104 protein-coding genes, 1 tRNA gene, 1 rRNA gene and 1 other annotated feature are annotated in these 106,113 nt (G+C 27.0%); of the genes, 60 read left to right on the top strand and 46 right to left on the bottom strand.

Annotated features, from left to right (window positions below; all coding sequences use genetic code 11):
• Positions 1-13 precede the first annotated feature (13 nt).
• On the top strand, positions 14-1,198 hold the full coding sequence (gene tuf, locus T364_RS0104315; RefSeq protein WP_027127718.1) for an elongation factor Tu: 1,185 nt from the start codon (positions 14-16) through the stop codon (positions 1,196-1,198).
• Positions 1,199-1,417: 219 nt separating this feature from the next.
• Entirely contained in the window at positions 1,418-2,701 is a 1,284-nt protein-coding gene (locus T364_RS0104310; protein WP_035945348.1) for an L-cysteine desulfidase family protein, read from the top strand.
• Positions 2,702-2,877: 176 nt separating this feature from the next.
• Here the strand turns inward: T364_RS0104310 and T364_RS0104305 are convergent, their stop codons facing one another.
• The 4 genes from T364_RS0104305 to T364_RS11120 all read right to left on the bottom strand — a co-directional run bounded on the left by T364_RS0104305 (position 2,878) and on the right by T364_RS11120 (position 6,929).
• Entirely contained in the window at positions 2,878-4,125 is a 1,248-nt protein-coding gene (locus T364_RS0104305) for a pyridoxal phosphate-dependent aminotransferase (RefSeq protein WP_027128495.1), read from the bottom strand.
• Between the two features lie 166 nt (positions 4,126-4,291).
• On the bottom strand, positions 4,292-5,368 hold the full coding sequence (locus T364_RS0104300) for an iron-containing alcohol dehydrogenase family protein (RefSeq protein WP_027128494.1): 1,077 nt from the start codon (positions 5,366-5,368) through the stop codon (positions 4,292-4,294).
• A 25-nt stretch (positions 5,369-5,393) separates the two neighbouring features.
• The gene (locus tag T364_RS10475; protein WP_051532641.1) at positions 5,394-6,581 is read right to left on the bottom strand and encodes a YkvI family membrane protein; all 1,188 of its coding nucleotides are present in this window, start codon (positions 6,579-6,581) and stop codon (positions 5,394-5,396) included.
• Between the two features lie 192 nt (positions 6,582-6,773).
• Positions 6,774-6,929 (bottom strand): hypothetical protein, encoded by a 156-nt coding sequence (locus tag T364_RS11120; RefSeq protein WP_158413627.1) that lies wholly within the window; start codon positions 6,927-6,929, stop codon positions 6,774-6,776.
• A gap of 166 nt (positions 6,930-7,095) precedes the next feature.
• On the opposite strand from T364_RS11120, the gene T364_RS0104285 reads away from it, so the two are divergent.
• The 5 genes from T364_RS0104285 (at position 7,096) to T364_RS0104265 (ending at position 11,219) form a co-directional block, all read left to right on the top strand.
• Complete coding sequence (locus T364_RS0104285; RefSeq protein WP_027128493.1) at positions 7,096-7,854, top strand: TatD family hydrolase; 759 nt, start codon at positions 7,096-7,098, stop codon at positions 7,852-7,854.
• Positions 7,855-8,229, top strand: a complete 375-nt coding sequence (gene acpS, locus T364_RS0104280) for a holo-ACP synthase (protein WP_027128492.1) — start codon at positions 7,855-7,857, stop codon at positions 8,227-8,229.
• 2 nt (positions 8,230-8,231) lie between these two features.
• Positions 8,232-9,329 (top strand): peptide chain release factor 2, encoded by a 1,098-nt coding sequence (gene prfB, locus T364_RS0104275; RefSeq protein WP_081775668.1) that lies wholly within the window; start codon positions 8,232-8,234, stop codon positions 9,327-9,329.
• 87 nt (positions 9,330-9,416) lie between these two features.
• Positions 9,417-10,928, top strand: coding sequence for a glutamate--tRNA ligase (gene gltX, locus T364_RS0104270; RefSeq protein WP_027128490.1), 1,512 nt, complete (start codon positions 9,417-9,419; stop codon positions 10,926-10,928).
• Between the two features lie 66 nt (positions 10,929-10,994).
• On the top strand, positions 10,995-11,219 hold the full coding sequence (locus tag T364_RS0104265; protein ID WP_027128489.1) for a DUF1653 domain-containing protein: 225 nt from the start codon (positions 10,995-10,997) through the stop codon (positions 11,217-11,219).
• Between the two features lie 64 nt (positions 11,220-11,283).
• On the opposite strand, the gene T364_RS0104260 is transcribed toward T364_RS0104265, so the two are convergent.
• From T364_RS0104260 to T364_RS0104240, 5 genes are all read right to left on the bottom strand, one after another.
• Complete coding sequence (locus T364_RS0104260; protein ID WP_027128488.1) at positions 11,284-12,558, bottom strand: adenylosuccinate synthase; 1,275 nt, start codon at positions 12,556-12,558, stop codon at positions 11,284-11,286.
• 64 nt (positions 12,559-12,622) lie between these two features.
• Complete coding sequence (gene purB, locus T364_RS0104255) at positions 12,623-14,056, bottom strand: adenylosuccinate lyase (RefSeq protein WP_027128487.1); 1,434 nt, start codon at positions 14,054-14,056, stop codon at positions 12,623-12,625.
• Positions 14,013-15,464 carry an amidophosphoribosyltransferase gene (gene purF, locus T364_RS10470; RefSeq protein ID WP_035945346.1) on the bottom strand — a complete coding sequence of 484 codons (1,452 nt, stop codon included), beginning with the start codon at positions 15,462-15,464 and terminating at the stop codon, positions 14,013-14,015. The genes purB and purF overlap by 44 nt, the downstream gene beginning before the upstream one ends.
• A 23-nt stretch (positions 15,465-15,487) precedes the next feature.
• Positions 15,488-16,192, bottom strand: a complete 705-nt coding sequence (gene purC, locus T364_RS0104245) for a phosphoribosylaminoimidazolesuccinocarboxamide synthase (protein WP_027128486.1) — start codon at positions 16,190-16,192, stop codon at positions 15,488-15,490.
• Positions 16,193-16,371: 179 nt separating this feature from the next.
• Complete coding sequence (locus T364_RS0104240; protein WP_027128485.1) at positions 16,372-17,034, bottom strand: Crp/Fnr family transcriptional regulator; 663 nt, start codon at positions 17,032-17,034, stop codon at positions 16,372-16,374.
• A gap of 86 nt (positions 17,035-17,120) precedes the next feature.
• Here T364_RS0104240 and T364_RS0104235 point away from each other — a divergent pair, with 86 nt between their 5' ends.
• A complete protein-coding gene (locus T364_RS0104235) occupies positions 17,121-17,477 on the top strand; it encodes a CoA-binding protein (RefSeq protein ID WP_027128484.1) in 357 nt (118 codons plus the stop codon).
• Between the two features lie 16 nt (positions 17,478-17,493).
• A complete protein-coding gene (gene trxA / locus T364_RS0104230; protein ID WP_027128483.1) occupies positions 17,494-17,796 on the top strand; it encodes a thioredoxin in 303 nt (100 codons plus the stop codon).
• Positions 17,797-17,873: 77 nt separating this feature from the next.
• Here trxA and T364_RS0104225 read toward each other — a convergent pair whose 3' ends face one another.
• The 3 genes from T364_RS0104225 to T364_RS0104215 form a co-directional block, all read right to left on the bottom strand.
• Positions 17,874-19,073 carry a phosphoglycerate kinase gene (locus T364_RS0104225; protein WP_027128482.1) on the bottom strand — a complete coding sequence of 400 codons (1,200 nt, stop codon included), beginning with the start codon at positions 19,071-19,073 and terminating at the stop codon, positions 17,874-17,876.
• 89 nt (positions 19,074-19,162) lie between these two features.
• A complete protein-coding gene (gene gap, locus T364_RS0104220; protein WP_027128481.1) occupies positions 19,163-20,170 on the bottom strand; it encodes a type I glyceraldehyde-3-phosphate dehydrogenase in 1,008 nt (335 codons plus the stop codon).
• Between the two features lie 124 nt (positions 20,171-20,294).
• The gene (locus tag T364_RS0104215; protein ID WP_027128480.1) at positions 20,295-21,164 is read right to left on the bottom strand and encodes an RluA family pseudouridine synthase; all 870 of its coding nucleotides are present in this window, start codon (positions 21,162-21,164) and stop codon (positions 20,295-20,297) included.
• Between the two features lie 154 nt (positions 21,165-21,318).
• On the opposite strand from T364_RS0104215, the gene T364_RS0104210 reads away from it, so the two are divergent.
• The gene (locus T364_RS0104210; protein WP_027128479.1) at positions 21,319-21,696 is read left to right on the top strand and encodes a RidA family protein; all 378 of its coding nucleotides are present in this window, start codon (positions 21,319-21,321) and stop codon (positions 21,694-21,696) included.
• Positions 21,697-21,814: 118 nt separating this feature from the next.
• Here the strand turns inward: T364_RS0104210 and T364_RS0104205 are convergent, their stop codons facing one another.
• Together T364_RS0104205 and T364_RS0104200 are read right to left on the bottom strand one after the other, a co-directional pair.
• Complete coding sequence (locus T364_RS0104205; RefSeq protein WP_027128478.1) at positions 21,815-22,990, bottom strand: M20 family metallopeptidase; 1,176 nt, start codon at positions 22,988-22,990, stop codon at positions 21,815-21,817.
• Between the two features lie 19 nt (positions 22,991-23,009).
• Positions 23,010-24,179: a hypothetical protein gene (locus T364_RS0104200; RefSeq protein WP_027128477.1), complete on the bottom strand. Its 1,170-nt coding sequence runs from the start codon at positions 24,177-24,179 to the stop codon at positions 23,010-23,012.
• A gap of 310 nt (positions 24,180-24,489) precedes the next feature.
• On the opposite strand from T364_RS0104200, the gene T364_RS0104195 reads away from it, so the two are divergent.
• The 6 genes from T364_RS0104195 to T364_RS0104170 all read left to right on the top strand — a co-directional run bounded on the left by T364_RS0104195 (position 24,490) and on the right by T364_RS0104170 (position 30,347).
• On the top strand, positions 24,490-25,257 hold the full coding sequence (locus tag T364_RS0104195) for a LamB/YcsF family protein (RefSeq protein ID WP_027128476.1): 768 nt from the start codon (positions 24,490-24,492) through the stop codon (positions 25,255-25,257).
• Entirely contained in the window at positions 25,257-26,450 is a 1,194-nt protein-coding gene (locus tag T364_RS0104190) for an NRAMP family divalent metal transporter (protein ID WP_027128475.1), read from the top strand. The genes T364_RS0104195 and T364_RS0104190 overlap by 1 nt, the downstream gene beginning before the upstream one ends.
• Before the next feature lie 67 nt (positions 26,451-26,517).
• Positions 26,518-27,240, top strand: coding sequence for a 5-oxoprolinase subunit PxpB (gene pxpB / locus T364_RS0104185; protein WP_027128474.1), 723 nt, complete (start codon positions 26,518-26,520; stop codon positions 27,238-27,240).
• A gap of 2 nt (positions 27,241-27,242) precedes the next feature.
• Positions 27,243-28,283 carry a 5-oxoprolinase subunit C family protein gene (locus T364_RS0104180; protein ID WP_027128473.1) on the top strand — a complete coding sequence of 347 codons (1,041 nt, stop codon included), beginning with the start codon at positions 27,243-27,245 and terminating at the stop codon, positions 28,281-28,283.
• 336 nt (positions 28,284-28,619) lie between these two features.
• Positions 28,620-29,981 (top strand): MATE family efflux transporter, encoded by a 1,362-nt coding sequence (locus T364_RS0104175; protein WP_027128472.1) that lies wholly within the window; start codon positions 28,620-28,622, stop codon positions 29,979-29,981.
• Positions 29,982-30,059: 78 nt separating this feature from the next.
• Positions 30,060-30,347 carry a YerC/YecD family TrpR-related protein gene (locus tag T364_RS0104170; protein ID WP_027128471.1) on the top strand — a complete coding sequence of 96 codons (288 nt, stop codon included), beginning with the start codon at positions 30,060-30,062 and terminating at the stop codon, positions 30,345-30,347.
• 23 nt (positions 30,348-30,370) lie between these two features.
• Here the strand turns inward: T364_RS0104170 and paeA are convergent, their stop codons facing one another.
• Genes paeA through T364_RS0104145 form a run of 5 tightly spaced genes read right to left on the bottom strand, consistent with a single transcriptional unit; the run spans position 30,371 to position 35,942 of the window.
• Positions 30,371-31,672, bottom strand: coding sequence for a polyamine export protein PaeA (gene paeA / locus T364_RS0104165; RefSeq protein ID WP_035945343.1), 1,302 nt, complete (start codon positions 31,670-31,672; stop codon positions 30,371-30,373).
• Between the two features lie 18 nt (positions 31,673-31,690).
• Positions 31,691-32,911 carry an ABC transporter permease gene (locus tag T364_RS0104160; protein WP_027128469.1) on the bottom strand — a complete coding sequence of 407 codons (1,221 nt, stop codon included), beginning with the start codon at positions 32,909-32,911 and terminating at the stop codon, positions 31,691-31,693.
• Complete coding sequence (locus T364_RS0104155) at positions 32,908-33,588, bottom strand: ABC transporter ATP-binding protein (RefSeq protein ID WP_027128468.1); 681 nt, start codon at positions 33,586-33,588, stop codon at positions 32,908-32,910. The genes T364_RS0104160 and T364_RS0104155 overlap by 4 nt, the downstream gene beginning before the upstream one ends.
• Complete coding sequence (locus T364_RS0104150; protein ID WP_027128467.1) at positions 33,569-34,681, bottom strand: efflux RND transporter periplasmic adaptor subunit; 1,113 nt, start codon at positions 34,679-34,681, stop codon at positions 33,569-33,571. The genes T364_RS0104155 and T364_RS0104150 overlap by 20 nt, the downstream gene beginning before the upstream one ends.
• Entirely contained in the window at positions 34,674-35,942 is a 1,269-nt protein-coding gene (locus tag T364_RS0104145; RefSeq protein ID WP_158413626.1) for a TolC family protein, read from the bottom strand. Before T364_RS0104145 ends, T364_RS0104150 begins: the two co-directional genes overlap by 8 nt.
• A gap of 476 nt (positions 35,943-36,418) precedes the next feature.
• On the opposite strand from T364_RS0104145, the gene T364_RS0104135 reads away from it, so the two are divergent.
• Complete coding sequence (locus tag T364_RS0104135) at positions 36,419-37,147, top strand: basic amino acid ABC transporter substrate-binding protein (protein WP_027128465.1); 729 nt, start codon at positions 36,419-36,421, stop codon at positions 37,145-37,147.
• A gap of 31 nt (positions 37,148-37,178) precedes the next feature.
• Complete coding sequence (locus T364_RS0104130; protein ID WP_027128464.1) at positions 37,179-38,378, top strand: argininosuccinate synthase; 1,200 nt, start codon at positions 37,179-37,181, stop codon at positions 38,376-38,378.
• 115 nt (positions 38,379-38,493) lie between these two features.
• Here T364_RS0104130 and T364_RS0104125 read toward each other — a convergent pair whose 3' ends face one another.
• The 11 genes from T364_RS0104125 to T364_RS0104075 all read right to left on the bottom strand — a co-directional run bounded on the left by T364_RS0104125 (position 38,494) and on the right by T364_RS0104075 (position 46,844).
• Entirely contained in the window at positions 38,494-38,718 is a 225-nt protein-coding gene (locus tag T364_RS0104125) for a DUF6485 family protein (protein WP_027128463.1), read from the bottom strand.
• A gap of 11 nt (positions 38,719-38,729) precedes the next feature.
• Positions 38,730-39,170: a Fur family transcriptional regulator gene (locus T364_RS0104120; protein ID WP_027128462.1), complete on the bottom strand. Its 441-nt coding sequence runs from the start codon at positions 39,168-39,170 to the stop codon at positions 38,730-38,732.
• A gap of 73 nt (positions 39,171-39,243) precedes the next feature.
• Positions 39,244-39,696, bottom strand: coding sequence for a GNAT family N-acetyltransferase (locus tag T364_RS0104115; RefSeq protein WP_027128461.1), 453 nt, complete (start codon positions 39,694-39,696; stop codon positions 39,244-39,246).
• 9 nt (positions 39,697-39,705) lie between these two features.
• Positions 39,706-40,449: a tRNA pseudouridine(38-40) synthase TruA gene (gene truA, locus T364_RS0104110; RefSeq protein ID WP_211249026.1), complete on the bottom strand. Its 744-nt coding sequence runs from the start codon at positions 40,447-40,449 to the stop codon at positions 39,706-39,708.
• A gap of 59 nt (positions 40,450-40,508) precedes the next feature.
• On the bottom strand, positions 40,509-41,060 hold the full coding sequence (locus T364_RS0104105) for a regulatory protein RecX (protein ID WP_027128459.1): 552 nt from the start codon (positions 41,058-41,060) through the stop codon (positions 40,509-40,511).
• A complete protein-coding gene (gene recA, locus T364_RS0104100) occupies positions 41,032-42,129 on the bottom strand; it encodes a recombinase RecA (RefSeq protein WP_027128458.1) in 1,098 nt (365 codons plus the stop codon). The genes T364_RS0104105 and recA overlap by 29 nt, the downstream gene beginning before the upstream one ends.
• Positions 42,129-43,127 (bottom strand): glycosyltransferase family 9 protein, encoded by a 999-nt coding sequence (locus T364_RS0104095; RefSeq protein ID WP_027128457.1) that lies wholly within the window; start codon positions 43,125-43,127, stop codon positions 42,129-42,131. Before T364_RS0104095 ends, recA begins: the two co-directional genes overlap by 1 nt.
• Positions 43,124-44,008: a lipopolysaccharide core heptose(II) kinase RfaY gene (locus T364_RS10465; RefSeq protein WP_051532640.1), complete on the bottom strand. Its 885-nt coding sequence runs from the start codon at positions 44,006-44,008 to the stop codon at positions 43,124-43,126. Before T364_RS10465 ends, T364_RS0104095 begins: the two co-directional genes overlap by 4 nt.
• Positions 44,001-45,014, bottom strand: coding sequence for a glycosyltransferase family 9 protein (locus T364_RS0104085; protein ID WP_027128456.1), 1,014 nt, complete (start codon positions 45,012-45,014; stop codon positions 44,001-44,003). Before T364_RS0104085 ends, T364_RS10465 begins: the two co-directional genes overlap by 8 nt.
• 15 nt (positions 45,015-45,029) lie before the next feature.
• Positions 45,030-46,070: a glycosyltransferase family 9 protein gene (locus T364_RS0104080; RefSeq protein WP_027128455.1), complete on the bottom strand. Its 1,041-nt coding sequence runs from the start codon at positions 46,068-46,070 to the stop codon at positions 45,030-45,032.
• A gap of 12 nt (positions 46,071-46,082) precedes the next feature.
• A complete protein-coding gene (locus T364_RS0104075) occupies positions 46,083-46,844 on the bottom strand; it encodes a glycosyltransferase family 2 protein (RefSeq protein ID WP_027128454.1) in 762 nt (253 codons plus the stop codon).
• A 156-nt stretch (positions 46,845-47,000) separates the two neighbouring features.
• On the opposite strand from T364_RS0104075, the gene T364_RS0104070 reads away from it, so the two are divergent.
• Positions 47,001-47,873 carry a M23 family metallopeptidase gene (locus T364_RS0104070; protein WP_027128453.1) on the top strand — a complete coding sequence of 291 codons (873 nt, stop codon included), beginning with the start codon at positions 47,001-47,003 and terminating at the stop codon, positions 47,871-47,873.
• A 90-nt stretch (positions 47,874-47,963) separates the two neighbouring features.
• On the opposite strand, the gene rpsR is transcribed toward T364_RS0104070, so the two are convergent.
• The 13 genes from rpsR to gmhB form a co-directional block, all read right to left on the bottom strand.
• Complete coding sequence (rpsR, locus tag T364_RS0104065; RefSeq protein WP_027128452.1) at positions 47,964-48,182, bottom strand: 30S ribosomal protein S18; 219 nt, start codon at positions 48,180-48,182, stop codon at positions 47,964-47,966.
• 53 nt (positions 48,183-48,235) lie between these two features.
• Positions 48,236-48,520, bottom strand: a complete 285-nt coding sequence (rpsF, locus tag T364_RS0104060; protein ID WP_027128451.1) for a 30S ribosomal protein S6 — start codon at positions 48,518-48,520, stop codon at positions 48,236-48,238.
• A gap of 178 nt (positions 48,521-48,698) precedes the next feature.
• Positions 48,699-49,775, bottom strand: coding sequence for a cell division protein FtsZ (gene ftsZ, locus T364_RS0104055; RefSeq protein WP_027128450.1), 1,077 nt, complete (start codon positions 49,773-49,775; stop codon positions 48,699-48,701).
• An 18-nt stretch (positions 49,776-49,793) separates the two neighbouring features.
• Entirely contained in the window at positions 49,794-51,080 is a 1,287-nt protein-coding gene (ftsA, locus tag T364_RS0104050) for a cell division protein FtsA (protein ID WP_035945339.1), read from the bottom strand.
• On the bottom strand, positions 51,070-51,759 hold the full coding sequence (locus tag T364_RS10460) for a cell division protein FtsQ/DivIB (RefSeq protein WP_051532639.1): 690 nt from the start codon (positions 51,757-51,759) through the stop codon (positions 51,070-51,072). The genes ftsA and T364_RS10460 overlap by 11 nt, the downstream gene beginning before the upstream one ends.
• A 20-nt stretch (positions 51,760-51,779) precedes the next feature.
• Entirely contained in the window at positions 51,780-52,649 is an 870-nt protein-coding gene (locus T364_RS0104040; RefSeq protein ID WP_027128448.1) for a D-alanine--D-alanine ligase, read from the bottom strand.
• A 15-nt stretch (positions 52,650-52,664) separates the two neighbouring features.
• Entirely contained in the window at positions 52,665-53,504 is an 840-nt protein-coding gene (murB, locus tag T364_RS0104035; protein ID WP_027128447.1) for a UDP-N-acetylmuramate dehydrogenase, read from the bottom strand.
• A 17-nt stretch (positions 53,505-53,521) separates the two neighbouring features.
• Positions 53,522-54,850, bottom strand: coding sequence for a UDP-N-acetylmuramate--L-alanine ligase (gene murC / locus T364_RS0104030; RefSeq protein ID WP_027128446.1), 1,329 nt, complete (start codon positions 54,848-54,850; stop codon positions 53,522-53,524).
• The gene (murG, locus tag T364_RS0104025; protein WP_027128445.1) at positions 54,850-55,920 is read right to left on the bottom strand and encodes an undecaprenyldiphospho-muramoylpentapeptide beta-N-acetylglucosaminyltransferase; all 1,071 of its coding nucleotides are present in this window, start codon (positions 55,918-55,920) and stop codon (positions 54,850-54,852) included. Before murG ends, murC begins: the two co-directional genes overlap by 1 nt.
• Positions 55,914-57,242 (bottom strand): UDP-N-acetylmuramoyl-L-alanine--D-glutamate ligase, encoded by a 1,329-nt coding sequence (murD, locus tag T364_RS0104020; protein ID WP_027128444.1) that lies wholly within the window; start codon positions 57,240-57,242, stop codon positions 55,914-55,916. Before murD ends, murG begins: the two co-directional genes overlap by 7 nt.
• A gap of 28 nt (positions 57,243-57,270) precedes the next feature.
• A complete protein-coding gene (gene mraY, locus T364_RS0104015; protein WP_027128443.1) occupies positions 57,271-58,359 on the bottom strand; it encodes a phospho-N-acetylmuramoyl-pentapeptide-transferase in 1,089 nt (362 codons plus the stop codon).
• A 14-nt stretch (positions 58,360-58,373) separates the two neighbouring features.
• A complete protein-coding gene (locus T364_RS0104010) occupies positions 58,374-59,648 on the bottom strand; it encodes a UDP-N-acetylmuramoyl-tripeptide--D-alanyl-D-alanine ligase (protein WP_027128442.1) in 1,275 nt (424 codons plus the stop codon).
• 114 nt (positions 59,649-59,762) lie between these two features.
• A complete protein-coding gene (gene gmhB, locus T364_RS0104005) occupies positions 59,763-60,326 on the bottom strand; it encodes a D-glycero-beta-D-manno-heptose 1,7-bisphosphate 7-phosphatase (RefSeq protein ID WP_027128441.1) in 564 nt (187 codons plus the stop codon).
• A 231-nt stretch (positions 60,327-60,557) separates the two neighbouring features.
• Here gmhB and T364_RS10455 point away from each other — a divergent pair, with 231 nt between their 5' ends.
• The 5 genes from T364_RS10455 (at position 60,558) to T364_RS0103980 (ending at position 65,750) form a co-directional block, all read left to right on the top strand.
• On the top strand, positions 60,558-61,037 hold the full coding sequence (locus tag T364_RS10455) for a GDSL-type esterase/lipase family protein (RefSeq protein WP_051532638.1): 480 nt from the start codon (positions 60,558-60,560) through the stop codon (positions 61,035-61,037).
• Between the two features lie 5 nt (positions 61,038-61,042).
• Positions 61,043-61,870: a methyltransferase domain-containing protein gene (locus T364_RS0103995; RefSeq protein ID WP_027128440.1), complete on the top strand. Its 828-nt coding sequence runs from the start codon at positions 61,043-61,045 to the stop codon at positions 61,868-61,870.
• Between the two features lie 20 nt (positions 61,871-61,890).
• Entirely contained in the window at positions 61,891-63,216 is a 1,326-nt protein-coding gene (locus tag T364_RS0103990) for a YjiH family protein (protein WP_027128439.1), read from the top strand.
• 210 nt (positions 63,217-63,426) lie between these two features.
• A complete protein-coding gene (gene glsA, locus T364_RS0103985) occupies positions 63,427-64,341 on the top strand; it encodes a glutaminase A (RefSeq protein ID WP_027128438.1) in 915 nt (304 codons plus the stop codon).
• Between the two features lie 17 nt (positions 64,342-64,358).
• Complete coding sequence (locus tag T364_RS0103980) at positions 64,359-65,750, top strand: alanine/glycine:cation symporter family protein (protein ID WP_027128437.1); 1,392 nt, start codon at positions 64,359-64,361, stop codon at positions 65,748-65,750.
• 86 nt (positions 65,751-65,836) lie between these two features.
• Here T364_RS0103980 and T364_RS0103975 read toward each other — a convergent pair whose 3' ends face one another.
• A complete protein-coding gene (locus tag T364_RS0103975) occupies positions 65,837-66,718 on the bottom strand; it encodes a DMT family transporter (RefSeq protein ID WP_027128436.1) in 882 nt (293 codons plus the stop codon).
• Between the two features lie 231 nt (positions 66,719-66,949).
• Positions 66,950-69,067 (bottom strand): glutamine synthetase III family protein, encoded by a 2,118-nt coding sequence (locus tag T364_RS0103970; protein ID WP_027128435.1) that lies wholly within the window; start codon positions 69,065-69,067, stop codon positions 66,950-66,952.
• Between the two features lie 296 nt (positions 69,068-69,363).
• Between T364_RS0103970 and T364_RS0103965 the strand changes: the two genes are divergently transcribed.
• Genes T364_RS0103965 through T364_RS0103955 form a run of 3 tightly spaced genes read left to right on the top strand, consistent with a single transcriptional unit; the run spans position 69,364 to position 72,099 of the window.
• Entirely contained in the window at positions 69,364-69,633 is a 270-nt protein-coding gene (locus tag T364_RS0103965) for an HPr family phosphocarrier protein (protein WP_027128434.1), read from the top strand.
• A 5-nt stretch (positions 69,634-69,638) separates the two neighbouring features.
• Complete coding sequence (gene ispH, locus T364_RS0103960; protein ID WP_027128433.1) at positions 69,639-70,526, top strand: 4-hydroxy-3-methylbut-2-enyl diphosphate reductase; 888 nt, start codon at positions 69,639-69,641, stop codon at positions 70,524-70,526.
• Complete coding sequence (locus T364_RS0103955; RefSeq protein WP_027128432.1) at positions 70,507-72,099, top strand: S1 RNA-binding domain-containing protein; 1,593 nt, start codon at positions 70,507-70,509, stop codon at positions 72,097-72,099. Before ispH ends, T364_RS0103955 begins: the two co-directional genes overlap by 20 nt.
• Before the next feature lie 65 nt (positions 72,100-72,164).
• Here the strand turns inward: T364_RS0103955 and T364_RS0103950 are convergent, their stop codons facing one another.
• The gene (locus T364_RS0103950; RefSeq protein WP_245596601.1) at positions 72,165-72,989 is read right to left on the bottom strand and encodes an EFR1 family ferrodoxin; all 825 of its coding nucleotides are present in this window, start codon (positions 72,987-72,989) and stop codon (positions 72,165-72,167) included.
• A gap of 189 nt (positions 72,990-73,178) precedes the next feature.
• Here T364_RS0103950 and ruvB point away from each other — a divergent pair, with 189 nt between their 5' ends.
• From ruvB to T364_RS0103785, 33 genes are all read left to right on the top strand, one after another.
• Entirely contained in the window at positions 73,179-74,168 is a 990-nt protein-coding gene (gene ruvB, locus T364_RS0103945; protein WP_027128430.1) for a Holliday junction branch migration DNA helicase RuvB, read from the top strand.
• Positions 74,169-74,172: 4 nt separating this feature from the next.
• Positions 74,173-74,595 (top strand): RrF2 family transcriptional regulator, encoded by a 423-nt coding sequence (locus T364_RS0103940; protein WP_027128429.1) that lies wholly within the window; start codon positions 74,173-74,175, stop codon positions 74,593-74,595.
• A 14-nt stretch (positions 74,596-74,609) separates the two neighbouring features.
• A complete protein-coding gene (locus T364_RS0103935; RefSeq protein ID WP_027128428.1) occupies positions 74,610-75,323 on the top strand; it encodes an RsmE family RNA methyltransferase in 714 nt (237 codons plus the stop codon).
• Positions 75,310-76,620, top strand: a complete 1,311-nt coding sequence (gene mtaB, locus T364_RS0103930; RefSeq protein ID WP_027128427.1) for a tRNA (N(6)-L-threonylcarbamoyladenosine(37)-C(2))-methylthiotransferase MtaB — start codon at positions 75,310-75,312, stop codon at positions 76,618-76,620. The genes T364_RS0103935 and mtaB overlap by 14 nt, the downstream gene beginning before the upstream one ends.
• Positions 76,610-77,593: a LytR C-terminal domain-containing protein gene (locus T364_RS0103925; RefSeq protein ID WP_051532637.1), complete on the top strand. Its 984-nt coding sequence runs from the start codon at positions 76,610-76,612 to the stop codon at positions 77,591-77,593. The genes mtaB and T364_RS0103925 overlap by 11 nt, the downstream gene beginning before the upstream one ends.
• Before the next feature lie 20 nt (positions 77,594-77,613).
• Positions 77,614-79,365 carry a ribonuclease J gene (locus T364_RS0103920; RefSeq protein ID WP_035945335.1) on the top strand — a complete coding sequence of 584 codons (1,752 nt, stop codon included), beginning with the start codon at positions 77,614-77,616 and terminating at the stop codon, positions 79,363-79,365.
• Between the two features lie 25 nt (positions 79,366-79,390).
• Positions 79,391-79,690 (top strand): ribosome assembly RNA-binding protein YhbY, encoded by a 300-nt coding sequence (gene yhbY, locus T364_RS0103915; protein ID WP_027128424.1) that lies wholly within the window; start codon positions 79,391-79,393, stop codon positions 79,688-79,690.
• Between the two features lie 27 nt (positions 79,691-79,717).
• The gene (locus T364_RS0103910) at positions 79,718-80,185 is read left to right on the top strand and encodes a divergent PAP2 family protein (protein WP_027128423.1); all 468 of its coding nucleotides are present in this window, start codon (positions 79,718-79,720) and stop codon (positions 80,183-80,185) included.
• 19 nt (positions 80,186-80,204) lie between these two features.
• The gene (gene dxs / locus T364_RS0103905) at positions 80,205-82,007 is read left to right on the top strand and encodes a 1-deoxy-D-xylulose-5-phosphate synthase (RefSeq protein ID WP_035945332.1); all 1,803 of its coding nucleotides are present in this window, start codon (positions 80,205-80,207) and stop codon (positions 82,005-82,007) included.
• Positions 81,991-82,815, top strand: a complete 825-nt coding sequence (locus tag T364_RS0103900) for an HD domain-containing protein (protein WP_027128421.1) — start codon at positions 81,991-81,993, stop codon at positions 82,813-82,815. The genes dxs and T364_RS0103900 overlap by 17 nt, the downstream gene beginning before the upstream one ends.
• A gap of 11 nt (positions 82,816-82,826) precedes the next feature.
• A complete protein-coding gene (locus T364_RS0103895) occupies positions 82,827-83,618 on the top strand; it encodes a TlyA family RNA methyltransferase (RefSeq protein ID WP_027128420.1) in 792 nt (263 codons plus the stop codon).
• Positions 83,619-83,629: 11 nt separating this feature from the next.
• On the top strand, positions 83,630-84,913 hold the full coding sequence (locus tag T364_RS0103890; RefSeq protein WP_027128419.1) for a S41 family peptidase: 1,284 nt from the start codon (positions 83,630-83,632) through the stop codon (positions 84,911-84,913).
• A gap of 13 nt (positions 84,914-84,926) precedes the next feature.
• Positions 84,927-85,655 carry a 16S rRNA (cytidine(1402)-2'-O)-methyltransferase gene (rsmI, locus tag T364_RS0103885; protein WP_027128418.1) on the top strand — a complete coding sequence of 243 codons (729 nt, stop codon included), beginning with the start codon at positions 84,927-84,929 and terminating at the stop codon, positions 85,653-85,655.
• Positions 85,656-85,661: 6 nt separating this feature from the next.
• Entirely contained in the window at positions 85,662-86,546 is an 885-nt protein-coding gene (ylqF, locus tag T364_RS0103880) for a ribosome biogenesis GTPase YlqF (RefSeq protein WP_027128417.1), read from the top strand.
• Between the two features lie 40 nt (positions 86,547-86,586).
• Positions 86,587-87,339: an NAD+ synthase gene (locus tag T364_RS0103875; RefSeq protein ID WP_027128416.1), complete on the top strand. Its 753-nt coding sequence runs from the start codon at positions 86,587-86,589 to the stop codon at positions 87,337-87,339.
• Between the two features lie 9 nt (positions 87,340-87,348).
• Positions 87,349-87,741, top strand: a complete 393-nt coding sequence (locus tag T364_RS0103870; protein ID WP_027128415.1) for a hypothetical protein — start codon at positions 87,349-87,351, stop codon at positions 87,739-87,741.
• Positions 87,742-87,892: 151 nt separating this feature from the next.
• On the top strand, positions 87,893-88,060 hold the full coding sequence (gene rpmG / locus T364_RS0103865) for a 50S ribosomal protein L33 (protein ID WP_255456936.1): 168 nt from the start codon (positions 87,893-87,895) through the stop codon (positions 88,058-88,060).
• A gap of 33 nt (positions 88,061-88,093) precedes the next feature.
• Positions 88,094-88,169, top strand: a tRNA-Trp gene (locus T364_RS0103860).
• A gap of 32 nt (positions 88,170-88,201) precedes the next feature.
• Positions 88,202-88,387, top strand: coding sequence for a preprotein translocase subunit SecE (secE, locus tag T364_RS0103855; protein ID WP_027128413.1), 186 nt, complete (start codon positions 88,202-88,204; stop codon positions 88,385-88,387).
• A 1-nt stretch (position 88,388) separates the two neighbouring features.
• Positions 88,389-88,991 (top strand): transcription termination/antitermination protein NusG, encoded by a 603-nt coding sequence (gene nusG / locus T364_RS0103850; RefSeq protein WP_027128412.1) that lies wholly within the window; start codon positions 88,389-88,391, stop codon positions 88,989-88,991.
• A 67-nt stretch (positions 88,992-89,058) separates the two neighbouring features.
• Positions 89,059-89,484, top strand: coding sequence for a 50S ribosomal protein L11 (rplK, locus tag T364_RS0103845; protein ID WP_027128411.1), 426 nt, complete (start codon positions 89,059-89,061; stop codon positions 89,482-89,484).
• Between the two features lie 70 nt (positions 89,485-89,554).
• The gene (gene rplA / locus T364_RS0103840; RefSeq protein WP_027128410.1) at positions 89,555-90,262 is read left to right on the top strand and encodes a 50S ribosomal protein L1; all 708 of its coding nucleotides are present in this window, start codon (positions 89,555-89,557) and stop codon (positions 90,260-90,262) included.
• A 63-nt stretch (positions 90,263-90,325) separates the two neighbouring features.
• Positions 90,326-90,462, top strand: a sequence feature (ribosomal protein L10 leader region).
• A gap of 16 nt (positions 90,463-90,478) precedes the next feature.
• Positions 90,479-90,985, top strand: coding sequence for a 50S ribosomal protein L10 (rplJ, locus tag T364_RS0103835; RefSeq protein WP_027128409.1), 507 nt, complete (start codon positions 90,479-90,481; stop codon positions 90,983-90,985).
• Between the two features lie 56 nt (positions 90,986-91,041).
• Positions 91,042-91,410, top strand: a complete 369-nt coding sequence (gene rplL / locus T364_RS0103830; RefSeq protein WP_027128408.1) for a 50S ribosomal protein L7/L12 — start codon at positions 91,042-91,044, stop codon at positions 91,408-91,410.
• Positions 91,411-91,600: 190 nt separating this feature from the next.
• Positions 91,601-95,173, top strand: coding sequence for a DNA-directed RNA polymerase subunit beta (gene rpoB, locus T364_RS0103825; RefSeq protein ID WP_027128407.1), 3,573 nt, complete (start codon positions 91,601-91,603; stop codon positions 95,171-95,173).
• Positions 95,174-95,253: 80 nt separating this feature from the next.
• Positions 95,254-99,204, top strand: coding sequence for a DNA-directed RNA polymerase subunit beta' (gene rpoC, locus T364_RS0103820; RefSeq protein WP_027128406.1), 3,951 nt, complete (start codon positions 95,254-95,256; stop codon positions 99,202-99,204).
• A gap of 59 nt (positions 99,205-99,263) precedes the next feature.
• Positions 99,264-100,136: a YicC/YloC family endoribonuclease gene (locus T364_RS0103815; protein WP_027128405.1), complete on the top strand. Its 873-nt coding sequence runs from the start codon at positions 99,264-99,266 to the stop codon at positions 100,134-100,136.
• 31 nt (positions 100,137-100,167) lie between these two features.
• A complete protein-coding gene (gmk, locus tag T364_RS0103810; protein ID WP_027128404.1) occupies positions 100,168-100,731 on the top strand; it encodes a guanylate kinase in 564 nt (187 codons plus the stop codon).
• Complete coding sequence (locus tag T364_RS0103805) at positions 100,731-100,949, top strand: DNA-directed RNA polymerase subunit omega (protein WP_027128403.1); 219 nt, start codon at positions 100,731-100,733, stop codon at positions 100,947-100,949. The genes gmk and T364_RS0103805 overlap by 1 nt, the downstream gene beginning before the upstream one ends.
• A complete protein-coding gene (locus T364_RS0103800) occupies positions 100,930-101,919 on the top strand; it encodes an FAD:protein FMN transferase (RefSeq protein ID WP_027128402.1) in 990 nt (329 codons plus the stop codon). The genes T364_RS0103805 and T364_RS0103800 overlap by 20 nt, the downstream gene beginning before the upstream one ends.
• A 72-nt stretch (positions 101,920-101,991) precedes the next feature.
• Entirely contained in the window at positions 101,992-104,001 is a 2,010-nt protein-coding gene (locus tag T364_RS0103795; RefSeq protein WP_027128401.1) for a sodium-translocating pyrophosphatase, read from the top strand.
• A gap of 738 nt (positions 104,002-104,739) precedes the next feature.
• Entirely contained in the window at positions 104,740-105,675 is a 936-nt protein-coding gene (locus tag T364_RS0103790) for an ABC transporter substrate-binding protein (protein WP_027128400.1), read from the top strand.
• 300 nt (positions 105,676-105,975) lie between these two features.
• Positions 105,976-106,113: ribosomal RNA gene (locus T364_RS0103785) — 16S ribosomal RNA — on the top strand; the annotation flags it as partial.

The raw sequence follows: 106,113 nt of genomic DNA, 5'->3' as shown, positions 1-106,113 counted from the left end.
TTAGGAGGAAAAAATGGCAAAAGAAAAATTTGACAGAAGCAAACCCCATGTAAACATTGGTACAATAGGACACGTTGACCATGGAAAAACAACAACAACAGCAGCAATATCAAAAGTATTATCAGACAGAGGACTAGCTGAAAGAGTAGACTTTGATAAAATCGACGTTGCTCCAGAAGAAAGAGAAAGAGGAATAACTATCAATACAGCTCACATAGAGTATACAACAGAAAAAAGACACTATGCACACGTTGACTGTCCAGGACATGCTGACTATGTAAAAAACATGATTACAGGAGCAGCTCAAATGGACGGAGCAATCCTAGTTGTATCAGCAGCTGATGGACCAATGCCTCAAACAAGAGAACACATACTATTATCAAGACAAGTTGGAGTACCATACATCGTAGTATACTTAAATAAAGCAGATATGGTTGATGACGAAGAATTATTAGAATTAGTAGAAATGGAAGTAAGAGAATTATTAACTGAATATGGATTCCCAGGAGATGAAGTACCAGTAATAGTTGGATCATCATTAGGAGCATTAAACGGAGAACAAAAATGGGTAGATCAAATAATGGCATTAATGGATGCAGTAGATAGCTACATTCCAGCGCCAGAAAGAACAATAGACAAACCATTCTTAATGCCAATCGAAGACGTATTCACAATAACAGGAAGAGGAACTGTTGTAACAGGAAGAGTAGAAAGAGGAATCATTAAAGTTGGAGAAGAAGTAGAAATAATCGGAATCAAACCAACAGCAAAAACAACAGTAACTGGAGTAGAAATGTTCAGAAAACTTCTTGATCAAGGAGAAGCAGGAGATAACATTGGAGCATTATTAAGAGGAACTAAGAAAGAAGAAGTAGAAAGAGGACAAGTATTAGCAAAACCAGGAACAATAACTCCACATACAGAATTTAAAGGAGAAATCTACGTATTAACAAAAGAAGAAGGAGGAAGACATACTCCATTCTTTACAGGATATAGACCACAATTCTACTTCAGAACAACAGATATAACAGGAGCAGTAAACTTACCAGAAGGAGTAGAAATGGTAATGCCAGGAGACAACATCACAGTAACAGTAAACTTAATTCACCCAATCGCAATGGAACCAGGATTAAGATTCGCAATCAGAGAAGGTGGAAGAACAGTAGCATCAGGAGTTGTTTCAGAAATCATCAAATAATAATAAAAATTATTAGAGATAAAAAAGGACTAAAGAAATTTAGTCCTTTTTCTTTTTGAAAATTTTTTTCAAAAAGAAAAACTTTATTAAAATTAAATTTTCATTTTGAAAAAAATTAAATATAATAGATTTTTTGTAGTGAAAATATAAATATTAAAAATGGTATGGAAATTGCTAATATTAATTATAGAAAAGTCAAAAAATTCTTAGGAGGATAAAATGTTAAATAAAATATTAGCAATTTTAAAAGAAGAAATAGTACCTGCTGAAGGATGTACAGAACCAATAGCTCTAGCATATGCTGGAAGTAAATTAAGAGATATATTAGGAAATATTCCAGAAAAAATAGAAATTTCTTTATCTGGAAATATGATAAAAAATGTAAAAAGTGTTAAAATTCCTAGTTCAGAAGGGATGGTAGGAATTGAGGCAGCAGTAGCCATGGGACTTATTTTAGGAGATTCTTCAAAAGAATTAATGGTTATTTCTGGTGTAGATAAAACAAGATTACCTGAAGTAAAAAAATATTTATCAGAAAATAGAATGAATGTTGTACTAAATAAAGGTGATGTAAAATTATATATTAAATTAACTGGTACTTATGGAAAAGATATAGCAACAGTAGAAATTCAACATTATCACACAAATATAACAGAAATTACTAAAAATGGAGAAAAAGTAATTGGATGTTCTTGTGATGATAAGTGTAGTGGAGAATCACCTATGACTGATAGAAGTTTCTTAACTTTAGAATTAATTTATAATACAGCTAAAACAATAGATTTATCTTTAATAGAACCTATATTTAAAAAAGTAATAGAGTGTAATACAACTATAGCTAAAGAAGGATTAACAAATGAATATGGAATAGCTATAGGAAAAACTATAAAAGAAGGAATAGAAGAAGGAATTTATGGTAATGATTTAAAAAATAATATGACTTCTTTTGCTAGTGCTGGTAGTGATGCTAGAATGAATGGATGTTCTTTACCAGTTATGACAACAAGTGGAAGTGGAAACCAAGGAATGACAGCTTCTTTACCAGTAATAAAATTCTGTGAAATGAAAAATATTCCATATGAACAATTAATAAGAGGATTATTTTTCTCTCATATGACAACAATACATATAAAAACAAATATAGGAAGATTATCAGCTTATTGTGGAGCTATGTGTGCTAGTGCTGGGGTAGCTGGAGCTATATCATTCTTAGATGGATTAACTTTAGAGCAATGTGCTATGGCTGTAGAAACTACATTAGGAACAATGTCAGGTTTAATTTGTGATGGAGCAAAAAGTTCATGTGCTACAAAAATAGCAAGTGGAATTTCTTGTGCTTTTGATTCATATTATACAGCTAAGAAAAATAGAAGATTATTATTTGGAGAAGGAATAATAGGAAGGGATGTAGAAGCCACTATTAAAAATACAGGAATTTTAGGAAAAGATGGAATGCAAGTAACAGATGAAGTAATCTTAAATATAATGGTTAATAATAAATAAAATTTCTATTGTAATAAAAAAGTTTTTTAATAAAAAAAGTTAGAGAGAAATATCTTTCTAGCTTTTTTTGTTATTATGAATATTTTAGAACTTTAATAAAAAATAAAATAATAATTTTTATATTGAAAAAGGTATTACAAATTTTGTAATACCTTTATTTTTATAATATGTAGTTCTTATTTATTAAATTTATCTATAGATTCTTTTATTAATTTAGGAAGAATTTCTAATTTTTTACAAGAAATACTGCAAATAGCTATTCTAATACCATTTTTTATAGGAAGAACAAATACTTTTTTTTCTTTTAAGTCATTTACTATTTCTTCTTTGTTTTTTTCTAAAGGGATAGTTAAGAAGAATCCACTAGAGAAAGGGCAATAAGCTAATCCAACTTCTTCTGATTTTCTTTCAAAAATTTCTGCTCTTTTTTTCAATATTTCTACCCATTGGTCTCTTTCAGCATTAATACCATTGATTATATTTTCATCTTCATAAGCTTTTACTAATAAAGCCATTCCTCCTCTTGATACATTAGACCAAGAAGAACGACATAAATATTCTGCTACAACAGTAAATTCATCTATGACCTTTTTACTTGAAGATAAAGCAACTATAGCCCCTGTTCTAAGTCCATAACTTGTAAATGATTTTGACATGCTATAAGCAAAAAGAATTAAAACATTTTCTGGAAGTCCTAAAAATAAGTTCATATATTCTCTAGCATTATCTCTTCCTCTGAAGTCATAATCTAAGTAAGCAATATCATTAATAAGAATTACTTCTCCATATTTAGAAGCTTCTTTTAAAATTTCAACAACTTCTTCCCATTCTTCAAAAGATAAAGAATATCCAGTAGGGTTTTGACAAGGGTCATTTATAACAGCTAGAACTCTACCATCTCTTTTTACAACTTCTAACATTTTTTCAGAGAAATCTCTAGTATTAAATTTATTTCCATCAAATAATTTATATATAACATTATTTAATCTATTAGCTCCTGTAATATGTACATAAGCATCCCACATATATTCAGGTAATAGAACAGTATTTCCATCATTACCATATCCTTTAAAAGCTGTGTATATAGCTCCTGTTCCTCCAGGAGTAGAAGCAACATCAACAAAAGAATTTTTTACTATTTCTTCACAATGAGTTCCAAATATACTTTTTTTAACAGCTTCTTTATATTCAGCAGAACCACTTACCCCAGCAGCATATCCATAGATATCAGGAGATTCTAATTCTCTATATGTTTTATTAACAAGTTCTAATACTCCTAATTTTTCATCTTCACAAAAGAAAGTCCCTAATGTAGAATTTATAACAGAGTCTTTTCCAAATTTTTTTTCAGTTGCTTTAACTTCTCTAGCAATTCCAAAAGCTCCTCTTCCAACTTGTTTTCCTATTAATCTTTGAGCAATCATTATTATTACCCTCCTAACTTTATATCAAAAAAATTTTTTATAATATACTTGTGTATACTTGTGTATACTTAATTAAATTAATAACTAAGTATATCATAATGAAAATTAAAAAGTCAATAAAAAATAAATTTTTTACTGACTTTGATTGATTCTGTATAATTAAATGTTAATTTTTTGATATATATTTTTCTAGTTCTTTTATAGAATTACATATCATATTTCTAGTAATAGGAAAAGCAGAAACTTCAATATCTTTAACAGAAGAAGCTTTGTCAAAAACACTTGTCATATTCTCAATATCTACATTAAAGTTTTTATAAGAAATTGGTAGATTTATTTTTTTATAGAAATTAATTAGTTTATTTAACTCATCATAGTTTTTATCCATCATTTCTAATACAAGGACTCCATAAGAAACAAGTTCTCCATGTAAATGATTTTCTTCAACTTCTTTTATTGTAGAGAAACCATAACAAATAGCATGAGCTAAACCACTATTGTAAGACATTTTTAGAGAATTAGAAACAAGTCCAGTAGTAACTATGATAGTTAAAATAGTTTCTTCTAATTCTTTTGAACTAATATTATTTTCACAATCTTTTAAACCTTTATCTCCATATTCAAAAAGAGGTTCTTTACAAAGTGAAGATAGAGTAATTCCTAGTTTATTAGGGTAATCTAATTCTTTTCCTCTTGCAGAAAATTCAGGTTCATATCCTTTTCCTAAAGTATCTCCAATTCCTGCCCATAGATATTTTGTAGGAGCTTCAGCTATTATTTGAGTGTTTATAAATGTATGGATAGCAGGAGCTTTTTTAAAGAATAAATCTCTATAAACTCCATTAGGATGGTACATAGCACAAACACTTGTTACACTAGCACAAGTAGAGGCAATAGTAGGAAAAGTGAATAAAGGTTTATCTAATTTTTCACTTAATACTTTACAAGTATCACAAGCTTTTCCTCCACCAAAAGCAAATATCATATGAGAATTTATAATATTTTCATTGTTCATTAACATTTCTACATTTTCATAAGAAGCTTCTCCACCATACCAAACTTCATCAATTACTTCTAATTTACTTTCTTTTATAGCTTCTTTTACTAAAAAACTAGCTTTTTCTAAAGCTGTTTTTCCTCCAATAAAAACAACTTTTGTTCCATATTTTTCACAAATTTCTTTAATTTCCTTATAAGCATCTTTTCCTATTGTATAATTTGGTAAAAACATATTTTGTGACATAAATTTCCTCCCTATATATAAATTATTATTTAATTCCAAATACAATTGCTACATTTTCTACTTTAGATTTTTCACTATTATTTTGTTGTGCATATTTTTTATTTTTATAATATCCTACTGTTAAAAATGGAATTATTATTGCAAATATACCTACATAACCACAATAACCATAACCATATTTAATTATTTTGCTCAATCCAACCATAGAAACACTCATAGAAATTCCCATACATAAGATAGAAGAAACCATTCTACGAGCTATAGGTTTTTCTATTTTTTCCATAACTTTTAAAGTGGAAAATCTTGAAACAAATCCATATATAGTAGTCACTCCAGTAGAAATTAAACATAATAATAAAGCTATATTATAAAACCAATATAAAATATTTATATTTAATTGTTTACAAATGTATAAAGAAGGTAATGTAGTTTGGTTATCTCTTATAAATTCAGGAGCCCAACCTAATAACATTATTACAGACATTACTAAAGCTATAGAATTCATAATAAAAGCAATAGTCATTGATTTTGTAGTATCATTTTTATTTTCTAATGGTTTTCCACAAGCAATCATTGTAGGAATTACAACAGATTGGAAACCAGCATAAGTAAAAGCATTAATTATAGCTTTCATAGGATTTTCATTTTCTGTAATAGAAATATTAGAAATTATAGTTGTTATTTCAGAAAATTTTGCTTTTATTCCAATAAAGAAAATAATAAATACTGAAATTAATATGGAAATAGACATAATAGTTGAAACTTTAGAAACTAATTTTGCTCCAAAAATAGTTAAAACAAATAAGATACTTCCAACAATAATAACAGAAAAACCATAAGAACTATTAGTACTTATAGAAATTAAAGAAGCAGCTCCAGCTATAACAGCTCCTACAGCACAAACAACCATTATATGAAAATATATTTCAAAAATCCATTCTAATTTATCAAAAGGATGATATAAAGTTTCAAATAACTCTTTATAACTTTTTAAATTTCTTGAATTTCTCATAATAATACATTCTCTTATAGTCATTGCTAATAAAAGCATAGCTAAGATAGCTGAGAAAATTCCCCAAGCTCCTGTAGTAACAAAATATTGTGTAGCCTGATTTCCTGTGGCAAATCCTCCACCAGCATGAGAACTAAATAAAACAGACGCAACTGAAAATACTCCTAAAAATCCTACTTTTTTTATATTATTTTTTTCCATAATTTTTTCCTCCAATAGTTTAATAAAATTTTAAATATTACATAAGTACTTTTTAAAATTTAAAAGTTTAGAGGAAAATTTTTATTTTTATATATATAGTCTTCTCCATAAATTTCTCCTAAAATAATTTTGAATATAAAAAAACAACCTATAGTTAGGTTGTTCAAATTTCTAAAAATTAATTTATCTATTTTAGAGAGAAAGGAGATTTTTATAAAAATTAATTTGGACAAAATCTCTATTGAATAAACCTAACATAATTTTTCCATATAAAAATTCACTACTTAGTAATAACATAAGCAGCATCAGAATCATTATTAGGTTAAGAGCCATAAATAACATAGCCATTTTGTCCTCCTTAATAAATTTTTTAACAATCTTATTTGCGTAAAATAATACAATATTTTAGAAAAAAAATCAAGCATTTTTTTAAAAAAAATTAAAAAAGCTAGATTTTAATAGAAAATTAGGGTAAAATATTGTTATTAATTAATTTTTTTGAAAGGATATTATAATGAAGTTAGTGGATACACATTGTCATTTAGATGATGAGAGATATGATATAGATAGAGAAGAACTTATAAAAAAATTAGAAGAAAAAATGGAGTTTGTAGTAAACATTGGATTTGATTTACCATCTTCTATAAAAAGTGTTGAATATTCTAATTCTTATGATTTTATTTATGCTGTTATTGGATTTCATCCAACTTCTATTTCAGAATACAGTGAAGAAGCTGAAAATTCTTTAAGAGAATTATCAAAAAATAAAAAAGTAGTAGCTATAGGAGAAATTGGTCTTGATTATTATTGGATGGAGGATGAAAAAGAGGTTCAAAAAGTTGGTTTTAGAAAACAAATGAAATTAGCAGAAGAATTAAATCTACCTGTAGTAATCCATTCAAGAGATGCTATGGCTGATACTATTGAAATTTTAAAAGAATTTCCAAAAGTAAAAGGAATCTTTCATTGTTATCCTGGAAGTTTTGAAAGTTTATCAGAAATTCCTGAAGGATATTATTTTGGGATTGGAGGAGTTTTAACTTTTAAAAATTCTAAAAAAACAGTAGAGTTTGTAAAAAAAGTAGATATATCAAGAATTGTTATAGAAACTGATTCTCCTTATTTGACTCCTACTCCTTTTAGAGGAAAAAGAAATGAACCTTCTTATGTTCAATATGTTTTAGAAAAAATATCAGAAATAAAAAATATACCTTTTGAAGAAGTTTTAAGAATTACAACAGAGAATGCAAAAAAAATATATGGGATTGATTAAATGGAATTTGTAGGAATAGGAAATGATATTATTGAAATAAAAAGAATAGAGAAAGCAATAAAAAACAGTAATTTTATTAAGAAAGTTTTTACGGAAAATGAAATAAAATTATTTGAAATAAAAGGTAATAGAGTAGAAACTTATGCTGGAAGATTTGCTGCAAAAGAAGCTATTTCAAAAAGTTTAGGAACTGGTTTTAGAGAATTTTCTTTAACAGATATTGAAGTTTTAAATGATGATTTGGGAAAACCTTATGTTATTTTTAAAAATAATATTAAGGAATATAATAAAAAATATTCAGTAAATATTTCAATTTCTCATTGTAAAGAATATGCTACAGCAGTGGCTATAACATTTAAAAGGAGTGATATATAATAATGGATATCTTAGAATTAAAAAGAGAATTTCAATTTTATAAAGAAAAGATTGTTGAAATTAAAAAAACAATAAAATATGAAGAAAGATTAAATTTAATAGTCACTCTTGAAAAGAAAACTTTTGAAGAAGGGTTTTGGAATGATAAGAATCAAAGTCAAAGCATTATAAAAAAAATAAATGAAAATAAAGACTTTGTAGAAGAATATAAAAAAATAGAAAATCTTTTTCATGAAGAGGAAGTATTAATAGAATTTATTGATATGGGAGAAGAAGAATTTGAAAAAGAGTTAGAAGAAAAACATACTTTATTAGGTAAAGAATTAGAAATACTTGATACTAAACTTTTATTAGATGGAAAATATGATAATAACAATGCCATAATAACTATACATTCTGGAGCTGGAGGAACTGAAGCTTGTGATTGGGTTGATATGCTTTATAGAATGTATTCTCGTTGGATGAATGATAAAGGATATAAAGTAAGTCAACTTGATTTTATGCCTGGAGATTCAGTTGGAATAAAATCGATTACTTTATTAGTAGAGGGAACTTTTGCTTATGGGTATTTAAAATGTGAGAAGGGAGTTCATAGACTTGTAAGAATATCTCCATTTGATGCTAATAAAAAAAGACATACATCTTTTGCTTCAGTAGATGTTTTACCAGAGGTAGAAGATAATATAGAAATTAATATAAGACCAGAAGATTTAAGAATAGATACTTATAGAGCTGGAGGAGCTGGGGGACAACATGTAAATATGACAGATTCAGCTGTAAGAATTACCCACTTGCCTACAGGAATAATCACTACTTGTCAACAAGAGCGTTCTCAATTATTAAATAGAGAAAAAGCTATGAAAGTTTTACAAGCTAAATTACTTGATTTAGAAATTAAGAAAAAAGAAGAGGAAATGAAAAAAATCCAAGGGGAACAAACTGATATAGGATGGGGAAATCAGATAAGGTCTTATGTTTTTCAACCATATACAATGGTAAAAGACCATCGTACTAATTGTGAGTCTGGAAATATTAGAGCCGTTATGGATGGAGATATAGATTCCTTTATTAATGCTTATTTAAGATGGAATAAAAAATAATTATTTTTTAATATTTTCTTTAAAAATTACTAAAAATATGATAAACTCAATATGTATAAATAAAAAATATAATCGGGAGGGATAAAAATGGAAAGAAGAATTAGAACAAGAGTAGCTCCTTCTCCTACAGGAGACCCACATGTGGGAACAGCTTATATAGCTATGTTCAATATAGCTTTTGCCTATAAACATGGAGGAGATTTTATTCTAAGAATAGAGGATACTGACCAAAATAGATATACACCAGGTTCAGAAGAAATGATTTATGAAAGTTTAAGATGGCTTGGTTTAGATTGGAAAGAAGGTCCAGATGTAGGTGGTCCTTATGGTCCTTATAGACAATCTGAAAGATTTGGAATTTATGCTGATTATGCAAAACAATTAGTAGAAAAAGGTGAAGCATATTATTGTTTCTGTACTCCAGAAAGACTTAATAACTTAAGAGAAAGACAAAAAGCTATGAAAAAAGCTCCAGGATATGATGGACATTGTAGAAGTCTTTCTAAAGAAGAAGTTGAAGCTAGAATAGCTGCTGGGGAACCATATGTAATCAGATTAAAAATGCCTTATGAAGGAGAAACAGTTATTCATGATAGATTAAGAGGAGATATTGTTTTTGAAAACAGTAAAATAGACGACCAAGTTTTATTAAAAGCTGATGGATATCCAACATATCACCTTGCAAATGTTGTAGATGACCATTTAATGGGAGTTACTACAGTTATAAGAGCAGAAGAATGGATTTCTTCTACTCCTAAACATATTCAACTTTATAAAGCTTTTGGTTGGGAACAACCTGAATTTATTCATATGCCATTATTAAGAAATAGCGATAGAACAAAAATTTCTAAAAGAAAAAATCCTGTTTCTTTAAACTGGTATAGAGATAATGGATATTTAAAAGAAGGATTATTAAACTTCTTAGGACTTATGGCATATTCATTTGGAGATGGAAAAGAAATATTCACTCTTCAAGAATTTAAAGAAAACTTTAATATAGATAATGTTTCTCTTGGAGGACCTGTATTTGACCTAGTAAAATTAGGATGGATAAACAACCAACATATGAGACTAAAAGATTTAAAAGAATTAACAGAAATGACTGTTCCATTCTTTAGAGCAAAAGGATTTGTTGGAGAAGAAGTTTCTGATAAAGAAATGGTAGCTTTAGAAAGAATAGTTGAAATTCTTAGAGAACACGCTCATACATTAAAAGAAATAGCTGATGAATCAACTGTTTACTTTAAAGATGAATATGAGTTACCTGAATTAACAGAAGATATGGATAAAAAAGAAAGAAAAGGAATCGAAAGATTATATAATGCTATAGCTGATGAAACAGGTAAAAAATCTATAAAATTATTCTTAGAAAAAATAGAAAACTATCCAACAGAAGATATTCCTTTAGAAGAAGCTAAAAAACTTCTTACAGATACTTTAGAAGAAATTGGAGAAGGACCAGCAAAAGTTTATATGCCACTTAGAGCTGTATTAACAGGAGAACCTAGAGGTGCTGATTTATATAATTTAATCTTCATCATAGGAAAAACTAGAACAATTAATAGAATTAAGAGAATGATAGAAAAATATAATATTTAGTTTATAAAGGAGGATTATAAAATTATGTAATACCTCCTTTTTCTTAAAAAATATAAGGAGAGATTTATGAGAGAAATTTTAGTTGATAGAATTTATAGACATTTTAAAGGAAAAGAATATAAGGTTCTTCATATAGCCACTCATTCAGAAACAAAAGAAAAATTAGTAATTTATCAAGCTCTTTATGGAGATTTTGGAATATATGCTAGACCTTATGAAATGTTTGCTTCTGAAGTCGATAGAGTAAAATATCCTGAGGTTACTCAAAAATATAGATTTGAGTTAGTATAAAAATTAAAAAATATTATTAAAAATATTGTAAATAAAAAAAGGACACTATATAGTGTCCTTTTAATTATCTGAAAATAATTTCATTTCTTTTTGGTCCATTAGAAACAATTGTAATTGGGAATCCTAATTCTTTTTCTATAAATTCTACATAATTTCTAGCATTTTCAGGTAAGTCTTCATATTTAGAGATTCCTCTTATATCACATTTCCATCCTGGTAATACTTTGTATACTGGTTTAGCTTTTTCTAATAGAGGTGTAACAGGGAATTCTTTAGTTACTTCTCCATCAATTTCATAACCAACACATACAGGAATTTCATCTAAATATCCTAATACATCTATAGCTGTGAAAGCTACATCTGTAGTTCCTTGTAACATACATCCATAACGAGTAGCTACACAGTCAAACCACCCCATTCTTCTAGGTCTTCCTGTAGTTGCTCCAAATTCTCCAGCATCTCCACCACGAAGACGAAGTTCTTGAGCTTCATCACCAAATATCTCACTTACAAAAGCTCCTTCTCCTACTGCTGATGAATAAGCCTTAGCTACAGTATAAACTTTTTCTATTGAGTGAGCAGGAAGTCCAGCTCCAATAGAACCAAATCCAGCTAAAGTTGATGAAGAAGTTGTCATAGGGAATATTCCGTGGTCAGGGTCTTTTAAAGCCCCTAATTGACCTTCAAGTAAAATATTTTTTCCCTCTTTAACAGCTTTATTTAAGTATTCAGTAGTGTTTATAATATATGGAGCAATTAAATCTCTATATTGAATAACTTCATTAAAAATTTCTTCTGGATTTAATTTAGGCATGTGATATAAATGTTCAATTAAAACATTTTTTATTTCACAAGCTGCTTCAATTCTTTCTCTTAAAATTTCTTCATTAAATAAATGACAAATTTGAATTCCTGTTTTAGCATATTTATCAGAATAGAATGGAGCTATTCCTGATTTTGTAGAACCGTATTTTTTATCAGCAAGTCTAGCCTCTTCATATGTATCTAATAAAATGTGATAAGGCATTAAAAGTTGAACTCTATCAGAAATTAAAACTTTAGGATTTTTAATTCCATTTTCTTTTAGATAGTTCATTTCTTTAATAAAATAAGGTATATTAAATGCTACACCAGGTCCAATGATATTTACTGTATTTTCATTAAAAACTCCACTAGGCATTTGATGAAGAGCGAATTTACCATAATCATTTATTATAGTATGTCCTGCATTACTTCCACCTTGAAAACGAATAACTATATCAGCATTAGAAGCTAACATATCTGTTATTTTTCCTTTTCCTTCATCTCCCCAACAAGCTCCAACAATGGCTTTTACCATATTTTCTTCCTCCTAAAATGTAATTTTTACATTATATTATACACTAAAATCCAAATTAAGTCAATTATACTCTTATACTTTCAGCGTGACTGTCTATTAAATCTCTATTTTTTTCAAGAATAGGATTAACAATATTTTCTACAAACTCTTTTGCTTGTTCAGGAGCTCTTCCAACAAAGTTTTTAGCATCCATTATAGATTGTAATTCTTCTAATGTTAATCCAAAAGATTTATCATTTGCTATTCTTTCTAATAAATCATTTGGTTTTCCTTCTGCTTTTACCATACGACCAGCTTCCATAGAATGACTTCTTATTTTTTCATGAAGTTCTTGTCTATTTCCACCTTTTTTAACAGCATCCATCATTATATTTTCTGTAGCCATAAATGGTAATTCATTATTTAAATGTTGTTCTATAACTTTTGGATAAACTACAAGTCCATCTACAACATTTCTATATAATGAAAGAATAGCGTCTACACATAAAAATGCTTCAGGAATAGAAAGTCTTTTGTTAGCTGAGTCATCTAATGTTCTTTCAAACCATTGAGTAGAAGCTGTAATTGCTGGATTTATAGAATCAGCTATTACATATCTAGCTAAAGAACCTATACGTTCACTTCTCATTGGATTTCTTTTATAAGCCATAGCTGAAGACCCTATTTGATTTTTTTCAAATGGTTCTTCGATTTCTTTTAAATGTTGAAGAAGTCTTATATCATTACTAAATTTAAAAGCACTTTGAGCTATTTGACTAAGAATATTTAAGATTTGGCTATCTAATTTTCTTGGATATGTTTGACCAGAAACAGCAAAACATTTTTCAAATCCCATTTTTTCAGCTATCATAGGGTCTAATTTTTTAACTTTTTCATGGTCACCATCAAATAATTCTAAGAAACTTGCTTGAGTTCCAGTAGTTCCTTTTGAACCTAATAATTTTGCTTTTGAAATTTGATAATCTAAATCTTCTAAATCCATTACTAAATCTTGTAACCAAAGACTAGCCCTCTTACCAACAGTTGTTGTTTGAGCTGGTTGGAAGTGAGTAAATCCTAATGTAGGTAAATCTTTATATTCCATTACAAATTTAGAAAGTTCATTTATAACATTAATAAGTTGTTTTTTCACAAGTTTCATAGCTTCAGTCATTATAATAATATCAGTATTATCACCAACATAACAACTAGTTGCTCCTAAATGTATTATAGGCATAGCAAGAGGAGCTTGAGTTCCAAAAGCATAAACATGACTCATTACATCATGACGAACTATTTTTTCTCTAGCTTCAGCCACTTCATAATTAATATCATCTTTAAATTTTTTCATTTGGTCTATTTGTTCTTGAGTAATATTAAGTCCTAACTCTTTTTCTACTTCAGCTAGAGCTATCCATAATTTACGCCAAGTTTTAAATTTATAATCTGGTGAAAATAGATAACTCATCTCTTTACTAGCATATCTTGAATTTAGGGGACTTTCGTATTTCGACTTCATTTATATTTTCCTCCTCATCTTGAATCTCTATTTGTGTTGGATATTTTCCACTAAAACATGAATCACAGAAATTACATTTACATCCTTTTGCAATATTAGTTAGATTTTCTAATCCTAAATATCCTAAACTATCTAATCCAGACATTTTTGCAATTTCTTCTACTGAATGATTAACAGCTACTAATTTATCTCTTGAAGGAACATCAGTACCATAATAACAAGGCCATAAGAATGGTGGAGCTGTAACTCTCATATGTATTTCTTTTGCTCCAGCACTTCTTAATATTTTAACAAGTCTTTTTATAGTAGTTCCTCTTACAATAGAGTCATCAATCATAATAACTCTTTTTCCTTCTACATTTTCTCTAAGAGCATTTAACTTAACTCTTACTCCATCTTCTCTTTTTGATTGAGTAGGACTAATAAAAGTTCTTCCTATATAACGATTTTTTATAAGACCCATTCCATAAGGAATTCCACTTTCTTCAGCATAACCTATGGCTGCTACAAGTCCACTATCTGGAACTCCTATTACTATATCTCCTTCAACAGGATGTTCTTTAGCTAGTTGACGTCCAGCTCTTTTTCTAGCTTCATAAACACTCATTCCATCAATACGACTATCAGGACGAGCAAAATAAATAAATTCAAATATACATAAACTAGAGTTATATTTATTGCAATGAGTAGTAATAGATCTAATTCCTGTTTCTTCTATAACAACTATTTCTCCAGGTTCTACATCTCTTACAAAAGTAGCTCCTACAGCATCTAAAGCACAACTTTCAGAAGCTACAACATAAGAATTATCTAATTTACCAATACAAAGTGGTCTAAATCCATGAGGGTCTCTACAAGCTATTAATTTTTTAGGGCTCATAACTAAAAGAGAATAAGCACCTTCTACAATTTCCATCATTTTACTTACAGCATCTTCTACAGAAGGTTGTCTAACTCTTTCTCTAGCTATTATAGTAGCAATAACCTCTGAATCTATTGAAGTTTGGAATATAAATCCTTCATTTTCAAATTGTTCTCTTAATTTATGAGCATTAACTAAGTTACCATTATGACTTATTGCTAAAGCTCCTTTTAAATACCTAGATACAAGAGGTTGAGCATTTTGTACAATACTTCCTCCAGCAGTAGAATAACGAACATGACCAATAGCAATGCTACCAGTAAGTTTATCTAAAATTTCATTATTAAATACATCAGGAACTAATCCCATATCTTTATATTGTTTAACAGTTATGTCATCCATAACAGCGATTCCACAACTTTCTTGTCCTCTATGTTGTAGAGAAAATAATCCATAATAAACTATTCTACCAGAATCTTCTCTTGAATCATTATTATAAATTCCGAATACTCCACATTCTTCTTTAAGAACATCTTCTTCTCTCATAAATCCTCCGTTATAAAATAAAATTATTTAGTTATTCTTCTCCAAACTTCTTCATAAGCTTCTTCAACATGTCCTAAATCTCTACGGAAACGGTCTTTATCTAATTTTTCATTAGTTGTTAAATCCCATAATCTACAAGTATCTGGTGAAACTTCATCAGCTAATATTATTCTATCTTTATAACGACCAAATTCTATTTTAAAATCTATAAGTCTGATATTTTTTTCTATAAAGAATTTTTTCATTAATTCGTTTATTTTTAATGCTTGTTCAGAAATATTTTTTAATTCTTCTTTTGTAGCTATTCCAATAGCAAGAATTTGTAAATCATTAATCATAGGGTCACCTAGTTCATCATTTTTATATGAAAATTCTAAGATAGGATTAAGTAACTCTCTTCCTTCTTCTACTCCAAATTTTTTAGAAAAACTTCCAGCAGCAACATTTCTAACAATTACTTCTAAAGGAACTATAGAAACTTTTTTTACAAGAGTTTCTCTATCACTTAATTCTTGTACAAGATGAGTTTCAATTCCATTTTCTTCAAGATATTTGAATACAATGTTTGTCATTCTATTATTGATAACTCCTTTTCCAGCGATAGATCCTTTTTTTAGTCCATTAAAGGCAGTAGCGTCATCTTTGTATTCCACTATAAATTGATCTTCTAAATCAGTAGCAAATACTTTTTTAGCTTTTCCTTCATAAACCATTTCTAATTTTTTCATTTTTCCTCCTAAAAATATAAAAATAATAAAATAAAGTTTACCTATTGAATCAATAAAAATTTTTATGCTACATTTTACTAAAAAATTTCAAAAAAAACAATATTTTTTTAAAAAAAATATAAATTTTTTGTTATTAGCTAAAAATATTACATAAAAAGTTCATTTTTTCATCTATATTATTAAGATTTTAATAATTCAAATTGTTCTTTTTTATATTTTATAATTCCTTCAGATTTTAATTTTGAAAGTTCACTTGACATAGCACTTCTATCAATACAAAGATAATCAGCTAATTGTTGTCTATTAAAGGGAATGGAAAATTTTGAAGATTTAGCAATATTAGCTTGTTCTGAGAGATAAGATAATAATTTTTCTCTTGTATTTCTTTTTGACATATGTTCTATTTTAGAGGTTAAAATAATATTATTTTTAGAGAGGATTATAGCAAGATTTCTGATTAAAATTTCTCTAACAGAAGCAGTAAAAGAGCAGGTTTTTGTTATTCTATTAAAATCTATAAACATTACTTTACTTTTTTGAATAGAAATAACACTTACTGGAAGAATATTTTGAGTACAAGCAAAAGCTTCTCCAAAAATTTCACTTTCTTTTATTTCATATATAATATTTCTATTTCCCCAATAATCTTCATTTATAATATGAACTTTACCACTTAAGACTAAACCTATTTCACTAATTTTATCTCCGCTTTTAAAGATATATTTTTCTTTATCAAAATCTTTTATTTTTACTTGTAGACATTCAAATAATATTTCAATTTCTTTGTCGTTTAGACTATAAAAAAGCTCAGATTTTTTTATAATTTCTAAAAAATCTTTCATATTTTTCTCCTTTTGTTGTAAAAACAACATACTTTTTAATAAAATTATATTATAATATAAATATAAAGTCAAGAAAGGAGCTTAAAATGGATTTAGAAGAAATTATGAAAGAAAAAACTTTTATAATAGTTGGAGATACATTAAATGAACAAAAATATGCTTGTATAATAAAAAATAAAATGATTTCTAATGGATATAATGTTTATGCTGTAGGAAAAGAATTAAAATCTTTAAATGATGTTCCAGAAGAAATAGATATTATAGATTTATGTATTAATTCAAAAGATGGACTTCGTCTTATAAAAGAATGTAATAAAACTTTTAAATCTATAGTAATTCAACCAGGAGCAAGTGATGAAGAGCTTCTTAAATATTTAAAAGAAAAAAAATATCCTTATATAGATGGTTGTCTATTAGTAGGATTATCTTTATATAAAAAATAAAAAAAGGAGTGATATTATGTTAAATATAACAAAAGAAAATTTTAATGAAGAGGTATTAAATAGTAAAGGATTAGTATTAGTTGATTTTTGGGCTACTTGGTGTGGACCTTGTAAAGCTTTAGGACCTATTTTAGAAGATTTTGCTAATGGAAATACTAATGTAAAAGTTGGAAAAATAAATGTAGATGAGCAACCAGAACTAGCTTCTCAATTTAGAGTAATGAGTATCCCAACATTATTATTATTTAAAGATGGAGAAGTTATAAACAAATCAGTTGGACTTTTATCTAAAGAAGAATTAGAAAATTTTGTAAAATAATTAAAATAATAAATAAAAAACGACCTCATTTATGAAGTCGTTTTTTATTTTATTATTATTGAGTTGTATATAATAAATTATTTATCAGAAATAGAAACTACTCCTGGTAATTCTTTTCCTTCTAAATATTCAAGAGAAGCTCCTCCACCAGTAGAGATATGAGTAAATTTATCAGCATATCCTAATTGCATAGCAGCAGCAGCAGAATCTCCTCCTCCAATTATAGTTGTAGCTCCTTGTAAGTTAGCTATAGCTTCACAAACTCCAATTGTTCCTTTTGCGTAGTTAGGCATTTCAAATACACCCATTGGTCCATTCCATACTACTGTTTTAGCAGCAGCTATTTCTTTAGAGAATAGTTCAATTGTAGCAGCTCCAACATCTAATCCCATTTGATCAGCAGGAATTTCATCAATAGAAACAGTCATATGAGGAGCATCATTATCAAATTTTGGTGCAACAACTGTATCAATAGGTAATATTAATTTTCCATTTGCTTTTTCTAATAAAGCTTTTGCTAATTCAATTTTATCTTCTTCTACTAAAGAAGTTCCTGTATTTTTACCTAAAGCTCTTAAGAATGTAAACATCATAGCTCCACCTACAAGAACTTTGTCAGCTTTAACTAATAAGTTTTCAATAACTCCAATTTTATCAGAAACTTTAGCTCCTCCTAAGATAGCAACTAAAGGTCTTACTGGAGAATCAACAGCTTCTCCTATAAATTTAATTTCTTTTTCCATTAAGAATCCAGCAGCAGATTTTCCTTCTCCAATATTAGCAGCGATTCCAATATTAGAAGCATGAGCTCTGTGAGCTGTTCCAAAAGCATCATTAACAAATAAATCTCCTAAAGAAGCCCAATATTTTCCTAATTCTGGATCATTTTTAGATTCTTTTTTACCATCAAGGTCTTCAAATCTTGTGTTTTCAAACATCATGATTTCTCCAGATTTTAAATTGTTGATAGCTTCTTCTAATTCAGCTCCTCTAGTAGCTGGAACAAATTTAACTTCTTGTCCTAATAATTCAGATAATCTTTCAGCAGCTGGTTTTATAGATTTAGTTTTTAAATCTTCTTCAGTTTTTACTTTACCTAAGTGAGAGAAAGCTATAACTTTTCCACCATTTTCAAGAACATATTTTATAGTTGGTAAAGCAGCAACTATTCTATTATCATTAGTTATTTTTCCGTCTTTCATAGGAACGTTAAAGTCCACTCTCATAAGAACTTTTTTATCTTTTACATTTAAATCTGTTACGATTTGTTTTGCCATTTTAATCCTCCTAAATTATATCTTATAAAAAACGGAACCCAAAGGTTCCGTTATTCTTTTGTATTTTATTTATTTCTTCTCAAATAGAATTATTTAGATAATTCAACGAATTTTTTAAGAGTTCTGATTAATTGAGAAGTATAAGACATTTCATTGTCATACCAAGCAACTGTTTTAACTAATTGTTTATCTCCAACTGTCATAACTTTAGTTTGAGTTGCATCAAATAAAGAACCATAGCTAATTCCAATGATATCGCTAGATACTAATTCTTCTTCAGTATATCCGAAAGATTCAGTAGCAGCAGCTTTCATAGCAGCGTTAACTTCTTCAACTGTAACTGGTTTAGATAATACTGTTACTAATTCAGTAATAGATCCTGTTACTACTGGTACTCTTTGAGCAGCTCCATCTAATTTTCCTTTTAATTCAGGAATAACTAATCCAATTGCTTTAGCAGCTCCAGTTGTGTTAGGAGTAATGTTAGCAGCAGCAGCTCTAGCTCTTCTTAAATCTCCTTTTCTGTGTGGTCCATCTAATGTGTTTTGGTCATTTGTATAAGCATGGATAGTTGTCATTAATCCTTCAACGATTCCAAAGTTGTCATTTAATGCTTTAGCCATAGGTGCTAAACAGTTAGTTGTACAAGAAGCTCCAGAAATAACTGTTTCAGTTCCATCTAATATATTGTCGTTTACGTTGTAAACTATTGTTTTTAAATCTCCTGTAGCTGGTGCTGATATAACAACTTTTTTAGCTCCTGCTTGAATATGAGCTTCAGCTTTTTCTTTTTTAGTAAAGAATCCAGTACATTCTAATACTACGTCTACTCCTAATTCTCCCCAAGGTAAGTTAGCTGGGTCAGCTTGTGCGAATACTTTTATTTCTTTTCCGTTAACTACGAAAGCATCTTCTTTAACTTCGATAGTTCCATTGAATCTTCCTTGAGCTGAGTCATATTTGAATAAGTGAGCTAACATATGAGCATCTGTTAAGTCATTGATTGCTACTACATCAAACTCAGGGTTTTGAACCATTAATCTTAATGCTAATCTTCCTATTCTTCCAAATCCGTTAATTGCTACTTTAACTGCCATTTAAAAAGCCTCCTTAAAAATATATAAATTTATTTTGTTTTATTTATTCTTTACGGTTATTATACGCATTTATATATGGTTTGTCAATTTTCTGTTAGATTAAAATTGACCATTTTTTTGGTTATTATTTGATATTTAAAAAATCATTCATATCTTTAGGAAGAGGAATTTCAAGCATAAAATCTTCTAAAGTTTCAGGATTTTTTATAATTAATTTGTAAGCATGTAAAAATTGTCTTGAAACTGGTTGAATATCAGGTCCATATAGAGAATCACCTACAATAGGATGACCTTCTAAAGACATGTGTACTCTTATTTGATGAGTTCTTCCTGTAAAAAGTTCTAATTCTATTAAAGAAATATTTTTTTCAAAATCTCTTTTTAGGACTTTAACTAAAGTTTTTGCTTCTTGTCCACCATTTTCAAGAGCTAATTCTTCTCTTTTTATATTATCTCCAACTCTTCCTATGGGTTTTTCAATAAGAAATTCATCTTTTTCAACAATCCCATCAACAATAGCTAGATAATATTTTTTTACTTTTGCTTTATCTTGTAGGAAGGCTTGAGTAAAAGCATTTTTAGTAATAACTATTAAACCAGATGTATCCATATCTAATCTATTATAAAATCTTGGGACTACAGTTTTTCCAGTAGTTTTTAAAAAATAATAAACTATACCATTAGCTAATGTTTTATCAACTTTTTTTTGTGTAGGATGTACAACTAATTGAGGTTCTTTATTAATAATTAATAAATTTTTATCCTCATACACTATATCTAAAGGCATTTCAATTGGTTCTATATTAGTTCCTTTTTCTTTTTCTACGACTATTAATCTGTTAAGTTTTTTAATTTTTTTATCAAGTTTTACTTTTTTATTATTTAGATAAATATCAGCATTTCTTAAATTTCTAGTAGAATAACCTTTTATATTTTTTAAATATTCTCCAACTGTTAAATTATTATTTTCTGGCTCTATTATAAATTTTTTCATTTTTCTCCTTGAGTTATCATATAAATTTATTAATTATAATTATATCATTTCTTATATTTTTTATCAATATTTGAGGTAAGAGCTTTGATTTTTCTAAGTAAATATGATATAATTTAAAATTATAGGAATCAAAATTTAATAGGAGGAATTAAAAATGAAAAGAATAATAAATACACCAAAAGCACCAGCAGCTTTAGGACCATATTCACAAGCAGTAGAGGTAAATGGAACTTTATATATATCAGGACAAATACCATTTGTACCAGAAACAATGACATTGGTATCAGATGATGTAAAAGCTCAAACAAGACAATCATTAGAAAATTTAAAAGCAATATTAGATGAAGCAGGATACACATTTAAAGATGTAGTAAAAGCAACATGTTTCATAAAAAATATGGATGACTTTGGAGCAATAAATGAAGTATACAATGAGTATTTAGGAGAAGTAAAACCAGCAAGAGCTTGTGTAGAAGTAGCAAGATTACCAAAAGATGTAAAAGTAGAAATAGAATTAATAGCTGTTAAATAGTAAATAAAAATTTAGATTTTAAATAAATAATATAAAAAATGCTGAAGAAATTTATTTTCTCCAGCTTTTTTTATTAATGAATAAATATAAATTTTAAATACGATTAAAATAGTTAGTATTATTTATTGTAATTATTTAAAAAATCAATAGCATATTGAGCATAAAGTCCCATACCATATTCTAAAGCATCTTCATCCATATTAAATTTTTCATGATGATGAGGATAATTAGCATTTTTTCTATCATTTCTTATTCCAACGAAGGCTAAAACTCCAGGAACTTCTTCTAAGAAATAACAAAAATCTTCTGCTCCTGTTATTTTTTCAAATTTTGTTAATCCATCTTTTCCTAAAAGTTTTTCAACAGATTTTTCAGCTATATTTGAACAGATAGAATCATTTATAACAGGAGTAGTCCCATAAGAATAAAAAACTTCTCCAGAAGCTCTATAAGCTTCACAAGTTGATTTTACAAATCTTCTTATAGCATCTTCTACTTTTTTTCCAGTTTCTTTACTAAAAGTTCTAACAGTTCCTTCTAAAATTGCTTGGTTAGCTATTACATTAAATCTTGTTCCTGAATGAAAGGAACCAATAGTAACTACAGCAGAATCAACGGGGCTAATCTCTCTACTTACAATAGATTGTAAATTCATAACAAGAGAAGAACCAACTACTATTGAATCTATAGTTTGATGAGGAAGAGAACCATGACCTCCTCTTCCTGTTATTTCAATTTTTAAAACATCTGCTGAAGCCATTCTAGGTCCTTCTTCTACAGAAATTTTTCCACATGGAATATCGGCCCATAAATGAATACCAAAACAACCATCAACAACTCCTTTTAGTGGTTCTTCTTCTATCATTTTTTTTGCTCCTTGAGCAATTTCTTCAGCTGGTTGAAAATATAATTTTACTACTCCATTTATTTCCTCTTCTATTTCTTTTAATATTTTAGCAGCACCTAATAAGATGGCAATATGTCCATCATGACCACAAGCATGCATCATACCAGGAGTTTTAGAAACATATTCTACACCAGTACATTCTTTTACTTGTAAGGCATCTATATCAGCTCTTAAAGCTATTTTTTTACCTTGTTGATTTTTTCCAATTTCAGCAACTATCCCAGTATTTGCTATAACTTTATATTTTATTCCCATTTTTTCAAGTTCTTCTTGAATTCTTTTAGAAGTTTTATATTCTTCTAAACTAGGTTCTGGAATTTGATGAAATTCTCTTCTTAAATTGATTACATACTCTTTATATTTTTTTGCTAATTCTTTTATTTCCATTTATATCACTCCTTAAAAATTATAACATTTTTGCAAATATACCAGCTATAACAACTGAAACAATTGTTACAGAAGCAAATCCTCCAATTAACATTTTAGGAAGCATAGCTTCTAATAAAAATTCAACTTCTTCATCAGTTTTACCTAATGCTTTGGCTGAATCATTTGTTAATGTATAATTGACAGGAAAACCATACAAAGCATTTAAAGATATGGCTATAGCCATAGGAATAGATTCTTTAAAGATTTTAGCTCCAATAATAGAAAAAATAATCAATCCTATAACTCCAAAACCAATAATTCCTATAAATGGAATAATTAAACTTTTTATCATTTCAGGAGTAGCTTGAGCTAATCCTCCAAATATAAAAGCCATTAAACCAGTCATAAAAAATCCAAAAGAACCAGATAAGTCAAGAGGTTTTCTTTCAATTAAACCAATCTCAGCAGCTACCGCTCCTACAATTAAACATATAACAAATTCAGAGATAACTTTATTAGTAATTTCAGCAATAAAGATACTTAATTGAGCTAAAATTCCTAATTGAAATAAAAACATATAAGTTGTTTGATATCTTTTAGGTAGAGGTGGAATTAATTTTTTTTCTTCAATTTTTTTCTCAGATTTTGTAATTTTTTTAATTTCTCCAGCTCTAAACTTTTCTATTAATTTTTTTCCTTCCATATTTAAAGTTATTGCTGTTAAAGGATATCCAGCAAATCCTTGCATAACATACATTCCAACAGCTAATACAGCTAAGGTAGGCATTCCTTTGGCTGTAGCTGCTTGAGACATTATTATAGAGGCAACAACCCCACCAGTTAAAGGAGGAGTAGCTACGAGTAACATATCCCAAGAGAAAAGTAATCTTCCAAGAACAAGAGTTCCAAAGCAAATACCACAGATTCCTAATATAGAAATAGTAAAAGTTTTCCACTGAGCAATTAATTCTTTTATACTCAACATAGTTCCCATATGAACAATTAAAAAATACATGGACAAATAAATTATAGTTGTAGAAAAACCTGCTTTATTCAAAATATCAACAGGAAAAATAGTCCAATATCCTACTAAAAAAAGAACAGCAGTAATAAATACTGATGGAATAATTGCTTTTGTTTTTATAGAAATAATTTCTCCAATAACTAAAGCTAATAAAATTAAAATAAAAGAAATCATTAAGCTCATATTTTCCCTCCTAATTTTTAATAGTACTGTTATGTATATTTTTTTATTATTTTATGTATAAAAAAATAGTAATTTTATTATATCACTCAATTCAGTTTTGTCAATTTTATTTTTATAAAATTTTTATTGACATTTCAAAAAGAATAATATAAAATCTCATTATTTAAAAATATGATTTTTTGATAAAATATATATTTTTTATATTTTGATTGAGATTGAAAAATAAAAAAACATATGGTATATTTAATAATGAAACATATCATATGTTTTTAAAAAAGAATACATTAATTTATTACATGGAGGTAGGGATATGGTAAGAGTAGACTTAAATTGTGATTTAGGAGAAAGTTTTGGGGCGTATAAAATAGGAATGGATGAGGAAGTTTTAAAGTATATTTCTTCAGCTAATGTAGCTTGTGGATGGCATGCTGGAGATTCTGTTGTTATGGAAAAAACAGTTTCTTTAGCTAAAAAAAATGGAGTAGCTATAGGGGCACATCCAGGATTTCCTGATTTAATGGGATTTGGAAGAAGAAATTTAAATGCTTCACCAGCTGAAGTAAAAACATATATAAAATATCAACTAGGAGCACTTCAAGCTTTTGCTAAAGCTGAAGGAGTTGTTTTACAACATGTTAAACCTCATGGAGCTTTATATAATATGGCGGCAAAAGATAGTAAATTGGCCATGGCTATAGCTGAGGCTATAAAAGAAGTTGATGATAGTTTAATTTTAATGGGATTGGCTAATAGTGAAATGATAAAAGCTGGAGAAGCTCTTGGGTTAAAAGTAGCTAATGAAGTTTTTGCTGATAGAGCTTATAATGATGATGGAACATTGGTAGCTAGAACTTTACCAGGAGCAGTTATCCATGATAAAGATTTAGCTATAAGAAGAGTTATAAGAATGGTAAAAGAAGGAAAAGTAGAAAGTATAAATGGAAAAGATGTAGATATAAAAGTTCATACTATATGTATACATGGAGATAATCCAGAAGCTTTAGTATTCTCACAAAAAATAAGAGAAGCTCTTATTAATGAAGGAGTTGAAATTTCTTCGTTAAGAGGTGATGAATAATGGCGGATAACAAAAATAAAGGAGCCATAGTGGGGGCAGCCTTCCTTATGGCAACATCAGCTATAGGACCAGGATTTTTAACACAAACAGCTGTATTTACAGAAACTTTTAAAGCTAATTTTGCTTTTACTATTTTAGTTGTTACAGTAGCTACATTAATTGTTCAATTAAATATTTGGAGAGTAATTTGTGTTTCTGGAATGAGAGGACAAGATATTGCCAATAAAGTAGCTCCAGGATTAGGATATTTTATAGCTGGATTAGTTTCATTAGGAGGCCTTGCTTTTAATATAGGAAATGTTGGAGGAGCAGCTTTAGGATTAAATGCTTTATTTGGATGTGACATAACTTTAGGAGTAGTTATATCTGGGGCTTTAGCTGTATTTGTTTTTTTATCTAAAGATATGGGAACTGTAATGGATAAATTAACAAAATTTTTAGGAGCTTTAATGATAATTGTTATGGGGTATGTGGCTGTATTATCTAACCCTCCAGTAGGGGCAGCTCTTCATGGAGCAATTTTTCCAGAAAGTTATAGTGATTTAACTTTATCTATAGTAACTTTACTTGGAGGAACAATTGGAGGATATATAACATTTGCTGGAGCTCATAGACTTATAGATGCTAATACTAAAGGGATAGAAAATTTAGATAAAATTAATCAAAGTTCTATAATGGGAGTTTCAATAGCTTCTCTTATAAGAATTATGTTATTCTTAGCTGTACTTGGAGTTGTTTCAGTTGGATTTAAACTAGACCCAGCTAACCCACCAGCTTCTGCTTTTAAGGCTGGAGCCGGAATTATAGGATACAAAATATTTGGATTAGTTATTTTTGCTGCTGCTTTAACTTCAATAGTAGGAGCTGCTTATACTTCAGTTTCATTCTTAAAAACTTTATCAAAAACAGTAATGGAAAAAGAAAAATATTTTATAATAGGATTTATAGTATTTTCAACTTTAGTTATGGCTTTCCTAGGAAAACCTGTTGTTTTATTAGTTTTAGCAGGGTCACTTAATGGATTAATACTTCCAATAACTTTAGGAGTAGTATTATTAGGTTCAAGAAAAAAAGAAATTGTAGGAGAATATAAACATTCAACATTACTTACCGTTCTAGGAACAATAGTTGTTTTTGTAACTGGATATGCAGGAATAATGTCTTTAAAAGGAATAATGCAACTTTTTAAATAATATAAATTTCTCCTGATTTTCAGGAGAAATTTTATATTCATTTTACTTTTAGTTTTAGGAGGATTTTATGAAATTTTTAAAAGCCGGTGACTCAGCATTAATAATAGAATTAGGAAATGAAATTTCCCCAATAATAAATTATAATTTAAAAAAGATTACAGAATATTTAGATTCATTAAATCATAAAGGGATAAAAGATTTATTACCTACTTATAGGTCAATTATAGTTTACTATGACCCTTTTGTAATTTCTTTTGATGAATTAAAAGGAATAGTAGAAAAAAATTGTAAGATAGAAGATTCAAATATAGTAAAAATAAAAAAAGAAATAGTTGAAATACCAGTTTTATATGGTGGAGAATATGGTCCAGATATAGAAAATATAGCTTCTCATAATAAACTTTCAGTAGAAGAAGTTATATCAATCCATACATCTGGGGAATATTTAGTATACATGCTAGGATTTACACCAGGATTCCCATATTTAGGAGGAATGGATAAGAGAATAGCAACTCCTAGATTAAAAACACCAAGAACAAAAATACCTGGAGGTTCAGTAGGAATAGCTGGAGAACAAACAGGGGTATATCCAATTGAAAGTCCTGGAGGTTGGCAATTATTAGGAAGAACTCCTTTAAATTTATTTGACCCAGAAAATGAAAAACCATTTTTATTAAAGGCTGGGGAATATATAAAATTTGTATCTATTTCTGAAAAAGAATATAAGGATATTCTTGAACAAGTGAAAAATAAAACTTATGTTGAAAAGCGTTACTTGAAGGAGGAATAATAATGGAAACTTTAAAAATTTTAGATGCAGGACTTTTAACAACTGTACAAGATTTAGGAAGATATGGTTATCAAAGATATGGAGTTTCTGCTTCAGGTGTAATGGATAATTTTTCAGCTAGAATCGCTAATATCCTTGTTGGAAATTCTCAGGAAGAAGCAGTATTGGAAACAACTTTAAAAGGAATAAAAGTAGAATTTTTGAAGGATACAATGTTTTCAATAACAGGAGCTCAATGTGACTCATCTTTAAATGAAGAAAAAATAGAATTATGGAAAAGTTATAGAGCTAAGAAAGGCGATATTTTAAAAATGGGAATTTGTAAAGCTGGACTTAGAAATTATATAGCTTTTTCAGGTGGGATAGATGTTCCAGTAATTATGAATAGCAAATCAACAAATTTAAAAGCTAAAATAGGTGGTTTCCAAGGTAGAAAACTTATGACTAATGATATTTTATCTATAGGAAACGCTATTGGAGAGAATATATTAAAATTAAAAGATGAATACATACCTAGATATCAAAAAGAAATAGAAGTTGGAGTTATACTGGGACAACAGGATGACCATTTTACAGAAAAGGGAATAGAAACTTTCTTTAATGAAATTTATACAGTAACTCAAGAAAGTGATAGAATGGGAATTAGATTATCTTCTGTATCAGGTGAAGTTATTGAACATAAAAATGGAGGAGACATAATTTCTGATGGAATAACTTTTGGAGCTATTCAAGTACCAGGTAGTGGTCAACCAATAATAATGATGGCAGATAGACAAACTACAGGGGGATATACAAAGATAGGAAATGTAATTTCTAGTGATTTACCAAAACTTGCTCAAGCAACACCAGGTTCAAAAGTAAAATTTAAAAAATATTCTTTAGAAGAAGCATTAATTGCTTTAAAAAATATGAATGAGATAATAGAAAATACTACTTCATATAATAGGTTTAAATTAGAAGAAAAAGATGAATTTGTAATGAGAAAGTATAGTGTAAAAATAAATGGAAAAGTATTTAACCTTGAAGTAGAGAGAATAAAATAAAAAATAAAGAGTTATTATATTTTTATTTATAATAACTCTTTTTTATTTAAAAATTTTATAAAAATAGCTATAAATTTTTTTGAAAAATATTTTTAATTTTAGAAGTTTTCTCTATTATTGATAATTTTATAAGGAATAATAACTTTTTATAATATTGAGTTTACTAAAAAATATAATTTTATTATATTAAAATGGTATTTTTTAAAATTATAAATAAAGAATATTAGAAAAAAATTATATATGTTAAAAAATTTTTATAACTATTTTCTTTAATTAAATAATATGCTATACTATATTTTGCTAAAAATAAAAAATAATGTATAAAGGTGAAATATTATGAAATTATCAAATGATTTAGGAAAAGATTCTGTTTTAGGACTAGTTTTTAAGTTAGCTGTTCCTACAATGTTGGCTCAACTTGTTAATTTACTTTATAGCATAGTAGATAGAATGTATATAGGGCATATTCCTGAAATAGGAGGAATAGCATTAGCTGGAGTAGGGGTTTGTGGACCTATAGTTACTTTTTTATCTTCCTTTGGAACTCTTATAGGATTAGGTGGTTCTATAACTATGTCAATAAAAATGGGAGAAAAAAATGAAAAAGAAGCTAGACAAATTTTATTTAATAGTTTTTCTATGTTAGGAATTTTAAGTATTTTTTTAACGATAATTTTTTTACTTTTAAAAAATAAATTAATAATGATTTTTGGGGGAAGTGAAACAACTTTTATTTATGCTAATCAATATTTAACAATATATACTTTAGGAAGTTTTTTTGCTTTAATGGCTGTAGGATTAAACTTTTTTATAACTTGTCAAGGATTTTCTATGGTGGGAATGGCTACGGTAATTATTGGAGCAATAACAAATATAATTTTAGACACTGTTTTTATTTTTTATTTTAATATGGGAGTTAGTGGAGCAGCGTGGGCCACAGTAATTGCTCAAGTTTTATCTTTTCTTTTTGCTTTTTCATTTTTAAGAAGCAAAAAAATTATAATTCCTATAACAAAAGAAAAATATTCTTTAAAAATCATAAAAAATATTATAAGATTTGGATTTTCACCTTTTTTTATATTGGCTACAGATAGTCTTATTTTAATAATGTTGAATACTATGTTACAAAAATATGGTGGAGTAGCTCAAGGAGATTTATTAATATCAGCAGCTACTATTATCCAAAGTTTTCTTTTGCTTATTACAGGTCCATTGATAGGACTTTCAGGAGGAACTCAACCTCTTTTAAGTTATAATTATGGAGCTAAACAAATAGATAGAGTAAAGAAAGCAGAAAAATATATTATAATTTTTGCTTTAGTTTTAACAGGGGCTATGTTTTTCTTAACAGATTATATTTCACCTAAATTTATAAACTTTTTTACAGACGAAAAAGAATTAGTAGAAGTTTCACTTTGGGGAATAAAAAATAGTCTTTGGGGAATAATTCCTCTTTCTTTTCAATATTGTTATGTAGATGGTTTTACAGCAGTAGGAAGAATTAAAACAGCTTTTGCTCTTTCAATGAATAGAAAAATTATCTATGTATTAAGCACTTTATTCTTACCTATGTTTTTTCAAGCAAAATTTGCTTTTTTTGCTCAACCAATATGTGATATAATAGGAGCTATTGTTAGTATTACTACATTTTTCTTTATATTTAATAAACATTTAGAAAAAAGACTTTTACAAAATTAATATAAAAAAGTTGATTTTTTTGGTAATTAGTATTATAATTTAGTTGACTAAATTATTAAAGTGCTCTTGGAGGGAAGTATGAATAAACTAAAAAATCCCATGAATGATGCTTTATTTGAAGCTTTTTTAAAATTAGAAACTTTGGAAGAATGTTATGCTTTTTTTGAAGATATATGTACCTATAAAGAAATTGAAGCAATGAGTAATAGGCTGGAAGCAGCAAAACTTTTAAATAAAGGAAAAACTTATGAAGAAATATTAAAAGATATTAATATCTCTTCATCAACTTTAAGTCGTGTAAGTAAAGCCTTAAAATATGGAACAGGCGGATATGAAACTATAATAAAAAGAATAAATAAAAAATAACTGAAGAATTTTATTTTCTTCAGTTATTTTTTTGTAACTAGTAATTGGTCTATTTTATAATTATCAACATCTACAACTTCAAAAATATAATTTTGAAATTCTACTTTCATGGCCTTTTTAGGAATACTTTTTAAAGCAAACATCATAAAACCAGCAATACTTTCATATGAATCTTCTTCAGGAAATTTTTCTATTCCAAGAACTTTTTTAACATCTTCTATAGAAGTAACTCCATCTATTAACCAAGAATTTTCTCCTCTTGCAATTATTTGTTGTTCATTTAAATCTTGATAAACAGTATCTCCCATTAAAGTATTAACAACATCATAAAATGTTACTATTCCAACAACATTACCATATTCGTTTAAAATTACAGCAAAGTCATCTCTAATTTCATTAAATTTATCTAGAGTTTCTGATATAGTTAATGTATTAGGAATTATTAAGAGATTAGAGTTCATTACATTCCTAATATCTTCAAATCCGTTAAATTTTTCTTTTAAAATAAGGGGAAGTAAATCTTTGGAATTAACATACCCTATAACAGAATCAAGAGATTCTTGACAGACTAAAAACTTAGAATGAGGATGTTTACAAATTTTATCTTCTATATTTTTTTTAGATTCAGATAAAGTGAAATATATAATTTCATTTCTTGTAGTCATAATAGAAGAAACCCATCTTGTATCAAGTTCAAAAACATTTTCAATAAGAGAATATTCTTTTTTTTGAATAACTCCTGTTTCAACACCAGCATCAACAATAGCAAAGATATCGTCATATGTAACAGAATCATTTCTATTTAATTGAATTTTAAATATTTTAAAGAGAAAAGTAGCAAAGTTATTAAAGATAAATATTAAGGGTTTAAAAATAAAAATAAAAAATGTCATAGGTTTAATTATTTTTACTGCTATTTTTTCAGGAGAAGCCATAGCCAATCTTCTAGGAATAAGGTCTGCAAATTCTATAAATAAACTTGTTACAAAAATAAAAGAAAAAATAGACCCAATAGTATTTGCTTTTGAAGAAAAAAAAGAAAAATATTCTTTTACAAAAGAACTTATAAAAGGAGTCAAAATATCATCTCCACAAATACCTCCTAATATAGAAATTGCATTAGTCCCTATTTGAACAGCAGCAAAAAAATTTCCAGATTTTTCTTGAATTTCTAATACTTTTTTGGCGTTTTGATTTCCTTTTTCTTCCATGATTTGTAATTTTAATTTTCTAGCTGAAGCTAATGAAATTTCACTTATTGCAAAAAATATACTTATTAAAATGAGAAATAATAAAATAAATATTCTAGAAATTAATGTTTCCATAAAAGTCACCTCTTAATTTTATTCACTTCTTAGAGCTTCAATAGGATTTAATTCAGCAGCTTTCTTAGCTGGTATAACACCAAATATTATACCAATTCCCATAGAAACTATCAAAGAAATTACCATAGAAGTAATTGAAAATAATGGTGGGATATTAACAATTTTTCCAATAATATTTCCTAATATAAATCCTAGAATAATTCCTAAAACTCCACCTAATCCTGTAAGAATAATAGATTCTATTAAAAATTGAAACATAATATCTTTATTGGTAGCTCCAATAGCTTTTCTTATTCCAATCTCTTTTGTCCTTTCAATAACACTAACAAGCATAATATTCATTACTCCAACTCCTCCAACAAAAAGAGAGATTCCAGCCACAAAAGTTACAAATAAATTTAGAGTACTTAATATATTATCAAAGGAAGCTGCTCCATCAGAAAGAGCCTTTACTTCGTATAAGTCAGAAACTCCAGTAATATTTTCTAAAATATTTTTCATTTTTGCCATATCTTCAGAAGCTTTTGAAGGGTCTTTAGATTCTACAACGATACTGCTATAATTAGAAGCATTATCATATAATCTTTCATAAGTAGAAAGAGGAAATCTTGCAAATCTAGGAATTCTTTTTCCTCCCATAGCTTTAACATAATCTTCAAAATTATTTTCAAAGACTCCAACTATTCTATAATCAATTTCAGGGTCTTTTCTAGTAAGTGCTAATCTTATATTTTTTCCTAAAGCATTTTGTGGAGAGCCAAAAATATCTTTGGCTGTAATATTATCAATTATAACTATTTTTTCTCCAGAATTATATTCAAAAGATATGAAATCTCTACCATATAAAAAATTTACTTTATCTATTTTTTGATATTCAGGGGTAGCTACAGTTAACCAAACAATTTCAAATCTATCTTTAATTTTAGAATATATTCTTTGAGTAATCTTTGGGCTTATATTTTTAAATTCATTTGTAGCTTTTAATTTTTCTATCATTTCATCTTCAAAAAGATATTTCCATCTAAAATTTTCATCTTTCATATCAGCATAAACAGTAAATTTTCCATAACCATTTTCTTTTAATTTACCTGTTATATTTTTTTGTCCACCTTTTCCAATAGCAGACATAGTTATTACAGAAGAAATTCCTATGATAATTCCTAACATTGTAAGAAATGAACGAGCTCTATTTCCTTTTAAACTTTTTATGGCACTATTAAAACTTTCTATAAAATTCATTTACTTTCACCATCTTTTATTATTTTACCATCTTTAAATATTAAAATTCTTTTACAGAAATTTGCTATTTCAGGTTCATGGCTTACAATTATTATTGTTTTTCCTTGATTATTTAATTCTTTAAATAGATTCATTATTTCATTTTCAGAAACACTATCTAAATTTCCTGTAGGTTCATCAGCTAGAATAACAGATGGATTATTGATTAGAGCTCTAGCAATGGCTACCCTTTGTCTTTGTCCACCAGAAAGTTCATTAGGTTTGTGATGAACTCTTTTTTCAAGACCAACTTTTTTTAAAACTTCCAAAGCTCTCTTTTTTCTCTCTTCTTTATCAATTCCAGCATAAACTAAAGGAAGTTCTACATTTTCTTCAGTAGTTAATTTAGGAAGTAGATTAAAAGATTGAAAGACAAATCCAATTTTAGAATTTCTAATTTTACAAATTTCATTTTCACTTAAGTTTGAGATATTAACATCATCTAATATATATTCTCCTTCAAACTCTTTATCAAGACAACCTAGAATATTCATCATAGTAGATTTACCACTTCCACTACTTCCCATAATAGCAACAAACTCACCTTTTTTTATATTAAAATTAATATTTTTTAAAGCATGAAGTTTGTTTTCTCCGTTTATATAATATTTATTTATATTATTTATTTGTATTATCAAGCTTTTCACCTTTATTTTCAATCTTATTAAGAGTCTTTTTAAAAATTTTATCATTAGGTTTTAATGTTAAACTAGGAGTTGTTAATATTTCATCTCCTATTTTTAAACCACTTTTTATAATGATTGAATCTCCTTTTATATTTTCAATTTCAACATCTCTTCTTATAATTGTATTGTTAGAATCTACAATATAAACATAGTATTGATTATTATCTTCAAGTAAAGCATTTTTTGAGATAGTAATATCATCATTTTTTTCTAAAAAGATTTTTGCTGAAACTTTAAATCCAGGAATTATATTTGGAATTTCTTCAAGAGGTGTGACTTCAACTTCTACAATATTTTCAGATGTAGTAGAAGAAGGTTTTGAAATTTTAGATATTTTAGTTACTTTTCCTTTAAAAGATAGTTTTTTTTCAAAAGCTTCTGGTTTGATTTCAAGATTTTGACCAAGATATATGTCTTTTATATCATACTCTGCAACTTCTAAAACTATTTTTATATTTGATAAATCTGCTATTTCCATTAAAGGTTCATCAGTATTTACAGAATAATTTTCTTGAGCAAGTAGAGATGTAACAGTTCCACTTACAGGACTTATTATTCTTTCAGCTGTTTTTAATAAATCTTCTTGATATTCTTCAATATTTATTTGGTATCTTTGTATTTCCTCTTCTAATTCTTTAATATAGTTAACAGAACTTCCACCTAATTTTAGTAATTCTTTTTCAACTTCTAAATTTCTTTTAATCTTTGCTAAACTTAATTCTTCCCTTTTTAAATTTCTAATTATATTATTTCTTTCTGTTTCATCAAAAGTCATAAGGATTTGTCCTTTTTCAACATAATCTCCCTCTTGAATAAAAACCTCATCTACTTTTAATTTTTTATCAACAAATATTTTTTTTGTATCATTTGCTTCTATTTTTCCCTCTACATTGATATATCCTCTTTTATTATTAGTTGAAATAATTCTTGTAGGATATATTATTTCATTTTTATTGTTTTTTTTATTTTTTGAAATAAAAATACCACCACCTAATAAAATCAATATAAGACTTATAACAGTAATTATTCTCAGTTGTTTATTCATGATTTTTTTCTCCTCTAATCATTATTTCATAGATATATCCATTAAATAAATTTTTAGCTTTTTCAGCCTCTACTTCAAATTTTAAGTAATCTTCAAATACATCCATAACTTCTACATAAGTAATATTTCCTAAAGTATATTTTTTTTTCATTATTTCATATTTATTATTTTCTAAGTTTGCTTTATTTTTATTTATAATATAATTTCTATAAAAATTATTATAATTTTCTTGGATTTTTAATTGCATTGAAATATTTTTTTCGCTTTCTTTTTTATGATTTATATTCTGTTGAGCAAGAGTTATTTTTTCATTTTCTAGATTTACATCATAATAAAATAAATCTTTAGAAAATTTTAAAAATACTCTATTTTCTGAATTTGTATTATTATGAGTTTCTTTTTTTCTTTCAACTCCTAAAGAAATATCAGGAACTTTATTAGAATAAGATAGGTAATTGATATTTTCTTCAGTAATTTTTCTATCTAAATCTAAACTTTGTAATTTTCTTTCACCAATATTTGATATATATTTTGAAATATCAATTTGTTTTATTTGAATATCTGCTAAAATTTTATTTGATATGTCAATATTAAATTCATATAGAAATCTATCCTTTATCTTTTTAAGATTTCTATCTAAGATTTTTAATTCAATTTCTAAATTTTCTCTACTAACTTGTAAAGTTTGTAAATCAATTTTTGGAATAGCTCCCAATTCATAAGATTTTTTTAAGATTTTTTCTTCTGCTTTTAATTTTGAAAGATTGTTACTTTTTAGTTTTGTTTCAAATTCATTATTTTTATATTCTTCATAAAGATTTATTAAATCTATTTTTTTATTTTCAAGTTCATCTAAATATGAAAATTTATCTTTTAGTTTTGTATATTTTAATTTTTTTAACTCACTATCACTTTTAGAATAGACCATATTTTTTAAATTTTTATTTATTCCATAGATGATTTCACTATCACCATCATCTATTTCTTTTGAGATTTTATTTTTAGATACATTTACATAAAAATCTCCATAAATTAATTTTCCTGTTGTATCATATTTATCTTTATCATAATCATATTTTATATCAGCTTCACTTTTAATTCCATTATATAAATCTAAATTATAAAATTTTTCTTTAGAAATATTTTTTTCTTTTTCTAAATCATATATTTCTCTATCATAATTTTTTATATCTATCATATTTAACATCTCATCAAGTGTTATATTATTTCCATAAGATAATATGGGAAATATAAAAAACATAAAGATTTTAAATAGGTATTTTTTATTTATCAGCATAAATTATTCACCTCAAATGTTTTTTCATAAAAAGATTATACTATATTATCTTTTAACTTTAAAGAAAATTTTTTTTAGAAAATTTTTTAATTTTTTATTGACAAGAAAATTTTTTTATGATAATATTGCTCTAACAAAACAAAAAGGAGGAAAAGACAATGTTAGTAACATTAAATTTAAGGAACAGGAAATATTCTACAACAATTAAATATCTTAAGTTATTTAATGTTAGTCAAAACATTGTGATTTCTTTAAGGCAGGATTAATTTAAAATTTTGATTAGAGTGGATATTTTCTTAATATTATATTTTATATTTTTATTTTAAATTTAATCTTATATGTTTTATAATCAGTTTATAAAGACCAACATTGAAGTTGGTCTTTTTTTATTGTCAAAAATTTTAATTTTTATAAATTTTATTTTACGAGGAGGATATTATATGAAAAAATTAGTTTTACTTATTATGACACTTTTATCACTTGTTGCTTTTGGAAAATCTGACAAATTATATGTTGGAACTAATGCAGAGTTTGAACCTTTCGAATATTTAGAAAATGGAAAAATAGTTGGATTTGATGTAGAATTAATGGAAGCTATTGGTAAAAAAATAGATAAAGAGATTATTTGGAAAAATATAGCTTTTGATGGATTATTACCAGCACTTCAATCTAAAAAAATAGATGTAATAATAGCTGGGATGACAGCTACAGAAGAGAGAAAGAAATTTGTTAACTTTTCTGACCCATATTTTGTATCAAGTCAAATGATAATGGTAAATACAGAAGATTCAAAATCTAAAATTATTAAATCTTACGATGACTTACCAGGAAATGTAGTTGGAGTTGTTTTAGGATATACAGGAGATATAGCTGTAAGTAAAGTAGAGGGAGTAGAAGTTCAAAGATTTAATGGAACTTCTGAAGCTATTATGGCTTTAAACGCTAAAAAAGTTCAAGCGGTAGTATTAGATTCAGAACCAGCAAAAAATTATGTAAAAACTAATAAAAATTTAAAATTAATAAATACAGATATAGCTAAAGAAGAATATTCAATAGCTGTTGGAAAAGATAATAAAGAATTAGCTAATGAGATTAATGAGGCATATCAATCATTAGTAAAAGATGGAACTTTTGATGAACTTATGAAAAAATATTTTGCACAAGAGTAATTAATTTATAATAAATCTATGGAGGAAGAAAATGAAAGAGAAAGTTGTTTTAGCATATTCTGGAGGATTAGACACATCAGTAATTATACCTTGGTTAAAAGAAAATTATGATTTTGAAGTAATAGCAGTATCTGTAAATGTAGGACAAAAAGATGATTTTGAGGCAGTAGCTAAAAAAGCTAAAGAAAGTGGAGCATCAAAATTTTATGCTGTAGATAAAACACAAGAATTAGTAGATGAATATATATTCCCAATGATAAAATCAGGAGCTAAATATGAAGGAAAATATCTTTTAGGAACTTCAATAGCAAGACCTGTTATATCAAAAGCTTTAGTAGAAATAGCTAAACAAGAGGGAGCTAATTATATTGTTCATGGAGCAACAGGAAAAGGAAATGACCAAGTTAGATTTGAGTTAGGAATAAAAGCTTTAGCTCCTAATATAAAAATTATTGCTCCTTGGCGTATTTGGGATATAAAATCTAGAAAACAAGAAATTGAATATTTAAAATCAAAAGGAATTGAATTACCTTTTAAAGAAAATTCTTCATATAGTAGAGATGAAAATCTTTTCCATATAAGCCATGAGGGGCTAGAACTTGAAAATCCAAGTAATACACCTAATTATTCAGAACTTTTACAATGGGTAAAACCTTTAGAAGATACTCCAGAAGAGGGAGAAACAATCTCTATAGAATTTGAACAAGGTGTACCTACTAAATTAAATGGAGTTGCTCTTTCAGGAGTGGAATTAGTAAAACAACTTAATGAACTTGGAAGTAAACATGGAGTGGGAGTTATAGATTTAGTAGAAAATAGATTAGTTGGAATGAAATCTCGTGGAGTTTATGAGACACCAGGTGGAACAATTTTATATTTTGCTCATGAAGAATTAGAGAGATTATGTTTAGATAGAGAAACTTTCCAAGCTAAAGAAAATTTATCAAACTATATGGCAAAATTAATTTATAATGGACAATGGTTTACAACTTATAGAGAAGCAATTTCAGCTTTTGTAGATGTTTCTCAAAAATTTGTAACAGGAGTTGTAAATTTAAAACTTTATAAAGGAAATATTATACTTCAAGGAATGGAATCTCCATATTCATTATATTCTGAAGATTTCTCTACATTTGATGAAGATAATGTTTATAACCAAAAAGATGCTGAAGGATTTATAAACTTATTTGGACTACCTATTAAAATTCAAGCACTTTTAAGAAATAAATAATAAGCAAACAAACCAAAACTTTTAAAACTAAAGGAAGGGAACTATTACATTTTATAATAATTTGTAATAGTTCTTTTTCTTTATTAGAAAATAAAAATAGCACAAATATATTGTGCTATTTATTATTTTTATTATTATGTTTTAATACAAAATTAGCAAATCCCTTATAGGAATAATCTCCATTTTCTGGTTTTTCCTTAGAAATATCATTGAAAAAACAAGATGGAATTTCACCTAATTTTAAACATTTTAAAATACAGAGATTGCAACCTTTAGCATGATTAGTAGGATGATTAGGACAATTTAAATCTGTACAACTACAAAATTCTTTACTTTCCATTAATATCACTATTAATTATGACTTTTAGCTTTTTTTAAACAATGCTCACAAGTACCTTTAAAATATATATGTTTTTCTTTTATATCAAATTTATCAAGTTGACTTAAATCTAAAGAAGATGTATCTAAGAAAATATCATATATATTTCCACAGTCATTACATTTAAAATGTCCATGTAATGTCATATTAGCTTCATAACGAGTTTCATTTTCTTCAATAACTATTACACTAACAATTCCTTTTTCAACAAAAGTATTTAGAGTGTTATAAATTGTAGTTTTTGAAAGAGTAGGAATTTCATCACATAAAGCTTTATATATTGTATCAACAGTAGGATGGATTCTATTTTCTAAAAGAAATTTATAGATTTGCATTCTTTGATAAGATGGTTTTATCCCATGTTCTTTTAAAAAGCTACCAACATCTTTAACTTCTTCTATATGATTATTCATATTTGTACTCCTTTCATTTTATAATGATTTTTATATTATTATAATTTAAAATTAGAAAAAAGTAAAGTTTTTTTTAAGAAGTTAAAAATTTTTTCATAATAAATCTATCAATTCCTATATCATACTCATCTTTTTCAAGGCTTTCAATAAAATAATCAATTCTTTGATAAAGATTAATAGCTTTTATATTTTTAGGGTCAACAGTTAGAGAAATAACTTCTTTGTTATAGTTTTTAAAATATTCTTCACAATATAGTAAAAGTGTAGTACCTATACCTTTTTCTCTATATTCTTTCATAACAGAAAATCCGTACAGAAAAACTTCAGGTCTATCAAAAGCTATCATAAATTCAGCAGCTCCTACAACTTTTTCATCTTCTATAGCAACAAATACCTTTCCAAACTTTACAATAGGTTTTAATATCCATAAATCAACTCCACCAAATTTTCCAAAGGTATCCTTTTCCATTTCAACTATTTCATTCATTATATTTTTATCTTTTATAGAGACTTCTCTTATTTCCATTTTTTCTCCCTAATATTCTACTTTTGTCAAATAAAGACCAGATGGCTCTGCTATTTCTATTTTTCTCTCTACATTTGGTTCTTCTAATAATAAATTAATATAATTTTTAGGTTTTCTTCCAAAATATACATCTAATGCAGTCCCTACAATAATTCTTATTTGAGTTTTTAAAAAAGCATTTCCCTCTATATATATTCCCAATGTAGTTTCATCTTTTAAATATACATCAATTTTATATATTTGTCTAACACTTGTTTTATTATTTTCATCTTTTAATCTAAAATTATTAAAATCATGTTCACCTATGAGTGGTAATAATACTTCTAAAAATTTTTTACAATTTATTGGTTTATTTATATAGGTTATATATTTTCTTGTAAATACATTTTTTTTCCAAGTGATAAGGTATTCATAAGCTCTATATTTTGCATCAAAACGTGAATTAAAATTTAGAGGAACTTCTTCCATCTTATAAACATCAATATCATTTGGCAATAATTTATTTAAAGCTCTTTGGAAATTTTTTAAAGGTATAGTTATGGAATCATCAACAAAAAAATTAGAAACTTGTACATTAGCATGAACGCCTCTATCAGTTCTTCCAGCAGTTACAAGATTTATTTCTTTTTTTAAAATAATATTTAAAACCTTTTCTAATTCTCCTTGAACAGTTCTTTTATCTATTTGTCTTTGAAAACCAAAAAAGTCACTTCCATCATAGGAATATGTTATTTTTATATTTCTCATTTTTATACCCTTTCAAAAATTAATCAAGCTATATAATATCATATCTTACTTTTTTTATCAATAATTTAATTTTCTAAATAAGATATAACTTTTTTTATATGTTCATACTTAAATCCTTTTCTCATTAAACTTTCTATTTTCTTTTTCTTTTCTTTAGTTCCCATTTTTATATAAAGTTTTTCTATTTCTTTTAATTCATCTTCAATATTATCTTCTAAAAGGTTATGAATAATATTTTTATCTATACCTTTTAATAAAAGATTATATTCAAGTTTTTTATTTCCCCAACTTTTATGGGAATTAATGTATGAAAGAGCAAAATCCTCATCATTAAGATAATTTAATTCTTTAAATTTTTCAACTATATTTATAATAATATTTTTTTCTCTATATTTCATCATCAATTTTGATGTAAATTCCTTTGTAGAATAATCTCTTTTAGCAAGTAACCAATAAGAAAAAGAGAGAGCTGCTCTCTCAATGAGATTAAGATAAATATCTTTCTCAATCTCTACTCCCTCTTTTAATTTATATTCATCTATTGTTGTTTTTTGAAGACTGATTTCTACATTATTTTCAAAAAGTATCTTATTCCTCTGAACTTTCAATATTTTCATCTTCAGTAATATTTTCTCCTAAATTTTCTTCATCTTCTTCACTTGTAGAAGTTGCAAGTTTAACACCTTTTTCTTTTAATTCACTATAGATTTTTTCTAAAAGGTCTTCTTCTTTTTCAAGTCTTGCTTTAACATTTTCTTTTCCTTGTCCAAGTCTTATATCTCCATAGCTAAACCAAGCTCCAGATTTAGAAACAATATTTGCTTTAATAGAAGCATCTAAAATTTCTCCTACTCTTGAAATTCCTTTTCCATACATAATTTGGAAAGCAGCTTCTTTAAATGGAGGGGCTATTTTATTTTTTGTAACTTTTACTACAACTTCGTTTCCTATTATATCGTCACCTTGTTTTACAGAACCAACTCTTTTTATTTCAAGTCTTACAGAAGCATAGAATTTAAGAGCTTTTCCTCCTGTAGTTGTTGTTTGAGGACCAAATCCAAATCCGCCAATTTTATCTCTTATTTGGTTAATAAAGATTATAGTAGTTTTTGATTTATTTAAAGTTCCTGTTAATTTTCTAAGAGCTTTTGACATAAGTCTTGCTTGTAATCCCATTTGTTGGTCAGACATTTCACCATCAATTTCAGCTTTTGGAACTAAAGCAGCAACTGAGTCTACTACGATTACATCAATGGCTGAAGATTGTACTAAAGAATCAACAATTTCTAATGCTTGTTCTCCATAATCTGGTTGAGATATTAAAAGTTCATCAATATCTACTCCTAAAGCCTTAGCATATACAGGGTCTAAAGCATGTTCAGCATCTATAAAAGCTGCTATTCCACCTTTTTTTTGGCTTTCAGCTATAATATGAAGAGCAATAGTTGTTTTACCAGAACTTTCAGCTCCATATATTTCTATAATTCTTCCTTTTGGAACTCCACCAAGTCCTAAAGCAGCATCTAGATTTATACTTCCTGTAGAAATAACTTCTATATTCATAGATTTATTTTCTCCAAGCTTCATTATAGAACCTTCACCAAAATCTTTAGTAATTTGTTTTATAGCATTTTCAAGAGCTTTATTTTTATCTACAACTTCTGTTGTAACTTTTTTTACTGCCACTATAATTCCTCCTTATTTAAGTCTTTATTTATTAAATTAAATACATAATCTACTTTTATATTATTCATACAATTAAAATGTTTTTTAGGGCATTGTTTTTCTCCATGAAGACTACATGGAGCACATTTTTCATTGGAATAAATTAAAGTAGTATCTTTATTAAATTGAAACATATTAGGGTCTGTTGGCCCAAAGATAACAAAAGTTTTACATCCAACTCCTCTTCCTATATGAAAAGGACCAGAGTCATTAGTGATTAATAATTTTGATATAGAGAGTAATGCTCCACTTTCTTTTAAAGAAAGTTTACCAGCTAAATTAATACAAGAATTATCACTTATATTATTTATTAAATTACATCTTTCTATATCTTCTTTTCCACCTAATAAAACAGTTTTTATATTATATTTAGCATATAATTTTTTTGCTAATTTTCCAAAGTTTTCAGGTAACCATTTTTTAGTTTCTTTAGAAGCCCCAGGAGCTATAGCAAATAATCCACCAAATTCTTTTACTCTTTCTAAATCTTGCTTTGTAAATGGGAAATGTAAATCTTCAAATTTATATTTTAAATCTAAAACTTTAAATGCTTTAAAATAATTTTTTATAATGGAATCATCTACATGATACTTTATAACTTTTAATCTAACTAATAGAGTTTTCCATATTTTTCTTTTTGGATATGTGAAAGTTTTAGCTTTAATTCCATTAGAAATTAATTTTGACCTAAATTTTCTATGTAAATCAAAAACATAGTCATAATTATTTTTATTTAATTTTTTTGCTAATTCTTTGATATTTTTATATCCATCATTAATTTTTTTATCAAATAAAATTAAATTATCAATATAGGGACTTCCTTCTATAGAGTCTTTAAAATTTTTTAAAACTAAAAAATCAATGGTAATATTTGGATATTTTTCTTTTAATTGTTTTAGAATAGGTGTAGTTAAAATTATATCTCCTATGGAACTTAATCTAATAATTAAAATTCTCACTTAAGTTCCTCCTGATTATTTGACTTTGTTTCATCATTATTTTTATTTTCATTATTTTCATTTTGATTTTCTTTTTTCTTAAAAACTTTTGAAAAATTTTGACTGAATTTTTCTGTAGATATTTTATTTTTAAATTTATTAATAAAATTTTCTTTAGATGTATCACTTGAAGAAATATTTCTTTCTCCTCTTATTAAAGATTTTATCCAAGCTCTAAATCTTCCCCAAAGAATAAGATAATTATCAATACCTCTAGCTATTAAATAAATAATACCTTTTTTATTATAGAATTGTCCTATATCTTGCCCACAACTAGTTTCTAGATATATGAATTCATAAGTTTGAGCTATTTTTCCAAAGATACTTTTATTAAATTTAGCATCTATTATATAACATTTATCATTAGTAAGAATAAAATTTGAAAGTTGACTATCTCCATGAATATAACCTTTTTTATGAATTTTGCTAAGAGTATCAGTAATAAAAGGTAAACTATTAATATCTCCAGCATTTCCGTTTATATATTCCATTATTATATAAGAATCAATTACCATTCCAAATTTTTTTATTTCACATGCAAAATAAGGTTTTGAAGTATTAAAACCATTTTCTAGTATTTTTTCTAAATTTTTAAATTCTCTTTGTGCTTCACTACCTCTAAAAAAAGATAAAATTCTCTGCCATTTTCTAGTATTTTTTTCTAAAGGAATTTTATATATATATGGTTTTCCTCTAAATTGAATAAGTTTTACAATACTTCTGTTGTCAGATTTTAAAGTTTTTAAAAGTTTATATCTATCTTCTTTTATGACATCAAAAAATTCAATAGAAGATAATTCATTAAAAAAAACTTTCTTTTTTTCCATTATCCCTTTATACATTTTTATCACATCCTAAATAGCTATTTATTTCTGATAAAATATATTCTGGTAATATTTTCTTCATACATTGAAAATCTTTTTTAGGACAAGATTTTCCTCCATGAATTCCACAAGGTCTACAATTTAGATTTTCAACCTCAAATACTTTACTATTTAAACTCCAAGGAAAGAAGCCAAATTCTTTTACAGTAGGGCCAAAAATTGCAAGTATTCTAGGTTTTTTAAAAGCTGAAGCTATATGGATAGGAGAAGAATCGTTAGTAACAACAATATCTCCTCTTGATAAAACATCAGCTAATTGTAAAAGAGAAGTTTTTCCTCTTAAATCGACAACTCCATCTTTTACTATTGGTAAATTTTCTTCTTCTTTACCACCTACAACAACAATACCTATCTTTTTATTAATTTTTAACTTTTCTATAACTTCATTAAAATATTCTACAGGCCATTGTTTAGTAAACCATTTACTTCCAGGAGCAAGAATTACCACTTTTTTATCCTCAAGATTATTTTCTTTCCAAATATTAGATATTTTTTCTTTTTCACTTTCACTAGGATATAATTCAATCTCATATCTTTTTTTATTTTCTGGGACAATAAAACTTAATAGTTTTTCTACTTCATGTTTACTTTTATCGTATTTAATTTTTTGAGTAAATAAACATTTTCCAGAAGCGATATCATAACCTATTCTAATAGGAGAGCGAGAAAGCCAAGCTAAAACAGAACTTCTTAAATATCTATGTGGTACTATAACCATATTAAAATTTTCATATCTAAGTCTTTTTCCTAACTGCCAAACTCCACTTAAACCTTTATGTTCTCCTCTTTTATCATAGACAATAATATTATTTAAGTGAGGATTATTTTTTAAAATAGCTTCTCCATTAGGAGTTGTTACGTAGGTAATATCAGAATCAGGATAAGTATCCTTTATTTTCTTTATAAGTGGAGTAGATAAAACTATATCTCCTATAAAAGCTGTATGTATAATTAATATTCTCAAAATATTCACCTACTTTTATTTAAGCTTTTCTTCCAAAGCTAATAATAATTCATTTTCAATTTCATTATCATAAGATTTAAAATATTTATCCTCTTTTGAATAATTTTCCACTATATTTCTTTCTGGTCTATCAGGAATAATATAGGTTACATTTTCATTATTTATTACTCCCCATCTAATAGGATGCTGAGTTTTTTTATTAGGATAAATACCAACTATTTTTTTATTTAAGGCTCCAGCTATATGTGTAGGACCTGTTGACCCACCTAAGTATAAATCACATCTGTCAATAACAGCAGCTAAATTTAAAACAGAACCTTCATTAGCAAATAAAAAAACTTTTTCTCTATTTATATTTTTTACAATTTTTTCTCCTCTTTCTTTTTCAGAAATATGACAAGTTATAACTACAGTTATATCTTTTACTTTATCATAAAACTTTTGAATAAGAGAAGTATATTGTTCATCTGTAATAGTTTTAGCAGAACCACCCATAAAAGGATTAACTAAAAATATTTTTCCTTTTATTTTATTTTCAGTATAAAATTTATTAGCTACCTCTATATTTTCTTTTTCTAAATAGATTTTGCTATTTAACTCATAAAGTTCATCAAATTTTTTTTCATCTATTTTTTTTATTAAATCTAAATTATAAAAGGCTTCGTTTTTTATAGAATGAGACCTTTTTTGCCAAACTCCCTTATTAAAAGCAAAAATAGAATAAATTTTAGAAATAGGTCCTATTCTATAAGGAATTTTACTTATTTTTGCAATCTTTGAAATAAGCTTATCATTATAAAGAGCTATAAAAATATCAGCATTAAAATTTTTTATTTCATCAGTTAAAGCTTTTTCATCATAATCATCTATTTTTAAGATTTTATTTATATAAGGTAAGTTTTTTACAATATCATAATTATAATTTCTAACAAGTATCATAATTTCAGCTTTAGGAAAAAGTTTTCTAGCCATAAAAAAACTAGGAATAGATAAAAGCAAATCTCCTATTTTATCAGTTCTAGAAATTATGATTTTTTTTATTTTATTTATATTCATAAACATATACCTCTATTTTTTATAAGAACCATTTCTATAAATTTCTCTAAGTTTAAAATATTTTACCATTGAGTACATAGCACTAGCTGTAGCTATCATAAGTCCTTCGATACCATCTAAAAATCCTAATCTTATAATATACATTCTCAAAAATTTAAAAATAGGATTGAAGATTATTTGAAAATTAGAAGGTTTTTTACCTCTTTGATAGTATTCTAAAGCACCTAAAGTTGTATATTTATTAAATTTATTGAAATAATCTTCCAAAGAAACATAACTGTGATGATATATTTCTTCTTTTAATCTATATATTTTTTCTTTTGTTTCAAATCCTTCATGAACTTCATTATAATTAAAACGCCCAGCTTCTTTTCTAAAAAGTCTAATATGATATTGATTACTCCAACCACCATATTTTAGTTTTTTATTAAAACAAACTGAAGAAAAGTTTATTTCAAAAACTTTTTTTTCAGTTTCATTTTCTTTTATCTCTTTTATTTTTTCAGCTAATTTAGGAGAAATTTCCTCATCAGCATCTATATTTAATATCCATTCATGAGAACATTTATCAATAGATGAATTTCTTTGAGGACCATATCCTTTCCATTCTTCTTGAAAGAATTTGACTCCATATTTTTCAGCTATATTTTTTGTATTATCTGTAGAACCATTATCTACAATAACAATTTCATCAGCTATATTTTCTAAAGATTTTAAAGTTTTTTCTAATATTTTTTCTTCATTTAAAGTTATCATAGCTACAGATAATTTCATACTTCCCCCAATTCTTATAAAAAAAATATTTACATTTATTTTTGTTTATCTATAATAATTATATCAAATAAATTAATATTTATGAAGATATATTTTATATTTTTCTACTAATTATGGTATAATATAAACTAATAAAAAATAGAAAAAGGAGTATTTATGAGAAAAATATTAATTTTATTATTGAGTATAAGCATATTTTCTTGTATATTTTTTTACAAAGATTTTGACATCTATATGACTAAAAAAAATATAAAAATTTCTAGTGAAACAGTGAAGCAGGGAGAATTATTTGTAGTTGAATATCCTAAAAAAAAGGATTATAAAATTGTTTTTAAAAAGTCTCAGACAAAATTAAAAACTTTTGTTCATAATGATAAAAAAATTACTTTAATTCCTGTTCATTATTCTACAGCAGAGGGAGATTATCCCTTAGAAATATACAATAAAAATCAATTAATTTATAAAAAAGATATAAAGATAGTAGATGGAAATTTCAAAAAAAGTTATATTACTGTTAGTAAGACTATGAAAGCAAAAAGGTCTTCATCTAATATGAAAGTTATGACAAATAAAACAGCAGAGGCAAAATCTAATCCAATTAAAGAGAAATTATGGGAAGGAACTTTTATATATCCTATGGAGGATAAAAAATATCATGATATAAGTAGTACTTTTGGAGCTATGAGATTTGTAAATAATAAAGTTGTAGGTTATCATTCTGGAATGGATTTCCCTGTACCTGTTGGGACAACTTTAAAAGCTACAAATAATGGAAAAGTAGTTCTTGCTGAGAATTTAACTACAACAGGTAATACTATAATAATTGACCATGGATTAAATGTTTATTCAGCTTATGCTCATATGAGTGAACTTAGTGTAAAAGTTGGAGATACAGTAAAAAAAGGGGAAACTATAGGTAAAAGTGGAAATACTGGATTTACTACAGGCCCTCATTTACATTTCACAATTAGTGTAGGAACTACTTTTGTAAATCCAAGATTATTTATTAATTCTAATATAATAGAATAAGAGATATGGGTGTTGTATTTACAACACCCTTTATTATTTTTTCGTAAAATAAAAAAAGCAGAAAATTACTTTCTGCCTCTTTTATTAAAATTACTTTTCTATTCTTGTGTAAGGAATTAAAGCGATGTTTCTAGCTCTTTTAATAGCTTTAGCTATTTTTCTTTGTAACTTAGCGTTAGCTCCAGTTACTCTAGATGGGTTTATTCTTCCTTTATCAGAAACAAATCTTTTTAAAAGATCAACGTTTTTGTAATCGATTTCTTCAGCTTTAACTCTTAATTTAGCTCTTCTTCTTCTGAATTCAGCCATTTTAAATACCTCCTTTTGAAATAAACTTTTACTTAATAATAGATTTTTTGAAACTAGTCTTTTTTAACAATGATATATCTCATTACTTCTTCAGTAATGTTAAGTTTTCTTTCAACATCTACTAATTTAGTTCCGTCCATTTCTAAAGTAACAAGCACGTAAAATCCTGTTTTCTTTTTGTCGATAGGATAAGCTAATTTTCTTTCTCCCCATTTTTCAGTTTTAGCAACAGTTGCTCCAGCAGCAGTTAAGATATCGTTAACTTTAGCCATAACAGCTTCTCTACCTTCTTCTAAAACAGTTGGGTTGATGATGTACATGATTTCGTAAGCTTTCATTTGTTTACCTCCTCCCTATGGTTTTAGCCCAAAAAATTAAATTAATTGAGCAGGGCCTTAATTATAATATCATATTTTTATAATAAAATCAAGGGTTTTTTTATATTTTAGAAAATTATAATTTTTTATAAAAATAAAAAAGAGTATTGTAAATTTACAATACCCTTTATTTTTATTATTATCTACTGCTTCTAATCCAAGGTGGTAAATCTAAATCTAAGTCATTGTTTCTAGTAGTAGTACTTGGTTCAACTGGAGTAGTAGCAACTTTTTCTTGTTTTGCTTGGATATTAATAAATGGTTCAGTTTTTTCCATTTCATCAACAAAGTTATTAGCTATAATAGTTACTTCTATTCTATCTTCTAATTCATCATTGATATTAACTCCAAACATAACGTCATCAGCATCTTTTCCAGCTGCCTCTTTAACAATATTAGCTATAGATTGAGCTTCCATTAAAGTTAAATCAGAAGAACCAGCTATATTAAGAAGGATTTTACTAGCTCCAGAAATTGATTTTTCTAATAGAGGAGATTTTAAAGCTTTTTCAGTAGCTTTCATAGCTCTATTTTCTCCGTCTCCTTCTCCAAATCCTAAAACAGCAACTCCTGAATTTTGCATAGTAGTTTTAATATCAGCAAAGTCAAGGTTTATAAGACCATTTCCAATCATTAAATCAGCTACACCTTTAATACCAATTTTTAAAATGTTATTAGCTTCTTTAAAAGCATTTTGTAGAGTTATTGTTTTATCAGGTAATTCAAATAATTTATCGTTAGGAATAACTACTAGAGAGTCAACATATTGTTTTAACTCAGCAATTCCTCTTTCAGCATTATTTCTTCTTTTTCCACCTTCAAACCCAAAAGGTTTTGTAACAATACCTACAGTTAAGATTCCTAGTTCTTTAGCTATTCTAGCTATTACAGGAGAAGAACCAGTACCAGTACCTCCACCCATTCCAGCTGTAATAAATAACATATCAGCATCTTCAAGAAGTTGTTTTAATTTATCTACATCTTCTTCGGCAGATTCTCTTCCTACATCAGGATTAGCTCCTGCTCCAAGTCCTCTAGTTAATTTTTCTCCTAATTGAACTCTTACATCAGCTAAAGATTTACTTAAATCTTGAGCATCTGTATTAGCTGCTATAAATTCAACTCCAGAAACTCCTGTTGTTATCATATCATTTATAGCATTTCCACCAGCTCCACCAGCTCCAATAACTTTTATTTTTACAATGTTGTCAGACATTTATAACCTCCCAATATTTTATATAAAATTAGAAAATATTTTCTTCCAGAAACTTTCTTTCTTTTTAGATTTTTGATTAGTTTTTTCAGAAGACTTATTAGTCTCTATTTCAGTAGGCTCTTTAGTAGTATTATTTACTATTTCAGAAGAAGAGTTTTGTTGGTTTTCTTCTTTTTCTTTTTTCTTTATTTCTAAGTATTCTTTTTCCATAATTTCTAAAAGAATACCAATAGATACAGACATTTCAGGAGTAGGATTTATTATACCATTTATTCTTAATGGATTAATTCTTGTAACAGGATAACCAATTTTTATATTAATCCAATCATACATTTCATCCATTTTAGCAACTCCTCCAGTTAAAAAGATACCTTTTTCAAGATAACCTTGGAAACCAGATTCATCTATTGTTTTTCTAATAAGACTAATAAAATCAGTAGAACGAGCATTAATTGCATCAGAAACTGACTTTACTTCAAGTTCTTTACTAGGTAAAATATATTTGTTATCTCTTATAACAGCAGTTTTATAGATAATACTTTGAGCTTCTTCTAAAGAAATATTATAAATATATCCTAAATCACTAAGATAGTGATATCCTCCAATAGGAAGAGATTTTGTATAGATAAGTTTATTATTTTTGTAAATAATAATATCTGTACTTCCACCACCAATATCAATAAGAGCGACTCCACTTTTTTTATCCTCTTCTCTAAGAGTAGATTTTGCTGCTGCATATGAGTTTAATATAGTAGATTCTACTTCTAAATCAGCTCTATGGACAACTTCTAATAAATCATTTAGATTTTCTTTTTTAATAAAGATTAAGTGAACATCTCCTTGGAAATATCTTCCAACCATTCCAATAGGATTTTTAATAAGTCCACCATTATTAACCTTTGTATTATAAATTTCTCTTTCTAAAAGTTCTTCATCATTATTACATAAATCATGATAAGCTATACCATAAAGTTTTTCTATATCCTCTTGAGTTATAACTTTTTCTTGATTAAAATCGATTTTAACATTTTTAGTTCTTGAGAAAATATTAGTTCCACCATATCCTAAAGTAACTTTCTCAACAATAAGCCCAGTTTCTTCTTCAACAAGCTTAACAACATCTTTGATACAATTACTTAAAATAATAGGATTTTCAATAATATTTTTTTTCATTCCTTGAGTTTTAACTTCTTGATAACTGATAACTCTTAATTTATTTCCTGTTTCATCAAGTTCTCCAGCTAATAATTTAATAGTTGAATTTCCTATATCAAGAACAAACTTGTATATACTGTTATTCCCCATTTTTATCCTCCAAATATTTAACTACATAATCTTGAAATCTAAGATCAACATAGTTTATTTTTTTATCTTTAGATAATCCAAAACATAATGTTTCACCTATTACATATTTTTCTAAAGGTACTTTTTCATTAGTTTTTAAAATAGAACCATTTGTTAAAACGATATTAATACAATTGTCATCTACTTTATATATTTGAGAAATACTACCTTTTAAAACATTTTCAATATTCTTTATTATACCCAATAATGGTAAAATTTCAAAGCTATTTTTTACTAAAATGAAAGGGAGACTAGAAATTTTTTCTTCATGTATTTCACCATAAATAATATTATTCTTATCAATTAAAAAAATATTATTATTATATTGTAAATAGTATTTTGGTTTTCTTTTTTTTATATCAATATTTAATTTATTATAATCAAATATATTGACTTTAACATCTTCTATTCTGACATCTTGCTTTATAAAATTTTTAATTTTATCAGTGTCTATATGTGAAAGAGATTCTCCCAAAAAATTGTCTTTAAAAAATGAAAACTCATCTTTTTTTTCTTCAGACAAACCAGTTATTTCTACAGAATTAATTTTGTAGTCATCTCTTTTAAAAAAATTATTGTGAGTTTTAATAATTCCAATTGATAATAGAACAAATACACTTAAACGAATAAGTAATCCCAAAAAAATCACCTATAGTATTATTATTTAAAATTTTCAACCATTTTTTTTGTCAAATCATCAAAAGAATATCCTTTTAAAGTAGCTACTTTAGGAACAAGACTAGTTTCAGTCATTCCAGGACAACTATTGACTTCAAGGAAGAAAAGTTCATTTCCTCTTAAAATAAAATCACTTCTAGAGATTCCACGCATATTAAGAGCCTTATGGATTTTTGCTGCATATTTCATAGCTTTGTTGTAAGAAATTTCATCTATTTTAGCAGGAAATTCATATTCAGTCATTCCTTTTGTATATTTAGAAGTATAATCATAAAGTCCACTTTTTGGTTTTATTCTTATAACTCCCAGAGCTTCTCCTTCAAGAACTCCAACAGTAAGTTCTTCGCCTTTTATAAAATCTTCTATAGTTATATCTTTATCCCCAGAAAGTTCAATAGCTTTCTTTAATTCTTCAAGATTATTACAAATATATAATCCTATAGTAGACCCTTCAGTAGTTGGTTTAACAACAATAGGATAATGTTCTATAGAATTAATTTCTTCTTTTAAATAACTTTTTGGAACTGGAATTCCTACATTCTCAGCCACATGTTTAGTTAAATTTTTATCCATAGAAACAGCACTAGCAATCATACCAGAACCAGTATATTTTTTTCCTAAGATATCAAGAAGACCTTGAATTCTTCCATCTTCTCCATAAACACCATGTAGTGCTAAATAAGCAAGGTCATATTCATTTTCAAGAAAAGCAGATAATAAATTTTCATGGTTAAGTTCGACACCATAAGCATCATAACCTTGTCTTTGAAGACTTTCTAATATTGCTTTTCCTGTTTTTAAAGATATTTCTCTTTCAGAGGAAACTCCTCCCATAAATACAGCTATTCTCAAAATTGTATTCCCCCTTTATTTTAAAACTATTATTTCTTTTTCTAAGTTAATGTTGTATTTCTCTTTGATAGTTTTTTCTACTAATTTTATTAATGAAGTGACATCTGAAAATGTAGCTCCTTCAATATTAACAATAAAATTTGAATGTTTTGTAGAAATTTGAGCTCCACCTATTTTATAACCTTGTAGACCAGATTCTGAAATAAGTTTTGCTGCAAAAAAACCAGATGGATTCTTAAAGGTACTACCTAAATTAGGGAATTCAAGTGGTTGAGAATTTTTTCTTTTATTTTTAATTTCTTCAGATAATTCTTTATTGAAATTTTTTTGAAATATAAAATTTGCACTTAGAATAATCCAATTATTTTCTTTTATTTCAGTGTAACGATAACCTATCTTTAAATCTTTTTTTTCTATTATTAAAATATTTCCTTTTTCATCTAAAACTTCAATGCTCTCTATACAATCAAAAATCTCTCTTCCATGGGCACCACCATTCATAAAAATAAGACCACCTACAGTACCAGGAATTCCGACTAATTCTTCCAATCCAGAAAGATTATTTTTTTCTAAATAATTAAGAAAAAGAGGAAAATCTAAACCAGCTTCTACATTTAATCTATTTTCATCAATAATAGAAATTTTACGTAATTTTTTTAATGAAATAAAATCAAAATCCAAAAAATCATCAGATAGAAGGAGGTTAGTCCCATTTCCTATTATAAAATAATTTTTTAAATTTTTCAATAGTGGATATAATTCTTCTTTATTCTCTATTTCAATAAATTGTCTAGCTACACCACCAATTTTCATACTAGAATGATTTTTCATATTACAATCTTTAGTTATAATCATATTAAACCTTTCAATAATTATTTAAGTTTATCAGCAATAGAATGAGCAAAACTAGAAATATTTCCAGCTCCCATAAATATATATGTTCTAGGAATATTTCTAGATAGGATATCTTTTTCTAATTCACTTTCAGAAAATATAATTTTTGAATTAGGATGTTTTATTTTTTCAAAAAGATTTTCAATAGTAACTCCAAACTCATCTTTTTCTCCAGCACTGTAAACAGGTAAAAGAATAAGCTCATCAGCTTTATCGAAAGCTCCTTCAAATTGGTCTAATAAAAATTTAACTCTACTGAATCTATGAGGTTGGAAAATAACAGTAATTTCTTTATTTTCAATACTTTTAGCTCCTTCAAGAGTAGCTCTTATTTCAGTAGGATGATGTCCATAATCATCTATTACTTTGACATTTTCTTTATCTAATAAAATATCATATCTTCTTTTAGCACCTGTAAAGTTAGATATAGAATTTTTAATATTTTCTTTAGAAACTCCAAATTTTAAACCTAAATATATAACAGGTAAAGAGTTATAAACATTGTGTTTTCCAGGGATGCTTAAAATAAATTCTCCTTGATATTTTCCATCTATATATACATCAAAATGAGTCTTTTTACCAGAAACTCTTATATTATCAGCAAAAAGAAAAGCCTTTTTATTGATTAAACTATAAGTTTTTACTGAATGATTTTTAATTATCTCATTACAATTTGGACAGTCTTCACATATAATAACTTCTTCAGAAGTTTGAGAAGCAAAAGTGTTAAATGAGTTAATAATATTATCTAAACAACCATGTTTTTCTAAATGGTCAGCCTCTATATTTGTAATAACAGAATATTTAGGTTTCATAAATAAGAAAGAGTTATCACTTTCATCAGCTTCAGCTACAAATAAATCACTCTTACCACATCTAGCATTAGAACTAATTTCAGGAATAATTCCTCCTACTACTATAGTAGGGTCTTTTTCTAATAAAACAGATGAAAGCATAGAACTAGTTGTTGTTTTACCATGAGTACCAGCTACAGCAATTCCTGTTTTCTTATTTAAAAGAGTAGCCAAAAGTTCTCCTCTTTTAATGATAGTAAGATTATTTTCTCTAGCTCTTTTATATTCAGGATTATTTTCTCCGATAGCTGTAGAAACCACAAGAGTATCAATATTATCAATATTTTTACTTTCATGTTTAGAAAAGATATTGATACCTTGATTTTTCATCTTTTCAGATAGATAACTATTAGATGGGTCTGAACCAGAAACATTATAATCTAATGTTTTCATTATTTGTGCTAGTCCACTCATTCCTATACCATTGATGCCAACAAAAAAGATATTTTTCATTAATTATTCCTCCAAATTTCAATTGTATCTACAATTGTTTTTGTAGCATTGTTTGTTTTTAAATTTTTAACATTATTCCCCATTTTATGTAAAATATTTTCACTTTCTAGGATTTCTAAAGCAGTTTCAATAGCTTCATCAACCTCTTTATCATTATAAATAAGAGCTCCCCCAGCTTCTTTTAATATCATAGCATTTTCATATTGTCCAACTTTGACAGAATTATAAGGAATTAATATTGATGGCTTTTCAAGTTGAATAATTTCAGATATAGTTAAAGCCCCAGCTCTACAAATAATTAAATCAGCCGCAGCCATAACATTGATAAGATTATCAAAATAAGGTTTTACAACATGATTGACATTTTTTATTTCTAAATCTTTTAAGATATCCTCATAATTTTTAGTACCAGTAGCCCAGTAAATTCTAAGTCCTTTTTTATTTTCTAATTCATCCCAATATTTAGCTACAGCTTCATTGATACTTTTAGCTCCTAAACTTCCACCTGTTATAACTAAGATTTTTTCATCAGGAGATACTTTTAATTTTTCTCTTTCTTCTTGCTTATTTATTTTATAGATTTCTTCTCTCAAAGGATTTCCTGTTACTTTAAATTTATTTTGAAATTTTATAGGTAATTCTTCAAAAGTAGAATTAAAAGCTAAAAATACTTTTTCAGCAAATCTATAGAAAAGTTTGTTAGTCATTCCTATACTAGCATTTTGTTCCTGAAGGTATATTTTTTTTCTTTTAATAAAAGCAGCACATATCATAGGAAAAGAGATATAATTTCCAAATCCTATGATAACATCAGGATTTTCTCTGCTTATATATTTAATACAATGTAGAATTAAAAATAAAATAGAAATAATATTTTTGATAGATTTTCCAGGTCTAATATTTAAACCTATAAATTTAATTCCAAATTTTGGAACTAAATCTTTTTCCATTCTTGAGGAACTACCAACAAAAGTAACTTCATGTCCTCTTTTTTGAAATTCTTTAGCTACAGATAAAGCAGGATAAATATGCCCTCCAGTACCTCCTGTTGTAATAACTATTTTCACAATATTTCTCCTCCAACAAATATTTCTTCAACTAATTCTTTAAAAACTTTTCCTCTATGTTCAAAAGATTTAAATTGGTCATAACTAGAAGTTGAAGGAGAAAGTAAAACTACTTCTTTATCTTCTAAAGTTATATTTTCTTTAATATGTTTTAGTACATTTTCCAATGTTCCAAGGTTAAAAATATTTTCTTTTGAATAATTAGCTTCTAAAAGAGATTTTTCAACTCTATTAGCCATTTTTCCTATTAAATAAACTTTTTTAATGTTAAGTTTTATATTTTCGATCATACTATCTAAAGGTAAACCTTTATCTTTACCACCACAGATAAGGATAGAACCTTTATAAGCAGCAATAGCAAAATTTGTAGAATCTAAGTTAGTTCCTTTAGAATCATTTATGAATATTGTATTTCCCCATTTATAAAATAATTCCATTCTGTGTTCTAAAGATTTTGTATTATATAAACAATTTTGTATAACTTCATTAGATATATTTAAAATTTTTCCAATTGTAATAATGAAAAGAGAATTTTCTAAATTATGTTTTCCTTTTAAAGAAAGTTTGTCAACTTCTAAAATTTGTTCGCCATTATAAAGAACCCAACCATTTTCTTCAAAACAATTAGCAATTTCTTTATTTTTTCCAACAGTTATAGTTCTTGTATCACAGAATACTTTTGATGGAATCCTTTTCATAGTTTCATCATCATTTACATTATAAATAAAGATATCATTATCTTTTTGATTTTTACAAATATTAAATTTAGCTTCATAATAATCTTCAACTACAGCATATCTATCAAGATGGTCAGGAGATAGATTTACAATTAAAGATATATAAGGTTTAAAATTTTTGATTCCTTCTAACTGGAAAGAACTTAATTCTAAAACTGCATAATCAAGGTCAGGATTTTCTAAAAGTAATTCAGCAAAAGAATTTCCTATATTACCAGCATGCATAGCTTTAAATCCAGCTTTTTGTAATAATTCAGTAGTTTTAGAAGTAGTTGTAGTTTTTCCGTTACTTCCTGTAATAGCCACTATTTTAGTAGGTAGTTTTTTTTCAACAATATATCTATAACCTAATTCAATTTCATCTATAACTTCAATTCCTAAATCTAAAGCTTTTTTTACTAATTCATTATCAAAAGGGATACCAGGACTTTTAATAAAAAGATTTATTTCAGCTAATATTTTAACTGCATCAGATGACTTAACACCACTATTATCATCTACTAAAACAACTTCAACTCCTTTTGATTCAAGTAATTTTTTTGCACCCTTACCACTAACACCATTTCCAAAAACAATGGCTTTTTCCATAATTATTACCTCCAAAATTAATTATAAATTATAATATACCTCTAAGTCTTACAATACTTAATGCTATTCCTCCACAAATTAGTGCCATTATCCATAATCTAAAAGTTACTTTAGATTCAGGAATTCCCATTAATTCAAAATGATGATGGATAGGAGCCATTCTAAATATTCTTTTTTTTCTTAATTTATAAGAACCAACTTGTAACATAACAGAAACAGCTTCCATAACAAAAACTCCACCAATTATAGGGATAAGTAACTCTTGTTTTAAAATAATTCCTATAACTCCAATTATTCCTCCAAGAGTAAGAGAACCTGTATCACCCATAAATATTTGAGCAGGATAACAATTATACCATAAGAAAGCAAGTCCAGCTCCTATTATAGTTGAAAGAAAAACAGCTATTTCTCCAGCTCCAACAATATAAAATAATCTTAAATGAGAACTTAATTCAAAGTGACTACTAAAATAAGCAATAGTAGTTAAAATACTACAACTGATTATAACAGGCATAGTAGCAAGTCCGTCAAGTCCATCAGTAATATTAACAGCATTTGATGTACCATTGATAACTAGAATTGTAAATATTAACATCAAAAAACTACCTATATATATATGAGAACCTGACCAAAGAGGATTTATAATTGAGAAGTCAATAATTTTATTACCTGTAATTCCAAATTCTTTTATAAATATCCAAACTATAACAGCAATAATAGTTTGAAGAAGTAATTTTTTTCTCCCAGCTAACCCATCTTTATTTACTGTAAATTTTTTGTAATCGTCTATAAAACCAATAGCACTAAAAAGGAGTGTAGTAATTATAAGTAAGATAACAAATTTATTTTTTAAATCACAAATAATCAAAGAAGAAAGCAAAGCACCAAAAATCATAAGAACTCCTCCCATAGTAGGAGTTCCTTTTTTAGAGTAATGAGAAGCTGGACCTGATTCTCTTATTTCTTCTCCAAATTTAATTTTTTTTAAATATTTTATAAATGGTTTTCCTAAAATAAGGACAATTAAAAATGAAAGAACAAATCCTATTGAAATTCTTAAATATATAGATTTCAAAAAATTTAAATTATTATTTAATTCACTTAAAATATATAACATTTTCTCTCCTCAAACTAGATGATTTCCCATAAATGATTAAAATTAGAACCTTTTAATAAAATAACTCTATCAGAAAAATTATTTTTTATTAATTTTTTAATTTCATCTTTATTTTCAACTAAAATAAATTTATTTGATTTTATATTTTTATAAGCTTCTTTCATTAAAGAACCTAAAATAATAATAGTATCAATATCTGTATTATTAGCAAAATTTAAAACATCCTCATGATAGAAAATTTCATCTTTTCCCATTTCACCCATATCAGCAAGAATTGCTAATTTCTTTTTAGAAAAATTAATTCTATTAAAAGTTTCTAAAGAGGCTTTCATAGATACAGGGCTAGCATTATAAGCATCATTAATATATAAAATTCCATCCTTTTCTATTTTTTGAAATCTCATTGGAGTTACTTGAACTAAATTAAGACCTTTTTGAATTTCAGAAGAAGTTAAACCTAATGAAAGACCAAGAGCTATTCCAATAGAAGCATTAATACAATTATGTTTACCATTAAGTTTAAAAGAGTAAGAGTTAGAATTTACAGAAAAATTAACTCCATCTATTGTTTCAGAATAATCACTTATAACAAAATCATTATTTTCATTAAAACCAATTTTATTTCCAGAAAGATTTTTTAAATAAACATCATCTCCAAAAATAAAAAAATTTTTTTCTGAAATATAGTTTTTGATTTGACTTTTTTCTAAAAATACATTATCTCTATTAATCATAAATTCAAGATGAGAATCACCAATATTTGTAATGACTCCATAATCTATATTAGCAATATCACATAGAGCTGAAATTTCTCCTTTGTGACTCATTCCCATTTCGATTACTCCAAACTCATCATTTTCATCTAGTTGTAATATTGTAAAGGGAAGGCCAATATGATTATTATAATTTCCTACTGTTTTTTTTGTTTTATATTTAGAAGATAAAATTCCATGAATTATATCTTTTGTAGTAGTTTTTCCCTCACTGCCAGTAATACCTACTAATTTAATATTTAATCTTTTACGATAATCTTTGGCGATAGATTGTATAGCTTTTATAGTATCTTCTACCACAATAACTCTTTCATGATTTTTCCATTTATTATCATCACATATAACAATAGTATCTTCTGTTTTTAAAACATTTTCAATATAGTTTCTACCATTATTAATAGCAAAAAATAAGTCTCCTTTTTTGATATTTCTACTATCTATTTCAACTTTTGAAATATTATCTATTTTAAAAGTTTTATGAAATTTTTCTTCTATTAATTTTAATAATTCTTTCATTGTTATAAAAATTAAATCTCCTTTGTTAGATTTATAAAAAAAGTTAAAGCGTCAATTTATATTTTAACACTTTTAGTGATTATTTTACAATAAAAAATAAAATATTTTTGTAATTTAATTATTATTTAATTTTTTTAAATTTATAGCAAAATCATACAAAGAATCAAAAATTAAAATGTTTTCTGATAAAGATGAAAAATCTATATCATTTCTAGTTTTTAAAATTACAGAAGTTACATTTGCTTTTAGTCCAGCTTCAACATCAGACAATTTATCTCCTATCATAAAAGAAAGAGAAGGGTCTATATTAAATTCTTCTATTCCTTTTAATATCATTCCTGGATATGGTTTTCTACAAAAACAATCTAATTTATATTCACCAATTCCTTTAGTAGGATGATGAGGACAATAATAAAATTTAGATATATTTATATTTTTTTCTTTCAAAATTTTTGAAAGATTTTCATGAAGAGTTTGAACATCTTGCTCAGTATAATATCCCCTAGCAATACCAGATTGATTAGTTACTACAATAAGAATATATCCTAAATCATTTAAAATTTTTAAAGCTTCATCTGCTTTAGGTTCAAACTCAAAATCTTCAATACGATACATATAATCTTTATCAATATTGATAGTACCATCTCTATCTAAAAAGATAGCTTTATTTTTTTTCATTTAAAAATCATCTCCACATAAATTTTTGTATAAAATACTAGATATTTTATCATAAAGAATAGAAATATCCAACAAAAATTTTAAAAGGCATTTTATCAGATTAATATGTATTTTATGTGTCAATAAAATTACATAAAAATGAAGTTAATGAAAAATATTAGAGGACAAATAATGGATTATGTGGTATAATAGATTGATTTCTAAAAATAAAACTTATCTTAAGGAGAAAATATGGAAGAGGTAATTTTTTTAGGTGATAGTATAACTGCTTGGAATAATTATCCAAATGTAAAAAATTATGGAGTTCCGGGATTTTATTCTAGAGATGTATTATGGCTTCTTGAAGATAGAAAAGATATAAAAGGCGATACAGTAGTTTTAATGATAGGAGTTAATGATATATTAGGGGATATTCCTTCTGAAAAAATCTTTAATAATTTATTAAAAATAATAGATATATTAAAGGAAAGATTTAGAAAAATTATTTTAGTGTCTGTATTGCCAACAATGTATAAGGACAAAAATAAAAAAATAAAAAACTTAAATTTTTTATTGAGAAATCAAATGTTTGTAGAAAAATTAATGATACATAATTTATTTTTAAATGAAGAGGGAATAATAGATAATAAATATAGTGCTGATGGAGTTCATTTAAGTCCAGAAGGATATAAATTATTAAATAAAAAAATAAAAGAGATTTTAGAGGGATAAAAATAATGGAAGAAATCAAAATTTGTCCAAAATGTAAAGAAAAATTAATAAAAAATGGAAAAAGTTATTCTTGTAAAAATAATCATACTTATGATATATCTAAATCAGGATATGTAAATTTATTATTAGATAATCAAAAACATAGTAAAAATCCTGGTGATGATAAAGATATGGTAATTAGTAGAAAAAATTTTTTAGAAAAAGGTTATTATCAAGGAATATCAAAAAAGGTAAATGAAACGATAATGTCACTTTTAACAAAAAATAATATTAATATATTGGATATAGGTTGTGGAGAGGGATATTATACAGAAAGATTAAAAAAATTTTTAAGTGAAAGGAAAATAGAAAATAGAATAATAGGTATAGATATATCAAAAGAAGCTATTTTGGTGGCTTCAAAGAAAAATAAAGACATTGAATGGATAGTAGCTAGTGCTTCAAATCTTCCTTTAGAGGATGAGAGTTTAGATTTTATTATATGTATGTTTGCTAAGATTATTCCAGAAGAGAAGATGAGATGTCTAAAAAAAGGTGGATATTTAATAATAGTATCTACAGGAGAAAATCATTTAGTTGAGATGAAAGAAGTAGTATATGAAAATGTAAAGAAAGATTTTTATTCTCCAATAGGAGATTTAAAAATATTTGAATATATAGAAACTAAGAATTGTAAATATAAAACTTATATAAAAGAAAATGAAAGTATAAAAAGTCTATTTAACATGACTCCATATAGGTGGAGAAGTCCTAAAGAGGGAATAGAAAAATTATTTTCTTTAAAAGAATTAGAAATAACAGTAGATGTCAATATAGATATCTTTAAAAAATAATTTTATAATTAGGAGGAGAAATGGCAATTTTTAAATTTTTATTTTATTCTATTTTAGGAATACTAGCCTTTTTAGCACCTTTTAAAATTGGTGAAGAATCATCTATTTTAATGGGACATATAAAATCTATAATAATAGATGGATATATAGAAGAAATAAGAGTGTTAGTAGTTATAGTATCTTGTGTAACTATATTAGGAACTATTTTAGGATTTATAAAAAGAGATTTTAAAAATAAATATTTTCAAGAATTTTTTGTATGTGGGCCTATAAATGGAACAGCTAGAATATTAGGAGCAATTTTCTTTTTAATGGTTCATTATGGTGTAGGGCCAAGTATAATATTAGACCCGAATACAGGTGGAATGATGGCAAATGATTTATTGCCATCATTAATGGTAACATTTTGTGTAGGGGTTTTACTAATGCCATTACTTACAGCTTTTGGTCTTGTTGAATTTATTGGAGTATTAATAGCTCCATTTATGAGAAAAGTTTTTAAAGTTCCAGGATATGCTGCAATAGATGCCATAGCTTCATTTTTAGGAGATGGAACAATAGGAATAGTAGTAACAGATGAACAATATCAAAAGGGATATTATACTCAAAGAGAAGCTGTAATAATAGCTACATCATTTTCAATAGTTGGAATATCATTTGCTGCAGTAGTTTCAGATTTATTAAGATTATCAGATAGATTTATAATTTTCTATGCTACAATAGCTTTTTCAACAGTTATTGCTGGAATAATAATAGCAAGATTACCTTTAAAAAAATTTAAAGATGAATATTATTTAGGAAAAGATTTTAGAGGAGAAGAAGCTAGTACTTCTGTTCTTGTAGCTGTTAAAAAAGCTACAGAAACAGCTCAAAAAGCTAATGAAATTAAAATTCTATTAGATTCTATAAAAAAGGTTGGGATACTTTATATTACTTTTATTCCTGTAATAATGTTTATGGGAACTTTAGGACTTGTTATAGCAGAACATACGACTATTTTTAATATAATATCAATGCCATTAGTTCCAATATTAAAGTTACTTGGGTTCTCAGAAAAAGTAGCTGAAGTTATGGCTCCATCAATGATAGTTGGATTTTCAGACATGTATTTACCTTCATTATTAATAGAAAGTGTACCAAGTGAAATGGCAAGATTTTTGATTGGAACTTTATCTTTTGCTCAATTAATCTTTTTGAGTGAAACAGGAATGATATTGGTTGCTTCAAAAATAGGATTTGATTTTTGGGATACATTAAAATTTTTTATATTAAGAACTATAATAAGTTTTCCAGTTATATTTATAATAACACAAATTTTATTTAGAATGGGGATATTAGCTAACTAAAAGAACTATATACAAAATTTGAAAAAGGCATATATTTTATTTATGATAAAACTATAAAAAAACATAAAAAATAAAATAACTAAAAGAAATATTTAGATTATAAAAAAAATATATAACAATAATTTAAAATTTTTATTGACATATTTGTCAGAAGGTTATATATTTAAAATATGATAAAAGAGTTTCATAAAAAAATATTTTGGAGGAAAAATGGAAGATTTATTAAGGAATTTAGTGAAAAAAAATCTAGGAAAAACAAAATTAGGTGAAGTAGCTAATTATATTCCAGAACTAGATAAAGCTAAAAAAGATGCTTTAGGAGTTTATATTTATAATATAGATCAAGAGGAATTTGGTGCTGGAGACTATGATGTAAAATTCACTATTCAAAGTATATCTAAAATTTTAAGTTTAATGTTAGCTATTTTAGATAATGGAGAAGAGTATGTTTTTTCAAAAGTGGGAATGGAACCTACAGGAGACCCATTTAATTCTATAACGAAATTAGAAACTTCAAGTAGAAAAAAACCATACAATCCTTTAATAAATGCTGGAGCTATAGCCGTAAGTTCTATGATTCATGGAAGAGACGCTAGAGAAAAATTTCAAAGATTATTAGATTTTATTAGAAAAATAACAGAAGATGAGACTTTAGATGTAAATTATAAGATTTATTGTGGAGAATCAGAAACAGGAAATAAAAATAGAGCTATGGGTTATTTCTTAAAAAGTCAGGGTATTATAGAAGGAAATGTAGAAGATGCTTTAGATGTATATTTTAAACAATGTTCAATAGAAGTAACTGCCAAAAATTTAGCTAAAATAGGATTATTTTTAGCAAGAAGTGGAAAACTAAGTTCAGGAGAACAAGTTATAAGTACAAGAATAGCTACAATAATAAAAACTTTGATGGTTACTTGTGGAATGTATGATAACTCAGGAGAATTTGCAGTAAGAGTTGGAATTCCTTCTAAAAGTGGAGTAGGAGGGGGAATTGTTTCAGTAGTTCCTGGTAAAATGGGAATAGGAGTTTTTGGACCATCATTAGATAAAAAAGGAAATTCTGTAGCAGGAGTTGCTTTATTAGAAGAACTATCAAAAGAACTAAACTTAACAATATTTTAAAAAACTAAGGAGGAAAAATGGAAGTTTTATCAAATTTTGTGGGAACAGTTAATACTTGGTTGTATTCATATTTACTAATTGCTTTACTTCTAGTATTAGGATTCTATTTCTCACTAAAAACAGGATTTATTCAAATTAGACTTATAGGAGAAATGTTAAAACTTTTAGGAGGAAAAAATTCTAGTTCAAAGAATGGAATTTCATCATTCCAAGCTTTTTGTATTTCAATAGCTTCTTGTGTAGGAACAGGAAACTTAGCTGGTGTTGCTATAGCTATAGTTATTGGAGGACCAGGGGCTGTATTTTGGATGTGGCTTATAGCTCTTATAGGAGCTAGTTCAAGTTTAATAGAATGTACTCTAGCTCAAGTTTATAAAGTAAAAGATGGAGAACATTTTAGAGGTGGACCAGCTTATTATATGGAAAAGGCCTTAGGAAAAAGATGGATGGGAGTTGTATTCTCTATTCTTATTTCTATAACTTATGGATTGATATTTAACTCTGTTCAAGCTAATACAATATCATTTGCTTTTGAAAAAGCCTTTAATATTCAAAGATTACATGTTGGAATTGTTTTAGCTGTGGTTACAGCTGTTATAATTTTTGGTGGAGTTAGAAGAATAGCTCGTGTGGCAGAAGTACTTGTACCAGTTATGGCTGTAGCTTATATTTTTGTAGCTATATTTATAATATTGAAAAATATAGCAATTATTCCATCTATTTTTTCTTTAATTATTAGTAGTGCTTTTGGATTTAAACCAGTAGCTGGAGGATTATTTGGAGCTGTTATAATGCAAGGAATCAGAAGAGGATTATTCTCTAATGAAGCTGGAATGGGAAGTGCCCCTAATGCTGCAGCTACTTCAGATGTATCTCATCCTGTAAAACAAGGTTTAGTTCAAGCATTGGGAATTTTTACAGACACAATAGTAATTTGCTCTTGTACAGCTTTTATAATTTTAATTTCAGGAAACTATACTTCTGGAAGTTCTAATGGAATTCAATTAACTCAAGATGCTATAGTTTCTCAAGTTGGTTCTTGGGGTTCAATATTTATAGCTGCTTGTATATTATTCTTTGCTTTTTCTTCTGTAATTGGGAATTATTACTATGGAGAAACTAACATAGAGTTTATAAAAGCTAATAAAGGTTGGTTAACTATTTATAGAATAATGGTAGTTGGAATGGTATTATTTGGATGTGTAGCTCATATTCAAATTGTTTGGGACTTAGCAGATTTATTTATGGGACTTATGGCTACAATGAATCTAATTACAATAGCTATCCTTTCAAAAATTGCTTTTGCTGTTATTAAAGATTATCAAGAGCAAAGAGATAAAGGTGTAGACCCTGTATTCAAATCTAAAAATGTACCAGAAATAAAAAATGCTGATTGTTGGGAAGATTAATAATTAGCTTTTTAATAAAAAAGACTGTTGTAAACTTTTACAGTTTATTTCAGTCTTTTTTTATTTATATAATTAAAAAATATTTTTTATAAGAAAAATAAAACAATTCCAAGTACAGAAATACAAGCTCCAATTATCTCTTTTAATTTTACTTTTTCTTTAAAAATAAAATATGAGATAGGAATTATTAAAATAGGACTTGTAGAAGATATAGTAGAGATAATACCAGCATGTCCCAAATTAAGAGCAGCTACTAAAAATGTTATTCCTGCTGTAGCTGTTATAGTTCCACCCATTATTAATAATATTCCTTTTTTATCTTTTGTAGCTTTAAAAACTCTATTCCATAATTTTTTATAAGTAAGGAATAATATAAATACTCCTAATGCACAAATCATTCTTATTTGAGTAGAGGAACTAGGGTCGTATCCCATTGAACCCATTTTAGTAAGAACTATTCCTGTAGCTTCAAAAATTGTTGCTATACATATAAATAAAATTCCTTTAGTAGAGAATTTTTTTTCATCAGTTTTATTTTTAGGTTTGATTACTACAAGTAAAACTCCACTACAAGTAATTATCATAGCCAAAATTTGAAGTAAAGTTAGAGTTTCACCTAAAAATAGATATCCAAATATTCCTACTATAAGAGGAGTCATAGTCATGAAAAGCATACATATTCTAGCTCCTATTAAAGTATAGGCTTCATACAAAAATAAATCACCTAAAAATAAACCTACAAAGCCAGATAATCCTAACCACTTCCAATTATATACAGTAGAATCGGTTGGTAAAAATATTCCTCTGTTTATGAGAGTAAAACTTCCTAAAAAAACAATTCCAAAAACTAATCTTATTACATTAACTGAAACACTATCAGTTCTTTTTGAAGCATGTTCAAAAAATAATGAACTTAAAGCCCAGCCTAAAGCTGTTATAAGTGCAAAAAATTCCCCTAAATATTTCATAATAACCTCCTTTAATATATTATTATATAATAATTTTTTTAAAAAAGAAAATATAATATTATTTAATAATTATAAGAAATTATAAAAATTTTTAATTTTATAAATAAAAGATAAAATGTTATTATTTATTATTAAAAAAATTTTTTATAAGTGTTCAATATTATAAAAAATCACTCTTTTATCTTTTTAGATAGAAGAGTGATTTTTGTTTATTAACTAAAATTTATTAAATTATAATTTGAATAGTAAATCTTCATATACAGGGAATGGCCATAAAGATTTTTCACAAAGATGTTCTAATACATCAACCCATTCTCTTAAATGTTTAAGTCTTGGAACAACATGAGAGTTATAATATTTAGCTCTTTCATATTGGTCCTTAATACTTATTGCTTCAGCAAAATCTTTTTCTAATTCAGCTAAAGAACTTCTTAAATGGTCTTTTCCATTTATAACTTTTAGAAGATGTTTTTTATCTCCAGCAACACATTGTTCATAGTCACTACCTAAAGCTTCTTGGATATTTCTTATAGAAGTAGCAATATTATTCATGTATCTCATTATAGCTGGATATATTTCGTTTCTAGCCATTCTTATGGCTGTAGTAGTTTCTATTTTTAATTGTTTATTATACCTTTCTGTATAGATGACAAATATAGAATTTAATTCTTCTCTACTTAAAACTCCGTTTCTTTCAAATAATTCTATAGTAGAATCTTTTTTATAAACAGGTAAAGCTTCAACAGTACAACTTAAATTTGGTAATCCTCTATTCTCAGCTTCCTTAACCCAAGCATCATCATATCCATTTCCATTAAAAATAATTCTTTTATGTTTATTGTATCTATCTTTTACTAGTTTGATAACTTCATCATTTATAGTAGATTTATCTTCTATTTTTTCTAAGATATCAGCATATTCTCTTAAAATGTCAGCTACTATAGTATTTATCATAAAAACAGGAGTAGCTGGAGAAGCACTAGAACCAGGCATTCTATATTCAAACTTATTTCCAGTAAAAGCAAAAGGAGAAGTTCTATTTCTATCAGAACTGTCTTTAGGAATTTTTGGGAAGTTATATGTTCCTAGCTCGATAGATTCTGTTTTAGTTTTGTTAACATTGATTTTATCAACATTTTCTAATAATTCTTGTAAAGGCTCCCCTATAAATATTGAAATTATAGCTGGAGGAGCTTCAGAACCTCCAAGTCTATGATCATTTCCAGGAGTAGCAGTAGATACTCTTAAAACTTCACCATATCTATCAACACCCTCTATAATAGCTGTTAAAAATACTAAGAAATCTAAATTTCCTTTAGAAACATTTTCAGGGTCTAATAAATTTTCGCCAGTATCAGTACTTAAAGACCAGTTACAATGTTTTCCAGAACCATTTACTTTTTCAAAAGGTTTTTCATGTAGTAAAGCAGCTAAACCATGTCTATCTGCTACTCTTTTTATCATATCCATACAAAGTTGATTTTGGTCAGCTGCTACATTGGCTGAAGAATACATTACAGCTAATTCAAACTGATTTGGAGCCACTTCGTTATGTTTAGTTTTAGCCATAACTCCAAGTTGCCACATTTCAGCGTCTAACTCAGCCATAAATACTTCTACTTTTTCTTTTAAAGCTCCATAATAATGGTCACTTAACTCTTGTCCTTTAGGTGGCAGTGAACCAAATAAAGTTCTACCAGTAAACATTAAATCTTCTCTTTTTTCAAGGAAAGACTTTTCAATAAGGAAATATTCTTGCTCTATACCAAGAGTAACATCAATCTTACTAGATTTATAGTCACCTAAAGCTCTTTTAATTCTTAAAGCTTCTTTTGTAACTGTATTTATTGACCTTAAAAGAGGAACTTTTTTATCAAGAGTTTCTCCATGATAACCTATTAAAGCTGTTGGTATAAATAAAGTTTTAGCTTTTTCAGGTCCTCTTAGAAACATTGGAGAAGAGATATCCCAAGCTGTATAGCCTCTTGCTTCAAAAGTAGAACGAAGGCCACCATTAGGGAAAGATGAGGAATCGGCTTCTCCTTTTATAAGTTCTTTTCCTGAAAATTGAGATAAAATATTTCCATCAGAAGATACAGAGATAAAGGATTCGTGCTTTTCAGCAGTTAATTCAGTAAGAGGTTGGAACCAATGAGTAAAGTGAGTAGCTCCTTTTTCAGTAGCCCAGTTTTTTACAGCATTAGCTATAACTTCAGCCACAGAAATAGATAATTCTTTTTCTCCTCTTTGGACAGCTTTGAATTCTTTAAAGATAGAACTTGGCACTCTACTTTTAAGCTCTAATTCAGAAAAGTAATTTTTTCCAAAAGCTTCTAACATATTTTTCATGAAAAAACCTCCTATATATTTAAAATATAAAAAAATAATATTTAGATACAATTTTATAAAAAATATTTATGGGAGCAATTTTATCATAATTTTATTTCTATGTAAAGTTTTTTTTTAATTTGAATGTTATAAAATTAATATTGTTAAAATATCCTTTTTTTTGTATTTTTCTATGAAAATAAAATAAAGATTTTTTAGAAAAAGTTTGAAAAATAGCTATAAATAATATATAATTTATTTGTATGTAGTTTAAAAAATTTAAGTATATAAATTTATAAAAAGGAGAGTAATAGTTTATGAAAACAATTACTGTGGAGATAAAAAATAGAGCTGGACTTCATGCTAGACCTTCTTCACTTTTTGTTCAAACAGCAGGAAATTTTAATTCTGAAATAAAAGTAAAATATGAAGATGAAGAAATTAATGGAAAAAGTATAATGGGACTTATGCTTTTAGCAGCAGAACAAGGTTCAATACTTACACTTACAGCTAATGGTAGTGATGAAAATGAGATGTTAGAAGCTTTAAGAAATCTTATAGAAGTAGAGCAATTTGGAGAAGAATAATTTTTATGATAATAAAAAGAGCTGAAAAAATGGGATTTTGCTTTGGAGTATCTGGAGCTGTGAATCTTTGTGAAAAAATTATCAAAAAAAATAATTCTTTATTTGAGAATATATACATATTAGGGATGTTAGTTCATAACAAAAATGTTGTAAATGAATTAGTCTTAAAAGGGTTTAAAATATTATTAGAAGAAGACTTATTAAATGGAAAGATAAACCTTAGTCCAAAAGATTTAGTTGTAATAAGAGCCCATGGAACAACGAAAGAAATTTATAATATTTTAAAAAAAAGTAATTGTAAATTATATGATGCGACTTGTATTTTTGTTGAAAAAATAAGGAAAGCTCTTATAGAAGCTGAAGAAAAAGGAAATGAAATACTTTTTATTGGAGATAAGTTCCACCCAGAAGTAAAGGGGATAATATCTTTTGGTAAAAATATAAAGATATTTGCTTCCTATGAAGAATTTATTAATTTTAAGATTGATGAAAAAGTTTCATATACATTATTGACACAAACTACATTTAATAAAGAAATATTTTTTAAAATAAAAGATTATATTGTGGTGAATTTTAAAAATATAGAAATCTATAGTAAAATTTGTGGAGCTACATATGAAAGACAAAGAGCAGTAGAAAAACTTGCTTCTGAAGTTGAATTAGTTTTAGTAGTTGGAGATAAAACTAGTTCAAATAGTAAAAAACTTTTGGAATTATCTAAAAATATTAATGAGAATAGTCATCTTATAGAAGATAAAAGTCAATTAGATTTAAATTGGTTTAAAGGTATTTCTATGGTTGGAATTACGGCAGGAGCATCAACACCAGAAAAAATAATAATAGAGATAGAAAAATATATAAGGGGGAACTTGGATGACAAACATGGATTATAATGAATTTGAAGAACTACTAGAAAATTACCTACCATCTGAAGGAGGGAATGGAAAAAAAGTAGTTGGACGTATTGAAAGTAAAGAGAGAAACTTTTGCTTTCTAGATGTTCCTGGAGAAGCAACTACAGTAAGAGTTAGAACTGAAGAATTAACAGACTATAATGTTGGTGATGAAATAGAGGTTATGCTAGTTGGAGAAACTCCAGAAGGAGAGTATTTAATAGGTTCTAGAAGAAGAATAGAAATGGAACTTGGATGGGAAAAAATCAAAGCAGCATCAACTAATGAAGAAAAAATAGTAGGAAAAGTATTAAAAGAAATAAAAGGTGGATATATTGTAGAAATATATTCTCATCAAGCATTCTTACCTAAATCTTTATCAGAAACTAAAAATTCTAATGAAATAATAGGAAAAGAATTAGAATTTATGGTAAAAGAAATCAAAGAAGATAAAAAAGGTAAAAAAGTAACTGTATCTAGAAAAGATGTTGTTATGGCAGAGAAAAAAGAAGAATTTGAAAAGATTTCTGTAGGGGATACAGTAGAAGGTGTAGTAACTGAAATATTACCTTTCGGAATAGTAGTAGCTATTGGAAAATTAAGAGGATTTATTCATATTTCTGAGCTTTCATGGAAAAAATCTGAAAAAATTGAAGGATATAATGTTGGAGATAAAATAACAGTAAAAGTTATTGAATTAGAAGAAGATAAGAAAAATATCAAACTTTCAATAAAATCTTTAACTAGAAATCCTTGGGATATAGCTGGAGAAACTTATAAAGTAGAAGATGTAGTAGATGCAAAAGTAACAAAGATATTACCATATGGAGTTCTTGTTGAAATATTAGATGGGGTTGAAGGATTAATTCATATTTCTGATTTAACATGGAATAAGAAAAAAGTATCTATCAATGAATTTGTTAAAGTAGGAGATACTATAAAAGTAAAAGTTCTTGAATTTAAACCAGAATCAAGAAAATTAAAATTAGGAATTAAACAATTATCTGAGGACCCATGGACTAATGCTGAAACTAAATATGCTGTAGGAAATAAAGTTTCTGGAAAAGTAACAGAAGTTAAACCTTATGGAATATTTATAGAAGTAGAAGAGGGAGTAGATATTTTTGTTCATCAAGCTGATTTCTGTTGGATAGGAAATAAAAAATTCAAAAAAGATGAAGTAGTTGAATTACAAGTAACAGAATTAGATATTAATGAGAAAAAAATTAAAGGAAGTATTAAAGCTTTAGAAGAAAGTCCTTGGGAAAAAGCTTTAAGAAATTATAAAGTTGGAGATGTTGTAGAAAAACCAATCAAAAATATTCAAGATTTTGGAGTATTTGTAAACTTAGAAGAGGGAGTAGATGGATTTATTCCAACACAATTACTTTCTAAAGATTTTATAAAAAATGTAAGAGATAAATTTAAAGTTGGAGATATTGTAAAAGGAAAAATTATTGAAATAGATAAAGAAAAACAAAGAATAAAAATTTCTATAAAATCATATGAAATTGATTTAGAAAGAAATGAAACAAAAGAATTATTAGAAAAATATGGAACAGCAGGAGAATAATAACTAAAAATACAAAGGGTATTACATAATTGTAATACCCTTTATTTATTATAGTTTATTTAATTTTATAAGAAAAGTTCAGGTTCTTTTCTAGTAGAAGCATATTGATCTTCTAATTCGTGTTGATGATATAAGTAATTAGCATCATCATAATATTTAGCCCCATTAGGACATCTTTTTACACAAGCACAACATTTCATACAAATTCCAAAAACATCACTAGGATCTTCTGGATTAATAGAACCCATTGGACATATAGCTACACAAGTTCCACATTTTGTACAAAGGTCTTTATTTGTTTTTGGTTTAACTTTTCTAATATCTATTGGATTTCCTTTAGAATCTCTAGGTTGATAATAGAAACGAATAGGAGTTTCTCCTTTTACTTCTACTAATTTATCAGGGTCAAAATCTTTACTAGTAATTTTTTCAAAGATACTTGTAGCAAAAGATGTAGCTATATCCATATCTTTTTCATCTGGTCTTCCAGCTCCTAATATAGTAGAGAATGAATGCTCTCCAATGAAAGCTCCTCCAGCAATTGGTTTTAATCCTTTATCATTTAAGATATTTCTTAATTCTATTAAAGCATCATCAAAATTTCTATTTCCATATAAAACTACAGGAACAGCAAGAGCTCCATTTCCTTTTAAAGTATCTAAATATTTTAATAATAAGTTAGGAACTCTTCCAGCAATAACAGGAACTCCAAATACAACTAAATCTTCAGTTGTAAAAGATTTTTCTACTTTTCTTACAGAAGGTAAACTAAAATCATATTCCTCAAATTCAACATTTAATTTATTTGCTAGATTTTTTCCTATATGATTGACTACTTTTTTTGTAGTTTCAGTACCAGTGAAATACATACCCCAAACTTTTTTTATCATTATTTATCCTCCTTTTAAATCTTTATTTTGTATATTATACTATATATTTAAAAAGAATACAATTCTATTTAGAAAATATAAAGAGTAATCTTAAATAAATATATATTATATTATAAAAAAACTTTTAAAAAACTATTATAAATGATATAATAGTTTATAAAATAGATAAGGAATGTTTAGAGGAGAACAATGGAAAGATTTGTTACGGAAAAAGAGTTGGAAAATGAAAAAGAAATACAAAAAACTCTTAGACCAAAACGTTTTGATGAATATATTGGGCAATCATTATTAAAAGAAAAAATGAAGATTTTTATAGAAGCAGCTAAAAGAAGAAATTCTTGTATAGATCATATATTATTGTATGGTCCTCCTGGATTAGGAAAAACTACTTTGGCTGGAGTGATAGCTAATGAGATGGGAACAAATTTAAGAATAACTTCAGGACCAGTATTGGATAAAGCAGGGGATTTAGCTGCTATTTTAACGTCTTTAGAAGAAAATGATATATTATTTATTGATGAGATACATAGACTTAATACATCTGTAGAGGAAATTTTATATCCAGCTATGGAAGATGGGGAGTTAGATATTATTATAGGTAAAGGTCCTTCAGCTAAATCTATAAGAATAGAGTTACCACCTTTTACATTAATAGGAGCTACAACAAGAGCTGGGCTTTTAAGTTCTCCATTAAGAGATAGATTTGGAGTAACTCATAGAATGGAGTATTATACAGATGAAGAATTAGTAGAAATTTTAATAAGAGGAGCAAAAGTTTTAGAGGTAGAAATCAGTAAAGAGGGAGCTTTAGAAATAGCTAGAAGAAGCAGAGGAACGCCTAGAATAGCTAATAGATTTTTAAAAAGAATAAGAGATTATGCTGAAATAAAAGGAAATGGAATAATCACTAAAAAAATAGTTTTAGATTCTTTAGAGTTATTAGGAATAGATAAAGAGGGATTAGATGATTTAGATAGAGGAATTATAAACTCTATGTTAGAAAATTATAATGGTGGACCTGTAGGAATAGAAACTCTTTCACTTTTATTGGGAGAGGATAGAAGAACAATAGAAGAAGTTTATGAGCCTTATTTAGTAAAAAAAGGATATATTAAAAGAACTCCTAGAGGAAGAGTTGTTACAGAGAAATGTAGAGAGTATTTTAAAGATAAGGAGTAAGAAAATGAAAATAAACACAAAAGTTAGGTATGGATTAAAAGCTTTAGTGTATATAGTAGAAGAAAGTTTAAAAGGAAAGATGGTAAGAATAAAAGAGATATCTGAAAAAGAGGATATTTCTATACAATATTTAGAACAAATACTAAACAAATTAAAAAATGAAAATATAATTGAAGGAAAAAGAGGACCAAATGGTGGGTATAAATTATTAATTAATCCAAATGAAATCACTCTTTATAGAATATATAAAATTTTAGATGATGATGATAGAATAATTAATTGTAATGAAAATGTAAAAGAAACTAAAGAGTGTTCAAATGATGGGTGTAATGGGACTTGTATTTGGAATAGATTAGATAGTGCTATGAAAGATATTCTAAAATCCACTACTTTAGAAGATTTAGTTAAAAATAAAGATATAATTTAATTTGAGGATAAAAGATGATAACAGTAGTTGTAGAAAAAAAAGATATATCAGGAAATATAATAGAAGTTAGAGACAAAAATGATATTAATCATTTGAAAAATTCTTTTAGAATTAAAGAAGATGATATTATAAGAGCTGTAGATGGCGAAAATGAATATATTTGCAGAGTTCAAACTATAGAAAAAAAAGAGATTTTTTTAGAAATAACAGAAAAAAAAGTAGCTCAAGAAGACGGGGTTGAAATTACAGCAGGAATTTCAGTAATAAAAAATGATAAGATGGAATTAACTATCCAAAAACTTACAGAAGTAGGTGTAGATAAAATAATACCATTAGAAACTAAAAGAACAATAGTAAAATTAAATGAGAAAAAAGATAAATGGGATGTAATTTCAAGAGAAGCTGTTAAACAATGTCAAAGAACTAAATTTTTAAAAATAGAAAATTTAACTAAATTAAAAGATATAGATTTTTCAAAATATGATTTAATCATAGTTCCATATGAATGTGAAGAAGATAAAAAATTAAAAACACTTTTTAAAAATTTAACGACAAATCCTAAGAAGATTTTATATATTATTGGGCCAGAAGGTGGATTTGATACAGAAGAAATTGAGTTTTTAAAGAGCATTGAAAAGACAAATATAGTAACTTTAGGTAGAAATATTTTGAGAGCGGAGACTGCAAGTATTGTAGTAGGAGGAATACTAATCAATGAGTTTAAATAAAAAAGTAGCTTTTTATACTTTAGGTTGTAAAGTTAATCAGTATGAAACTGAGAGTTTAAAAACAAAACTTATGAATCTAGGGTATGAAAATGTAGAATTTGAAGAATATTCAGATTATTATATAGTAAATTCTTGTACTGTTACATCAATAGCTGATAAAAAAACAAGAAATATACTGAGAAGAGCAAAGAAAAACAATCCCAAAAGTAAAGTTATAGTAACAGGGTGCTATGCTCAAACTAATGGGGAAGAGTTATTAAATATAGATGAAGTAGATTATGTAGTAGGAAACAGTAATAAAGAGGAAATAGTAAATCTTGTAAAAGAATTAGAAAAAAACGAGGTAAAAAATCATTTAATGATTTCTGATATCTTTATGGAGAAAAAATATAAAGAGTTAGAGTTTTCTACTTTAAGAGAGATGTCAAGAGCTTATATAAAAATACAAGATGGTTGCAATAACTTTTGTTCCTATTGTAAAATACCTTTTGGAAGAGGGAGAAGTAGGTCTAGAGATTTCCAAAATATCCTAGAGGAAGCAAGAAAATTATCTTTAGAGGGATATAAAGAGATAATTCTTATTGGTATTAATATAGGTGATTATGGAAAAGACTTAGATATGCCAAGAACTTTTGAAGAATTATTAGAAGAAATTGTAAAAATTGAAGGAATTACTAGAATAAGGATAGGTTCTATATATCCAGATAGAATAAGTGATAGGTTTATAGAGGTAATGAAAAATAAAAAAATAATGCCTCATTTACATATATCTTTACAATCTTGTGATGATGAGATTTTAAGACTTATGAGAAGAAATTATGGAACATCTCTTATAAAAGAAAGACTAAAAAAATTGAGAGATAATATTCCAGAGATAGAGTATACAGCAGATGTTATAGTTGGTTTTCCTGGAGAAACTAAGGAAAGATATGAAAATACTAAAAAGGTAATAGAAGAAATTAAATTTTCTGATTTACATGTTTTTCCATATTCAGAAAGAGAAAATACACAGGCAGTTAAATTAGATGGAAAAGTAGATATCCATCAAAGAAAAATGAGAGTAATTGATTTAGAAAATGCTCAAAAAGAAATAAATAGAATTATTAGAGAAAAATATATTGGTAAGAAAGTCCAAGTATTAATAGAAGAAGAAAAAGAAAATAGTTATTATGGATACAGTCAAAATTATTTAAGAGTAAAGATAAAAAATAAAACTGGAATTAAATTACAAGTAAATGATGAAATTAATATAGAAATAATCTCTATAGAAAAGGGGATGTTGATAGGTGAATTATAAAAAAAGATTAACAAGAATAAAGTATGTTTTAAGTGGATTAATAGTATTTACAATTTTTGTTTGTTCTTTAATATTTGTTGCTTTACGTGATAATACAAATAAGGAAAATTACAGTAGATATATGTTAGTAGGTAAACAGAATATATTTTTAGTTTATGAAGATAAATTAGCTATAGAAATACCTTTTGACATACAATTAGATAAAGAAAAAACAATAGAAGATTTAATAAAAGTAAAAAATTATACTGAGATTTTAAACAATATAAATTATATTTTTCCAGAAAAAATAGAGGATTATAAAGTAGCAAAAGTTGGAAATATAGATTTAAAAGTACAAAATTCTAAAAAAGTTCCAGAAGTAATGGTAGATGATAAAAGATATATATTAACCTCTAGTATAGAAAATTTATTTGAAGATTTTTATAATATAGAAGAAAAAGCAACTATTGAAAATTCAAAGATAGTTGTTGATATTCTTAATGCTAATGGTAAAGCTGGATATGCTAGAAGAACTGGTGAAAAATTAAAGAAAGTTTTAGGAATAAAATGTAATGCAGCTAACTATGAAACTAATATAAATGAAAGTTATATTATAATTAATGATTTAAATAGAAAACAAGTAGAAGATATAGTGATGACTGTTGATGAAAAATATTTTAAATTAAAAGAAGATGCTACAATACCTACTTTAGCTAATGTAATTATGGTACTAGGAAAAGAAACTGATAAAATATATGATATAGAATTAAAAGGAAAAAATAAAGAAAAGGATATTTATAAGAGAACCTTAGAAAAATCTGGATATTTAGGAATAAAATCAATAGATACTAAGGTTTCAGAAAAAGGAAGTCAAATTTTTTATAATCCAGAAGATTACTTTGTTGCTTTTAAAATTTCTAAAAAATTAGGAATAGAAAATTTAAAAGAGGATAAAAAGTTAAAAAATAAAATAATTATATCAGTGGGAGATTAATTAATGAAAGAGGAAGAAAAATGATATTTAAAAAGAAAAAGGTGAATTCTTTTGAAAAAAAAGAAGAAAAAAAAATAGAAATAATAGAGGAGCCTAAAGAGATAAAAGAGGAGAAAATGTATGTTATCCCTTTAGGTGGATTAGATGAAGTTGGAAAAAACATGACTTTAGTTCAATATAGAGATGAAATAATAATAGTAGATTGTGGACTAGGGTTTCCAGGAGAGGGATTATTGGGGATAGATGCAGTTATTCCTGATTTTTCTTATGTAGAAAATAATAAAGGTAAAATAAAAGGACTGTTTGTAACTCATGGACACGAAGACCATATAGGAGCAATTCCTTATTTATATCAAAAAATAGATACTGATGTTTCTATTTTTTCAGGAAAATTAACTTTGGCTTTAATTGAATCAAAGTTTGAAAACTTAAAAATAAAAGATATGCCTAAAATGAGAGAGGTAAGAAATAGGTCTAAAGTTAAAATAGGAAAATATTTTAATGTAGAATTTATAAGAATAACTCACTCTATTGCTGATTCTTATGCTATACATGTGGTCACTCCAGCTGGAAATGTATTACTAACAGGAGACTTTAAAATAGACTTTACCCCTGTAGATGGACAAGGAACTGATTTAGCAAGATTAGCACAACTAGGAGAAAAAGGAGTAGATTTATTGTTATCTGATTCTACAAATGCCGAATCTGAAGGGTTTACTCCATCAGAAAAAACAGTAGGAGAAGCTTTCCAAATCGAGTTTGCTAAGGCTAAAGGTAGAATAATAATAGCAGCTTTCGCTTCACACATACATCGTTTACAACAAATTATAGAGATTTCAGAAGCTTATGGAAGAAAAATAGCTGTTGATGGTAGAAGTTTAATAAAAGTTTTTGAGATAGCTTCTAAAATGGGATATTTAAAAATAAAAAAAGATACTTTAATTTCATTATCAGAGGTTGATGAACAAAAAGATAATAAAGTTGTAATACTATGTACAGGAACTCAAGGGGAGCCAATGGCATCTCTTTCAAGAATAGCTTCTAATATCCATAAACATACTAGAGTTAAAGAGGGAGATACTGTTATAATATCAGCTACTCCAATACCTGGAAATGAAAAAGCAGTGTCAAAAAATATTAACAATCTATTAAAATATGAAGCAGAAGTAATATTTAAAAAAGTTGCTGGAATTCATGTTTCAGGTCATGGTTCAAAACTAGAACAAGAATTAATATTTAGTTTGATAAAACCTAAAAACTTTGTACCAATCCATGGAGAGTATAAAATGTTAAAAGCTCACATTGATACAGCTTTAAAAGTAGGAATTCCTAAAAATAACATTTTATTGGCACTTAATGGTAATAAAATAGAAGTTACAAAAAGTGGAATAAAATTAAAAGGAAAAGTAAGTGCAGGAGCTACCTTTATAGATGGTTTAGGTGTAGGAGATATAGGACAAACAGTTTTAAGAGATAGACAACAATTATCCCAAGATGGAGTTATAATAGTAGGATTTACATTTGATAAAGAAAATAGAAAAATTGTATCAGGTCCAGAAATTATAACAAGAGGATTTACATATTCAAAAGAATCAGATGAATTAATAAATGATATTATAGAGCATATCAATGCAAAAATTAAAAAAGTAGAAAAAGAAGGTTTCTTAGATTGGCAACCTATAAAAAATATAACAAAAGAAGCAGTTTCAAAATATGTTTATAGTAAAACAAAGAGAAACCCAGTAATATTACCAATTATTTTAGAAATATAAAAAATTAAAGATAGGAGAAAAGTAAATGAATAGTAGAGAAAGAGAATTTTTAAGAAAAAAAGCACATGAATTAGAGCCAATAGTGAGAATAGGAAAAGATGGTTATACAGATAATGTAGGCCAAAGTATATTAGAAGCTATTGCCTCTAGAGAATTAATAAAAGTTAAATTATTACAAAATGTAGAAGCTGATAAAAGAGAAATAGCAGAAGAAATCCAAGAAAAAACAGGTTGTGAGGTAGTAGGAATAATAGGGAAAACTATAATTTTATATAAAGAAAATGAAGAAAATCCAAAAATTTCTTTAGAATTAAAAAATAGATAAAGATATTTTGTGGAAGGGAGAAATTTTATGAATGAAGCTGGGATTATTTTTGATAATAAAATATTAGATGTTACTTTTATAGCTTGGTTTATTGCTCAGTTTTATAAAGTCCTTGAAACAATATTTATAGATAAAGAATTTAATATAAAGAGATTTTTTGAAACTGGAGGAATGCCAAGTTCTCATTCCTCAACAGTTTCTTGTTTAACTACTTGTATAGGAATAGTTTATGGAACCAATACTCCATATTTTGCTATTTCTATAGTTTTTTCAGGTATTATTATGTATGATGCAGCTGGGATAAGAAGAGCAGCTGGAAAACAAGCTAGAATAGTAAATAAAATATTGGAAGAGTTACCTTTTAAATTAGGAATAGGGCAAAAATTTTCTGATGAAAAATTAAAGGAGTTGTTAGGACATACTCCTTTTGAAGTATTAATAGGGACAATTTTAGGTATGGTAATTGCATTCTTATTTAAAGATTATTTAATATAAATAGGATTTGAGGCGGAGTATGTGTTTAGATAATTTAGAAATAGATGAATTAAAATCTCTTTGTGATAAAATTAGAAAAAAAATAATAGATGTTGTTTTAAAAAATGGTGGACATTTAGCTTCTAATTTAGGAGTAGTAGAATTAACAGTAGCTTTAAAAAAAGTATTTAATGAAAAAAATACAAAATTTTTATTTGATGTTGGACACCAATCATATGTTTATAAAATACTTACAGATAGAGAAGATAGATTTGATACTTTGAGAACCTTAGGGGGAGTAGGGCCATTTACAGATCCTAAAGAAAGTCCTTATGATTATTTTATAAGTGGACATGCTGGAAATGCTTTATCAGCAGGAGTGGGATTAGCTATTGGAAATCCAGAAGATAAAGTAATTGTAATGATAGGTGATGCTTCTATAGGAAATGGGCATTCATTAGAAGCTTTAAACAATATGGTGGATGTTAAAAATATAATTGTAGTTCTTAATGATAACGAAATGTCTATTGGAGAAAATGTAGGAGGGCTTTCTAAGTTTTTTAGTAAGTTAATTTCAAGTAATACTTATATGTCTATTAGAAAAGATGTAAAAAGACTTATTGGAAAAGGAAATTTTGGGAAAAAAGTAAGTACTACAATAAAAAGAGCAGAGAATTCTATAAAAAACTTTTTTTTACCAGCTAGTATAGCAGAAAATTTAGGTTTTAAATATTTTGGAGTTATAGATGGTCATAATCTAAAAGAGCTTATTTCTATTTTTGAGAAAGCTAAAAAGATTGAAGGACCTGTTTTTATTCATGTTAAAACTAAAAAAGGAAAAGGATATAAACCAGCTGAAGATGAACAAGAAAAATTTCATGGAATAGGACCTAGTTCTTGTAAAAAATCAAATGGAAAAATTTATTCGGATGTTATTGGAGAAAAACTAACTGAATTAGGTGAAAAAGATGGAGATATTATAGGAATTTCAGCAGGAATGATAAAAGGAACAGGGTTAAAGAAATTTTTTGATACATATCCAGAAAGAGCTTTTGATATAGGAATTACAGAAGGACATGGAATAACATTTGCTGGAGGATTAGTAAAAGCTGGAAAAAAACCTTACTTTGCAGTATATTCCACTTTTTTACAAAGGGGATTTGGGCAATTAATCCATGATATTTCTTTACAAAATCTACCAGTAAGATTATTAATTGATAGGGCAGGGATAGTAGGAGAAGATGGTAAAACCCATAATGGACTTTATGATATATCAATGTTTACAACAATTTCTAATTTTATATTGGTAGCACCAACTACTGAAAAAGAGTTAAGAGAAGTTTTAGATTATTCAGTGAATACATCTTGTCCTATGGCTATAAGATATCCAAAAGAGGAAGTTTTTAATATAGAAAATGATAGAGAATTTCAAATTGGAAAATGGAAAGAAATAAAAAAAGGAAAGAAAAATCTTTTTGTATGTACTGGTAGTATGTTAAAAGAGATATTAAATATAGAAGATTTATTATTAGAAAGAGGTATAGAGGGAACGATAGTAAGTGCAGCTTCTATAATTCCTATGGATACTCAATATATAGAAACAGAGTTTAAAAACTATGAGAATATTTTTGTTTTAGAAGAAGCTTATGCAATAAATGGTTTTGGTAGCAGCATAATAAATTATTTGAATGATAATAATATAATGAAGAGAGTGATAAAAATCTCTATTGACACAGGTGAAATTCCTCATGGAAGAAGAGATGAGTTATTGGAGATTTATGGATTAAGAGGAAAAAAATTAGTCGAAAGAATTGAAGGGAAACTTAATGATAGAAGACAATAAGAGAACAATAAAATTTCTTGAAGAGTTATTAGCAGAAGAAAAAGTTCTTGATTTAGAAAATTATAATGACCAAGGAGTTAAAATAACGGCTCATACTTATGATGTTTTTAATCTATCTATTAATGAGATAAAAAAAGTTTATCATAATCTTGAAAATGCAAAAAAACAATTAGATTTATTTTCTGTAGTTATTGGGATAATAATACATGATTTAAGTAAAGGAACTCTTAGAAAAAGTGAGGATAATATTTCTCATTCTCAAATTATGTTAAAAAACCCAGAATATATAATAAAAGAAACAGAAAATATATTAAGGGAAATAGAGGATAAAACAGGTTTTTATTTAAAAGAAGATGTAAGAAAAAATATAATTCATATAGTTGTATCCCATCATGGAAAATGGGGAAAAGTAATTCCTAGCACTAAAGAAGCTCAATTAGTTCATTGGGCTGATATGTATTCGGCCAAATATCATAGAATAAATCCTATTGATGTAAACGATATACTAAAAAGTTTTGAAAGAGGAGAAAATCTAATAGAAATTGGCAAAAAATTTAAGTGTACAACAGGAGTTATAAAAGATAGATTGAAAAAATCTAAACAAGAATTAAAACTTGGTTCAACAAAACAGTTATTAAATTACTTTAAGAAAAATAAAAAAGTTCCTTTAGGAGATGATTTCTTTACAAGAAGAATTGTTGAGACTGGAAAATTAATAAAATCAGTTGAAAAAGAGGGATTTAAAAAATTAATTTTAAAAAATGAAGTTTTGTCAGTATTAAAAGATAAAGAGATATTTAAAAATTAGGAGATAAATTGATGAAAGAAAGAATAGATGTACTTTTAGTCAATAATGGTTTTTATCCTGATGTAGAACAAGCAAAAAGAGCTGTAATGGCAGGAATAGTTCTAGTAAATGATTTGAAAATAGAAAAACCTGGAACTATGATAAAAATAGATACAGAAAAAGGGTTACATATTAGAATAAAGGGAAAAGAATCCAAATATGTAAGTAGAGGCGGATTAAAATTGGAAAAAGCTGTATCTGTTTTTGATTTAGATTTTAAAGATAAAGTAATTTTAGATGTAGGAGCTTCAACAGGAGGATTTACAGATTGTGCTTTAATGAATGGAGCGAAACATGTATATGCAGTAGATGTAGGAACTAACCAGTTAGATTGGAAATTAAGGAGTGATTCAAGAGTAACTTCTATAGAAAATAGACATATAAATGAATTAAAAAAAGAAGAAATTGATTTTTCAAAAATAGATTATATTGTGATGGATATATCATTTATATCTATAACTAGTGTAGTAAAAGCTTTAAAGGAATTTTTTGAAAAGGAAACAAAATTAATGGCTTTAATAAAACCTCAATTTGAAGTTGAGAAATTTATGATAGAAAAAGGTGGTATAGTTAGAGATAAGGAATATCATCTTTATTCAATAGAAAAAGTTGTAAAAAGTGCCAATGAAAATGGATTATATCTAGAAGCTTTAGATATTTCTCCTATAAAAGGGGGAAAGGGAAATACTGAATATCTATCTTTATTTGGAAAAAATAAAAAAATTGATATAAATGTAAAAGAAAGACTAGATGAATTAGAGTAGCGGAGGAATAAATGTTAAAAAATAAACTAAAAAAATTACTTATAATACTTAGTATAACTTCTATTTCAACAAATATTTTAGCCAATGAAGAGAAAATTGGTTTTATGAATAATATAAAACAATTAAAAGAAATATCTGATGTAATGGATATTATCCAAGAAAATTTTGTTGGGGATAAAAAAATAGATAAAACAATTCTAATGCAAGGAGCATTAAAAGGAATGATAGACAGTTTAGAAGATCCTCATTCTAATTATTTTTCTAAAAAAGGAATGGAAGATTTAGAAGGAAAAATGAAAGGTGAATACTCTGGTGTAGGGATGATAATTAGAAAGGGAGCTAATGAGCCTGTAACAGTAGAATTATTAATAGAGGGGAGTCCAGCTTTTAATGCAGGAATAAGACCAAATGATAAGATATTATATATAGAGGACAAATCAACTTATGATATAGAATTAGAAGAAGCTTCTAGATTATTAAAAGGAAAATCAGGAACAAAAGTAAAATTAAAACTTTACAGAGAAGCTGATAAAAAAGAAAGAGAGATAACTTTAACAAGAGCAGATATAAAATTAGAAAATGTTAGAAGTAAAATGTTAGATGGAAATGTAGGTTATATAAAACTTACCCAATTTGCTGAGGATGTAGATTTAGAGGTTAAAAGAGAATTAGAAAAATTATTATCACAAGGAATGGAAGGATTGATTTTAGATTTAAGAAATAATCCTGGTGGAATAATAGGACAAGCTATAAAAATATCTTCAATGTTTATAGAAGAGGGAGTTATAGTAAGTGAAAGACCTAAGAAAGGAAAAGAGATATTCTCTTATAGAGAAGGTAAATATTATGGAGATTTTCCATTAGTAATTCTGATAAATGAAGGTAGTGCTTCAGCTTCAGAAATAGTATCAGGAGCTATTAGAGATTATAAAAGAGGGTTATTAATAGGAGAAAAAAGTTTTGGAAAAGGTAGTGTACAAGTAGTTTTACCTTTACCAGATGAAGATGGAATTAAATTAACTATTGCTAAGTATTATACTCCAAAAGGAGAAAATATCCACGGAAAAGGAATAAAACCAGATATAGTTGTAGAGGAAGATGAGGATTATTTATTCTATGATGGATTTATAACTAATGTTAATGATAAAGATCAAGAAGCTAGTAAAGAAAAACTTTTAACATCAGTTGTTGGAAAAGAGAAAGCAGAAAAACTTATAAAGAAAGAAGATAAACAACTTAAAACAGCTGAGGCAGCAGTTATTTCTATGATTAAAGAGAGAAAAAATAAAAAATAACGAGGAGTAAAATATGCTTTATATAGTAGCAACACCTATAGGAAATTTAGAAGATATCACATTGAGAGCTATTAGAATATTAAAAGAAGTAGATTATGTATTCGCTGAAGATACTAGAGTAACTAAAAAACTTTTAAATCACTTAGAAATAGAAAAAACAATTTATAGATATGATGAACATAGTAAACAATATCAAATAGATACTATTATGAATTTATTAGAAGAGGGAAAGAATATAGCTTTAGTAACTGATGCTGGAACTCCATGTATATCAGACCCAGGGTATGAAGTTGTAGATGAAGCTTTAAAAAGAGATATAAAAGTAGTTCCAATTCCAGGAGTAAGTGCCATGACAGCTGCTGCTTCAGTAGCTGGAGTATCTATGAGAAGATTTGTATTTGAAGGTTTTTTACCAAAGAAAAAAGGTAGACAAACTTTATTAAAAAGTTTTCAGGATGAAAAAAGAACTATAATGTTTTTTGAATCTCCACATAGAATTATAAAAACTTTAAAAGATATAGAAGAGTTCATTGGAGAAAGAGAAATAGTATTAGTAAGAGAAATAACAAAAATTTATGAAGAAATTATAAGAGGTACAACAAGAGAACTTATAAGTCAATATGAAAATAAAACTTTTAAAGGAGAGTTTGTTGTAATAATTAAAGGAAATGAAATAGAAGAGAAAAAAGAAAAAGTTAATAAATATGCTAAAGATATAGGTGACGAAGAAGAAGAGGAGTAAACATTTATGTCAATGACAAAAATAAACTGGTATCCAGGTCATATGAAAAAGACTAAGGATATGATAAAAGAAAATATGCCTTTAATAGATATAGTATTAGAGGTTGTAGATGCTAGAATACCAATATCAAGTAGAAATCCAGATATTTCTGTATTTGCTAAAGGAAAAAAAAGAATAATAGTAATAAATAAATCAGATTTAGTAAATAAAGAAGAGATAAATCAATGGAGAGATTACTTTATAAAACATAATGATGCTGATGAAGTACTAGAATTAAGTGCTGAAACAGGTTTTAATATGAGAAGACTTTATTCTATAATAGATAAAGTAGCTTCTGAAAAAAAAGAAAAAATGATGAAAAAAGGTTTAAAAAAAGTAAATACAAGATTGATGGTAGCTGGAATTCCAAATGTTGGAAAATCAAGATTAATTAATAGAATTGTTGGTAAAAATAGTGCTGGTGTAGGAAATATGCCAGGATATACTAGAGGAAAACAATGGGTTAGAATAAAAGAAGGATTAGAACTTTTAGATACTCCAGGAATTTTATGGCCTAAATTTGAAGATGAAAGAGTTGGATTTAATTTAGCTATTTCAGGAGCTATAAAAGATGATATATTACCAATAGATGATGTAGCATGTAAATTTTTAGATAAAATGATAGCTTATGGCTTAAAAGAAAATTTAAAAGAAAGATATAAATTATTAGATGAAGATTTTGAAGGAGTAGCAGGAAATATAATAGAAAATATAGCTTATAGAATGAATATGATTCAAAAGGGTGGAAGTTTAAATACCCATCAAGCTGTATTAACACTTCTGAGAGATTATAGAGCTGGAAAACTTGGAAAATTTGGATTAGACAGAGAAATTTTAAATGAGAAGGAGTAATATAATGAAAGAAGAAATTTATCAAGAACTAATAGGAAATATGGATGAAATCCAAGATAAAGTTGTTAATTTTGTAAAAGATGAAGTTACAAAAAGAGGATTTAAAAAAGTTATATTAGGACTTTCTGGAGGAATTGATTCAGCTTTAGTAGCTTTTATAGTAGCCAAAGCTATAGGGCCAGAAAATGTATACTCTATAATGATGCCATATAAAACATCAAGTAAAGAAAGTATAGAACATGCTGAGTTAGTAGTAAAAGCAACTGGGATAAATTGTAAAAAAATAGAAATTACTCCTATGGTAGATGCTTATTTCGGAATAGCTGGAGAAGCTTCTGGACTTAGAAGAGGAAACTATATGTCAAGAACCAGAATGTGTGTATTGTTTGATAATTCAGCTAAAGAGAATGCTTTAGTAGTTGGAACTTCTAATAAAACAGAATTATTATTAGGATATGGAACTCAATTTGGTGATATGGCTTGTGGAATAAATCCTATTGGAGAGTTATTAAAAGCTCAAGTTTGGGAATTATCTAGAAGAATGGGAGTACCAAAAGAAGTAATAGATAAAAAACCTAGTGCTGATTTATGGGCTGGACAAACAGATGAAGAAGAATTGGGATTTTCTTATGATTTAGCTGATGAAATACTTTATCATATAATTTATAAAAATAAAAATGAAGAAGAGATAAAAAATATGGGATATGATAAAGAGGTCGTTGAATCAATATTTAAAAAGATAGCAAGAAATGAATATAAGAGAAATATGCCAACTATAGCAAAAATCAAATAGGAGGGTACTATGGAAAATAATACACAAGAAAATTTGATGAAAGAATTAGAGGCCTTTCATAAAGAGAAAGAGAAAATAAATAAGATAATAGGAAGAATAGGTGGAAGAGATAATATTCAAAATAAAAGAGTAAATATCTTATTAATCTCTATGATAATTGTTTTATTATTTATGGGAGGAGTATTAAGACGTATTTCCTTAGATGTTTCTGTTTATTGTGCTATATTATTAGGGATAGTAAAAATAATTTGGCTTATCTATGAAATGAAAAAAACAAATCATTTTCAATATTGGATACTTAATTCTATTGAAATTAAAGTAAATGAAATGAATACTAAAATAAAAAATATAGAAAAAAAATTAGAAGAATTAGAGAGTAAAAAAGAGAGTCCACTAGAATAAATATTCTAGTGGATAAAAAAATAAAAAAATAGTTGACAAAAAATAAAAGATAATGTATAATTATCTATGTCTTAATAAACTAAAGTCATAAAAACTCTATTACCATATTTATAGAAGAATATGGGAGGATTAAGGATTATCCGATAAATAAATGGAGGTGTATGAATTGAGAGTTAATATTCAATTAGAATGTACAGAATGCAAAAGAAGAAATTACAGTACTTCAAAAAATAAGAAAAACACAACTGAAAGATTAGAATTAATGAAGTATTGCAAATGGTGTGGAAAAGAAACTCTACACAAAGAAACTAAAAAATAAAATAAATACTCAGTAAAATAGTTATCAACATGCAGGTCAATGGCTCAATTGGTAGAGCATCGGTCTCCAAAACCGAGGGCTGGGGGTTCGAGTCCCTCTTGACCTGCCATTTTTATGAAAAAATAAAAAGGTGGACAAACTATGAAGTTATTAAAAGATGTAAAAATGGAATACTCTAAAGTTGAATGGCCTAGAAAAAAGGCGGTAATTCATGCAACTGCATGGGTAGCAGCTATGAGTGTTGCTTTGAGCATATATTTGGGAGTTTTTGATATAGTTGTTTTAAGACTTTTAAAGATACTTGTATCTCTATTTGGAGGACAATAACATGAATACAGTTTTAGAAAAAAAATGGTTTATGATTCATACTTATTCAGGATATGAAAAGAAAGTTAAAACTGATTTGGAGCAAAAAATAGAAACTTTAGGAATGAATGAGATAGTAACAAAAATACTTGTTCCTGAGGAACATTCTGTTGAGCTTAGAAGAGGAAAGAAAAAAGTAATAAGTAGAAAATTATTTCCAGGATATGTAATGCTACAAATGGTTGCAACAAGAGAAGAGAATGAAAATGGAATTAACTACAGTGTTGATTCTGATGCTTGGTATGTTGTAAGAAATACAAATGGTGTTACTGGTTTTGTTGGAGTAGGTTCAGACCCAATTCCAATGGAAGACGATGAAGTGGAAAATATTTTTAGAGTTATTGGTTACAGTCAAGAAAATAGTGAAAAAGAAGATGCAGAATTAGTGGCAGTAGACTTTGAAATAGGAGATTATGTAACAATAGTTTCTGAAGGATTTGATGGTCAAAGAGGAAAAGTTGCTGAAATTAATTTAGAGAATAGAAAAGTTAAAGTGATGGTTGATATGTTTGGACGTTTAACACCAATCGAAGCAAATATCACTGATGTTAAGAAAGAAGATTAATTTTTATAATTAATCACGTGGGAGAAAATTCATTAGTACCACATATTTTGGAGGTGTAATATTAGGAATGGCAAAAGAAGTTATTAAAGTTATAAAATTACAATTACCAGCAGGAAAAGCAAACCCTGCACCACCAGTTGGACCAGCTTTAGGACAACACGGTGTTAACATTATGGAGTTTTGTAAAGCATTTAACGCTAAATCACAAGATAAAGCAGGATGGATTATACCAGTAGAAATTTCTGTTTACAACGACAGATCTTTCACATTTATAATGAAAACTCCACCAGCATCTGATTTATTAAAGAAAGCTGCTGGAACATCAAAAGGAGCAGGAAACTCTAAAAAAGAAGTAGCAGGAACAATAACTACTGCTAAATTAAGAGAAATAGCAGAAACAAAAATGCCTGACTTAAATGCTGGATCAGTTGAAGCAGCTATGAGAATATTAGCTGGGTCAGCAAGATCTATGGGAATAAAAATAGTAGACTAATTTGATAGCGAATTATTTTATATATAGTGGTAGGATAAAATCCATTGACCACAGAGGAGGAAATAAATAAATGGCAAAACATAGAGGTAAAAAATACTTAGAAGTAGCTAAGTTAGTAGATAGTACAAGATTATATGATGTGAAAGAAGCATTAGAAACAGTTGTAAAAACAAGATCAGCTAACTTCCTAGAAACAGTTGAAGTTGCATTAAGATTAGGAGTAGATCCTAGACATGCAAGCCAACAAATAAGAGGAACTGTTGTGTTACCACACGGAACTGGAAAAAGTGTTAAAATATTAGCAATAACACAAGGAGAAAACATAAATAAAGCTTTAGAAGCTGGAGCAGATTTTGCTGGAGCTGAAGAATATATTGAAAAAATTCAACAAGGATGGTTAGACTTTGATTTAGTTATAGCTACTCCAGATATGATGCCTAAATTAGGAAGATTAGGAAAAATATTAGGAACTAAAGGTTTAATGCCTAACCCTAAATCAGGAACAGTTACTCCTAATATAGCAGCAGCTGTATCAGAATTCAAAAAAGGTAAATTAGCATTCAGAGTAGACAAATTAGGATCTATCCACGTACCAATTGGTAAAGCAGATTTCTCTGATGAAAAAATATATGAAAACTTTAAAGCATTCATGGCTGAAATCGTAAGATTAAAACCTGCTGATGCAAAAGGACAATATTTAAAAACTGTAGCAGTTTCTTTAACTATGGGACCTGGAATAAAAATGGACCCAACATTAGTTGCTAAAGAAATTGGATAATAAAATAATAAATTTTTCTTGCAAAAAAGAGAAAAATATATTATAATAGATTGTTGGATAAAAATTAAATATAAATCCATACTAAAGACAGTAGGTGGCTTAGGCAATAAATCCTACCGAGGTTGGAATCAGGTATTCATAGACCTCAAAGAAAAATACAGCCTCCGTCTTTATTAGCCGGGGGTATTTTTTAAGAAAAAGAGGAGGTGACTTGGAATGGCAAATCAAGCTAAAGTAGAAGCAGTAGCAGCACTTGTTGAAAGAATTAAAAGAGCTCAATCTATCGTATTAGTAGACTACGAAGGAATTAAAGTTAAAGAAGAAACTCAACTAAGAAAATCTTTAAGAGAAGCTGGTGGAGAATATTTAGTAGCTAAAAATAGATTATTTAAAATAGCTCTAAAAGAAGCTGGTGTTGAAGATTCTTTTGACGATATACTAGAAGGAACTACATCATTCGCATTTGGATATGACGATATCGTAGCTCCTGCTAAAATAATGAACGAAGTATCTAAAGCTAACGCAAAAGCAAAAATATTCAACATAAAAGGTGGATATTTAACTGGAAAAAGAGTTAGCGAAGCTGAAGTATTACAACTAGCAACTTTACCATCAAGAGAACAATTATTATCTATGGTGTTAAATGGAATGTTAGGACCAGTAAGAAAACTTGCTTATGGATTAGTAGCAGTAGCAGATAAAAAAGAAGGATCTGCAGAATAATTAAAAATATAAAAATAAAAATCATATTATTGTAGAAATTTAAGGAGGAAAAATAAATGGCATTTGATAAACAACAATTTATTGCTGACTTAGAAGCTATGTCAGTATTAGAATTAAGAGAATTAGTAACTGCTTTAGAAGAGCACTTTGGAGTAACTGCAGCAGCACCTGTAGCAGTAGCAGCAGTAGGAGGAGCAGCAGCTGAAGTTGAAGAAAAAACTGAATTTGATGTAATATTAAAATCAGCTGGAGATAAGAAAATAGGAGTAATCAAAGAAATCAGAGGAATCACTGGTTTAGGATTAAAAGAAGCTAAAGAATTAGCTGACAATGGTGGAACTATAAAAGAGGGAGCATCTAAAGAAGAAGCTGAAGAAATTAAAGCTAAATTAGAAGCTGCTGGAGCAACAGTAGAAGTTAAATAGTTCTTTTATAAACTGATAGTTTGTACAGAAGAAAAAAGAAATAGGCACTCCAACTGAGTGCCTATTTTAGTCATCTATAAGATAAATATAAATTTGTTTCTAAAGATTGATACTTAATCTATTGAAACTAAATAAAAAGTTATTTTCAAGAGGTTAGGTATTGACATTAAAGTTGAAGGAGTGTGAGTAAATGGGGAAACTCGTTGAAAGATTTAATTTTGGAAAAATAAAAGAGAGAGGAGAAATGCCTCATTTTTTAGAATTTCAATTAAATTCTTATGAAGATTTTATTCAATCAAGAATTAATCCACTATCTAGAGAAAATAAGGGATTAGAATCTGCTTTCAGAGAAATATTTCCAATAGAGTCTTCTAATGGAGATATTCGTTTAGATTATATCTCTTATGAATTACATGATGCTGAACCACCTTTAAACAATGAATTAGAATGTAAAAAAAGAGGAAAAACATATTCAGCTTCATTAAAAGTAAGATTAAGATTAACTAATAAGAAAAGTGGAAATGAGATACAAGAAAGTTTAGTTTATTTTGGTGAATTACCACTAATGACTCCTAGAGGAACATTTATAATAAATGGAGCAGAAAGAGTAGTAGTATCTCAATTACATAGATCTCCTGGTGTATCTTTTGACAAAGAGGTAAACTTACAAATTGGAAAAGACCTTTTTATTGGAAAAATTATTCCTTATAAAGGAACTTGGTTAGAGTTTGAAACTGATAAAAATGATTTCTTAAATGTAAAAATAGACAGAAAGAAAAAAGTTTTAGCAACTGTTTTCTTAAAAGCAGTTGAATTCTTCGAAAATAACCAAGAAATAATGGAAGAATTTTTAGAAACAAAAGAACTAGATTTAACTCCTTATTATGAAAAATATAGTAATTCTGAAGAAATATTAGAAAATTTAAGAGAAAAAATAGAAGGATGTTTCTTAAAAGAAGATGTAGTAAATGAAGAAGATGGAGAATTTATTGGAGAAGCAGGTTCTTATATAAATGTAGAAACTATTTTAGGATTAATAGAGAAAAAAGTAGAAAAAATAGTTTATTATAATGTAACTCCAAAAGAAAAAGTTTTAGCAAATACTATCTTAAATGATGATACTGAAACTAAAGAAGAAGCAGTAACTGAGGTATTTAAAAAATTAAGACCTGGAGATTTAGTAACAATAGATTCAGCTAAATCTTTAATTAGACAAATGTTCTTTAATCCACAAAGATATGATTTAGAACCAGTAGGAAGATATAAATTAAATAAAAGATTAGGAATTAATGTAGACCCTAATGAAATTGTTTTAACAAAAGAAGATGTTAAGAGAACAATAGAAGTTATAATGGATTTATTTAATGGTGAAGGTCATACAGATGATATAGATAATTTATCTAATAGAAGAATAAGAGGAGTAGGAGAACTTCTTTTAATGCAAATAAGAGCAGGACTTGCAAAAATGTCAAAAATGGTAAGAGAGAAAATGACTATTCAAGATTCTGAAACTTTATCATCTCAATCATTATTGAATACTAGACCATTAAATGCATTAATTTTAGATTTCTTTGGTTCTGGTCAATTATCACAATTCATGGACCAATCAAACCCATTAGCTGAGTTAACACATAAAAGAAGAATATCAGCTTTAGGACCTGGAGGACTTTCAAGAGATAGAGCAGGATTCGAAGTTAGAGACGTACATGACTCTCACTATGGAAGAATTTGTCCAATAGAAACTCCAGAGGGACCAAACATTGGACTTATAGGTTCATTAGCAACTTATGCTAAAGTAAATGAATATGGATTTATGGAAACTCCATATGTAAAAGTAGAAAATGGAGTAATTCAATTTGATAGAATAGATTATTTAGCTGCTGACGAAGAAGATGGATTATTTATAGCCCAAGCAGACTCAAAATTTGATGAAAATGGTAAATTATTAGGAAATATTACTTGTAGATTTGGACATGAAATTTTACAAGTTGAAGGAGAAAAAGTAGACTATATAGATGTTTCTCCAAAACAAGTTGTTTCTGTATCAGCTGGATTAATTCCGTTCTTAGAGCATGACGACGCTAACCGTGCACTAATGGGTTCTAACATGCAAAGACAAGCAGTACCATTATTAAGAACAGAAGCTCCTTATGTAGGAACAGGAATAGAAAGAAAAGTAGCTATAGATTCTGGAGCAGTTGTAACAACAGAAGTTTCTGGAGTAGTAACATATGTTGATGCTCATATAATCAAAATAATGTCTGATGATGGTGTAGAAGTTACTTATCCATTATTAAATTATGAAAGATCAAACCAAGCAATGTGTTTACATCAAAAACCAATTGTAGATTTAGGTGAAAGAGTAGAAAAAGGAGCTGTAATAGCTGACGGACCAGCTACAAAAGGTGGAGATTTAGCATTAGGTAGAAATATCTTAATGGCATTCATGCCTTGGGAAGGATATAACTACGAGGACGCGATTTTAATATCAGATAGATTAAGAAAAGATGATGTATTTACATCAATTCATATAGAAGAATATGAAATAGAAGCTAGAAATACAAAATTAGGTGACGAAGAAATAACTAGGGAAATTCCAAATGTTTCAGAAAGTGCTTTAAGAAATCTAGATTCAAACGGTATAATAATAGTAGGTTCTGAAGTAGAAGCTGGAGATATTCTTGTTGGAAAAACAGCACCTAAAGGAGAAACAGAACCTCCTGCAGAAGAAAAATTATTAAGAGCTATATTTGGAGAAAAAGCAAGAGATGTAAGAGATACATCTTTAAGAATGCCTCATGGTTCAAAAGGAACTGTAGTAGAAGTATTAGAACTTTCTAGAGAAAATGGAGATGACTTAAAGGCTGGAGTTAATAAAGTTATAAGAATTTTCATAGCTGAAAAGAGAAAGATAACTGTTGGAGATAAAATGTCTGGACGTCATGGAAATAAAGGGGTTGTTTCAAGAGTATTACCAGCAGAAGATATGCCATTCTTAGCAGATGGAACACACTTAGATGTAGTACTTAACCCATTAGGGGTTCCTTCACGTATGAATATAGGACAAGTATTGGAAGTACATTTAGGATTAGCACTTCAAAAAATACCAAATAAAGATGAAAGATATATAGCTACTCCTGTATTTGATGGAGCTACTGAAGATGAAATAAAAGATCGTTTAGAAAAATCTGGATATCCAAGAAGTGGAAAAGTAACTTTATATGATGGAAGAACTGGAGAACCATTTGATAATAAAGTTACAGTTGGAATAATGTATATGTTAAAATTACACCATCTAGTAGAAGATAAAATGCATGCTAGAGCAATTGGACCATATTCATTAGTAACTCAACAACCATTAGGAGGAAAAGCTCAATTTGGAGGACAAAGACTTGGAGAGATGGAAGTTTGGGCTTTAGAAGCATACGGAGCTTCAAATATCTTACAAGAAATGTTAACAGTTAAATCTGACGATATAAATGGAAGAACAAAAACATATGAAGCTATAGTAAAAGGTGAAGAAATGCCTGAGGCAGATTTACCAGAATCATTTAAAGTATTATTAAAAGAATTCCAAGCTATAGCATTAGATATAGAGTTATTTGATAAAGATGGAAATCTAATAAATGTTGATGAAGATTATAATAAAGAAGAAACAATAACTGAATTTTCATTAGGAGCTCCAACTTTTGGAGAAGAATTAGATGAAGGATTTGAAGAATCTTTTGATGAAGATTTATCATTTGATGGATTAGATGATTAATAAATAATACTTAATTATTTAGGTCAAAAAATTATAAAGTGTAAAAACTTTATCTCGATTAAGGAGGCATTACATTTAATATGGGAATAAAGAGTTTTGAAAAAATTAGAATAAAACTTGCTTCACCTGAAAAAATATATGAATGGTCTCATGGAGAAATAACTAAACCAGAGACTATCAACTATAGAACATTAAATCCAGAGATGGATGGATTATTCTGTGAAAAAATATTCGGACCAACAAAAGATTGGGAATGTAGTTGTGGAAAATACAAAAGAATGAGATATAAAGGTCTTGTTTGTGAAAAATGTGGAGTAGAAGTTACTAAATCAAAAGTAAGAAGAGAAAGAATGGGGCATATAGCTTTAGCTGCCCCTGTATCTCATATTTGGTATTCTAAAGGAACACCAAATAAAATGGCTTTAATTTTAGGAATTTCTCCAAAAGAACTTGAATCTGTTTTATATTTTGCAAGATATATAGTAGTTCAAAGTAACGAAGAAACATTACCAGTTGGAAAAATTATAAATGAAAAAGAGTATAAATTATTTAAACAAATGTATGGTAACTCTTTTGACGCTAAAATGGGAGCAGAAGCAATTTTAAGATTGTTAGAAGACTTAAATTTACCTGTTTTAAGAGAAGAATTAGAAAGAGAATTAGATGATGTAAATTCTAGTCAAAAAAGAAAAAAAGTTGCAAAAAGATTAAAAATAGTTAGAGACTTTATTGAATCTGAAAACCAACCAGCATGGATGATATTAAAAAATGTTCCAGTTATACCAGCTGACTTAAGACCAATGGTACAATTAGATGGTGGAAGATTTGCAACATCAGATTTAAATGACCTTTATAGAAGAGTTATTAATAGAAATAACAGATTGAAAAAACTTTTAGAAATAAAAGCTCCAGAAATTGTTGTAAAAAATGAAAAGAGAATGTTACAAGAAGCAGTTGATGCTTTAATAGATAATGGAAGAAGAGGAAAACCTGTTGTTGCTCAAAACAATAGAGAATTAAAATCATTATCTGATATGCTAAAAGGAAAACAAGGAAGATTCAGACAAAATCTACTAGGAAAAAGGGTTGACTACTCAGCAAGATCTGTTATCGTAGTAGGACCTTCATTAAAAATGAATCAATGTGGAATTCCTAAGAAAATGGCTCTTGAATTATATAAACCATTTATAATGAGAGAGTTAGTAAAAAGAGAATTAGCTTCTAATGTAAAAACAGCTAAAAAATTAGTTGAAGAATCAGATGATAAAGTATGGGATATCATAGAAGATGTTATAGAAGGACACCCTGTATTATTAAACAGAGCTCCGACTTTACATAGACTATCTATTCAAGCTTTCGAGCCAGTATTAATAGAAGGAAAAGCAATTAGATTACATCCATTAGTATGTTCAGCTTTCAATGCTGACTTTGACGGAGACCAAATGGCAGTACACTTAGTATTATCTCCAGAAGCTATAATGGAAGCAAAATTATTAATGCTTGCTCCTAATAATATTATAGCTCCATCTAATGGACAACCAATAGCAGTTCCAGGACAAGATATGGTTATGGGATGTTTCTATATGACTAAAGATAGACCTGGATGTAGAGGAGAAGGAAAAGAATTCTCTAATAGAGAACAAGTTTTAACAGCTTATGAAAATGGAGTTATAGATACACATGCTATAATAAAAGTAAGAATAAATGGAGAAATGGTTACAACTACTCCAGGAAGAATACTATTCTCTGAAATTTTACCAGAGGAAATCAGAGATTATAATATGACTTATGGTAAAAATCCATTAAAGAAATTAATAGCTGATTTATATGATAGATATGGATTCTCAAAAACAGCTGATATAATTAATGATATTAAGAACTTTGGATATCATTATTCAACATTTGCTGGAGTTTCTGTTGGAGTAGAGGACCTAGAAATACCAGCTGTTAAAAAAGATATCTTAAAGAAAGCTGATGAAGATGTAGCAGCTATAGCTCAAGAATATAAAGATGGAAAAATAATAAATGAAGAAAGATATAGAAAAACTATAGCTGTTTGGGCTCAAGCAACTCAAGATGTTACAGATGCAATGATGGGTGGACTAGACCAATTTAACCCAGTTTATATGATGGCGACTTCAGGAGCCAGAGGATCTATTCAACAGATGAGACAGTTAGCTGCCATGAGAGGTAACATGGCCGATACAAGAGGTAGAATTCTAGAAGTACCTATCAAAGCTAATTTCCGTGAAGGACTAACAGTATTAGAGTTCTTTATGTCATCACATGGAGCTAGAAAAGGATTAGCCGATACAGCTTTAAGAACAGCCGATTCAGGATATTTAACAAGAAGATTAGTAGATATTTCTCATGAAGTTATAGTAAATTCAGAAGATTGTGGAACTCATGAAGGAATTGAAGTTTCTGACTTAATTTCTGATGGTAAAGTAATAGAAAAATTATCAGAAAGAATAAATGGAAGAGTATTAGCAGAAGACTTAATCGTAAATGGAGAAGTTATAGCTCCTAGAAATACTCTAATTGGAAAAGATTTAATTAAGAGAATAGAAGAATTAAATATTCAAAAAGTAAAAATTAGATCACCTTTAACATGTTCATTGGAGAAAGGTGTATGTAAAAAATGTTATGGTATGGACTTATCAAATCATAAAGAAGTACTACTTGGGGAAGCAGTTGGAGTTATTGCAGCTCAATCAATTGGAGAACCAGGTACACAGCTTACAATGAGAACATTCCATACAGGAGGAGTTGCTACAGCAACAGCTTCAGCTACAACTAAAAAAGCTGAAAATTCAGGAAAAGCAGTATTTAAAGATGTAAAAATACTTGTAAGTGAAGAAACAGGAGAAGAGATTGTTGTTAGCCAATCAGCTAAAATTACTATTGGAAACAATGACCATGAAATCCCTTCAGGGTCTATCTTAAAAGTAAAAGATGGAGATATAGTTGAAAAAGGACAAGTTCTTGCTAACTTAAATCCATATCATGTACCTATAATTTGTGACCAAGAAGGAATTGTAGCTTATAAAGAATTAACAATTAAATCAAATTATGATAGTAAATATGGAGTTACTGAATATTTATCAGTAAAACCATTAGATTCTGGTGATGTTAACCCTAGATTACTTATATTAGATGAAAATAAACAAGTTAAAGCAAGTTATCAAATTCCATTTGGTGCTTACATGATGGTTCATGAAGGAGATAAAGTAACAAAAGGACAAGTAATTGCAAAACTTATTAAAGAGGGAGAAGGAACAAAAGACATTACTGGAGGTCTTCCAAGAGTACAAGAGTTATTTGAAGCAAGAAATCCAAAAGGAAAAGCTTTATTAAGTGAAGTTAGTGGAAAAGTTGAAATCACTACTAAGAAGAAAAAAGGTATGAGAGTAATCTTAATAAAAGATGAAATGAATCCAGAAAAATTCAAAGAATACTTAGTTTCTGTTGGAGACCATTTAGTAGTAACTGATGGAATGTTAATAAAAGCTGGAGATAAAATTACAGAAGGAGCTATTTCTCCTTATGATATATTAAATATTAAAGGATTAGTAGCAGCAGAACAATTTATACTTGAATCTGTACAACAAGTATATAGAGACCAAGGTGTTACAGTAAATGATAAACATATAGAAATTATAGTAAAACAAATGTTTAAGAAAGTTAGAATTACAAATTCAGGTTCTTCATTATTATTAGAAGATGAAGTAATTGAGAAGAGACTAGTTGACTTAGAAAATGAAGAATTAAAAGCAAAAGGTAAAAAACTTGTTGAATATGAACCAGTAATTCAAGGTATTACAAAAGCAGCTGTTAATACAGAAAGCTTTATATCTGCTGCGTCATTCCAAGAAACAACAAAAGTTTTATCAAATGCTGCAATAGAAGGTAAGGAAGATTACTTAGAAGGATTAAAAGAAAATGTAATTATTGGTAAGAAAATACCTGCTGGAACAGGTTATGTAGATTACAAGAGAATAATTCCTGAAGAAGTAAAAGAGGAACAGTAATTTAATAAATAGGCGACACAGGTCGCCTATTTTGTCATCTGAAAACAAAGGAGAACCTTATGAGAAGTATGACAGGATACTCTAAATATTCATATCAAGATGAAAATTTTATAATTGATATGGAAATAAAGAGTGTTAATAATAAAAATTTAAATTTAAAGATAAAAATGCCAACTTCTTTAAATTTTTTAGAAAGTAAAATTAGAACAAAAATTGGTGAAAAAGTAACTAGAGGAAGTATCGATTTAAAAATAGATTTTGAAGATAGAAGAGAAATTGAAAATCTTTTTGAATATGATGAACAAATTTGTAAAGCTTATTTAAAAGTTTTAACAGATATGGAAAATAACTTTGGTGAAAAATTTACTAATAAAATGGATTATTTAATAAGAAATTTTAATGTCATAAAAAGAAAAGAAAATGATAATAATGATTATGAAGAAATTATTTTTTCTAAACTAGATAATTTATTAGAAGAATTTTTAGAATTTAAAGATACAGAAGGAAATAGATTAAAAGAATATTTTATAGAAAGAATTGAATTTATAAAAGAGAGAGTAACTGAAATAAAAAAATATAAAAATCAAGTTGTGGCTGTTTATAAAGAAAAATTATTAAAAAGATTAGAAAATATAAAAGAAGAAGTTTCTTTTAATGAAGAAGATATTTTAAAAGAAATATTACTTTTTACAGATAGAAGTGATATATCTGAAGAGATATCAAGACTAGATAGTCATTTGAAGCAATTAGAAATAGAAATAAAATCTGAGGATAAAATAGTCGGTAAAAAAATAGATTTTATTTTACAAGAAATTTTTAGAGAGTTAAATACTACAGGAGTAAAATCATCTTCATATGAAATTTCAAAAATTGTTGTAGAATGTAAAAATGAAATTGAAAAAATTAGAGAACAAGCAATGAATATAGAATAATCAAATTGGAATAGAAATACGGAGGAAAATTATGAGTAAAGGAAATTTATTTGTAGTTTCAGGACCAAGTGGAGCTGGAAAATCAACAATATGTAGACTTGTCAGGAAAATATTAAATATAAATTTAGCTACATCTGCTACTACTAGAAAACCAAGAGTTGGAGAAATAGATGGGAGAGATTATTATTTTCTTACTATAGAAGAGTTTGAAAGAAAATTAAAAAATGATGAATTTTTAGAATATGCAAAAGTACATGAAAATTATTATGGTACTTTAAAATCTGAAGTAGAAAATAGATTAGCAAAAGGAGAGAATGTAATATTAGAAATAGATGTACAAGGTGGATTACAAGTAAAAGCAAAATATCCAAATGCAAATATGATATTCTTTAAAACTCCAACAAAAGAAGAACTAGAACAAAGATTAAGAGGTAGAAAAACTGACAGTGAAGAAACTATTCAATTAAGATTAAAAAATTCATTAAAAGAATTAGAATATGAAAAAGAGTATGATACAACAATAATTAATTATACAGTTGAAAAATCTTGTGAAGAATTAATTAATATAATAAGAAGTAAAGAGGAGGAAAAATAATGAAACAAGAAATAACATATGATTTATTATTAGAAAAAATTCCAAACAAATATATTTTAACATTAACAACAGGAAAAAGAATGAGAGAAATTATAAAAGGAAAACCTCTTTTAGTGAAAACAAATAAAAAAGATCCTTTAATGAAAAAAGTTTTTAAAGAATTAGTTGAAGGAAAAATAACTTATGCATATGAAAAAGATGAAAAAGTTGAAGACTAATAAATTCTTAAAAAATTTATTCTTAATATTTTTTATTGTTTCAATAGTTGGATGTAAAAAAACACCAGAAAAATTTACTCAAGAAAGATTTTTATTTGGTACTTATATTCAAATGATAATTTATTCTGATAATAAAGAAAAAGCTAATTCAATTATGGAAAAAGCTTTTAATGAAATAGTAAGGATAGACAATAAATATAATAGTAAGAATAAAAATTCGTTAATATATAAACTTAATAATTCTGAAATTGAAAAAATAGAATTAGATGAAGAAGGAAAATATATATTTAATGAAATACAAAAGATGTATGAAGTAACAGATGGTATGTATGATATAACAATAGAACCTTTATTGAAGTTATGGGGCTTTGGTGAAGAAGCAAGAAAATCAGTTCCAAGTCAAAAAGAAATAGAAGAAGTTAAAAAAAATATAGATTTTTCTAAAGTAAAAATAAAAGATGGAATTTTAACTAAAGAAAAGGATATAAAAATTGATACAGGCTCATTTCTAAAAGGATATGCTTTAGACAGAGCAAAAGAAATTTTAAGAGAAAATGGGATAACAAATGGTTTTATTTCTTCGATTTCTAGTATTGCAACTATAAATAGAAAAGCAGATGGAAGTTTATGGAAAATAGGACTGCAGAATCCTGAAGACCAAAATAAAAGATTAGGAATATTGGAAATAGAGAATGAATCTATAGGGGTATCAGGAGATTATCAAACATATGTTGAAATTTCGGGAAAAAAATATCATCATATAATGAATAAAAATACTGGATATCCAATAAACGACAAGAAAATGGTTGTAGTTATTTCTTCATCCGCCTTTTTAGCTGATATTTATTCAACAAGTTTTTTTGGGATGACAGAAGAAAAGATAAAAAACTTTTCTAATGAAAATAATGTTGAATTTTTAATCGTAAAAACTGATAATAGTATAACAAAATCAAAAAATTTTAAAATTTAATAAGAAAAAACTTGAAAATATTTTAAGAAATTAATATAATAATAAGGTATGAAAAATTTTTAGGAGGTTAAAATGGAACAAATATTGTATCTAGGAATAGGTGCTGGAATATTAGCTTTAATAGCAGCATTTTTCTATTCTAAAAAAGTTGAAAGTTACGAAATCAACATTCCAAGAGTTGCTGAAATAACTGAAGCTATAAGAGAAGGAGCAATGGCTTTCTTAGTAGCAGAATACAAAATTTTAGTTTGGTTTGTTGTTGGAGTAGCTGTAATATTAGGATTTTTTATTTCTGTAAACACAGCAATAGCATTTGTTTTAGGAGCAGTTACATCAGCATTAGCAGGAAACATTGGAATGAGAATAGCTACTAAAGCAAATGGAAGAACTTCAATTGCTGCTAAAGAAGGAGGATTAGCTAAAGCATTAGATGTTGCATTCTCTGGAGGAGCAGTTATGGGACTTTCAGTTGTTGGATTAGGAATGTTAATGTTATCTATCTTAATGTTAGTATTTGGACAAGATGCAACAGCATTTGCTGACTTAACAGGATTTGGAATGGGAGCTTCTTCAATAGCATTATTTGCAAGAGTTGGAGGAGGAATTTATACTAAAGCAGCTGACGTTGGAGCTGACTTAGTTGGAAAAGTAGAAGCAGGAATTCCTGAAGATGACCCAAGAAACCCAGCAACAATAGCTGATAACGTTGGAGATAACGTTGGAGACGTTGCAGGAATGGGAGCAGATTTATTTGAATCTTATGTTGGTTCTATAATAGCAGCTGTAACATTAGGATTTTTAACAGCTCAACAATTAAATAACATGGGATATGTAGTAGCTCCAATTTTATTATCAGGATTTGGAATTGTGGCTTCAATATTAGCAACTGTAACAGTAAAAACAGATGATCCTAGTAAAGTACATGCTAAATTAGAAGGTGGAACAAGAATAGCAGGAATTTTAACTATAATAGCATCTTTTGGAATTGTTAAGTTTTTATCAATGCCTATGGGTGTATTTTGGGCTATTGTTGCAGGATTAGTAGCAGGAATATTAATTGCTTATTTCACAGGAATATATACAGATACAGGGAAAACAGCTGTTAATAGAATTTCTGATGCTGCAGGAACAGGAGCAGCAACAGCTATTATAGAAGGATTAGCAGTTGGAATGGAATCTACAGTAGCACCTATTATTGTTATATCAGCAGCAATTTTAGTAGCATTTAAAACAGCTGGATTATATGGAATCGCTATAGCAGCAGTTGGAATGTTAGCAACTACAGGAATGGTAGTAGCAGTTGATGCTTATGGACCAGTAGCAGATAATGCTGGAGGAATAGCAGAAATGTCTGAATTACCTCATGAAGTAAGAGAATGTACAGATAAATTAGATGCAGTAGGAAACTCTACAGCAGCAGTTGGAAAAGGATTTGCAGTAGGTTCTGCAGCATTAACAGCTTTATCATTATTTGCATCTTATAGAGAAGCAGTTAATAATTTAACAGCTGATGAATTAAGAATAGATGTAACTAATCCAGATGTAATTGTTGGATTATTTATAGGAGGAATGTTAACATTCTTATTCTCTGCATTAACTATGACAGCAGTAGGAAAAGCTGCAATGGAAATGGTTGAAGAAGTTAGAAGACAATTTAGAGAAATCCCAGGAATTATGGAGAAAAAAGCAAAACCTGATTATAGAAAATGTGTTGAAATTTCTACACATTCTTCATTAAAACAAATGATAGTTCCAGGAATATTAGCTATAGTAGCTCCAGTTGTTGTTGGACTTTGGTCTGTTGAAGCACTAGGAGGATTACTAGCAGGAGCATTAGTTACAGGAATTTTAATGGCTATAATGATGGCAAATGCTGGTGGAGCTTGGGATAATGGTAAAAAACAAATTGAAGGTGGATATAAAGGAGATAAAAAAGGATCTGATAGACATAAAGCAGCAGTTGTTGGAGATACAGTAGGAGATCCATTTAAAGATACTTCTGGACCAGCTTTAAATATTTTAATAAAATTAATGACAATAGTTTCTTTAGTATTAGTACCTTTATTTGTTAAATTTATTTAGTTTTAAAATTTAAATAGTATATAGAAAGGATTGATAAAATATCATTATTTTATCAATCTTTTTTTATTTAAAAAATTATAATTTTTTAATCCAAAAATTTATTAATAAGAATACAAAACTAAAGGAAAAATTTATCAAAAAAATATAGTATAATATAAAAATTTTTAAATTATAAAAAATACAAATTAAGGTTATGTTTGTGAAAGTTATTAAGCGCTAAATGATTAAAGAAAAACATAATAAAAAGTATATTTAGGAGTATAAAATCCTATTAAAATCAAAGAAGTTCCATATTTAGAATAAGAGAGTAGATTCTATTTAAAATTTCTATATATCATTTATATACAAGAAAGTTTTTTCTGAAGAAATTAAATCTGAGAATTTTAATTTTTTTAGTTTTATTATTTTTAGAATAAATACTATATCTTCTAATTATTTTAAAGTATTTAGGAGTAATATGAAAAATAAAATTATTATTTATGAGTTATTATACACTAAAAAAGTATGTTTTTCATCGAGTTATTTTTTATAAAAATTTAAAAAAATATAAAAGCAAATAAATATCGAACAATTTTAATTGCTTTAATTATTTTAATTATTGTAAAAATAAGTGAATAACAGATAAATTTAACAATAAAAAAGAACAAAAAAATAAAAAAACTGTTATCTATAAACTAAAATTAAAATATGTTATTATTATTTTATAAAATAGATTTTTAATTTTAGGAGGAAATAAAAATGAAAAAAATATTATTAGTTTTATCAATATTAGGAATATTAGTTGGATGTGAAGAAAAAAAAGAAGAAAAGATAAAAATAGGAATAACTCAAATAATAGAACATGCAGCTTTAGATGAAGTTGTAATAGGTTTTAAAGAATGCTTGAAAGAAAAAGGATATGATGAAAGTAAAGTTGAAATAGATTATCAAAATGCCCAAGGAGATTTTGGAACTGCGCAAACTATAGCAAATTCATATGTTCAAGATAAGAAAGATTTAATTTTAGCAATATCAACACCATCTTCTCAAGCTGTATATAATGCAACAAAAGAAATACCTATAATTGTGGCTGCTGTAACAGATCCAATATCTGCAGGACTTACAGGAAATAATGTAACAGGAGTTAGTGATATGGCTCCAGTAGGAAAGCAGATAGAACTTATAAATGCTTTATTACCAAATGCTAAAAAAATAGGTGTTGTATATAATACTAGTGAAGAAAATTCTTTGGTATTAGTAGATATATTAAAACAAGAAGCTAATAAATATGGGTATGAAATTGTAGAAAAAGGGATAACAAATATAAATGAAATAGGTCAAGCACTAGATATAATTTTAAAAGAAGTTGATGTTCTTTATACTCCAACAGATAATTTAATAGTAGCTGCTACACCTCTTGTATTATCAAAAGCAAAAGAAAATATGATTCCAGTTATAGGTTGTATAGAAGATCAAGTGAAACAAGGGGCACTAGCAACAGAAACTATCAGTTATAAAAATTCAGGATATCAAGCAGGTAAAATGGCTATAGAAATATTAAATGGGAAAAAACCTAATGATATACCAATTGAAACATTAGAAAATACAGTTTTATTAATTAATAAAAATTCTATGAATGAATTAGGAATTGAGTTACCAGAAATATTAAAAGAAAGAGCAGTTATAATAGAATAGAGATAAATTAAAGACTATATTTTAAAAATAAAATATGGTCTTTATTAAGATTAAATTATATTATAAATAAAAATTAAAAATAGAAAGTATTGAAAAATAAAGAAAAACTATAAATTCGTAAAAATAATAAAAAAATATGTTGACATATTTTAATTTCTAAGGTATAATTAATCTTGTCCGTGAGATACGGAACTAAGGACATTAACAACAGAATAGAGATATATGACAAGCAAACAACCATATTTTGGTGTTTAATAACGGTAAGTGTTGATAATTGACCTAGTCAATAAATATAAAGTTTTAATGAAGAGTTTGATCCTGGCTCAGGATGAACGCTGACAGAATGCTTAACACATGCAAGTCTACTTGAATTCACTTCGGTGATAGTAAGGTGGCGGACGGGTGAGTAACACGTAAAGAACTTGCCTTGTAGTCTGG

It is taken from the genome of Fusobacterium perfoetens ATCC 29250 (assembly GCF_000622245.1).
Taxonomy (GTDB): domain Bacteria; phylum Fusobacteriota; class Fusobacteriia; order Fusobacteriales; family Fusobacteriaceae; genus Fusobacterium_B; species Fusobacterium_B perfoetens.
Note: the sequence above shows the minus strand (reverse complement) of the source record. Positions and strands in the feature narration are given on the sequence as shown.

What these genes read in the sequence shown, in the direction of transcription:
- tuf (WP_027127718.1), top strand. Translation starts at nt 14, where the DNA reads ATGGCAAAAGAAAAATTTGACAGAAGCAAACCCCATGTAAACATTGGT.
- T364_RS0104310 (WP_035945348.1), top strand. Translation starts at nt 1,418, where the DNA reads ATGTTAAATAAAATATTAGCAATTTTAAAAGAAGAAATAGTACCTGCT.
- T364_RS0104305 (WP_027128495.1), bottom strand. Translation starts at nt 4,125, where the DNA reads ATGATTGCTCAAAGATTAATAGGAAAACAAGTTGGAAGAGGAGCTTTT.
- T364_RS0104300 (WP_027128494.1), bottom strand. Translation starts at nt 5,368, where the DNA reads ATGTCACAAAATATGTTTTTACCAAATTATACAATAGGAAAAGATGCT.
- T364_RS10475 (WP_051532641.1), bottom strand. Translation starts at nt 6,581, where the DNA reads ATGGAAAAAAATAATATAAAAAAAGTAGGATTTTTAGGAGTATTTTCA.
- T364_RS11120 (WP_158413627.1), bottom strand. Translation starts at nt 6,929, where the DNA reads ATGGCTATGTTATTTATGGCTCTTAACCTAATAATGATTCTGATGCTG.
- T364_RS0104285 (WP_027128493.1), top strand. Translation starts at nt 7,096, where the DNA reads ATGAAGTTAGTGGATACACATTGTCATTTAGATGATGAGAGATATGAT.
- acpS (WP_027128492.1), top strand. Translation starts at nt 7,855, where the DNA reads ATGGAATTTGTAGGAATAGGAAATGATATTATTGAAATAAAAAGAATA.
- prfB (WP_081775668.1), top strand. Translation starts at nt 8,232, where the DNA reads ATGGATATCTTAGAATTAAAAAGAGAATTTCAATTTTATAAAGAAAAG.
- gltX (WP_027128490.1), top strand. Translation starts at nt 9,417, where the DNA reads ATGGAAAGAAGAATTAGAACAAGAGTAGCTCCTTCTCCTACAGGAGAC.
- T364_RS0104265 (WP_027128489.1), top strand. Translation starts at nt 10,995, where the DNA reads ATGAGAGAAATTTTAGTTGATAGAATTTATAGACATTTTAAAGGAAAA.
- T364_RS0104260 (WP_027128488.1), bottom strand. Translation starts at nt 12,558, where the DNA reads ATGGTAAAAGCCATTGTTGGAGCTTGTTGGGGAGATGAAGGAAAAGGA.
- purB (WP_027128487.1), bottom strand. Translation starts at nt 14,056, where the DNA reads ATGAAGTCGAAATACGAAAGTCCCCTAAATTCAAGATATGCTAGTAAA.
- purF (WP_035945346.1), bottom strand. Translation starts at nt 15,464, where the DNA reads ATGAGAGAAGAAGATGTTCTTAAAGAAGAATGTGGAGTATTCGGAATT.
- purC (WP_027128486.1), bottom strand. Translation starts at nt 16,192, where the DNA reads ATGAAAAAATTAGAAATGGTTTATGAAGGAAAAGCTAAAAAAGTATTT.
- T364_RS0104240 (WP_027128485.1), bottom strand. Translation starts at nt 17,034, where the DNA reads ATGAAAGATTTTTTAGAAATTATAAAAAAATCTGAGCTTTTTTATAGT.
- T364_RS0104235 (WP_027128484.1), top strand. Translation starts at nt 17,121, where the DNA reads ATGGATTTAGAAGAAATTATGAAAGAAAAAACTTTTATAATAGTTGGA.
- trxA (WP_027128483.1), top strand. Translation starts at nt 17,494, where the DNA reads ATGTTAAATATAACAAAAGAAAATTTTAATGAAGAGGTATTAAATAGT.
- T364_RS0104225 (WP_027128482.1), bottom strand. Translation starts at nt 19,073, where the DNA reads ATGGCAAAACAAATCGTAACAGATTTAAATGTAAAAGATAAAAAAGTT.
- gap (WP_027128481.1), bottom strand. Translation starts at nt 20,170, where the DNA reads ATGGCAGTTAAAGTAGCAATTAACGGATTTGGAAGAATAGGAAGATTA.
- T364_RS0104215 (WP_027128480.1), bottom strand. Translation starts at nt 21,164, where the DNA reads ATGAAAAAATTTATAATAGAGCCAGAAAATAATAATTTAACAGTTGGA.
- T364_RS0104210 (WP_027128479.1), top strand. Translation starts at nt 21,319, where the DNA reads ATGAAAAGAATAATAAATACACCAAAAGCACCAGCAGCTTTAGGACCA.
- T364_RS0104205 (WP_027128478.1), bottom strand. Translation starts at nt 22,990, where the DNA reads ATGGAAATAAAAGAATTAGCAAAAAAATATAAAGAGTATGTAATCAAT.
- T364_RS0104200 (WP_027128477.1), bottom strand. Translation starts at nt 24,179, where the DNA reads ATGAGCTTAATGATTTCTTTTATTTTAATTTTATTAGCTTTAGTTATT.
- T364_RS0104195 (WP_027128476.1), top strand. Translation starts at nt 24,490, where the DNA reads ATGGTAAGAGTAGACTTAAATTGTGATTTAGGAGAAAGTTTTGGGGCG.
- T364_RS0104190 (WP_027128475.1), top strand. Translation starts at nt 25,257, where the DNA reads ATGGCGGATAACAAAAATAAAGGAGCCATAGTGGGGGCAGCCTTCCTT.
- pxpB (WP_027128474.1), top strand. Translation starts at nt 26,518, where the DNA reads ATGAAATTTTTAAAAGCCGGTGACTCAGCATTAATAATAGAATTAGGA.
- T364_RS0104180 (WP_027128473.1), top strand. Translation starts at nt 27,243, where the DNA reads ATGGAAACTTTAAAAATTTTAGATGCAGGACTTTTAACAACTGTACAA.
- T364_RS0104175 (WP_027128472.1), top strand. Translation starts at nt 28,620, where the DNA reads ATGAAATTATCAAATGATTTAGGAAAAGATTCTGTTTTAGGACTAGTT.
- T364_RS0104170 (WP_027128471.1), top strand. Translation starts at nt 30,060, where the DNA reads ATGAATAAACTAAAAAATCCCATGAATGATGCTTTATTTGAAGCTTTT.
- paeA (WP_035945343.1), bottom strand. Translation starts at nt 31,672, where the DNA reads ATGGAAACATTAATTTCTAGAATATTTATTTTATTATTTCTCATTTTA.
- T364_RS0104160 (WP_027128469.1), bottom strand. Translation starts at nt 32,911, where the DNA reads ATGAATTTTATAGAAAGTTTTAATAGTGCCATAAAAAGTTTAAAAGGA.
- T364_RS0104150 (WP_027128467.1), bottom strand. Translation starts at nt 34,681, where the DNA reads ATGAATAAACAACTGAGAATAATTACTGTTATAAGTCTTATATTGATT.
- T364_RS0104145 (WP_158413626.1), bottom strand. Translation starts at nt 35,942, where the DNA reads ATGTTTTTTATATTTCCCATATTATCTTATGGAAATAATATAACACTT.
- T364_RS0104135 (WP_027128465.1), top strand. Translation starts at nt 36,419, where the DNA reads ATGAAAAAATTAGTTTTACTTATTATGACACTTTTATCACTTGTTGCT.
- T364_RS0104130 (WP_027128464.1), top strand. Translation starts at nt 37,179, where the DNA reads ATGAAAGAGAAAGTTGTTTTAGCATATTCTGGAGGATTAGACACATCA.
- T364_RS0104125 (WP_027128463.1), bottom strand. Translation starts at nt 38,718, where the DNA reads ATGGAAAGTAAAGAATTTTGTAGTTGTACAGATTTAAATTGTCCTAAT.
- T364_RS0104120 (WP_027128462.1), bottom strand. Translation starts at nt 39,170, where the DNA reads ATGAATAATCATATAGAAGAAGTTAAAGATGTTGGTAGCTTTTTAAAA.
- T364_RS0104115 (WP_027128461.1), bottom strand. Translation starts at nt 39,696, where the DNA reads ATGGAAATAAGAGAAGTCTCTATAAAAGATAAAAATATAATGAATGAA.
- T364_RS0104105 (WP_027128459.1), bottom strand. Translation starts at nt 41,060, where the DNA reads ATGAAAATATTGAAAGTTCAGAGGAATAAGATACTTTTTGAAAATAAT.
- T364_RS10465 (WP_051532640.1), bottom strand. Translation starts at nt 44,008, where the DNA reads ATGTATAAAGGGATAATGGAAAAAAAGAAAGTTTTTTTTAATGAATTA.
- T364_RS0104080 (WP_027128455.1), bottom strand. Translation starts at nt 46,070, where the DNA reads ATGAATATAAATAAAATAAAAAAAATCATAATTTCTAGAACTGATAAA.
- T364_RS0104075 (WP_027128454.1), bottom strand. Translation starts at nt 46,844, where the DNA reads ATGAAATTATCTGTAGCTATGATAACTTTAAATGAAGAAAAAATATTA.
- T364_RS0104070 (WP_027128453.1), top strand. Translation starts at nt 47,001, where the DNA reads ATGAGAAAAATATTAATTTTATTATTGAGTATAAGCATATTTTCTTGT.
- rpsR (WP_027128452.1), bottom strand. Translation starts at nt 48,182, where the DNA reads ATGGCTGAATTCAGAAGAAGAAGAGCTAAATTAAGAGTTAAAGCTGAA.
- rpsF (WP_027128451.1), bottom strand. Translation starts at nt 48,520, where the DNA reads ATGAAAGCTTACGAAATCATGTACATCATCAACCCAACTGTTTTAGAA.
- ftsZ (WP_027128450.1), bottom strand. Translation starts at nt 49,775, where the DNA reads ATGTCTGACAACATTGTAAAAATAAAAGTTATTGGAGCTGGTGGAGCT.
- ftsA (WP_035945339.1), bottom strand. Translation starts at nt 51,080, where the DNA reads ATGGGGAATAACAGTATATACAAGTTTGTTCTTGATATAGGAAATTCA.
- murB (WP_027128447.1), bottom strand. Translation starts at nt 53,504, where the DNA reads ATGATTATAACTAAAGATTGTAATATGAAAAATCATTCTAGTATGAAA.
- murC (WP_027128446.1), bottom strand. Translation starts at nt 54,850, where the DNA reads ATGAAAAATATCTTTTTTGTTGGCATCAATGGTATAGGAATGAGTGGA.
- murD (WP_027128444.1), bottom strand. Translation starts at nt 57,242, where the DNA reads ATGGAAAAAGCCATTGTTTTTGGAAATGGTGTTAGTGGTAAGGGTGCA.
- mraY (WP_027128443.1), bottom strand. Translation starts at nt 58,359, where the DNA reads ATGTTATATATTTTAAGTGAATTAAATAATAATTTAAATTTTTTGAAA.
- T364_RS0104010 (WP_027128442.1), bottom strand. Translation starts at nt 59,648, where the DNA reads ATGAAAGAATTATTAAAATTAATAGAAGAAAAATTTCATAAAACTTTT.
- gmhB (WP_027128441.1), bottom strand. Translation starts at nt 60,326, where the DNA reads ATGAAAAAAAATAAAGCTATCTTTTTAGATAGAGATGGTACTATCAAT.
- T364_RS10455 (WP_051532638.1), top strand. Translation starts at nt 60,558, where the DNA reads ATGGAAGAGGTAATTTTTTTAGGTGATAGTATAACTGCTTGGAATAAT.
- T364_RS0103995 (WP_027128440.1), top strand. Translation starts at nt 61,043, where the DNA reads ATGGAAGAAATCAAAATTTGTCCAAAATGTAAAGAAAAATTAATAAAA.
- T364_RS0103990 (WP_027128439.1), top strand. Translation starts at nt 61,891, where the DNA reads ATGGCAATTTTTAAATTTTTATTTTATTCTATTTTAGGAATACTAGCC.
- glsA (WP_027128438.1), top strand. Translation starts at nt 63,427, where the DNA reads ATGGAAGATTTATTAAGGAATTTAGTGAAAAAAAATCTAGGAAAAACA.
- T364_RS0103980 (WP_027128437.1), top strand. Translation starts at nt 64,359, where the DNA reads ATGGAAGTTTTATCAAATTTTGTGGGAACAGTTAATACTTGGTTGTAT.
- T364_RS0103975 (WP_027128436.1), bottom strand. Translation starts at nt 66,718, where the DNA reads ATGAAATATTTAGGGGAATTTTTTGCACTTATAACAGCTTTAGGCTGG.
- T364_RS0103970 (WP_027128435.1), bottom strand. Translation starts at nt 69,067, where the DNA reads ATGAAAAATATGTTAGAAGCTTTTGGAAAAAATTACTTTTCTGAATTA.
- T364_RS0103965 (WP_027128434.1), top strand. Translation starts at nt 69,364, where the DNA reads ATGAAAACAATTACTGTGGAGATAAAAAATAGAGCTGGACTTCATGCT.
- ispH (WP_027128433.1), top strand. Translation starts at nt 69,639, where the DNA reads ATGATAATAAAAAGAGCTGAAAAAATGGGATTTTGCTTTGGAGTATCT.
- T364_RS0103955 (WP_027128432.1), top strand. Translation starts at nt 70,507, where the DNA reads ATGACAAACATGGATTATAATGAATTTGAAGAACTACTAGAAAATTAC.
- T364_RS0103950 (WP_245596601.1), bottom strand. Translation starts at nt 72,989, where the DNA reads ATGATAAAAAAAGTTTGGGGTATGTATTTCACTGGTACTGAAACTACA.
- ruvB (WP_027128430.1), top strand. Translation starts at nt 73,179, where the DNA reads ATGGAAAGATTTGTTACGGAAAAAGAGTTGGAAAATGAAAAAGAAATA.
- T364_RS0103940 (WP_027128429.1), top strand. Translation starts at nt 74,173, where the DNA reads ATGAAAATAAACACAAAAGTTAGGTATGGATTAAAAGCTTTAGTGTAT.
- T364_RS0103935 (WP_027128428.1), top strand. Translation starts at nt 74,610, where the DNA reads ATGATAACAGTAGTTGTAGAAAAAAAAGATATATCAGGAAATATAATA.
- mtaB (WP_027128427.1), top strand. Translation starts at nt 75,310, where the DNA reads ATGAGTTTAAATAAAAAAGTAGCTTTTTATACTTTAGGTTGTAAAGTT.
- T364_RS0103920 (WP_035945335.1), top strand. Translation starts at nt 77,614, where the DNA reads ATGATATTTAAAAAGAAAAAGGTGAATTCTTTTGAAAAAAAAGAAGAA.
- yhbY (WP_027128424.1), top strand. Translation starts at nt 79,391, where the DNA reads ATGAATAGTAGAGAAAGAGAATTTTTAAGAAAAAAAGCACATGAATTA.
- T364_RS0103910 (WP_027128423.1), top strand. Translation starts at nt 79,718, where the DNA reads ATGAATGAAGCTGGGATTATTTTTGATAATAAAATATTAGATGTTACT.
- dxs (WP_035945332.1), top strand. Translation starts at nt 80,205, where the DNA reads ATGTGTTTAGATAATTTAGAAATAGATGAATTAAAATCTCTTTGTGAT.
- T364_RS0103900 (WP_027128421.1), top strand. Translation starts at nt 81,991, where the DNA reads ATGATAGAAGACAATAAGAGAACAATAAAATTTCTTGAAGAGTTATTA.
- T364_RS0103895 (WP_027128420.1), top strand. Translation starts at nt 82,827, where the DNA reads ATGAAAGAAAGAATAGATGTACTTTTAGTCAATAATGGTTTTTATCCT.
- T364_RS0103890 (WP_027128419.1), top strand. Translation starts at nt 83,630, where the DNA reads ATGTTAAAAAATAAACTAAAAAAATTACTTATAATACTTAGTATAACT.
- rsmI (WP_027128418.1), top strand. Translation starts at nt 84,927, where the DNA reads ATGCTTTATATAGTAGCAACACCTATAGGAAATTTAGAAGATATCACA.
- ylqF (WP_027128417.1), top strand. Translation starts at nt 85,662, where the DNA reads ATGTCAATGACAAAAATAAACTGGTATCCAGGTCATATGAAAAAGACT.
- T364_RS0103875 (WP_027128416.1), top strand. Translation starts at nt 86,587, where the DNA reads ATGGATGAAATCCAAGATAAAGTTGTTAATTTTGTAAAAGATGAAGTT.
- T364_RS0103870 (WP_027128415.1), top strand. Translation starts at nt 87,349, where the DNA reads ATGGAAAATAATACACAAGAAAATTTGATGAAAGAATTAGAGGCCTTT.
- rpmG (WP_255456936.1), top strand. Translation starts at nt 87,893, where the DNA reads ATGGAGGTGTATGAATTGAGAGTTAATATTCAATTAGAATGTACAGAA.
- secE (WP_027128413.1), top strand. Translation starts at nt 88,202, where the DNA reads ATGAAGTTATTAAAAGATGTAAAAATGGAATACTCTAAAGTTGAATGG.
- nusG (WP_027128412.1), top strand. Translation starts at nt 88,389, where the DNA reads ATGAATACAGTTTTAGAAAAAAAATGGTTTATGATTCATACTTATTCA.
- rplK (WP_027128411.1), top strand. Translation starts at nt 89,059, where the DNA reads ATGGCAAAAGAAGTTATTAAAGTTATAAAATTACAATTACCAGCAGGA.
- rplA (WP_027128410.1), top strand. Translation starts at nt 89,555, where the DNA reads ATGGCAAAACATAGAGGTAAAAAATACTTAGAAGTAGCTAAGTTAGTA.
- rplJ (WP_027128409.1), top strand. Translation starts at nt 90,479, where the DNA reads ATGGCAAATCAAGCTAAAGTAGAAGCAGTAGCAGCACTTGTTGAAAGA.
- rplL (WP_027128408.1), top strand. Translation starts at nt 91,042, where the DNA reads ATGGCATTTGATAAACAACAATTTATTGCTGACTTAGAAGCTATGTCA.
- rpoB (WP_027128407.1), top strand. Translation starts at nt 91,601, where the DNA reads ATGGGGAAACTCGTTGAAAGATTTAATTTTGGAAAAATAAAAGAGAGA.
- rpoC (WP_027128406.1), top strand. Translation starts at nt 95,254, where the DNA reads ATGGGAATAAAGAGTTTTGAAAAAATTAGAATAAAACTTGCTTCACCT.
- T364_RS0103815 (WP_027128405.1), top strand. Translation starts at nt 99,264, where the DNA reads ATGAGAAGTATGACAGGATACTCTAAATATTCATATCAAGATGAAAAT.
- gmk (WP_027128404.1), top strand. Translation starts at nt 100,168, where the DNA reads ATGAGTAAAGGAAATTTATTTGTAGTTTCAGGACCAAGTGGAGCTGGA.
- T364_RS0103805 (WP_027128403.1), top strand. Translation starts at nt 100,731, where the DNA reads ATGAAACAAGAAATAACATATGATTTATTATTAGAAAAAATTCCAAAC.
- T364_RS0103800 (WP_027128402.1), top strand. Translation starts at nt 100,930, where the DNA reads ATGAAAAAGTTGAAGACTAATAAATTCTTAAAAAATTTATTCTTAATA.
- T364_RS0103795 (WP_027128401.1), top strand. Translation starts at nt 101,992, where the DNA reads ATGGAACAAATATTGTATCTAGGAATAGGTGCTGGAATATTAGCTTTA.
- T364_RS0103790 (WP_027128400.1), top strand. Translation starts at nt 104,740, where the DNA reads ATGAAAAAAATATTATTAGTTTTATCAATATTAGGAATATTAGTTGGA.